At 63.9% G+C, this 113,834-nt stretch carries 103 protein-coding genes, 7 tRNA genes and 1 other RNA gene (2 of these 111 running past the window's edge); 38 read left to right on the top strand and 73 right to left on the bottom strand.

The genetic code is table 11. The annotated features are described in order from the left end of the window. The 21 genes from ACQ4MJ_RS06680 to ACQ4MJ_RS06580 form a co-directional block, all read right to left on the bottom strand. Positions 1-4,220, bottom strand: partial view of a GH36-type glycosyl hydrolase domain-containing protein gene (locus tag ACQ4MJ_RS06680; RefSeq protein ID WP_431149486.1) — the 5' end (the start) only. The gene continues 4,426 nt to the left of window position 1, outside the view; 4,220 of the gene's 8,646 nt are visible here — the first part of the coding sequence; it begins with the start codon at positions 4,218-4,220; the stop codon falls past the left edge of the window. Positions 4,221-4,279: 59 nt separating this feature from the next. Beyond that, positions 4,280-4,522 carry a hypothetical protein gene (locus tag ACQ4MJ_RS06675; RefSeq protein WP_176886181.1) on the bottom strand — a complete coding sequence of 81 codons (243 nt, stop codon included), beginning with the start codon at positions 4,520-4,522 and terminating at the stop codon, positions 4,280-4,282. Between the two features lie 154 nt (positions 4,523-4,676). After that, positions 4,677-5,237 (bottom strand): methylated-DNA--[protein]-cysteine S-methyltransferase, encoded by a 561-nt coding sequence (locus tag ACQ4MJ_RS06670; protein ID WP_121506158.1) that lies wholly within the window; start codon positions 5,235-5,237, stop codon positions 4,677-4,679. A gap of 124 nt (positions 5,238-5,361) precedes the next feature. After that, on the bottom strand, positions 5,362-6,267 hold the full coding sequence (locus tag ACQ4MJ_RS06665) for an SDR family oxidoreductase (protein ID WP_431149488.1): 906 nt from the start codon (positions 6,265-6,267) through the stop codon (positions 5,362-5,364). Positions 6,268-6,419: 152 nt separating this feature from the next. Continuing rightward, positions 6,420-7,352, bottom strand: a complete 933-nt coding sequence (locus ACQ4MJ_RS06660) for a glutathione S-transferase family protein (protein ID WP_431149489.1) — start codon at positions 7,350-7,352, stop codon at positions 6,420-6,422. A gap of 30 nt (positions 7,353-7,382) precedes the next feature. Next, a complete protein-coding gene (locus ACQ4MJ_RS06655) occupies positions 7,383-9,053 on the bottom strand; it encodes an isovaleryl-CoA dehydrogenase (RefSeq protein WP_431149490.1) in 1,671 nt (556 codons plus the stop codon). Positions 9,054-9,062: 9 nt separating this feature from the next. Continuing rightward, entirely contained in the window at positions 9,063-9,527 is a 465-nt protein-coding gene (locus ACQ4MJ_RS06650; RefSeq protein WP_431149491.1) for a GNAT family N-acetyltransferase, read from the bottom strand. Continuing rightward, positions 9,527-10,543 carry an NADP-dependent oxidoreductase gene (locus ACQ4MJ_RS06645; protein ID WP_176886187.1) on the bottom strand — a complete coding sequence of 339 codons (1,017 nt, stop codon included), beginning with the start codon at positions 10,541-10,543 and terminating at the stop codon, positions 9,527-9,529. Before ACQ4MJ_RS06645 ends, ACQ4MJ_RS06650 begins: the two co-directional genes overlap by 1 nt. A 95-nt stretch (positions 10,544-10,638) precedes the next feature. Further along, positions 10,639-11,070: a PaaI family thioesterase gene (locus tag ACQ4MJ_RS06640; protein WP_055394013.1), complete on the bottom strand. Its 432-nt coding sequence runs from the start codon at positions 11,068-11,070 to the stop codon at positions 10,639-10,641. Between the two features lie 152 nt (positions 11,071-11,222). Next, positions 11,223-12,014 carry an SDR family oxidoreductase gene (locus ACQ4MJ_RS06635; RefSeq protein ID WP_055394014.1) on the bottom strand — a complete coding sequence of 264 codons (792 nt, stop codon included), beginning with the start codon at positions 12,012-12,014 and terminating at the stop codon, positions 11,223-11,225. Between the two features lie 387 nt (positions 12,015-12,401). After that, positions 12,402-12,611, bottom strand: coding sequence for a hypothetical protein (locus ACQ4MJ_RS06630; protein WP_431149492.1), 210 nt, complete (start codon positions 12,609-12,611; stop codon positions 12,402-12,404). Continuing rightward, the gene (locus tag ACQ4MJ_RS06625) at positions 12,611-14,464 is read right to left on the bottom strand and encodes an acyl-CoA dehydrogenase (RefSeq protein WP_431149493.1); all 1,854 of its coding nucleotides are present in this window, start codon (positions 14,462-14,464) and stop codon (positions 12,611-12,613) included. The genes ACQ4MJ_RS06630 and ACQ4MJ_RS06625 overlap by 1 nt, the downstream gene beginning before the upstream one ends. 55 nt (positions 14,465-14,519) lie before the next feature. Then, the gene (locus ACQ4MJ_RS06620; protein WP_431149495.1) at positions 14,520-15,002 is read right to left on the bottom strand and encodes a hypothetical protein; all 483 of its coding nucleotides are present in this window, start codon (positions 15,000-15,002) and stop codon (positions 14,520-14,522) included. A 353-nt stretch (positions 15,003-15,355) separates the two neighbouring features. Further along, entirely contained in the window at positions 15,356-16,531 is a 1,176-nt protein-coding gene (locus ACQ4MJ_RS06615) for an acetyl-CoA C-acyltransferase (protein WP_055394022.1), read from the bottom strand. A gap of 40 nt (positions 16,532-16,571) precedes the next feature. Then, positions 16,572-18,671, bottom strand: a complete 2,100-nt coding sequence (locus ACQ4MJ_RS06610; protein WP_431149496.1) for a 3-hydroxyacyl-CoA dehydrogenase NAD-binding domain-containing protein — start codon at positions 18,669-18,671, stop codon at positions 16,572-16,574. A 190-nt stretch (positions 18,672-18,861) separates the two neighbouring features. Continuing rightward, complete coding sequence (locus tag ACQ4MJ_RS06605; protein ID WP_121420373.1) at positions 18,862-19,557, bottom strand: ABC transporter ATP-binding protein; 696 nt, start codon at positions 19,555-19,557, stop codon at positions 18,862-18,864. Position 19,558: 1 nt separating this feature from the next. Continuing rightward, complete coding sequence (locus ACQ4MJ_RS06600) at positions 19,559-20,353, bottom strand: ABC transporter ATP-binding protein (protein WP_055394028.1); 795 nt, start codon at positions 20,351-20,353, stop codon at positions 19,559-19,561. Positions 20,354-20,355: 2 nt separating this feature from the next. Further along, positions 20,356-21,684 (bottom strand): branched-chain amino acid ABC transporter permease, encoded by a 1,329-nt coding sequence (locus ACQ4MJ_RS06595; RefSeq protein WP_121420374.1) that lies wholly within the window; start codon positions 21,682-21,684, stop codon positions 20,356-20,358. A 4-nt stretch (positions 21,685-21,688) separates the two neighbouring features. Continuing rightward, entirely contained in the window at positions 21,689-22,642 is a 954-nt protein-coding gene (locus ACQ4MJ_RS06590) for a branched-chain amino acid ABC transporter permease (RefSeq protein ID WP_055394032.1), read from the bottom strand. Between the two features lie 68 nt (positions 22,643-22,710). Further along, entirely contained in the window at positions 22,711-23,943 is a 1,233-nt protein-coding gene (locus ACQ4MJ_RS06585) for a branched-chain amino acid ABC transporter substrate-binding protein (protein ID WP_055394034.1), read from the bottom strand. A 187-nt stretch (positions 23,944-24,130) separates the two neighbouring features. Beyond that, complete coding sequence (locus ACQ4MJ_RS06580; protein ID WP_121420375.1) at positions 24,131-25,774, bottom strand: 3-(methylthio)propionyl-CoA ligase; 1,644 nt, start codon at positions 25,772-25,774, stop codon at positions 24,131-24,133. A gap of 216 nt (positions 25,775-25,990) precedes the next feature. Here ACQ4MJ_RS06580 and ACQ4MJ_RS06575 point away from each other — a divergent pair, with 216 nt between their 5' ends. Beyond that, positions 25,991-26,677 carry a Crp/Fnr family transcriptional regulator gene (locus tag ACQ4MJ_RS06575; RefSeq protein ID WP_121420376.1) on the top strand — a complete coding sequence of 229 codons (687 nt, stop codon included), beginning with the start codon at positions 25,991-25,993 and terminating at the stop codon, positions 26,675-26,677. A gap of 40 nt (positions 26,678-26,717) precedes the next feature. Here the strand turns inward: ACQ4MJ_RS06575 and ACQ4MJ_RS06570 are convergent, their stop codons facing one another. Next, positions 26,718-28,424: a carboxylesterase/lipase family protein gene (locus ACQ4MJ_RS06570; RefSeq protein WP_431149498.1), complete on the bottom strand. Its 1,707-nt coding sequence runs from the start codon at positions 28,422-28,424 to the stop codon at positions 26,718-26,720. A 194-nt stretch (positions 28,425-28,618) separates the two neighbouring features. Here ACQ4MJ_RS06570 and ACQ4MJ_RS06565 point away from each other — a divergent pair, with 194 nt between their 5' ends. The 6 genes from ACQ4MJ_RS06565 to ACQ4MJ_RS06540 all read left to right on the top strand — a co-directional run bounded on the left by ACQ4MJ_RS06565 (position 28,619) and on the right by ACQ4MJ_RS06540 (position 33,326). Beyond that, on the top strand, positions 28,619-29,668 hold the full coding sequence (locus ACQ4MJ_RS06565; protein WP_207401887.1) for an AraC family transcriptional regulator: 1,050 nt from the start codon (positions 28,619-28,621) through the stop codon (positions 29,666-29,668). 62 nt (positions 29,669-29,730) lie between these two features. Continuing rightward, positions 29,731-31,215 (top strand): protein adenylyltransferase SelO, encoded by a 1,485-nt coding sequence (locus tag ACQ4MJ_RS06560; RefSeq protein WP_431149500.1) that lies wholly within the window; start codon positions 29,731-29,733, stop codon positions 31,213-31,215. Beyond that, entirely contained in the window at positions 31,212-31,625 is a 414-nt protein-coding gene (msrB, locus tag ACQ4MJ_RS06555; RefSeq protein ID WP_010465633.1) for a peptide-methionine (R)-S-oxide reductase MsrB, read from the top strand. Before ACQ4MJ_RS06560 ends, msrB begins: the two co-directional genes overlap by 4 nt. 25 nt (positions 31,626-31,650) lie before the next feature. After that, a complete protein-coding gene (locus tag ACQ4MJ_RS06550) occupies positions 31,651-32,199 on the top strand; it encodes a septation protein A (RefSeq protein ID WP_055394047.1) in 549 nt (182 codons plus the stop codon). A 13-nt stretch (positions 32,200-32,212) separates the two neighbouring features. Next, a complete protein-coding gene (locus ACQ4MJ_RS06545) occupies positions 32,213-32,473 on the top strand; it encodes a BolA family protein (protein ID WP_055394049.1) in 261 nt (86 codons plus the stop codon). 67 nt (positions 32,474-32,540) lie between these two features. After that, positions 32,541-33,326 (top strand): peptidylprolyl isomerase, encoded by a 786-nt coding sequence (locus ACQ4MJ_RS06540; RefSeq protein WP_055394051.1) that lies wholly within the window; start codon positions 32,541-32,543, stop codon positions 33,324-33,326. Positions 33,327-33,478: 152 nt separating this feature from the next. On the opposite strand, the gene ACQ4MJ_RS06535 is transcribed toward ACQ4MJ_RS06540, so the two are convergent. The 4 genes from ACQ4MJ_RS06535 to ACQ4MJ_RS06520 form a co-directional block, all read right to left on the bottom strand. After that, a complete protein-coding gene (locus ACQ4MJ_RS06535; RefSeq protein WP_431149502.1) occupies positions 33,479-34,273 on the bottom strand; it encodes a DUF1624 domain-containing protein in 795 nt (264 codons plus the stop codon). Between the two features lie 171 nt (positions 34,274-34,444). Next, positions 34,445-34,521, bottom strand: a tRNA-Pro gene (locus ACQ4MJ_RS06530). Between the two features lie 206 nt (positions 34,522-34,727). Next, positions 34,728-34,979, bottom strand: coding sequence for a translation initiation factor IF-1 (infA, locus tag ACQ4MJ_RS06525; RefSeq protein WP_010465645.1), 252 nt, complete (start codon positions 34,977-34,979; stop codon positions 34,728-34,730). A gap of 226 nt (positions 34,980-35,205) precedes the next feature. Beyond that, positions 35,206-36,438, bottom strand: coding sequence for an HPP family protein (locus ACQ4MJ_RS06520; RefSeq protein WP_431149503.1), 1,233 nt, complete (start codon positions 36,436-36,438; stop codon positions 35,206-35,208). A gap of 482 nt (positions 36,439-36,920) precedes the next feature. On the opposite strand from ACQ4MJ_RS06520, the gene ACQ4MJ_RS06515 reads away from it, so the two are divergent. The 7 genes from ACQ4MJ_RS06515 to asd all read left to right on the top strand — a co-directional run bounded on the left by ACQ4MJ_RS06515 (position 36,921) and on the right by asd (position 43,257). Further along, positions 36,921-38,108, top strand: coding sequence for an ABC transporter substrate-binding protein (locus tag ACQ4MJ_RS06515; protein ID WP_431149504.1), 1,188 nt, complete (start codon positions 36,921-36,923; stop codon positions 38,106-38,108). Positions 38,109-38,263: 155 nt separating this feature from the next. Further along, entirely contained in the window at positions 38,264-38,905 is a 642-nt protein-coding gene (locus ACQ4MJ_RS06510; protein WP_055394059.1) for a LysE family translocator, read from the top strand. Between the two features lie 21 nt (positions 38,906-38,926). Beyond that, positions 38,927-39,790: a branched-chain amino acid ABC transporter permease gene (locus tag ACQ4MJ_RS06505; RefSeq protein ID WP_121420385.1), complete on the top strand. Its 864-nt coding sequence runs from the start codon at positions 38,927-38,929 to the stop codon at positions 39,788-39,790. Between the two features lie 73 nt (positions 39,791-39,863). Next, on the top strand, positions 39,864-40,862 hold the full coding sequence (locus ACQ4MJ_RS06500) for a branched-chain amino acid ABC transporter permease (protein WP_431149505.1): 999 nt from the start codon (positions 39,864-39,866) through the stop codon (positions 40,860-40,862). Beyond that, on the top strand, positions 40,855-41,628 hold the full coding sequence (locus ACQ4MJ_RS06495; RefSeq protein ID WP_431149506.1) for an ABC transporter ATP-binding protein: 774 nt from the start codon (positions 40,855-40,857) through the stop codon (positions 41,626-41,628). The genes ACQ4MJ_RS06500 and ACQ4MJ_RS06495 overlap by 8 nt, the downstream gene beginning before the upstream one ends. A 1-nt stretch (position 41,629) precedes the next feature. Further along, a complete protein-coding gene (locus tag ACQ4MJ_RS06490) occupies positions 41,630-42,343 on the top strand; it encodes an ABC transporter ATP-binding protein (protein WP_121420388.1) in 714 nt (237 codons plus the stop codon). A gap of 62 nt (positions 42,344-42,405) precedes the next feature. Next, the gene (gene asd / locus ACQ4MJ_RS06485) at positions 42,406-43,257 is read left to right on the top strand and encodes an archaetidylserine decarboxylase (RefSeq protein WP_431149507.1); all 852 of its coding nucleotides are present in this window, start codon (positions 42,406-42,408) and stop codon (positions 43,255-43,257) included. Positions 43,258-43,317: 60 nt separating this feature from the next. Here the strand turns inward: asd and ACQ4MJ_RS06480 are convergent, their stop codons facing one another. The 29 genes from ACQ4MJ_RS06480 to ompA form a co-directional block, all read right to left on the bottom strand. Beyond that, the gene (locus ACQ4MJ_RS06480; protein WP_055394068.1) at positions 43,318-43,527 is read right to left on the bottom strand and encodes a hypothetical protein; all 210 of its coding nucleotides are present in this window, start codon (positions 43,525-43,527) and stop codon (positions 43,318-43,320) included. Between the two features lie 130 nt (positions 43,528-43,657). Continuing rightward, entirely contained in the window at positions 43,658-44,476 is an 819-nt protein-coding gene (gene hutG / locus ACQ4MJ_RS06475; protein ID WP_431149508.1) for an N-formylglutamate deformylase, read from the bottom strand. 21 nt (positions 44,477-44,497) lie between these two features. After that, entirely contained in the window at positions 44,498-45,880 is a 1,383-nt protein-coding gene (locus ACQ4MJ_RS06470) for a formimidoylglutamate deiminase (RefSeq protein ID WP_431149509.1), read from the bottom strand. Positions 45,881-45,883: 3 nt separating this feature from the next. Beyond that, positions 45,884-46,723 carry an alpha/beta fold hydrolase gene (locus tag ACQ4MJ_RS06465; protein WP_431149511.1) on the bottom strand — a complete coding sequence of 280 codons (840 nt, stop codon included), beginning with the start codon at positions 46,721-46,723 and terminating at the stop codon, positions 45,884-45,886. After that, the gene (gene hutI, locus ACQ4MJ_RS06460; RefSeq protein ID WP_431149512.1) at positions 46,720-48,003 is read right to left on the bottom strand and encodes an imidazolonepropionase; all 1,284 of its coding nucleotides are present in this window, start codon (positions 48,001-48,003) and stop codon (positions 46,720-46,722) included. Before hutI ends, ACQ4MJ_RS06465 begins: the two co-directional genes overlap by 4 nt. Before the next feature lie 89 nt (positions 48,004-48,092). Continuing rightward, positions 48,093-48,701, bottom strand: coding sequence for a HutD/Ves family protein (locus ACQ4MJ_RS06455; RefSeq protein WP_431153107.1), 609 nt, complete (start codon positions 48,699-48,701; stop codon positions 48,093-48,095). 42 nt (positions 48,702-48,743) lie between these two features. After that, positions 48,744-49,634, bottom strand: coding sequence for a phytanoyl-CoA dioxygenase family protein (locus ACQ4MJ_RS06450; protein WP_431149514.1), 891 nt, complete (start codon positions 49,632-49,634; stop codon positions 48,744-48,746). Positions 49,635-49,695: 61 nt separating this feature from the next. Next, the gene (locus tag ACQ4MJ_RS06445) at positions 49,696-50,490 is read right to left on the bottom strand and encodes an amino acid ABC transporter ATP-binding protein (protein WP_431149516.1); all 795 of its coding nucleotides are present in this window, start codon (positions 50,488-50,490) and stop codon (positions 49,696-49,698) included. Further along, positions 50,487-51,155, bottom strand: coding sequence for an amino acid ABC transporter permease (locus tag ACQ4MJ_RS06440; protein ID WP_010465675.1), 669 nt, complete (start codon positions 51,153-51,155; stop codon positions 50,487-50,489). The genes ACQ4MJ_RS06445 and ACQ4MJ_RS06440 overlap by 4 nt, the downstream gene beginning before the upstream one ends. Positions 51,156-51,184: 29 nt before the next feature. Further along, the gene (locus ACQ4MJ_RS06435) at positions 51,185-51,934 is read right to left on the bottom strand and encodes a glutamine ABC transporter substrate-binding protein (protein WP_121506131.1); all 750 of its coding nucleotides are present in this window, start codon (positions 51,932-51,934) and stop codon (positions 51,185-51,187) included. 31 nt (positions 51,935-51,965) lie between these two features. Further along, entirely contained in the window at positions 51,966-52,742 is a 777-nt protein-coding gene (locus ACQ4MJ_RS06430; RefSeq protein WP_431149517.1) for an IclR family transcriptional regulator, read from the bottom strand. A gap of 75 nt (positions 52,743-52,817) precedes the next feature. Next, positions 52,818-54,542, bottom strand: a complete 1,725-nt coding sequence (gene hutU, locus ACQ4MJ_RS06425; protein WP_431149518.1) for a urocanate hydratase — start codon at positions 54,540-54,542, stop codon at positions 52,818-52,820. A 39-nt stretch (positions 54,543-54,581) separates the two neighbouring features. After that, entirely contained in the window at positions 54,582-56,123 is a 1,542-nt protein-coding gene (gene hutH / locus ACQ4MJ_RS06420; protein WP_431149519.1) for a histidine ammonia-lyase, read from the bottom strand. Positions 56,124-56,188: 65 nt separating this feature from the next. Beyond that, complete coding sequence (hutC, locus tag ACQ4MJ_RS06415; RefSeq protein ID WP_121506127.1) at positions 56,189-57,001, bottom strand: histidine utilization repressor; 813 nt, start codon at positions 56,999-57,001, stop codon at positions 56,189-56,191. A gap of 18 nt (positions 57,002-57,019) precedes the next feature. Continuing rightward, on the bottom strand, positions 57,020-57,799 hold the full coding sequence (locus tag ACQ4MJ_RS06410; RefSeq protein WP_121506126.1) for an ABC transporter ATP-binding protein: 780 nt from the start codon (positions 57,797-57,799) through the stop codon (positions 57,020-57,022). After that, positions 57,796-58,632 carry an ABC transporter permease gene (locus ACQ4MJ_RS06405; RefSeq protein ID WP_121506125.1) on the bottom strand — a complete coding sequence of 279 codons (837 nt, stop codon included), beginning with the start codon at positions 58,630-58,632 and terminating at the stop codon, positions 57,796-57,798. The genes ACQ4MJ_RS06410 and ACQ4MJ_RS06405 overlap by 4 nt, the downstream gene beginning before the upstream one ends. A gap of 22 nt (positions 58,633-58,654) precedes the next feature. Beyond that, positions 58,655-59,620, bottom strand: a complete 966-nt coding sequence (locus ACQ4MJ_RS06400; protein WP_121422772.1) for an ABC transporter substrate-binding protein — start codon at positions 59,618-59,620, stop codon at positions 58,655-58,657. A gap of 395 nt (positions 59,621-60,015) precedes the next feature. Continuing rightward, entirely contained in the window at positions 60,016-61,428 is a 1,413-nt protein-coding gene (locus tag ACQ4MJ_RS06395) for a HAMP domain-containing sensor histidine kinase (RefSeq protein WP_121420400.1), read from the bottom strand. Further along, positions 61,425-62,153: a response regulator transcription factor gene (locus tag ACQ4MJ_RS06390; protein ID WP_121506124.1), complete on the bottom strand. Its 729-nt coding sequence runs from the start codon at positions 62,151-62,153 to the stop codon at positions 61,425-61,427. Before ACQ4MJ_RS06390 ends, ACQ4MJ_RS06395 begins: the two co-directional genes overlap by 4 nt. A gap of 17 nt (positions 62,154-62,170) precedes the next feature. Next, complete coding sequence (locus ACQ4MJ_RS06385) at positions 62,171-62,497, bottom strand: hypothetical protein (RefSeq protein ID WP_121420402.1); 327 nt, start codon at positions 62,495-62,497, stop codon at positions 62,171-62,173. A gap of 17 nt (positions 62,498-62,514) precedes the next feature. Beyond that, positions 62,515-62,982, bottom strand: coding sequence for a Spy/CpxP family protein refolding chaperone (locus tag ACQ4MJ_RS06380; protein ID WP_055394104.1), 468 nt, complete (start codon positions 62,980-62,982; stop codon positions 62,515-62,517). A 152-nt stretch (positions 62,983-63,134) separates the two neighbouring features. Further along, on the bottom strand, positions 63,135-63,410 hold the full coding sequence (locus tag ACQ4MJ_RS06375) for a hypothetical protein (protein WP_431149520.1): 276 nt from the start codon (positions 63,408-63,410) through the stop codon (positions 63,135-63,137). Positions 63,411-63,450: 40 nt separating this feature from the next. After that, positions 63,451-63,654, bottom strand: a complete 204-nt coding sequence (locus ACQ4MJ_RS06370) for a hypothetical protein (RefSeq protein ID WP_431149521.1) — start codon at positions 63,652-63,654, stop codon at positions 63,451-63,453. Between the two features lie 165 nt (positions 63,655-63,819). Beyond that, entirely contained in the window at positions 63,820-64,131 is a 312-nt protein-coding gene (locus tag ACQ4MJ_RS06365; protein ID WP_431149522.1) for a hypothetical protein, read from the bottom strand. Between the two features lie 149 nt (positions 64,132-64,280). After that, on the bottom strand, positions 64,281-64,541 hold the full coding sequence (locus ACQ4MJ_RS06360) for a hypothetical protein (RefSeq protein WP_228898258.1): 261 nt from the start codon (positions 64,539-64,541) through the stop codon (positions 64,281-64,283). 868 nt (positions 64,542-65,409) lie between these two features. Beyond that, positions 65,410-65,796: a transfer-messenger RNA gene (gene ssrA, locus ACQ4MJ_RS06355) on the bottom strand. 12 nt (positions 65,797-65,808) lie between these two features. Then, entirely contained in the window at positions 65,809-66,474 is a 666-nt protein-coding gene (locus ACQ4MJ_RS06350) for an HAD-IA family hydrolase (RefSeq protein ID WP_176886246.1), read from the bottom strand. 10 nt (positions 66,475-66,484) lie between these two features. Then, positions 66,485-67,195, bottom strand: a complete 711-nt coding sequence (ubiG, locus tag ACQ4MJ_RS06345) for a bifunctional 2-polyprenyl-6-hydroxyphenol methylase/3-demethylubiquinol 3-O-methyltransferase UbiG (RefSeq protein WP_431153108.1) — start codon at positions 67,193-67,195, stop codon at positions 66,485-66,487. Positions 67,196-67,288: 93 nt separating this feature from the next. After that, positions 67,289-67,927: an outer membrane protein OmpA gene (ompA, locus tag ACQ4MJ_RS06340; protein WP_121506111.1), complete on the bottom strand. Its 639-nt coding sequence runs from the start codon at positions 67,925-67,927 to the stop codon at positions 67,289-67,291. 224 nt (positions 67,928-68,151) lie between these two features. Here ompA and gyrA point away from each other — a divergent pair, with 224 nt between their 5' ends. The 16 genes from gyrA to mnhG all read left to right on the top strand — a co-directional run bounded on the left by gyrA (position 68,152) and on the right by mnhG (position 87,080). Next, positions 68,152-70,818 carry a DNA gyrase subunit A gene (gene gyrA / locus ACQ4MJ_RS06335; protein ID WP_431149524.1) on the top strand — a complete coding sequence of 889 codons (2,667 nt, stop codon included), beginning with the start codon at positions 68,152-68,154 and terminating at the stop codon, positions 70,816-70,818. A 107-nt stretch (positions 70,819-70,925) separates the two neighbouring features. Next, positions 70,926-72,035 (top strand): 3-phosphoserine/phosphohydroxythreonine transaminase, encoded by a 1,110-nt coding sequence (serC, locus tag ACQ4MJ_RS06330; protein ID WP_121506109.1) that lies wholly within the window; start codon positions 70,926-70,928, stop codon positions 72,033-72,035. Between the two features lie 54 nt (positions 72,036-72,089). Continuing rightward, positions 72,090-73,187 carry a prephenate dehydratase gene (gene pheA, locus ACQ4MJ_RS06325; protein ID WP_121506108.1) on the top strand — a complete coding sequence of 366 codons (1,098 nt, stop codon included), beginning with the start codon at positions 72,090-72,092 and terminating at the stop codon, positions 73,185-73,187. A gap of 12 nt (positions 73,188-73,199) precedes the next feature. After that, positions 73,200-74,072, top strand: a complete 873-nt coding sequence (locus ACQ4MJ_RS06320; RefSeq protein WP_055402512.1) for a prephenate dehydrogenase — start codon at positions 73,200-73,202, stop codon at positions 74,070-74,072. 135 nt (positions 74,073-74,207) lie between these two features. After that, positions 74,208-76,250 (top strand): bifunctional 3-phosphoshikimate 1-carboxyvinyltransferase/cytidylate kinase, encoded by a 2,043-nt coding sequence (locus tag ACQ4MJ_RS06315; RefSeq protein WP_431149525.1) that lies wholly within the window; start codon positions 74,208-74,210, stop codon positions 76,248-76,250. A gap of 191 nt (positions 76,251-76,441) precedes the next feature. Then, entirely contained in the window at positions 76,442-78,142 is a 1,701-nt protein-coding gene (gene rpsA, locus ACQ4MJ_RS06310; protein ID WP_304439398.1) for a 30S ribosomal protein S1, read from the top strand. Positions 78,143-78,264: 122 nt separating this feature from the next. Continuing rightward, positions 78,265-78,615 (top strand): integration host factor subunit beta, encoded by a 351-nt coding sequence (locus ACQ4MJ_RS06305; protein WP_055402517.1) that lies wholly within the window; start codon positions 78,265-78,267, stop codon positions 78,613-78,615. 121 nt (positions 78,616-78,736) lie between these two features. Next, complete coding sequence (locus tag ACQ4MJ_RS06300) at positions 78,737-79,066, top strand: LapA family protein (protein ID WP_055402518.1); 330 nt, start codon at positions 78,737-78,739, stop codon at positions 79,064-79,066. Continuing rightward, the gene (lapB, locus tag ACQ4MJ_RS06295) at positions 79,056-80,213 is read left to right on the top strand and encodes a lipopolysaccharide assembly protein LapB (protein WP_218300005.1); all 1,158 of its coding nucleotides are present in this window, start codon (positions 79,056-79,058) and stop codon (positions 80,211-80,213) included. Before ACQ4MJ_RS06300 ends, lapB begins: the two co-directional genes overlap by 11 nt. A 40-nt stretch (positions 80,214-80,253) precedes the next feature. Continuing rightward, entirely contained in the window at positions 80,254-80,718 is a 465-nt protein-coding gene (locus ACQ4MJ_RS06290; protein ID WP_431149526.1) for a ComEA family DNA-binding protein, read from the top strand. Between the two features lie 115 nt (positions 80,719-80,833). Further along, entirely contained in the window at positions 80,834-83,800 is a 2,967-nt protein-coding gene (locus tag ACQ4MJ_RS06285) for a monovalent cation/H+ antiporter subunit A (RefSeq protein WP_431149527.1), read from the top strand. Next, the gene (locus ACQ4MJ_RS06280; RefSeq protein WP_015014440.1) at positions 83,791-84,156 is read left to right on the top strand and encodes a Na+/H+ antiporter subunit C; all 366 of its coding nucleotides are present in this window, start codon (positions 83,791-83,793) and stop codon (positions 84,154-84,156) included. The genes ACQ4MJ_RS06285 and ACQ4MJ_RS06280 overlap by 10 nt, the downstream gene beginning before the upstream one ends. Continuing rightward, on the top strand, positions 84,153-85,880 hold the full coding sequence (locus tag ACQ4MJ_RS06275) for a monovalent cation/H+ antiporter subunit D (RefSeq protein WP_431149529.1): 1,728 nt from the start codon (positions 84,153-84,155) through the stop codon (positions 85,878-85,880). Before ACQ4MJ_RS06280 ends, ACQ4MJ_RS06275 begins: the two co-directional genes overlap by 4 nt. Continuing rightward, entirely contained in the window at positions 85,877-86,407 is a 531-nt protein-coding gene (locus ACQ4MJ_RS06270) for a Na+/H+ antiporter subunit E (protein WP_431149530.1), read from the top strand. The genes ACQ4MJ_RS06275 and ACQ4MJ_RS06270 overlap by 4 nt, the downstream gene beginning before the upstream one ends. Further along, positions 86,404-86,682, top strand: coding sequence for a K+/H+ antiporter subunit F (locus ACQ4MJ_RS06265; protein ID WP_094290927.1), 279 nt, complete (start codon positions 86,404-86,406; stop codon positions 86,680-86,682). The genes ACQ4MJ_RS06270 and ACQ4MJ_RS06265 overlap by 4 nt, the downstream gene beginning before the upstream one ends. Beyond that, positions 86,679-87,080, top strand: a complete 402-nt coding sequence (gene mnhG / locus ACQ4MJ_RS06260) for a monovalent cation/H(+) antiporter subunit G (RefSeq protein ID WP_228898018.1) — start codon at positions 86,679-86,681, stop codon at positions 87,078-87,080. The genes ACQ4MJ_RS06265 and mnhG overlap by 4 nt, the downstream gene beginning before the upstream one ends. Before the next feature lie 51 nt (positions 87,081-87,131). On the opposite strand, the gene ACQ4MJ_RS06255 is transcribed toward mnhG, so the two are convergent. Both ACQ4MJ_RS06255 and ACQ4MJ_RS06250 read right to left on the bottom strand, forming a co-directional pair. Further along, entirely contained in the window at positions 87,132-90,782 is a 3,651-nt protein-coding gene (locus ACQ4MJ_RS06255) for a hydantoinase B/oxoprolinase family protein (protein ID WP_431149531.1), read from the bottom strand. A 79-nt stretch (positions 90,783-90,861) separates the two neighbouring features. Further along, positions 90,862-91,398 carry a winged helix DNA-binding protein gene (locus tag ACQ4MJ_RS06250; protein ID WP_055402539.1) on the bottom strand — a complete coding sequence of 179 codons (537 nt, stop codon included), beginning with the start codon at positions 91,396-91,398 and terminating at the stop codon, positions 90,862-90,864. Positions 91,399-91,585: 187 nt separating this feature from the next. Here ACQ4MJ_RS06250 and ACQ4MJ_RS06245 point away from each other — a divergent pair, with 187 nt between their 5' ends. The 5 genes from ACQ4MJ_RS06245 to ACQ4MJ_RS06225 all read left to right on the top strand — a co-directional run bounded on the left by ACQ4MJ_RS06245 (position 91,586) and on the right by ACQ4MJ_RS06225 (position 95,905). Then, positions 91,586-92,569 (top strand): TRAP transporter substrate-binding protein, encoded by a 984-nt coding sequence (locus ACQ4MJ_RS06245; protein WP_055402541.1) that lies wholly within the window; start codon positions 91,586-91,588, stop codon positions 92,567-92,569. Between the two features lie 17 nt (positions 92,570-92,586). Next, entirely contained in the window at positions 92,587-93,096 is a 510-nt protein-coding gene (locus tag ACQ4MJ_RS06240; RefSeq protein ID WP_121420420.1) for a TRAP transporter small permease, read from the top strand. A 20-nt stretch (positions 93,097-93,116) separates the two neighbouring features. After that, positions 93,117-94,421 carry a TRAP transporter large permease gene (locus ACQ4MJ_RS06235; protein WP_121420421.1) on the top strand — a complete coding sequence of 435 codons (1,305 nt, stop codon included), beginning with the start codon at positions 93,117-93,119 and terminating at the stop codon, positions 94,419-94,421. Positions 94,422-94,533: 112 nt separating this feature from the next. Further along, positions 94,534-94,920 carry a fluoride efflux transporter CrcB gene (gene crcB, locus ACQ4MJ_RS06230; RefSeq protein WP_431149532.1) on the top strand — a complete coding sequence of 129 codons (387 nt, stop codon included), beginning with the start codon at positions 94,534-94,536 and terminating at the stop codon, positions 94,918-94,920. 121 nt (positions 94,921-95,041) lie between these two features. Then, complete coding sequence (locus ACQ4MJ_RS06225; protein ID WP_431149533.1) at positions 95,042-95,905, top strand: TIGR00730 family Rossman fold protein; 864 nt, start codon at positions 95,042-95,044, stop codon at positions 95,903-95,905. Positions 95,906-95,944: 39 nt separating this feature from the next. Here the strand turns inward: ACQ4MJ_RS06225 and ACQ4MJ_RS06220 are convergent, their stop codons facing one another. From ACQ4MJ_RS06220 to ACQ4MJ_RS06190, 7 genes are all read right to left on the bottom strand, one after another. After that, the gene (locus ACQ4MJ_RS06220; protein WP_431149534.1) at positions 95,945-97,141 is read right to left on the bottom strand and encodes an MFS transporter; all 1,197 of its coding nucleotides are present in this window, start codon (positions 97,139-97,141) and stop codon (positions 95,945-95,947) included. Continuing rightward, positions 97,138-98,664 (bottom strand): DNA recombination protein RmuC, encoded by a 1,527-nt coding sequence (gene rmuC, locus ACQ4MJ_RS06215; protein ID WP_431149535.1) that lies wholly within the window; start codon positions 98,662-98,664, stop codon positions 97,138-97,140. Before rmuC ends, ACQ4MJ_RS06220 begins: the two co-directional genes overlap by 4 nt. 81 nt (positions 98,665-98,745) lie before the next feature. Beyond that, on the bottom strand, positions 98,746-99,738 hold the full coding sequence (locus ACQ4MJ_RS06210; protein WP_431149536.1) for a 2-hydroxyacid dehydrogenase: 993 nt from the start codon (positions 99,736-99,738) through the stop codon (positions 98,746-98,748). A gap of 169 nt (positions 99,739-99,907) precedes the next feature. Then, positions 99,908-101,320 carry a sodium:proton antiporter gene (locus ACQ4MJ_RS06205; protein ID WP_431149538.1) on the bottom strand — a complete coding sequence of 471 codons (1,413 nt, stop codon included), beginning with the start codon at positions 101,318-101,320 and terminating at the stop codon, positions 99,908-99,910. 115 nt (positions 101,321-101,435) lie between these two features. Beyond that, a complete protein-coding gene (gene pncB / locus ACQ4MJ_RS06200; protein ID WP_431149539.1) occupies positions 101,436-102,656 on the bottom strand; it encodes a nicotinate phosphoribosyltransferase in 1,221 nt (406 codons plus the stop codon). A 230-nt stretch (positions 102,657-102,886) separates the two neighbouring features. Further along, positions 102,887-103,372, bottom strand: a complete 486-nt coding sequence (locus ACQ4MJ_RS06195) for an acyl-CoA thioesterase (protein WP_121420425.1) — start codon at positions 103,370-103,372, stop codon at positions 102,887-102,889. Beyond that, complete coding sequence (locus tag ACQ4MJ_RS06190) at positions 103,369-104,310, bottom strand: histone deacetylase family protein (RefSeq protein ID WP_121420426.1); 942 nt, start codon at positions 104,308-104,310, stop codon at positions 103,369-103,371. Before ACQ4MJ_RS06190 ends, ACQ4MJ_RS06195 begins: the two co-directional genes overlap by 4 nt. Positions 104,311-104,509: 199 nt before the next feature. On the opposite strand from ACQ4MJ_RS06190, the gene ACQ4MJ_RS06185 reads away from it, so the two are divergent. From ACQ4MJ_RS06185 to ACQ4MJ_RS06175, 3 genes are all read left to right on the top strand, one after another. Beyond that, a complete protein-coding gene (locus ACQ4MJ_RS06185; RefSeq protein WP_055402564.1) occupies positions 104,510-105,058 on the top strand; it encodes a phasin family protein in 549 nt (182 codons plus the stop codon). 421 nt (positions 105,059-105,479) lie between these two features. Then, positions 105,480-106,532 carry an extracellular solute-binding protein gene (locus tag ACQ4MJ_RS06180; RefSeq protein WP_055402566.1) on the top strand — a complete coding sequence of 351 codons (1,053 nt, stop codon included), beginning with the start codon at positions 105,480-105,482 and terminating at the stop codon, positions 106,530-106,532. A 115-nt stretch (positions 106,533-106,647) separates the two neighbouring features. Beyond that, the gene (locus ACQ4MJ_RS06175; protein WP_055402569.1) at positions 106,648-107,406 is read left to right on the top strand and encodes a 3-hydroxyacyl-CoA dehydrogenase; all 759 of its coding nucleotides are present in this window, start codon (positions 106,648-106,650) and stop codon (positions 107,404-107,406) included. Positions 107,407-107,610: 204 nt separating this feature from the next. On the opposite strand, the gene ACQ4MJ_RS06170 is transcribed toward ACQ4MJ_RS06175, so the two are convergent. From ACQ4MJ_RS06170 to purF, 9 genes are all read right to left on the bottom strand, one after another. Then, a complete protein-coding gene (locus tag ACQ4MJ_RS06170) occupies positions 107,611-110,493 on the bottom strand; it encodes a bifunctional diguanylate cyclase/phosphodiesterase (RefSeq protein WP_431149540.1) in 2,883 nt (960 codons plus the stop codon). Positions 110,494-110,637: 144 nt separating this feature from the next. Further along, a tRNA-Asp gene (locus tag ACQ4MJ_RS06165) sits at positions 110,638-110,714 on the bottom strand. Between the two features lie 52 nt (positions 110,715-110,766). After that, positions 110,767-110,842, bottom strand: a tRNA-Glu gene (locus ACQ4MJ_RS06160). A 30-nt stretch (positions 110,843-110,872) separates the two neighbouring features. Further along, positions 110,873-110,948, bottom strand: a tRNA-Ala gene (locus ACQ4MJ_RS06155). Positions 110,949-111,012: 64 nt separating this feature from the next. Further along, positions 111,013-111,089 (bottom strand) — tRNA-Asp (locus tag ACQ4MJ_RS06150). A 52-nt stretch (positions 111,090-111,141) separates the two neighbouring features. Further along, positions 111,142-111,217, bottom strand: a tRNA-Glu gene (locus tag ACQ4MJ_RS06145). Between the two features lie 30 nt (positions 111,218-111,247). Then, positions 111,248-111,323, bottom strand: a tRNA-Ala gene (locus ACQ4MJ_RS06140). A gap of 65 nt (positions 111,324-111,388) precedes the next feature. Continuing rightward, entirely contained in the window at positions 111,389-112,810 is a 1,422-nt protein-coding gene (gene gltX / locus ACQ4MJ_RS06135) for a glutamate--tRNA ligase (RefSeq protein WP_431149541.1), read from the bottom strand. Between the two features lie 118 nt (positions 112,811-112,928). Continuing rightward, positions 112,929-113,834, bottom strand: the 3' portion of a protein-coding gene (gene purF / locus ACQ4MJ_RS06130; protein ID WP_055402574.1) for an amidophosphoribosyltransferase. The gene runs 600 nt beyond the window's last position; the window shows 906 of its 1,506 coding nt (coding positions 601-1,506); its start codon lies off the right edge, out of view — the gene reads right to left on this strand; it ends in the stop codon at positions 112,929-112,931.

Raw genomic sequence — 113,834 nt, 5'->3', positions numbered from 1 at the left:
TAGGCCAGCGTGTGGTCGCGCCCGGCGTAGGCGCATTCCGAAATGCCCCAGGGCATGTCTTTGCCCAAGGCCTGCACCAGCGCCACATGCTCACGCAGGGCGGACCTCCCTGCCTCGCCCAGGGCGCTGTGATACGGCTCGTCCATGACCAGCGTAGGCATCAGGTACTCGAACATTGAGCCCGACCACGAGCGCAGCACCGCATGGTGGCCGCTGGCAAAGAACGGCCGCCCCAGGGCCGCCCAGTGCTTGACGGGCAAGTCGCCCTTGGCGACGGCCAGGAGGCTGGTGGTGCGCGATTCGGACGCGAGCAAGTCGTAGAACGAGGTGTCCAGCTGCTGCTCGTCCACCCGGTAGCCAATGTGCAACAGGTGCCGGCGGGGGTGGTACAGAAACCGGAAGTCGGCCTGCCAGGCCAGGGCATCCAGCGCCTCTGCCAGCCCCATGAGGCGCCGCGTGGCCTCGGGTGCGCCGCCGTTGTGTGCGGCCTGCTGGTCACGGTCCACCGACTGCAGTGTGGCCAGGTGGTCGGCCAGCAGCCACAGCAGTTCGTCCTGCGCCGTGGGCGGGCTGTGCACGATGGCCGGGTGGCGTGGCTGGGCCATGCTGCGCAGCTCGTCCTGCGCCTGCGCCAGCAGCGCGCGAAACGCCGTGGCCTCCGGCTGGTGCGCCGGGTCCGGCAGACGCATTCCCAGCAGACGGCTCAAGGCGGACGAGGGCTGCATCCCACGCAAGCCCGGGTGGTGGACGCCCAGCCGGGGCTGCAGTCGAGCCAGCGAGGTGCGGATGGCCTGCGCACCCGCCAGCGGTGACAGTGGCTGCGCCGCCAGCGCGCTGCAGGCCTGCGCCACGGCAACCAGGTGCGCGCAGAGATTGCCGCTGTCCACCGTGGACACATAACGCGGGTGCAGGGGCTGCAGGGTTTCGGTGTCGTACCAGTTCAGGAAGTGGCCCCGGTGCCGCTCCATGGCTTGCAGGGTCACGAGGGTGGCTTCGAGCCGGTCGAGCAGCTCCAGCGTGCCGATCCAGCCGAACTGGCGCGCACAGCTGGCGCTCAGCAGGTACAGCCCGATGTTGGTGGGCGAGGTACGGTGCGCCACCATTTCATACGGGGCGGTCTGGAGGTTGTCGGGCGGCAGGTGGTGGTTGGGGGCGTCTACACAGCGCTCGAACAAACGCCAAGTGTCGCGCGCCACGCCGTGCAGCAGGTCCTGGTCTTGTGCCGACAGTGTTGGGTTGCCCAGGCCAGACGGAACGCGGTTGGCCAGCCACACCAGCAGCGGCGACAGCGCCCACAGCGCCAGCAGCGGCCCCACCAAGGCCCAGGGTGCCTGGGTTCCACCGGCCCACAGCGCCACGCCACAGCCCAGCGCCAGCAAGGGTGCCGCCTTGTGTCTGCGCAGCGTGGCGCCCAGGCCTGTGATCAGGGTGTTCTGCGCAGCCTCGGCCGTGGTCCACTCCAGCAGATGCCAGCGGCTCACGGCCTGCCGGTGCACGGTGCGCACCACGGCATCGCCCAGCAGCAGCGCCTGCTGCGGCAGCAGGGCCAAGTGCCACACACCACTGGCCAGGGCCCTCAACAGGTCGCCCGATGCTTCGTGCACAAAACGCATGCCGACCAGCCCAAAACGGCTGGGCACCCAGCCCGCAAGTGCCCCCATCAAGGGCGCAGCCGCATAGGCCGCAACCACCAGCGCCAGCGTGCTGGCCAAGGGCAGGCCCAGGCCCGCCAGGGCCAGCACCACCAGCACCAGCGATGCGGGCGCCACGAGCGAGCGGCGCAGGTTGTCCAGCAGCTTCCAGCGGTTGAGGGGCGAAAGGCCCCAGCGCTGGGCCTGGGCCAGAAAGGGCCACAGCTGCCAGTCGCCCCGCGTCCAGCGGTGCAGGCGGGCGGCTGCGGTGTCACTGTGTTCGGGCTCCGCCTCCACCAGCGTCACATCGCTGACCACGGCGCAGCGTGCCAGCGCACCTTCGAGCAGGTCGTGGCTCAGCACCTGGTCGGCCGGCAGGCGCCCGCCCAGCACGGCGTGCACCGTGGCCACATGCAGCAGGCCCTTGCCGGTGAAGCTGCCTTCGGCAAAAAAATCCTGGTACACGTCAGACGTCATGGCGCTATACGGGTCCAGCCCCTGCTGGCCCGCAAACAGCCATTGCCACAACGAGGTGGTGGCAGCGGTGGGCAGTGGCGCCAGCACCCGGGGCTGCAGGATGCCGTAGCCCTGTACCACGCGCTGGCCTGTGGCATCCAGCCGGGGCTGGTTCTCGGGGTGCTCGGCCACCCCCACCAGGCTGCGCAGGCGGCCCGGGGGCAGCTGCGTATCGCTGTCCAGCGTGAGCACATAGCGGGTCTGCGGTGCCAGGTGCGAGAGTTCGCCCAAGTCCAGGAAGGCGCCTTGCCCGCCAGTGGCGAGGGCCGCCACCAGCTGTTCGAGCTTGCCGCGCTTGCGCTCCCAGCCGATCCACTGCTGCTGCGTGGGGCTGTAGGTGCGGGTGCGGTGCAGCAGCAAAAACCGCGGGGCACCGCCCGTGATAGACGGGTGCTGGGCATTCAGGGCCAACATCAAGCCCTCGGCATGGGCCAGCAGCACGCCGTCTTCGGGCAGGTCTTGCACATCGGCATCCACACCGTCGGTCAGCAGCGCAAATTGCGCAAAGGGCTCGGGGTTGGCCAGGTAATGCAGGTGCAGGCGGTGCACCAGCCGGTCGATGGTGCCGGTGCTGCTGAGCAGGGCCGGGATAGCCACCAGCACACGTGCCGATACCGGAATGCCCGCTGGCAGCAGGTAGCGGGGCATGTAGGTCGGACGGACGGATTCGCCAATGAGCCGGTTGACCACGGCCACCACGATCTCGGACACCGGCAGCAGCAACAAGACGGCGAGCAGCGCCAGGCCCGCAAGATGGGCTGCGCTGGTATCGGGCCCCGCCTGCACACCCCACAGGGGCGCCATCAGCCAGGCCAGCAGACCGAGCGAGCCCAGCAGCAAGGCGCCCAGGTACAGCGGCACACGCGACAGGCCCACCGCAGACCGCCACAGGGCCACCGCGTCGGTGGCATGTCGGCGCACACCCAGGGCATGCTCCAGCTGGTTGCGCCCGGCGCCTTGCAGCCAATAGCCTGCCAAGGCCTGCGCAGCTCCCGGATGATCTGGAGGCTCGCCGTCGGCACCCGACATCAGCACCAGCAGCGCCTGCGCCACGGCGGCCTCGCCCTGCCCGCTGCGGGCCGACAGGTTTTCGATGCCATGCAAGGTGGTGTTGCGGGTGGACTCGTCTTCGGCCGCGAACACGGGCGACTGCAGCATGGCGCGCAGCACCAGGCTGGTCTGGCCGATGATGTCGGACCAGTCGGCCGCGCCCACCCGCCGCAGTGCCGTGACGGCATTGCCCATGCTCAGCTGGTCGGCGGCCTGGTTGATCTGCTGCTGGGCCTGCAACGCCACCAAGTCGGGCACAGCGGTCAGCAACCACTGCTGTACGGGCGTTGGCGTGCCTGCAGCGGCATGCCCGCCCACCACGCCGCGCCCCATCATCGACTGCGCCAGGTGGGCCAGGAACACCGGTGCCACGCCACGCTGCTCCATGGCTGCGCAGGCGGCATCCAGCGTCAACACGTTCAGGTCCTTGCTGCGGGCGGCGCACAGGCTGGCCAGCTCCTGCGCGGCCTTGTGGCTGGCCAGGCGCTCGGCCAGGCGGCGCAGGTTCTCCACCAGCACCACACGCAGCGTGGTGGGCAGCGCCCACAGCTCGCCCTGGCTCAGCTCGCGGGTCTCCTGGTAGGCGTTGAGGTAGTGCACCAGCAGCGATTCATCAAACGCGCTGTCGGTGTGGGCCACAAACGACCACGCCACGCCGTACACACGCGGCAAGCCCACTAGCGGGGCGTCTTTGAGCACCGGCAGCGAGCGGTAGTAACGCGGCGGCAGCCCGGCCCGGATCTCCTTGAGCTGGCTTTCGATCAGGTGGAAGTTGTCAAACAGCCATTCAGCGGCGGGGCTGATGGCATGCTCGTCGTGAGGTGCATCGAACAGGTAGCGGTACGCGGCCCGCAGCGCGCGGATGTTGCTCTGCAGGCGTGGGTAAAAGGTGGTGCGGCCAAACGGCGCCTTGCCTGCGTGGTGGGACGCGCCCAGGTGCCGACCATGCTCTTCGAAGCGGGCCACGCCAAACACTTCGGCCCGCAAGGGGTCCAGCACCAGCCCTGCCCGGGCATCGAGCATGCGGTCCAGCGCGGAAGGAACCCAGGGCCATGGTGTGCGTAAGCCCATGCGTGCGCCCCCTATCGCACCAGCGATACGGCCCCCACCAGCAACGTGGCCAAGAGTGCAACGGTAACCACATGTTCTGCGACCAATGCCTGCAGGCCGGCAGCACCAGCTAGAAACTGGTCCAGCGGCCCCCGCAGCGCGCCGCAGTGCGCCAAGTGTTCACCCAGGTGGGAGAGCTCCAGCGGCGACAGGTCTGCCGGCTGCCCGACGCAAGACGTGTCCCACGCAGAGGCAACGAAAGATGGATGGGACATGGGGCAGCTCCTGGTACAAGTGAATGGCGCCACCGCATTGCGGCTGCGCTCTGATCCTCTTGTACAAGGTGCTGGAACGGCGGGTCTGTGCGTTGCCGAACAGACTGGGCACCTACCGTTTTTGGCCTACAGCGGCTCGCCCAAAGCCCTACACCTACCAGTCAAACAGCGACGGCGTTCCACCCGGGCACGCGCCTTCAATCTGCAGCATGCGCAGCTTGGTCAGCGCGCCGCCTCCGGCCGAGAAGCCGCCCGGCCGGTCACCCGCAGCCAGCACCCGGTGGCACGGCACCACGGGCGCAAACGGGTTCAGGCCCAGCGCCTGCCCCACGGCGCGCGACAGGCCCTTGCTGCCGATCTGTTCGGCCACCTCGCCATAGGTGCGCGTGCGGCCCGGCGGGATGGCCCGGGCAATGGCATACACCTGCTGGTGAAACGGCGAAATGCCGGACATGTCGAGCGGCACCTCGCACAAGTCGCGGGGTTGCCCCGCCAGCAGCGCCTGGATGCCTTCGATGGCGCTGCGCACGGGAGCGGGAGGCTCCCCAGACTGCGCGCAGTGTGAATGGCTGCGCAGCAAACGCGCCCGGGTCGCCTCGGCATCCGCCTCGGGCAACTGCACGGCCACGATGCCGCCCGGGCCCCAGGCAATGCCGCAGGTGCCGATGGCGGTGTCGAACAGCGCATGGCCGTGGCCAGGGGTGGCATCAGGCACAGTGCGGGCCCCTCCTTGCAGGCTTGGTGCTCACTACTCTTTTTATAGCTACCAGCGCTTACTGGATAAGCGCTAGAGGCTAATTTTTCTCATATTTTCGGCACCAAAGCATGCGCGTGCGCCATCAATCGGCCCGCAGCGCCGCGCGCAGTTGCGCGCCCAGCTCGGGCTTGGCGGCAAACGGGTCGGTGGGGTTGCGGCCCATCATCACGTCTTCCATGCGCGTCTGCACCGAGGCCAGTGCCTTGGGGTGGCTGTAGATGTAGAACTGGCCTTGAGCCGCTGCGTCGAACACTTTTTGCGCTACCTCGGCGGCGGTCACCTTGCCGCTGCCCACGGCCTTGTCGCTCATGGCCTGGCCGATGAGCTGGCTCTTGGTGGGCTTTTCGGCAGGCAGGTCGCCGGGGCGGTTGCGGTGGCTTTGGTTGATGCCGGTGGGCACAAAGAAGGGGCACAGCACGCTGGCGCCGATCTGGTCAGTGACCAGCGACAAATCCTGGTACAGCGTTTCCGACAGACTGACCACTGCGTGCTTGCTCACGTTGTAGATGCCCATGTTGGGCGCCGCCAGCAGGCCCGCCATGCTGGCGGTGTTGATGATGTGGCCGCGCCAGGCCGGGTCGGCCTTGGCCGCTGCCAGCATCATGGGCGTGAACAGGCGCACACCGTGCACCACGCCCCAGAGGTTCACGCCCAGCACCCATTCCCAGTCCTTGACGGAGTTCTCCCACACCAGCCCGCCCGCGCCCACGCCCGCGTTGTTGAACACCAGGTGCGGCGCACCAAAGCGCTGCTGCACATCGGCGGCCAGTTGTTCCATCTGCGCGGCGTTCGATACATCCACCTTGCGGGCCAGCACTTGACTGCCTGCGGCCTGCATCTCGGCAGCGGCGGCGTCCAGCGCGTCCTGCTGCACATCCACCAGCACCAGGTTCATGCCGAGGCGGGCACCAATGCGCGCGCATTCCAGGCCAAAGCCCGAGCCTGCGCCGGTGAGGACGGCGGTTTTGCCGGAAAAGTTGTCGATCATGGTTTTTGTCTCCTTGAGTCCGTAACAATTTAGAGCGTTGGGTTGAAACTGGCGGGGCCCACGCCGGGGACGCCGAGCAAGGGCCGCCCCGCAGCGAGGGCGTCGTCCCCCTTCCCGGCGAAGCCGAGAGAAGGGGGAAGCGGCGCAGCCGCTCAGGGGGTTGCTCTTAAAACATACCCAATGCGCGGGAAGTGCACATGCACCGTACCCGCGCGCGGGTCGGTACGCCGCAGCGTGTAGCGGGTGCGGGTGGCAGCAATCAGCTCGCCCTCGGTGGGCTCCGTGCCAAAGCTCTCGGCGGAAATCGTGACCTGGCTGCCCAGCGGGATGCCGTGTTCGTCCTGGAACACGTCGTCCATCAGGGGCAAAGGGTCCATGCCCGCAGCCACCGTGATGGCGTCCTGAGCGCTGAACTTTTCCATACGACCATGGCCCAGCGCTGCGATGCGGTCCATCCACTCCAGCACGGCGGGGGTGGCGGCAAAGATGTCGGCCATCACCGGCACACACTGGCGCGTGAACCACAGCGGGTGGTAGGCGGCAAAGTCGGCCAGACAGGGCTCGGCACCGAACAGGAAGTCGTGCTCCTCGGCCATGTGGGCGATGCGGCGCAGGTACGAGCGGTAGGCAGCCGTCGCGTCGGCCGGTCGCAGGCGCTGCATGCCCGCGCTCATCTCGCGGCGGTCTTCGCCAAACACTTGTGCGGCGGCAGGCGGCAAGTTGGCAAACAGCACCGCAGCGCCTTTGGGCTGCAGGTTGTAGGCCATGGCGGCCCAGAACAGCGTGCTATCCGCCCACTGTGCAAACACACGCGCCACGCCCTTGAGGTGCGGCGGGTACAGCACCGGCTCGGGCTGTTCATGCTCCAGCACGTCGCAGATGAGGGCCGAATCGCAATAGATGTCGGCACCGATCTGCAAGAACGGCGTCTTGCGGTAACCCCCCGTGAGCGCCACCACATCGGGCTTGGGCATGACGCTGGGGATGATCACGGACTTCCAGGCCAGCTGCTTGAAGCCGAGCACCGCGCGGATCTTTTCGGAGAACGGCGACGAGGGGTAGTGGTGCAGGATGAGGTGGGACATGGGGTTCTCCGCAAAATTCTGTAGGGTGAATCAGGCCGGGAGCGCACGGGCCAGGATGGCGTCAAGGTTTACACCCGCGCCCAGCGTGCCAAAGCTGTAGCCCCAGTCGCCGGAGAGGCGCGAGTCGCAAAACGCGCGGAACACGGCGCCGGGCGCACTGCGCAGCAGCAGGGCCGCCTGCACGGCCAGCGCCACATCCTGCGCGAGGCGCCGGGCCTCGGCCTCGGTGGTCATGGCGTCCACGCGCAGGGGCAGTGCGCCGGCCAGACGGTCCAGCGCCGGATGGGCGCCGCGTGCGGGTGCCAGTTCGGCGTCCAGAGCGGCAGCGGTGTCGGCGCGGCGCACGGCGCGCATCAAATCCAGCGCCATGATGTTTCCCGCGCCTTCCCAGATGGAGTTGAGCGGCATCTCGCGGTAGATGCGGGCCATCACGCCTTCGCCGCCCTCTTCCACATAGCCGTTGCCGCCCAGGCATTCCATGGCCTCCTGCGCAAACACGCTGCCGCGCTTGCACACCCAGAACTTGGCCACGGGTGTGAGCAGGCGGGCCATGATGGCCTCGTGCTCGCTCTTGTCTTTGTGGTCAAAGGCGCTCGCAAGCCTTATGGAGAGAGCGGTAGCCGCTTCACTTTCCAGCGCCAGATCGGCGAGCACGTTGCGCATGAGTGGCTGGTCGATGAGCTTCTTGCCAAAGGCCGAGCGCTGGCGCGTGTGGTGCAGCGCAATGCTGAGCGCCTGCCGCATGAGGCCGCTGGTGCCCAGCGCGCAGTCAAGCCGCGTCATGGTGCCCATCTCCAGGATCTGCGCCACACCCCGGCCCTCTTCGCCCACGCGCCAGGCCATCGCGCCGATGAACTCGACCTCGGAGCTGGCATTCGCGTGGTTGCCCAGCTTGTCTTTCAGGCGCTGGATACGAATGGTGTTGACCGCACCTTCGCCACCATCAGGCAACACACGCGGCAAGAAGAAGCAGGTGAGCCCGCCGGGTGCCTGCGCCAGGATCAGGAACGCATCGCACATGGGGGCCGAGAAGAACCATTTGTGGCCGGTGATGCGGTAGCGCGCGCCCCAGGCGTCTTCACCATCGTGCACAGCCTGTGTGGTGTTGGCGCGCACGTCCGATCCGCCCTGCTTCTCGGTCATGCCCATGCCCATGGTGAGCGCGGATTTCTGCGAGAACAGCGCGAGGCGCGGGTCGTACTGCGTGCTCGCCAAACCCTTGCTCCAATCCGCCCATACCGCTGAATTGCCTCGCAATGCCGGGGTCACGGCGTAGCTCATCGACACGGGGCACAGCACCGAGGGCTCGGCTTCGGTGAACAGCATGAAGCCTGCGGCCCGCTCGGTATGCGCGTGGCCCGTGTCCTGGCGCGACCACGGCGTGGCGTGCAGGCCGTGGCGCAGCGCAGTGCCGATGAGCGCGTGGTAGCTGGGGTGGAACTCCACCACATCGGTGCGATGGCCGAAGCGGTCGTGGGTGCGCAGTTGGGGTTTGTAGGTGTTGGCGAGCCGAGCATGGGTCTGCATTTCAGCCGATCCCATCTCCGCGCCCAGCGCCGCGAGGCCCGCCAGCGGCAGGCTGGGGGCATGCAGGCGCAGCGCGTCCTGCAAGGGCTGGTTGGCGGTGAAGAGGTTCACATCGGCCCAGGGCGTGCTCTGGTTGAACACCTCATGGGTGGCGGCAGGGCTGGCAGCGGTCATGGCGGCTCCTCAGGCAGTGGGGCTGTCACCCCGTCTCAGCATTTCGATGTGGGGGATATCGTCTTCCAGGTACTCATCGGACACGGCCTCAAAACCCAGGCTGCCGTAGAAGCCCTGCAGATGGGCCTGCGCGCTGATGCGGATGCCCCGCCCCGGCCATGCCTGGCTGCAGCGAGCGATGCCCTCGGCCATCAGCGCCCTGCCCGTGCCGTTGCCCCGCGCTTCCTTGGCGGTGACCACGCGGCCGATGGAGGGCTCGGGGTAGTTCACGCCCGGGTCCACCACGCGCAGGCAGGCCTGCGCCACCCCGGCCTCGTCGTAGCCCAGCAGGTGGTAGGACTGCTTGTCCGCCCCGTCCGGGTCCTGGTAAGGGCCCTGCTCCAGGATGAACACCTTGCAGCGCAGCGCCAGCGCATCGTGCAGGGCGTGCACGCCCAGGTCATCGAAGCGGGCCCAGGTCCACCTCAGCATCATCAGATCAGCTTCACCAGCTGTTTGCCGAAGTTCTTGCCCTTGAGCAAGCCCAGGAAAGCCTCGGGCGCGGCGGCAATGCCCTGCGCAATGGTCTCGCGTGGGCGCAGCTTGCCGGTGCCGACCAGCGTGCCCAGTTCCTTGAGCGCATCAGGCCAGACTTCCATGTGCTCGCTCACAATGAAGCCTTCGACTTTCATGCGGTTGATGAGCATGAGCGCGGGGTTGGCCATGGGCAGCGGCGCGCCGTCGTAGCCAGCGATCATCCCGCACAGGGCAATGCGGCTGAAGGCGTTCATGCGCAGCATGACGGCGTCCATGATCCAGCCGCCCACGTTTTCGAAGTAGCCATCGATGCCGTTGGGGCACGCTTCCTTCAGGGCTTTGGACATGGCCTTCACGTCGCTGTGTTCCTTGTAGTCGATGCAGGCGTCAAAGCCCAGCTCTTCCACTGCGTACTTGCACTTGTCGGCGCCACCGGCAATACCCACCGCACGGCAGCCGCGCGCCTTGGCCAGCGCGGCAAAGGCGCTGCCCACCGCGCCGGTAGCGGCACTTACCACCACGGTGTCGCCTTCCTTGGGCGCAATGATCTTGACCAGGCCGTACCAGGCGGTCACGCCAGGCATGCCCACGGCGCCCAGGTAGTGCGACAGCGGCACATGGGTCGTATCGACCTTGCGCAGCGCGCCGGGCTGGTCGGCATTGACCACGCTGTATTCCTGCCAGCCGCCCATGCCCACCACCTTGTCGCCCACGGCGTACTTGGGATGCTTGCTCTCGGCCACTTCACCCACGGTGCCACCGATCATGACTTCGCCCAGCGCCTGCGATGCGGCGTAGCTCTTGCTCTCGTTCATGCGGCCACGCATATAGGGGTCCAGGCTCAGAAAGTGGTGGCGCACCAGCACCTCGCCGTCCTTGAGCGCGGGCGTGTCGGTGGCCACCAGCTTGAAGTTGCTGGCCACGGCTTCGCCTTGGGGGCGGTTGTCGAGAACGATTTGTTGGTTGCGTGGCATGAGAGGCTCCTTCAGAATGTCTATCACTATGAATTCAATAGCTGCTAGCGCTTATGGATAAAACGCTAGAGGCCAATTTGACTTAAAAATCTGACTCAATCGGTGGAAATGACCTTGAGGTCATTCACATTGCGCCCATCGACTGGCAGGCGCCGCACGTACTTGAACGTGCCGGTGGCATGGCAACACACCTTGCCCTGTGCGTCATACACCGTGCCTTCGGTAAAAGCCATGGTGGCCGTGCGGTGAATGAGCCGCCCCTTGGCCACCAGCGGCCCGCGTGCGGGCTGCATGAAGCTGGTCTTCATCTCAATGGTGACCACGCCCATGTCGGGCGTGTCGCTGCGCGCCGCCGTGGCCATGGTCACGTCCAGCAGCGTCATCGACGCACCGCCGTGGGTCACGGCAAACGAGTTCAAGTGCTCGGGCTGGGCTTCGTAATGCAGCTCAGACTCGCCGCCTTCCATACGCTGCAGCGTAAAGCCCAGGTGGTGGACAAAGGGAATTTCGACGCCGAAACTTTTCAAGGGATTTCCTCAGTACACGAACTCAAAAACTGGCGCGGCCCAGACCAGGGCAGCCGAGCAAGGGCCGCCCCGCGGCGAGGGCTGCGTCCTCCTTCCCGGCGAAGCCGAGAGAAGGGGAAAGGCGCACAGCGCCTCAGGAGGATGTACCGAATTCACCCTCCCGTGACAATACTCACGCCCCCGTCCACCGCCAGCCATTGGCCGGTGATGTGCTTGCCCGCATCCGACGCGTACAACGCGCACAGGCCCTTCAGATCTTCATCATCGCCGAGACGGCCCAGCGGGGCGTGGGCGGCCAGCGCTTCCTCGCCCATGGCCTTGAGCGTACCCACCGTCATTTTGCTCGGGAAGAAACCCGGGCAGATGGCGTTGACGCGGATGTTGTACGCGCCCCATTCAGCGGCCAGTGCCCGTGTGAAGTTGATCACCGCGCCCTTGGAGGTGTTGTAAGCAATGGTGTTCATGCCCTTGGGGTTGCCGCCCAAGCCTGCGATGGACGCTACGTTGATGATGCTGCCGCTGCGGCGCGCGATCATGCTGTGCTTGGCGATGTGCTGACTCAGGATGAAGTAACCGCGCACGTTGAGGTTCATCACCTTGTCCCACGCGTCCACGGGATGGTCTTCGGCAGGGGCCCCCCAGGCTGCGCCTGCGTTATTGACGAGGATGTCCACATGGCCCAGGCGCTCCAGGGTCTCGTCGGCCAGGCGCCGGATGTCGTCTTCCTTGGCGCAATCAGCGGCGATCCACCGTGCATCGATGCCCGCAGCCTGCAGGTCGGCGGCGGCTTCTTCCAGGTCAGACGCCTTGCGCGAGCTGAGCATGATCTTGGCACCCGCTTCGCCCAGCGCGTGGGCCAGTTGCAGCCCCAGGCCGCGCGAGCCGCCGGTGACCAGTGCGGTCTTGCCGGTGAGGTCAAACAGTTGTTGGATGGTACGGGTCATGCTGAAAGTCTCCTTCGGTTTTGGATGGATCTGTCGTTGGGTGTTTGCCCCACGCGCCCGAGGATTGTGCGATGCAATGCGGGCGCTTTGTGTCGCGGGGGTGTCGGGCGTTCAGCTAGGAGCCTGTTCAAAATTTTTCTGGAGCCGCACAAGTGCCTTGCCGGGATGGGATGCAAGGCGCAGTGCGCCGCCGATAGCCCGTGCTATCGGCAAGCGCCGCAACGCCGTAGACCGCCCGGCAAGGCACTTGCCCGAAGGGTTGGAGTGAAATCGGGCGATTGGACGCCCCGGCTGCTTGCATGGGCATGAGCCCATGCGGCGCATCCGAAGCATCCACTCATCCCGATTGCACTCCAATGCGGTCTCCAAAAAGACTTTGAACAGGCTCTAAGGGCCGGGGTCGGTGTGCAACCGGGCCCGCACCGCGATCAGCACCACACCCACCACGGCCAGCACCCCGCCGCCCACGATGAGGCTCCAGCCCAGAGCCTCATCGGTGCGGGCGGTGGCGATGCCCAGTATCAGCGTGAGCAACCCGCCGTAAATCAGCAGCCAGATGAGCTTGTGCAGGCGTTGCAGGGTTAGTTGCGCCGCCATCAAAACGCCTCTTCAGGGAAGGCCGCGCAGGTGGCATCGCGCGTGCTCACCACCTGCAGCCAGGCACCGATCTTGGGCAACTCGTAGTGGAAGAAAAAGCGCATGCCGCCCATGCGCCCCACGCTCGCGGGCTGGGCCAGATCGGCATCCCGGGCCAGCGTGGCCAGGGCCACGTCCAGCCACACCCAGGCCAGCACCATGTGGCCAAAGGCCTGCATGTAGGGCACGGCATTGGCCAGCGCATCGGCAGGCTGGCCCGTGGCCCAGGCGGCCTTGGTGGCGGCGCCCACGTCCTGCAGCGCCTTGCCCAGCGCGTTGGCATGTGCCGCCAGCGCGGGCACCTGGATCGCACGCTCGATGGTGGCATTGATGCGCCCGGCCAGCAGTTGCAGGCCGCGGCCGCCTTCCATCAGCACCTTGCGGCCCAGCAGGTCCATGGCCTGGATGCCGTGCGTGCCTTCGTGGATCATGTTCAGGCGGTTGTCGCGCCAGTATTGCTCCACCGGGAAGTCGCGGGTGTAGCCATAGCCACCATGGATCTGGATGGCCAATGAGTTGGCCTCCAGGCAGAACTCGCTGGGCCAGCTCTTGGCAATGGGGGTGAGCACCTCCAGCAGCAGGCGGGCTTCGTCGGCCGTCGCCGCGTCGCCCGTGTGCTGCTCGTCCACCAGCTTGGCGCAAAACAGGTTGAGCGCGAGCGCCCCTTCGCCATACGACTTCTGGGCCAGCAGCATGCGCTTGACGTCGGCGTGTTCGATGATGCGCACCTGGGGCTGGGCGGCGTCCTTGACCACGGCAGCGGCGCCATCCTTGGGTCCCTGCACCGGGCGTCCTTGGGGCCGGTTCTTGGCGTAGTCCAGGCTGGCGTAATAGCCCGCCAGCCCCAGCATGGTGGCGGCCATGCCGATGCCGATGCGCGCCTCGTTCATCATGTGGAACATGCAGTGCAGGCCCTTGCCGGGCTGGCCCACCAGGTAGCCCACGGCCCCGGCCTTGCCCTCAACCGGGAACTTGCCTTCACCGAAATTAAGCAGCGTGTTGGTGGTACCGCGCCAGCCCAGCTTGTGGTTGAGGCCCGCCAGCGCCACGTCGTTGCGCACGCCGGTGAGCTTGCCTTCAGTGTCCACCAGTTTCTTGGGCACGATGAACAACGAGATGCCCTTGGTGCCCGGCACCAGCTTGCCGTCCGGCCCCGGGATCTTGGCCAGCACCAGGTGCACGATGTTTTCGGTCAGCTCATGGTCGCCCGAGCTGATCCACATCTTGTTGCCCGTGAGGCGATACCTTGCGCCCAATGGGTCGGCCTCGAAGCCATCGCCATCAGGCACTGCGCGCGTGGCCACATCCGACAGCGAGGAGCCCGCCTGCGGCTCGGACAGACACATGGTGCCCGACCAACGCCCGTTGAATTCATTGAGTGCAAACACCTGCTTTTGCGCCTCGGTGCCATGCACCATGAGCAGGTTGGCGTTGCCCGAAGTCAGCAGGTTCGAGCCGATGCTGATGGATGCCACCGCAAAGAAGCTGTTGGCGGCCGCCTCGACGGCATAGGGCAGCTGCATGCCGCCGACCTCGTAGTCCTGCGCGGCCGACAACAGGCCGGATTCCGCATAGGCCTTGCGCGCCTCGTAGGTCGCCTGGGGCAGGATGACCTTTTCACCGTCGAAGTGCGGCTCCTCGATGTCTACGGTGCGGTTGAAGGGCGCGTACTTCTCGCGAGCGATGCGCTCGCAGGTGTCGAGCACCGCATCGAAGGTTTCGCGCGAGTGGTCTGCAAATCGTGTGCGTGCCGTGAGGGACCGGGCATCGATCCAGTCATACAGCAGAAAGTCGAGCGTGGAACGCAGGGTCATCAGAAGGTCTCCTTGTGGCTGCGTGCATGCCCGATCTCCAATGGCCTGATAGGGCTCAGCGTGCAGGCAGCACGATGTTCTTGAAACACCAGTAGTCCATGTCCGAATCGGGCTTGGGCTGGCAATTGGCTTCTCCGAGCTGCAGGCGTGTGGCACCTGCAGGCAGTGGCGGGAAAGTGATCTTGACGAGCTTGTTGCGGCCGGGCTTGACCACGTCCATCTTCACGTTGCAGAAAGACAGGCCTCCAATCGACAGCTGCTGCAGCACGGTGCCGGTGCCCAGGTCCTTGAGCGTGAACGCATCGGGCGAGCCAGTGGGTTGTGCACAGGCCTCGAACGATTCATCGGTGGTGTTCTTGACGGCAAGCGTCACCCGCGTATGTTTGGAGTCCACCACGATGTCCTGCAAAACCACGTCGGAGTCCGACTCCAGCGGCAGCTGGAGCTTGTAGATCTGGCTCTGGGCATGGGCACCGCATGCAACGGCAAGGGCCGAGAGGGCGACACAGTGGCGAAAGGAAGGAAGCAGACAACGCATGGGAGGTACCGGGTTCGGGATGGAGAAAGGAGACAGGTTCAGTGCCACAGGCAAGCCGGTGGTCGCGCGGATTCTGCCCGCGCCAACCGCGCCGAGGGGCGCATCATGCCCCGGCAAAGCAACAATTTGTAGCCAGCGCCTCTTCACCCCCTCGGCCCTGCTCGGCCCTGGTGTCTTCCTCTCATCCCCTTCTACCGGTAGTTCAGGCATCCATCTGAAATTTGCTGTGCGGAGAGCCAACGCATGTGGTCCGCCCATGGGCCCCACCACCGCTGCTTGCGCCACCCACAAAGGGGCAAGCGCACAGCGAACCCGTGAACGTGTCGCCTGTTGCGCAGCCCCCAAGCCAAGTTTTACAGCACTTCGAAAATGCCGGCAGCGCCCATGCCGCCACCAATGCACATCGTCACGCACACCTTCTTCGCACCACGGCGCTTGCCTTCGATAAGCGCGTGGCCCGTGAGGCGCTGGCCCGACACACCGTAGGGGTGGCCCACGGCAATCGCGCCGCCGTTCACGTTCAGGCGGTCGGCCGGAATGCCCAGCTTGTCGCGGCAGTACAGCACCTGCACGGCAAAGGCTTCGTTCAGCTCCCACAGGTCGATGTCCTGCACCGTGAGGCCCAGCTTTTTCAGCACCTTGGGCACGGCAAACACAGGGCCGATGCCCATTTCGTCGGGCTCGCAACCTGCCACCGCAAAGCCGAGGAAGCGGCCCAGGGGCTTGAGGCCCTTCTTGCTGGCGTACTCTTCGCTGGTCACCACGCAGGCGCCAGCGCCGTCGGAGAACTGGCTGGCGTTGCCGGCAGAGATCAAACCGCCAGGCAGCGCCGAGCGCAGGCCGCTGATGGCTTCTACCGTCGTGCCTTCGCGTGTGCCTTCATCCTTGCTCACGGTGACCTGCTTGGTGATCAGGCCCAGCGTTTTGTCGGCCACACCGGCGGTCACGGTGATGGGGGCGATTTCTGCGTCGAACAAGCCAGCGGCCTGCGCTGCGCAAGCCTTCTGCTGGCTGGCGGCACCGTATTCGTCCATGGCTTCGCGGCCGATGTTGTAGCGCTTGGCCACTTGCTCGGCGGTCTGCAGCATGCTCCAGTAGATCTCGGGCTTTTGCTTGGCCAGGGCCAGGTCCTGGATCATGTGCAGATTCATCTCCTGCTGCACGCAGGAGATGCTTTCGACACCACCGGCCACGAACACATCGGCTTCGCCAGCGATGATGCGCTGGGCGGCCATGGCAATGGTCTGCAGTCCAGAGGAGCAGAAGCGGTTGACCGTGACACCGGAAGCGGTGATGGGCAGGCCGGCCTTCAGGGCGATCTGGCGCGCGATGTTGCTGCCGGTGGCACCTTCGGGTGTGGCGCAACCCATGATGACGTCGTCCACGTCAGCGCCGTCGATGCCGGCGCGCAACACGGCGTGCTGCACGGCATGGCCGCCCAGGGTGGCGCCATGCGTCATGTTGAAAGAACCCTTCCAGCTCTTGGCGAGCGGCGTGCGGGCGGTGGAAACAATCACTGCGGAGGTCATGTGAATTCCTTTGATTCTGTAGATGGGTGCACGCGGCTATTTACTGGAAGGCCTTGCCTTCGGCGGCCAGCTTGGCTAGCAGCGGAGCGGGCTTCCAGAACGCTGCGTCATCCAGCGGGTTCTTGGCAAAACGGTCCATGGCCTGCACCACGTTGAACAGACCCACTTCGCTGGCGTAGTGCATGGGGCCGCCACGGTGGATGGGGAAACCGTAGCCGGTCAGGTACACCATATCGATGTCGCCGGACTTGCTGGCGATGCCGTCTTCCAGGATGTGCGCGCCTTCGTTGACCAGGGCGAACACCAGGCGCTGCACGATTTCTTCGTCCGAAATCTTGCGCGGCGTGATGCCCAGCTCCTTGCGGTGGTCTTCGATCATCTTGTTGACCAGGTCGCTCGGGATCGCGTCGCGCTTGCCGGCCTGGTAGTCGTACCAGCCTGCGCCGGTCTTCTGGCCGAAGCGGCCCAGTTCACACAGCTTGTCGGCCGTGCGGCTGTACTTCATGTCGGCACGTTCGACGGAACGGCGCTTGCGGATGGCCCAGCCAATGTCGTTGCCCGCCAGGTCGCCCATGCGGAACGGACCCATGGCAAAGCCAAACTTTTCGATGGCCTTGTCCACCTGCTGGGGCGTGCAGCCTTCGTCCAGCAGGAAGCCAGCCTGGCGGCTGTACTGCTCGATCATGCGGTTGCCGATGAAACCATCGCACACGCCCGAGACCACCGAGGTCTTCTTGATCTTCTTGCCAATCGCCATCACCGTGGCCAGCACGTCTTTGGCGGTCTCCTTGCCACGCACCACTTCCAGCAGCTTCATCACGTTGGCAGGGCTGAAGAAGTGCATGCCCACCACGTCCTGCGGACGCTTGGTAAACGCTGCGATCTTGTCCACGTCGAGCGTGGAGGTGTTGGACGCCAGAATGGCGCCAGGCTTGGCCACAGCGTCGAGCTGCTTGAACACGGCTTCCTTGACGCCCATTTCTTCGAACACGGCTTCGATGATGAGGTCGCAGTCCTTGAGATCGTCGTAGTCGAGCGTGGTACTCAGCAGGGCCATGCGCTGCTCGTACTTGTCCTGCTTGAGCTTGCCCTTCTTGACCTGGGCTTCGTAGTTCTTCTTGATCGTGGCCACGCCACGGTCCAGGGCTTCCTGCTTCATTTCCAGGATCTTGACGGGGATACCTGCGTTCAGGAAGTTCATGGAAATGCCGCCGCCCATGGTGCCCGCACCAATCACACCCACCAGCTTGATGTCGCGCTTGGGGGTGTCGGATGCGACATCAGGGATCTTGCTCGCCGCACGCTCGGCCATAAACAGGTGGCGCAGTGCGCGCGACTCGGGCGTCCACATCAGGTTGATGAAGATCTCGCGCTCGACCAGCATGCCTTCTGCGAACTTCTTCTTGGTGGCGGCTTCAACCGCGTCCACGCACTTGGCGGGTGCGGGGAAGTTCTTGGCCATGCCCTTGACCATGTTGCGCGCGAACTGGAAGTACGCGTCGCCTTCGGGGTGCTTGCAGGGGAAGTTGCGCACCAGGGGCAGCGGACGGGCATCCGCCACGCTCTGGGCAAATGCCAGTGCTTCAGCCGCCAACGATTCGGCCGACGCGGCCATCTTGTCAAACAGCTTCTGGCCGGGCACGGCGCCGATCATTTCGCTCTTGACGGGCTCGCCGCTCACGATGAGGTTGAGCGCGGCTTCGACGCCAATCACGCGGGGCAGGCGCTGCGTACCTCCTGCGCCAGGGATCAGGCCCAGCTTGACTTCAGGCAGTGCAATCGAGCAGCCAGGCGCTGCAATGCGGTAGTGGCAACCCAGGGCCAGCTCCAGCCCGCCGCCCATGGCAACGCTGTGCATGGCAGCCACGACGGGCTTGGCCGAGTTTTCAATGGCGGCAATCACCGACAGCAGGTTGGGTTCTTGCAGTGACTTGTCGGTGCCGAACTCCTTGATGTCGGCGCCGCCAGAGAACGCACCACCGGCACCGGTGATCACGATGGACGTGACCGCTGCATCGGCATTGGCACGGCCAAGGCCTTCGACGATGCCCTGGCGGGTCGATAACCCAAGTCCGTTGACGGGAGGGTTGGCCATGGTGATCACGGCAACGGAGCCGTGGACTTTGTATTCAGCGGTCATGGTGCTGTTGTTCCTTGGAAAGTGAAAAAGAACGATCGTGCGTTTTTATTGTAGAGACTTCAAACCCATTTGGCGTGTCAATTTGTCCCGGGCGGGACAAGGGGGTTTGCAGTGCAACATTTGGTAGAGCAAAAAAAGAGGCGCCTTCAGCTATCGGGCGCCTCTTTTAGCCATGGTTCTTCAAAAATCGTCAGACTTCAAGCCATTCCTTGCGGATGTAGTTGTCGGCCCGCAGGCTGTCCGGCGTGCCCTGGAACACGATCGAGCCATGCCCCATGACCAGCGCGCGGTCCGAGATCTTCATGGCGATGGTCAGCTTCTGCTCGATCAGCAGCACCGAGATACCCCGCGCCTTGATGGTCTGCAGGTACTGCCCCACCAGCTCGACAATCTTGGGGGCCAGGCCTTCGGTGGGCTCGTCGATGATGATCAGGTCGGGGTCGCCCATCAGCGTGCGGCATAGCGTAAGCATCTGCTGCTCGCCGCCCGACATCACGCCCGCCTCGGTGTGCTGGCGCTCCTTGAGGCGCGGGAACATCTCGTACATGTCGTCAAACGACCAGCGGCTACCCTTGCCTTTGCCTTTCTGGCCCAGCAGCAAGTTCTGGTGCACGGTGAGGTTGGGGAACACATCGCGGCTTTCGGGCACGTAGCCCACCCCCAGGTGGGCGATCTCGTAAGCCTTCTTGCCGTTGAGGTCCTGCCCCTTCCAGTTCAGCGTGCCCTCCCAGTCCACCAGGCCCATGATGGCCTTGGCGGTGGTGGAACGGCCCGAGCCGTTACGCCCCAGCAGGGCCACGATTTCACCGGGTTGTACGTCGAAGGTCACGCCATGCAGCACATGGCTCTTGCCGTAATAGGCGTGGAGATTTTCGATTTTCAGCATGTCAATGTCCCGCCCCTTGCTCATCCGCAACGACAGAGCCCAGATAGGCCTCCTGCACGCGCTGGTTGGCGCGCACCTTGTCGGGCGTGTCATAGGCAATGACCTCGCCATAGACCACCACAGCAATCTTGTCCGCCAGGCCAAAGACCACGCCCATGTCATGCTCCACCGTCAGCAGCGTGCGACCTTCGGTCACTTCCTTGATGAGGTGGATGAAGCGCGTGGTCTCGGTCTTGCTCATGCCGGCCGTGGGCTCGTCGAGCAGGATCACGTTGGCACCACCCGCGATGGTGATGCCGATCTCCAGGGCGCGCTGCTCGGCATAGGTCAGGTTCATCGCCAGCGTGTCGCGCTTCTTGTCGAGCTTGATCATTTCCATGAGCTGCTTGGCGCGCTCATTGGCATCGTGCAGATTCGACAGGAAGCGCAGGAAGGTGTACTTGTAGCCCATGCTCCAGAGCACACCGCAGCGCAGATTCTCGAACACCGAGAGCTTGGGAAAGATGTTCGTGATCTGGAAGCTGCGCGACAGCCCCTTGCGGTTGATCTCATACGGCGCCAGCCCGTTGATGCGCTGGCCATTGAGGATCACATCCCCGCTTGTGGGCGCAAAACGCCCACTGATGAGGTTGAACAGCGTGGACTTGCCCGCGCCATTGGGGCCGATGATGGCCACGCGTTCGCCCGAGGCCACGGACAGGTTCACGCCACGGATAATTTCCGTCTTGCCAAAGCTCTTGCGCAGGTCGCGCAGTTCCAGGGCATAGGTGGTGTTGGTTGGGTTGTCAGCTGCCATGTTTACAGCGCCTCCCCACGCTTGATTTCATGTTCGATCTCTTCCTGGATCGTGCTCCACTGCCGCAGGAACTGGCGGCGGCAGAGTTCAAAAAGTCCAAAGCCCGTGACCATCACGAAAATGGCGCCAAACCAGCTCGTAAAGCCTGCGGCATTGAGCGTGGCCCCCAGGAACGTCAGTTCTGGCCCCAGGGCCGCGTTGAGCTGCAGGTGGTAGGTCATCTCGATCATGCAGGCTGCGCCCATCACCCCCACCAGCGCTGTGCCGCCCAGCGCCAGGTAAGAACTCCAGAGCTGACGCAGCTTGCCGTACTTGGCCAGCCGCAGGTTCATCATGATCAGGCTGGCAATGCCTCCGGGCGCATACATCACCATGAACAGGAACACTAGGCCCAGATACAACAACCATGCCTTGGACAGCTCGGACAGCAACACCGACGCCAGGACCAACAGCACCGCGCCGATGATGGGGCCGAAGAAGAACGTTGCCCCGCCGAGGAAGGTAAACAGCAGGTAGCCTCCGGAGCGAATCACGCTCAGGCTGTCAGCTCCCGTGATGATCTCGAAGTTGATCGTGGCCAGCCCACCTCCGATGCCCGCAAAAAAGCCCGCGATGATGAACGCGAAGTAGCGCACACGCTGCGTGTTGTAGCCGATGAACTCGACGCGCTCGGGGTTGTCGCGCACAGCGTTCAGGATGCGGCCCAGCGGCGTGCCGGTGAATGCAAACATGGCGGCAGTGCAGACAAAACAGTACGCTGCAATCAGGTAGTACACCTGAATCGCAGGCCCGAAACTGATGCCAAAGAAGGCTTTGCCATACACCCGGTCCGTGGTGATGCCGCCTTCTCCGCCGAAGAACTCGGGGAACATCAGCGCCATGGAGGCCACCAGTTCGCCAATACCCAGCGTGATCATGGCGAAGGTGGTGCCCGACTTCTTGGTAGTGACAAAACCGAGCAGGATGGCAAAAAATGCCCCTGCCAGGCCGCCCACCAGTGGGATGAAAACCAGCGGAATGTGCACAGAGCCCTTGGTCGCCATGTTCATTGCATGAATGGCGATGAACGAACCCAGGCCCGTGTAGACCGCATGGCCAAAGCTCAGCATGCCCCCCTGCCCCAGCAGGATGTTGTAGGACAAGCAGATGATGATCAGGTAGCCGATCTGCGAGAGCATGGTCAGCGCCAGACTGCTGCGAAACAGCATGGGCGCCACGATGAGCATGACCGCGAACAACGTCCAGATGATGAGGCGCCCGACGTTCCAGGGCTTGAACCGGTAGTGCGACGTGGCGCTGGAAGCGACAGTAGTGGTTGTAGTGGAATTCATGGCATCAGTCCTCCCGCGTGCCCAGCAAGCCCTTGGGGCGGAAGATCAGGATCAGCACGAGGAACAGGTAAGGCAAGATGGGCGCGACCTGGGAAATCGTGAGCTTGAGCAAGGGGTAGCCGAAGGTCTGGTCAGTCACCGCCACGCCCACGGCCTTGAAGACATGGATCAGAGAGTAGTCCAGCGCCACGGCAAAGGTCTGCACCAGACCGATGAGCAGCGATGCCAGGAAGGCACCTGCCAGCGAGCCCATGCCACCCACCACCACCACGACAAAGATGATGGAACCCACGGAGGCCGCCATCGCAGGCTCGGTGACATAGGTGTTGCCACCGATCACCCCCGCCAGGCCGGCCAGCGCGGCACCACCGCCAAACACCAGCATGAAGACGCGCGGCACGTTGTGGCCCAACGCCTCGACCATCTCGGGGTACTTGAGGGCGGCCTGGATGACGAGACCGATGCGCGTGCGTGTGAGCAGCAGCCACACCGACACCAGCATCAGCAGGGCCACGAGCATCACAAACGAGCGCGACTTGGGAAATTGCGTGCCATAGAGCGAAAACAGCGGACCCTGCAATTGCTCGGGCAGGCCATAAGGCACGGTGGAACGGCCCCAGACCAGTTGCACCACTTCCAGAATGAGGTAGGACAGGCCGAACGTGACCAGCAGTTCGGGCACGTGGCCGAACTTGTGCACCCGGCGCAGGCAATAGCGCTCGAACGCGGCCCCCAGCGCAAACACGACAAGGGGTGCCAGCACCAGCGCTGGCCAGAAGCCCACCACCCCGGAGATGGTGAACGCGAAGTAGGCACCCAGCATGTAGAAGCTGGTGTGTGCAAAGTTGAGCACGCCCATCATGCTGAAGATCAGCGTGAGGCCGGAACTCAGCATGAACAGCAGGAGCCCGTAGCTCACGCCGTTCAGCAAAGAGATCACGAAAAACTCAGGATTCATTGGAATTTTTCACTGCAGGGGTAAAAAAAAGGCCCGAGTGGTCGGGCCTCGAAGCGATTGCGCAAGGCTTACGGGCGCTTCATCTGGCACGATGTGGGCGTGCTCGCCACATAGGGCTCGTAGTACTTCACAGGCACAAAGGTGTAACCCGTGTTTTCAGAGTCGATCGGGAACTTGCCGCCAGCCTTCTCCCACTTGGAGATGAACAGGCCCTGCTGCAGTTGGTGATCGGTCTTGCGCATCTCGACTTCGCCATTGAAGCTCTTGAACTTCATGCCCTCGAACGCAGCAGCCACCTTGACCGGATCGGTCGACTTGGCCTTGGTAAAACCTTCGGACAGCATCGTGAACGCGTGGTAAACCGCGCCCGTGTACATGTCGTCGTTGAACTTCTTCTTGTAGTCCACCACGATCTGGTTCAGCGGCCCGGGCAGGTTCATGTGGGCATAGGCCACCATGTAAACGCGCCCTGCTGCGGCCGACCCCATAGCGGTGGGGCTGCCAGTGACGGAGCCGTAGTAGGTGTAGAAGTTGACGTTGTTCAGGCCCGCGTCGTTAGCGGCTTTGATAAGCAGCGCCAGATCAGAACCCCAGTTGCCGGTGATCACGCTGTCGGCGCCCGACTGCTTGATCTTGGCAATGTAGGGAGAGAAATCACGCACCTGAGCCAGCGGGTGCAGATCGTCGCCGACGAACTGCACGTCAGGGCGCTTGCGCTGCATCATTTCCTTGGCGAACTTGGAGACCTGGTGGCCGTGCGAGTAGTTCTGGTTGATCAGGTAGACCTTCTTGACCTCGGGCATGTCCTTCATGTACGTGGTCAGGGCTTCCATCTTCATGGAGGTGTCAGCGTCCAAGCGGAAGTGCCAGTAGCTGCACTTGCTGTTGGTGAGGTCTGGGTCCACGGCAGCGTAGTTCAGGAACAGGACTTCCTTGCCAGGGTTGCGCGCGTTGTGCTTTTCCAGCGCATCCATGATCGCCAGTGCGGGGCCGGAACCGTTGCCCTGCACCACGTAGCGCGCACCCTGGTCCATGGCCGAGCGCAGGGCGCTGGTGGTTTCCTGGGGACTGAGTTTGTTGTCGATGCCGATGATTTCGAATTTGACGCCTGCCGGGTTCTTCTTGTTGAACTCTTCTGCGATGAACTGGAAGCTCTTGAGCTGGTTCGTTCCCACTGCCGCCATCAGGCCAGACAGGGGGTCGAGCCAGGCGATTTTCACCGTCTCGCCCTTTTGAGCGAAGGCCCCGCCAGCGCTTGCCAAGATTACCGAGGCTGCTACAGCCTTAATAGCGAACTTCATGCTTTTGTCTCCTTGTAAATCGACACAACGCAGCGTACCGCGTTGCAACAAAGCGATGCTCAGGGATTGCCCCTACCAGCGTCGCACACGTGACTGGCACAGCACTCCCCCGAGCGCGCACCAGCCTGGGGCAATGCAAAAAATGGCGTTCGCAAGCGATGCGCGCATGTGCACTGCCCCACCCTGATCACAGGCCTGGAAGCTTGTAATCCTTGAGCTGCTCACGCAGCTTGGTCTTGAGCATCTTGCCGGTGGCGCCCAATGGAATGGCATCAACGAACACCACGTCATCGGGGATCTGCCACTTGGCCGTCTTGCCTTCGTAGAAGGCCAGCAGCTCTTCGCGCGTCACCTCGGTGCCCGGCCGCTTGACCACGGCGACGATGGGGCGCTCGTCCCACTTGGGGTGGGGCATACCCACACAGGCCGCCATGGCAATTGCGGGGTGGGCCATCGCAATGTTCTCGATGTCGATGGAACTGATCCACTCGCCACCGGACTTGATCACATCCTTGCTGCGATCAGTGATCTGCATGAAGCCGTCGGCGTCGATGGTGGCCACATCGCCTGTGGGGAACCAGCCCCGGCCCTGCGCGTCTTTGACGAGTGGATTGCCGCCCTCGCCCTTGAAATAGCTGCCGACGATCCACGGCCCCTTGACCAGCAAATCCCCGTAGGTCTTGCCATCCCAAGGCAACTCGCTGCCGTCGCCCCCCACGATCTTCATGTCCACACCGTAGATCGCGCGCCCCTGCTTTTGCAGGATCTTCATCTGGTCATCCTTGGACATGGCCAGGTGCTTGTTCTTCAAGGTGCACAGCGTGCCCAGCGGGCTCATCTCGGTCATGCCCCAGGCGTGCAGCACCTCCACGCCGTAGTCTTCCTTGAAGGCATGGATCATGGCGGGCGGGCAGGCTGAGCCACCGATGACAGTGCGGCGCAGCGTGGAGAACTTCAGACCCGCGGGCTTCATGTGGCCCAGCATCATCTGCCACACGGTGGGCACGCCAGCTGCGTAGGTGACCTTCTCGCCTTCGATCAGTTCGTAAATCGACTTGCCATCCATGGCGGGACCAGGGAACACCAGCTTGCAACCCGTGAGGGCCGCTGAGTAAGGAATGCCCCAGGCATTGACGTGGAACATGGGCACCACCGGCAGCACGGAGTCGCGTGCGGAAAGGCACATCACATCAGGCAGCGCTGCCGCATAGGCATGCAGCGTGGTCGAACGGTGGCTGTACAGCGCGGCCTTGGGGTTGCCCGTGGTGCCGCTCGTGTAGCACATGCTCGACGCGGAGTTCTCGTCAAACTCGGGCCAGGCGTAGTCGGGCGACTGCGCACCGATCCAGGCTTCGTAACTGGTGAGGCCAGGGATGCCTGAATCCGCAGGCAGCTTGTCGGCATCACACAGCGCCACCCACTTCTTCACCGTGGGGCACCTGGCATGCACGGCCTGCACGAGGGGCAGAAAGGTCACATCAAAACACAGCACCTGATCTTCGGCATGGTTCATGATCCACGCAATCTGGTCGGGGTGCAGGCGCGGGTTCACGGTGTGCAGCACACGGCCCGAGCCGCTCACACCAAAGTACATCTCCATGTGGCGGTAGCCGTTCCAGGCCAGCGTGGCTACGCGGTCGCTGAACTGCAGCTTCATTTCATCCAGCGCATTGGCCAGGCGGCGTGCGCGGACAGCCAGGTCGCGGTAGGTGTAGCGATGGATGTCGCCCTCGACCCGGCGGGACACGATTTCGGCGTCGCCATGGTGGCGCTCGGCGAACTCGATCAGCGACGAAATCAGCAACGGTTGGCTCTGCATCAGGCCCAGCATGTGTGCTCCTTGGATGTTGTAGTGAAGGGAACGATCATCGTAGCGCGGGGGTTCTCATGGCGGTGTCGCCCAGGCAAGCGGCCCCGCCAGACCGACACCCCCAACAGGGGTTCAGTGTGCGCGTGTCCAGCGTGCCTGCCAACACCTGTCGTCCCGTTGACAAAGGGCAAGGGAATACCCTGAACGTACGGCTCCCGAACAACGACAATCACGCCCATGCTCAGCTCCGCGCCGTCCGCACAGCGATTCATCGAAGCCCAGCCCTGGTTTGCAGGTGTCCCCGTGGCCCTGCAGGAGAGGCTGCGCGACGAGGTGTCCGTGCAGCACGCCGACAAGGGCACAGTCATGATGCCGGCCGGCAGCGCAGTGCAAGGCTGGCATGCAGTGTTGTCAGGCTTGGTGATGCTGCAAAGCCCCGCCAGCCAGGGCCGCGCCTCGGCGTTCATCGGAGTACCCGATGGCGAGTGGTTTGGCGAAGGCTCAGCCATGAAACCCGAGCCCCGCCGGTACCACGTGGTGGCGCTGCGGCCCACCACGCTGCTGTGCCTGCCTCTGCCACTGTTTGTCACGCTGCGCGAGACCAGCCTGGGCTTCAACCAGTTTCTGGTGCAGCACCTGAACATGCGGCTGGGCCAGGCCATGACGATCATCGAGGCCGGGCGCACGCAATCCCCCGAACACCGCGTGGCGCTGTACCTGAGCCGCCTGTTCTGGCGCAGCACACGGCGGCTGAACCTCACGCAGGAAGAGCTCGGCCAACTGGTGGGCCTGTCACGCCAGACGGTGAACAAGGTACTGCGTGTGCTGGAAGGCCGGGGCATCGTGTCGCTGGACTTCGGCCGTGTGGCTATCGTGGACGACGAGGCGCTGAACGCATACCTCGCCGCCACTGCGGCACGCTGACGCACTGCAGAGTGCACAAACACATTCACCCTCATCCCTCTCACTGCACGCTCAGGCGCACGGCCTTCTGGTCGGCGTCGAACACGAGCCGACTGGGCCACGGCGTCCAGTTTTGGTTGACCGTTGCGTTGTTCGGGTTGCCCGTGTGCACAAATGCACGCATGGTGTCCATCATCGCGCGCGAGAGCGCCAGTCGGCCGGGCTGATTGGCCGTACTGTTGGTTGCTTTGGCAAAGACCGAAGGTCCAAAGTTGCCGAACAGGAACGGCAGGTCAAACGCATGCGCCGCGCCGTACACATCGTTCCAGGGCGCGGGCTGCTGGGCCCAGTTGAACTGGTAGCTCCATACCGTGGATTGCTGACTGCGCAGGGTATTGAGCAGGTTGTCGCGGCTCGGATCGATGAACACACTGCCCAGCAGGCGGGTGCGCGCGTTGTAGCCCGTGCCGGGCGCCGTGACCGGCAGGTAAGAGGCATCCAGGATGTCGCCAGCCGTGAGCGTGGTGGGAGCATCGGGGTTGAAGTTCTGCATCATCACAAAGCGCTCGGCGTCGGAGATCTTCATGCCCGGCTTGCCGCCCAGCAGCGCCAGGAAAGGCGCAAACAGCTTGCCCTCCTCGCCCGTGTAGCCAGACAGCACGGGCACCTTGTGATAGCGGCCAGCGCCCATTTCCGCGATCGGATCGGCGGGCACCACCACGCCATCAGGGATGGGGCCCGAGCCCGTGAGACCGTTCTTGAGCACCGTCTGCAGCACTACCCGCGCGTCCTTGCCACGCAGGTAGCTGGCTATCTGCGCAGGGGTCCATCCCGCAACGAGCGCCTGTGCATCGGCAAGCACAGGCGCCAGGCCATCGGCCAGCGCCAGATGCGCCAGCAGCAAGCCCGCCTGCGCGGTGTACCGGGAGGCCGGGTTGAGCGTGGGAATCGAACCGGGCGGCAGGTTCGTCGCCAGCGAAATTCCGCCACTGACCGGTACGAGCTTGTGGAACAACCCCGCGGCCTGGGGCGCGACCAGCAGCGCCAGCGCGTTGATGGCGCCCGCGGACTGCCCCATCAGCGTGACATTGCCAGCATTGCCGCCAAAGCTGGCAATATTGTTCTGGATGAAGCGAAGTGCCTGCACGTTGTCGAGCAGCGCGTAGTTGCCGGTGTAGGGCTGCGTGCCGGTGTGCAGTGGCGGCATCTGGAAGTAGCCCAGAACGTCGAGCCGGTAGTTGGCCGTGACCACCACGGCGTTGGCAGACCGTGCCAGCGCAGCGCCGTCGTAGACGGGATCGGCCGTGTAGCCCGAGATGGCACTCCCGCCATGCAGGAACAGCAGCACAGGCAGCTTGTCTTGCGAGGTGGCTGGGCGCCAGATATTGAGGGTCAGGCAGTCCTCGCTGCCTACCGGCGTGCCCAGGGTCTCGCCAATCGTGTTGTCAAACCCGTTGTTGGCACCGGGGCCGTAGATGCGGCCCATTTGCAGGCAGGCACTGCCAAAACGTGTGGCGTCACGCTCTCCGGACCAGGCGGCTGGGGCTGCGGGCGGTTGCCAGCGCAGTTCGCCCACGGGTGGCTTGGCAAAAGGAACACCTTTCCACGCGTAGGTGCCGGTCACCGCACTGTCGTCCACACCGCGCAAGGTGCCGTACACCGTCTCGCGCACCTCGGGCGCAGAGCCGGAACCACCGCCGCAGCCCACCATTGCTGCGGCCGAAAACACCGCTCCCAACCATTGCAAACGCCAGCGCGAATCGACCATGTCTTGTCTCCTTGGGGGTTTTCAGGAATGGGTCGGGCCTCTGTCTGCAGTCACACTACGGGCAGGGCACAACCTCGGAGGCGATTGTGGGAACCGGGTGGCGTTTGGCTACTATCGCAACCTTGCCAAAACACTGACTTCAGGCCACCACCGCGCGTAAACCCTGATCCGCCATTTCTTCCATTCGCCACCCCATGACTCCCCGCACAAGCTCTGCCGCCTGGGTGCGCGGCATCACCGACATGATGGCCGCCGAAGGCTTGCCTGCTGCCGAGTTATGCGCCGAAGCGGGCATCGATCTGGCGGCGCTGCAACTGCCACAAACCCGTGTGGACGTGGACAAGATCAGCCGCCTGTGGGAGCTGGCGGTGGCACGTTCGGGCAAGGTGGCGCTGGGGCTGTGCCCGCAGCTCACAGCGCGCTACGGCAATGTGGATGTGGTGGGCTACGCGCTGGCGTCCGGCCCCAACCTGTTGGTGGGTTTTCAGCACCTTACGCGCCACATGGCGGTGATCTCGGACTGCACCACCTTCGCGCTGGATCACGATGCACGCGGCTACTGGATCTCCATCGCGCACATCGGCGCCACCCGCCCCATTCCGCGCCAGCGTGTCGAATACGCCCTGCTCACACTGTTCACGCTGTGCTGCTGGCTCACACGCCGGGAGCTTCGCCCTCTGGCTGTGGAGCTGACCACGCCACAACCCGCCGCCACCGGTGAGGCGCCCTACCATGTGGCGTTTGGCATGCTGCCCCGCTTCGGGCAGGCAGCCAACCGGTTCCTGCTGGCCGAGGCCGATCTGCGGGCCGACATCCCCACGCACAACCCCAGCCTGTGGGCCCTGCACGAGCGGCTGGTAGAGACCGAACTGGACCACCTGGGCCAGTCTCTCACCAGCACACGCGTGCGCACCGAGGTAGCCCGCATCCTGCACCGGGGCGAGCCCCGCCGCGAAGACGTGGCCGCGCGCCTGCACCTGACGGACCGCACGCTGCAGCGGCGCCTGCAGGCCGAATCCGTCAGTTACCAGCAGTTGCTGGACGACACCCGCTGTGAACTGGCACGCCAGTACCTCAGCGACGAGCGCCGCAGCCTGGCCGAGGTGGCCGACCTGCTGGGCTTTGCCGACCAGAGCAACCTGTTTCGGGCCTGCAAGCGCTGGTTTGGCCTCCCGCCGGGCCAGTACCGCGCGCAGGTGCTGTACCCTGAGGCCGAAGGCCAAGGCTCTACCCAGGCCGCATAGGCCGGGCCGTGGTCCAAGGCCCTGCAAGCGCCGGGGCATCCGGGGTGCGAGACAATCGGCCCATGAACCTGCCCGCCGAAAGCGTGACCCCCACCGCCGATATCGGCCTGGCCTGGAAGCACGGATTTGCCGCCCTGGGACCGGACTTTTTCACCGAACTGCGCCCCAATCCGCTGCCCACCCCCCACTGGGTGGGCACCAGCACTGCCGTTGCACAGCTGATCGGCCTGGACGCTGACTGGCTGCAGCGGGACGAAGCCCTGCAAGCCTTCACCGGCAATACGCAGCTTGCAGGCTCTCGGCCCCTGGCCAGCGTCTACAGCGGCCACCAGTTCGGCGTGTGGGCCGGCCAACTGGGTGATGGCCGCGCCATCTTGCTGGGAGAAACTGCGGCGGGCCTGGAAATCCAGCTCAAGGGCGCTGGCCGCACCCCCTACTCCCGCATGGGCGACGGGCGCGCTGTGCTGCGCTCCAGCATCCGTGAATTCCTGTGCAGCGAGGCCATGCATGGCCTGGGCATTCCGACATCGCGCGCACTGTGCATCACCGGTTCGCCCGCACCCGTTCGCCGTGAAGAGGTTGAGACGGCCTCCGTAGTGACGCGGGTGGCCCCCAGCTTTGTGCGTTTTGGCCATTTCGAGCACTTCGCGGCCAACGACCTGCAAGCACAGCTCAAGACCCTGGCCGACTACGTTATCGACCGCTACTACCCCGAATGCCGGGACACCCACGACTTCGGCGGCAACGCGTATGCCGCCCTACTACAGGACGTGAGCGAACGAACCGCACACCTGATGGCACAGTGGCAGGCAGTGGGCTTTTGCCATGGGGTGATGAACACCGACAACATGAGCATCCTGGGGCTGACCATTGACTACGGTCCTTTCCAGTTTCTGGACGCCTTTGTGCCCGGCCATGTGTGCAACCACAGCGACAACCAGGGCCGCTATGCCTACAACCGCCAGCCCAATGTGGCGTACTGGAACCTGTTCTGCCTGGCGCAGGCCTTGTTGCCGCTGATCGGCGACCCGGAGCTGGCAAAAGGTGCCCTGGAGTCCTACAAAACCGTCTTCCCGGAAGCGTTCATGGCCCGCATGCGCAGCAAACTGGGGCTGGCGCAGGCACGCGAGCAAGATCCAGAACTGATCGACGGCATCTTGGTGCTGCTGGCCCAGAACGCCGTGGACTACACCATCTTCTGGCGCCGCCTGTCGCACGCGGTGCAGCAGAACGATTTTGAGCCGGTGCGCGACCTGTTCGCCGACCGAACCACCTTTGACCGCTGGTTGCTATCATATTCAGAGCTATTAGCGCTTGATAATCAAGCGCTAGCGGCCAATTTGATGCTAAAAAACAATCCCAAGTTCGTTTTGCGCAACCACCTGGGCGAGCAGGCCATCCGCGCCGCGAAACTTGGCGACTTCAGCGAACTCCAAACCCTGCAGCGGCTGCTGGAGCACCCCTTTGACGAGCACCCCGGGCACGACGCCTACGCAGCCTTCCCGCCCGACTGGGCCTCTTCCATCGAGATCAGCTGTTCATCATGACCTACCCCGTCCAGAAATCCGATGCCGAATGGCAAGCCATCCTCAAGGACAAGGGCGCGGAGCCCGTCGCCCTGCAGGTGACGCGCCATGCCGCCACCGAGCGCCCTTTTACCGGCAAATACGAAGCCCACTGGGCCGACGGCAGCTACCACTGCATCTGCTGTGGTGCGAAATTGTTCGATTCCGTGACCAAGTTCGACGCCGGCTGTGGCTGGCCCAGCTTCGCAGAAGCGATCCCCGGCGCCATCACCGAGATCGTGGACCGCAGCCATGGCATGGTCCGCACGGAGACCGTGTGTGCACAATGCGGGGCCCACCTGGGCCATGTCTTTGAAGACGGCCCCACCCCCACCGGCCTGCGCTACTGCATGAACTCGGCCTCGCTGGATTTCGAATCCGGCAAGGACTGAGCCCCGAGACCCGCCCCCTGACCCCATGAAAATTCTGATCGACTTCTTCCCCATCCTGCTGTTCTTCGGGGCCTACAAGTTCTATGGCATCTATGTGGGCACTGCGGTGCTGATGGGTGCCACGGTCGCTCAAATGGCGCTGATCTACGCCATCGACCGGCGCCTGCAGACCATGCACAAGGTCACCCTGGTGCTGATCCTGCTGTTCGGCACGCTCACGCTGGTGCTGCAGGACGACCGCTTCATCAAGTGGAAGCCCACGGTGCTGTACGGCGCCATGTCAATCGCCCTCGCGGTGGCGGTGTGGGCCATGAAGAAGAACTTCCTCAAGATGCTGCTGGGCAGCCAGCTGACGCTGCCGGAGAGCGTGTGGCACCGGCTGAACGTCGCCTGGATCGTGTACTGCGCCTTCATGTCGGCCATCAACGCGTATGTCGTCGTCAACTTCAGCACCGAGGCCTGGGTGGATTTCAAGCTCTGGGGCTACGCCTTCCCGCTGGTCTTCCTGGTGGGCCAGGGCATCTATGTGGCGCCCCACATCAAGGGCGACGAAGGCGACGAGCCTGCTGCCTGAAGGACAACCTGCCATGACCTCCCTCGCTCAGCAAATGCACCAGACCCTGGCGGACCGTCTTACACCCACCGCCCTGGAAGTGCTTGATGAAAGTGCCGCCCATGCAGGGCACGCGGGCGCCAACGGCACCGGCTTTGGCACCCATTTTCGGGTGCGCATTTCGTCACCTTTGTTTACAGGCAAGCCCCGCGTCGCGCAGCATCGCCTTGTGTATGATGCGCTGCAAGAATTTATTGACCAAGGCGTTCACGCCCTCGCCATTGAAGTTCTCTGAACCGGCCCCCATATCGTCTGTTGCCGGAACTCAGCTGGCAAACAACCTCTCATTTTTTGGATTCCGCATGAAGAAACAGCTCCTGTCCGGCCTCGTGGCCGCTGCCGTGCTGGGCACGTTGGCCCTGCCCGTTTCCGCCCAGAATGTCGCCATCGTCAATGGCAAGGCCGTGCCAAAAGAGCGCGTTGAAGCCCTCAAGCAGCAGGTGGAACGCTCGGGTCGTCCTGTAACGCCTGACATCGAAGGCCAGATCAAGGAAGAAGTCATCACCCGCGAAATCTTCATGCAGGAAGCGCAAAAGCGCGGCCTGGAAGGCTCGGCAGACTACAAGGCACAAATGGATCTGGCCCGCCAGACCATTCTGATCCGCGAACTGTTCGCCGACTACCAGAAAAAGAACCCTGTGACCGACGCCGAGATCCAGGCTGAGTACGACAAGTTCGTGGCAGCCAACAGCGGCAAGGAATACAAGGCCAGCCACATCCTGGTGGAAAAGGAAGCGGATGCCAAGGCCATCATCGCCTCCATCAAGAAGGGCGCCAAGTTTGAAGACATCGCCAAGAAGCAGTCCAAGGATCCAGGTTCTGGCGCCAAGGGTGGCGACCTGGATTGGGCCAATCCTTCGAGCTACGTGAGCGAATTCACGGAAGCCCTGGTCAAGCTCCAAAAGGGCAAGATGACCGACGCTCCCGTGAAGAGCCAGTTCGGCTGGCACGTTATCCGCCTGGACGACGTGCGCCAGGCAGAACTGCCCAAGCTGGAAGAAGTGAAGCCCCAGGTGGCCCAGCAACTGCAACAGCAAAAGCTGGCCAAGTTCCAGGAAGACCTGCGCGCCAAGGCCAAGGTCGAGTAACTGGCAAGGCAACTGCGCATCTGCTTTGGCAATGCACTCAAAAAACGCGGCCCAGGCCGCGTTTTTTATGGGCGGGTGGAAAACCCCGCCCCACGGCGACCGGAGCGGCAGCGGGGCCTATGGGTGCAGACCCCAGAGCGGTCCCCGGCCCGCTAACCCCTCGTTATCCAGGCTACCGCCATCAGCAGCCCAATCATGACCGGCTGGTGCACCATGTAATAGCTCAGGCTCCACCGCCCCAGCAGTGCCAGCGGCTGCAAGCCTTGGGGAACCCGCCACCCCAGCCAGTGGCCCCGACCCGCAGCCATGGCCCATTGGCCGGCAGCCAGCCCCCACCACAACACCCCCAACCACGGCAGAACGGGTACGTAGTCTTCGGTAAAAGGCTTGCGCGACACCAGACCCAGCCAGTTGAGCGCGCGCCCATTGAACCAGGGCGCAGCGTCGGCCCAGGCACCCGCCAAAAGCTGGTGCGCTACCGATGGCAACGCCAAAGCCACCAACCCGGCAAGCCACAGCCACCGACCCCACCCTGCGGTACACCGGGCAATGAGCAGCATTACGGCCATGCCATGCAGCACGCCAAAATGGATGAAGCTGTGGGGAAACATCACGAACGACCCCGCAGACACCAGCAGCGCGCAGCCAGCGATCTGCAACCACCGCCGACCAAACCGAGGCCACCCCTGCCCCTGGTGCAGCGCAATGGCCTGCCCCAGCCCTGCGCAGAACAGGAACAAGCTCACGATCACCGTCCGCTGCGAGGTCCAGAATGGGTCGGCGCGGAAATTCTGCGGCCAGAAGCCCAGATGGCTCAGGTCAAAGCAAAAGTGGAAGACCGTCATCCACACCATTGCCAGGCCGCGCAATGCATCTACGCTGTCATAACGTGGTGACGGCTGGAGCGAGGAGAATGGGGCAAACGGCAAGGGAAGCGCACGGTTCATGGCAATACCAGCGGAAGGTGTCGGCGCGGGCACTTGCCCGCCCTATGGGCCCGATGGTACGCAAATCCAACTCCGTCTTGCCACACGGGTCGAACCATACATTCCAACAAGCAAAAAGAATGCGGGCAAGAAAAAAGGCCTTGCAGCTTGTGCTGCAAGGCCTTCAAACATTGGTCGGAGCGGCGGGATTCGAACTCGCGACCCTCTGCTCCCAAAGCAGATGCGCTACCAGGCTGCGCTACGCTCCGACAGCTCGTATTCTAACCCGGCAATTTCCCTGTTTTTGGTTCAATGCGTGCTTTTTGTGATTTTTTTAAAAGCACGGTGCGAAGACCTGAACCGGGAAAGCACCGCCTCTGGGAGAAACAGTGCGCAGATGAAGGAACACAAGAAACCGTTTGCCCCAAGAGCCGGAACAAGCAAGCGCCAGTCCGTGTCTCCCCGGGGCCGAATATCAACGATTGCCCGAAGGGCCGGGACCGCGACCGGCCAGATGGCGGAACGTGATGCGTCCTTTAGACAAATCGTAGGGCGACATTTCCAGCGACACCTTGTCACCCGCCAGAATGCGGATGTGGTGCTTGCGCATCTTGCCGCCCGTGTAGGCGATCAGTTGGTGACCGTTGTCCAGCGTCACGCGAAAGCGCGAGTCGGGAAGGACTTCCGTCACGGAGCCTTGCATTTCAATGAGTTCTTCTTTGGCCATGTTCTATCTTTTCAAAACAAATATTCTGTGATCGGCACCTGACGCTTGTGCATCCACCACGGCAGCTACGGCGTGGTCGGTGCTCGACACACGGTGCATTGCGGGCGGTGGGAGTCGCTGCACCCGGGGCGCAGATCAGGCAGAGGGCCGGGGGAGACGGCTTCAATGGACAGGCATAAGCACTGTGCAAAGCCTGTCAATTGTACCGCGATGTACCGTGTCTTGCCTATGGGACAGCTTGCTCTTCGGTCGGCGCACGCCCGCGCACCGAGGTGGCACCCGCAGAGCCTCCCTCGTCGCGCCCTTGCACAGCTGCTGCCAACGTCCGCACAAGGTCCGTCTGTGTGATCACTCCTACCAGACGGCCCTCGCTCTCCACAATGGGAATATGGTGGTGCCCGCCCTGGGAAAACAGAGGGACGAGATCCATGGCGTGCTGCCCCACGTGGGCCACCTGGACCGGGTGCGACATGATTTCGCCCACATTCTGGGGCTGCCCCGTACGCCCCATAACCAGTGTCCGCAAACGCTGCCCCAAACCTTCATGCATATCCAGGTTGGCCAGCCGCATGAAGTCCGCCACCGTCACGATACCTACCACCAGGCGTTGAGCATCCACCACGGGCAGCGCCTTGATCTGCTGGGCGCGCATCAACGCCCAGGCGTCTTTAAGGGAAACCCCCGCCTCCACCGCAAACGGTGGCCTAGACATGATGTCCGAACAGCGAACCTCCCCCAGCGTCCGCTGGAAGGCTGCACGGCCCGCCAAGTGCAACAGCCCTTCCAGATCGGCACGGCTCACATCCAGCACCTGGTTGTAGTGCGCCAACGCTGTATCCACATCCGAGGCGGTAAAAGCGCCCTGAGCAATATCGGTTCGGGCCGCCATCCGCTGAGGATGGGGGTACCGGCGCCCTGTCAGGCCGTTGTAGACCACGGCCGAGACCAAGAGAACGATCACATTGAACAGGATGGGAAATGCGGCCAGGTGCCACCCGTCCCCCGCGGTCAGGACGACATACAGCGCCATTGCTCCTCCCGGTGGATGCAGGCAACGCAAGGGCACCATCAGCGCAATAGCCAACCCCACCGCAACCGCCCCTGCAAGTGCCGGGTCCGGGATGAACGCGGAGCAAACGGCGCCCACCAGCGCAGACAATGTACTTCCTCCCAGGACCGGCCAGGGCTGGGCCAGTGGACTGGACGGCATGCCAAACACCAGGACCGCACTCGCCCCCAGCGATGCCACCATCCAGGGACCTGCGCTGCTTCCTCCTGCCCACCAGCGGCTGAGCAATCCCGTCAGCAGTACACCGATCACGGCGCCCACAATGAAGCGAAGCCTTTCGCGTCCGTCGATACCTAACGGTGCGGGCCAGAAATGGCCCAACCACCTGGCTAGACGCACTCGCATGGATTGGGAAGTGGATGATGAAGATGGGGGTGATGAAGGGGGCATGAAGCAATCGGAAACATGCGGTTTGCCCGCCTTCCGGCGAGACGGGGTGCAGCCCCTTCTAGATCAGGCAACACCGGCCTCCAGTGTCACCCATGCCTCCATTTTGCAAGGCATTGAAGCACTCCCACCCAGAGAGCCCCCGCACTCGCGGCCAAACGACCCGCCACGGCTCTTAGAACAGTGCCTATGCTCGAAACTACTGATACCGGAGGCCCAAATAGCTGCCCACAGCAAAAACCACACGATCTATACTGCACAAAAAATGCAAAACTGCACTTTAATTCATAAATCTATTTCTATGTCCGTCAAGCAGCCCCTGGTAAACCCATCATCAGCGAGCCTCTGCCGCCGGGCCAGGTTGCAGCCCTCGGGCACCTCGCAATGCGGGAGCCCTTTGCCTGACGGTACGGGTAACTCATAGGTATTCACCACCGAATGCTTGCAGTAAATTACTTTAAGCCTAAACAAAGGAGACAAGTCCAATGACCACCCGCCGCCTCGTCATCAGCCGTAGCGCCGCCCTCGTGGGCGCCGCATCTACAGGGCTGTTGTTGCCCTCCATCGTGCGTGCGCAAAGCGGCAAGGTGCGCGTGGGCTTCATGCTGCCCTACACCGGTACCTTTGCACAACTGGGGGTCGCCATCGAGAACGGCGTGCGCCTGGCCATAGACCAGCAGGGTGGCAAGCTCGGCGGTCGCGAGATCGAATGGTTCAAGGTGGACGACGAGTCCGAGCCCAGCAAGGGTGTCGAGAACGCGAGCAAGCTGGTTCAGCGCGACAAGGTGGATGTGCTGATTGGCACCGTGCATTCAGGTGTGCAGATGGGTATTCAGAAGGTGGCGCGCGATACGGGGGTTCTCAACCTGATTCCCAACGCCGGCGTGCATGCCGCCACGCGCGCACTGTGTGCCCCCAACGTTTTCCGTACTTCGTTCAGCAATTCCCAGCCCACGCTGGCCCTGGGCCAAGCCATGGTCGAAAAGGGCCACAAGAAGGCTGTGTGGATCACCTGGAAATACGCGGCAGGGGACGAAGCCTTCGAAGGCTTCAAGCAAAGCTATACCGCAGCCGGCGGCACCATCGTGAAGGAACTGGGCCTGCCTTTCCCCAACGTGGAATTCCAGGCGCTGCTGACCGAAATCGCCGCCCTCAAGCCCGACGCCGTGGCCTGCTTCTTCGCGGGCGGCGGTGCTGCCAAGTTCATCAAGGACTATGCGGCCGCAGGCCTCAAGGACAAGATTCCGCTGTACGGCTCGGGCTTCCTCACCGAAGGCGTGCTGGACGCTGCCGGCCCCGCTGCCGAAGGCATCATCACGACCATGCACTACAGCGACTCGCTGGACACACCGCGCAACAAGCAATTCCGCCTGGAATACGCCAAGGCCTTCCGCAGCCAGCCCGATGTGTACGCGGTACAGGGCTACGACACCGGCCTTCTGCTGGTGCAGGGCGCCAACGCCGTCAAGGGCGACCTGTCCGCCAAGGCTGCCATCATCAAGGCGATGGAAAGCGCCACCATCGACAGCCCGCGCGGCAAGTGGACGATGAGCAAGGCACACAACCCCGTGCAGGACATCTACCTGCGCCGCGTCGAGAACAAGGAAAACAAGGTGATTGGCATTGCCGCCAAGGCCCTGGCCGACAGCGGTGCCGGCTGCCGCATGGGCTGACGCGCTCACCCCACTGCCCGGGGCACGGCGCGTGCTGGACTTCGGGTCCGGTCCGCCCCGCAGCTTTGACACAATGCATTGATGGACTGCCGCCATGGCAGGCCTGTCTGCTGTGCGCCCGGACTTTGCGGCCACCTTGCCTTCCACCCAATCCTATGTCGCTCAGTACCTACCTGCTCTACCTTGCCGCAGTGGCCCTGCTGGTTCTTTCGCCCGGCCCGACAATGCTCATGTGCATGACCAATTCTCTGCAGCACGGCCCGCGCAAGGCCCTCGCCGCTGCTGCAGGCAGCGTGACGGCAGTGCTGGGCACCATGCTGCTTTCGGCCCTGGGCCTTGGCGCATTGCTGGCGGCATCGGAAACCGCCTTCTGGGTGCTCAAGGCTGCCGGCGCGGCGTATCTGATCTGGCTTGGCATCAAGACATTTCGCAGCCAGACCACGGTGTTCGACGAGATGCCCGCCAACAGCACGCAGACCAAGGCCGTGGTGCCCGCGCGCAAGCTCTACATCCAGGGTCTGATCGTGGGCGGCAGCAACCCCAAGGCCCTGCTGTTCTTCACGGCGTTCTTCCCCCAGTTTCTGGACCCGACTGCCGCATGGGCGCCGCAGTTTGCCGTGCTGGCAAGCACCTTTGTGGCTTTTGAATTCACGGTTCTCACGCTGTGTGCACTGGGTGTAGCACGGCTGGCACCCGTTTTGCGCTCTGGCGCACGCATGCGCTGGTTCAACCGCATTTCGGGCGGCCTGTTCACGTTGATGGGCACCCTTTTGCTGGCAACACGCCGCGCTACCTGATCCCCTGTCTGTTTGCCCACCATGGACTTCGCCACTTTCCTGATCCAGTTGCTCAACAGCGTGCAGTACGGGCTGCTGCTGTTCATGCTGGCCGCCGGCCTCACGCTGATTTTCGGAATCATGGGGGTGGTGAATCTGGCGCACGGCAGCTTTTACATGCTGGGGGCTTACCTGGGCTATTCGCTGTCGGGCCACTTTGGCAGCCTCACGCTGGCCATCCTGGGGGGTGCCGTGCTGGCCGTGTTGTTTGGCCTGGCGCTGGAGTGGCTGCTGTTTCGCCACTTCTACCACCGCGACCACCTGGACCAGGTGCTGCTGACCTTCGGCCTCATCTACATCTTTGAGGAACTGCGCTCCATCCTCTGGGGGGACGACGTGCACGGCGTCCCGATTCCGGCGATGCTGGACTGGTCCATTCCGCTCACCGACACCCTTTCCTACCCGGTCTACCGGCTGTTCATCTCCGGCGTGTGCATGGCGCTGGCGCTGGGCCTGTACCTGCTGATCTCCAAAACCCGCCTGGGCATGAAGATCCGCGCGGGTGCCTTCAACCGCGACATGGCCGAGTCCCTGGGCGTGAACATCAAGCTCATCCATGCCATCGTGTTTGCGCTGGGCGTGGGCCTGGCGGCCGTCGCGGGCATGGTGGCCGCGCCGGTATCCAGCGTCTATCCCAACATGGGCTCGTCCGTTCTCATCATGTGTTTTGTGGTGGTGGTGATCGGCGGCATAGGTTCCGTGCGTGGCGCCCTGATCTCGGCCCTGCTTGTGGGGCTGGTGGACACCTTTGGCAAGGTGTTGCTGCCATCGATGGCCGGAATGCTGGTCTACATGCTGATGGCGGCCGTGCTGCTGTGGAAACCCGAAGGCCTGTTCAAACAATGATGACCCCGATGCTTGCCACTGTCACTTCGCGCTCTTCCCACGCCATACACGCTTCACAGCCCGGCGCCCCCCTATGAGCACCCCCCGCGCCCATATCGAAGTGTTGCCGCGCAGCGTGCAATTCGCGCTGGCACTGGGGCTGGCTGCGCTGCTGCTGTTCCCGGTCGTCGGCAGTGATTTCTACGTGCAGATGGTCACACGCATGATGATCATGGCCATCTTCGCAATGAGCCTGGATCTGCTGCAGGGCGTGACCGGCCTGGTGTCGCTGGGCCACGCCGCCTACTTTGGGGTGGCGGGCTATGCGCTCGCCTTTCTCACACCCGCCGATATGCCGGTGAGCCTCTGGTGGTCGCTGCCCCTGGCGGTGGCGGGTGCCGGGCTGGTGGCGCTGGTCATCGGCTTCTTTGTGGTCCGCACGCACGGCATCTACTTCATCATGGTCACGATGGCGTTCGCGCAGATGGTGTTCTACCTGTTCTTCGACAACAAGGTGCTGGGCGGCTCGGACGGGCTGTACATCAACTTCCGGCCCGATGCCTCCATCTTTGGCTGGCTGCCTTTTGACCTCGAAGGCCGCAAGACCTTCTACTACTTCACGCTGGCGCTGGTGGTCATCGTCTACGCACTGCTGCGCCGCCTGCTCTGGAGCCCACTGGGCCGCGCACTTTCGGGCATCCGCATCAACGAGCACCGCATGCGCGCCATGGGTTTTGGCACGCAGGGCTACAAGCTCACTGCATTCACCGTGGCGGGTGCGCTGGCAGGCCTGGCGGGCTACCTGTGGGGCGCACAGACGGGCTACGTAAACCCTGAGCTGATGGGCTTTCACATGAGCGCCCACGCCATCATGATGATCATCCTGGGTGGCATGGGCAATTTTGCCGGGGCCATCGTGGGCGCCTTTGCCTTTGAGTATCTCCTGCATGTGTTCAAGGACATCACCAAACACTGGCAGCTGCTGATGGGCAGCTTCATCGTGCTGGTGGTGGTGGCAGCACCGCGCGGGCTGCTGGGCATGCTGGGGCAGCGCCGGGCCGCCAAGGCGCAGGAGGACCCACACCATGGCTGATGCTCTGCTCTCGGCCCGCAAGCTCACCAAACGCTTCGGAGGCCTGGCCGCCGTCAACGGCGTATCGTTGGACCTGTGGCGTGGTCAGATCCATGCCGTGATCGGCCCCAACGGCGCGGGCAAGTCCACACTGACCAACCTGCTCTCGGGCGACCTTCCACCGAGCGCGGGCCAAGTGCAACTTGGCAGCACCGATGTGACCGGCTGGGCGCCTGAACGCATCTCGCGCCAGGGCCTGGGGCGCAGCTACCAAAAAACCAACATCTTTTTGCCGCTCACCGTGCATGAAAACGTGCGACTGGCCGCGCAGTCGCGCGATGCGCAGCAGCCCTGGAACCCGCTGCGCTGGTGGCTGGACACACGTGCAAACACTATCAAAAACAGCGCTACCAACGCCCGCCTGGAAAGCGCTATCGAGCTTTCTGGCTTGAAAGACCGGCGCATGGCGATTGCCGGCGCCATGAGCCACGGCGAGCAGCGCCAGTTGGAGATCGCCATGACCCTGGCCACGGAGCCCCAGGTGTTGCTGCTGGACGAGCCCCTGGCGGGCATGGGCGTGGCCGAAGCGGAACGCATGGTCGAGCTGCTGCAGCGCCTCAAACCCGCCCACGCCATCATGCTGGTGGAGCACGACATGGATGCCGTGTTTGCGCTGGCCGACCACCTCACGGTGATGGTCAACGGCGAAGTGATCGCCCATGGCACACCGCCCGAGGTGCGCGCCGACCCCACAGTGCAAGCCGCTTACCTGGGGGAGGATCACTGAGATGAGCGCACCATGGATTGATGCCAAGGGCATCCACACCTTCTACGGCAGCAGCCACGTCCTGCACGGCATTGATTTCACCGTGGGCCAGGGCGAGACCATCGGCCTCATGGGCCGCAACGGCATGGGCAAGAGCACCCTGCTCAAGTCCCTGATGGGCCTGGTCAAGCCCCGCTCTGGCAGCGTGGCCGTGGCGGGCCGCGATATGACGGGCAAGCCACCCTATGAGGTGGCGCGCCTGGGAATCGCTTACGTGCCGGAAGGCCGTGGCATTTTTGGCAACCTGAGCGTGGTCGAGAACCTGCAGATGGCCGCGCGCGCCGGCACACGCGGCCAGCGCGACTGGACCTACGAGCGTGTGCTGGAGACCTTCCCGCGCCTGAAGGAGCGCCTCGGCCACGGCGGCCAGCAGCTCAGCGGGGGCGAGCAGCAGATGCTGACCATTGGCCGCGCGCTGATGACCAACCCCGACGTACTCATCCTCGACGAGGCCACCGAAGGCCTGGCCCCGCTGATCGCCCGCGAGATCTGGCGCATCTGCAGCCTGATCAAGGACAGCGGCATCAGCAGCGTCATCGTGGACAAAAACTGGAAACACGTCACGCAGATCACCGACCGCAACATCATCCTGGTCAAGGGCCAGGTGGTGTTCGAGGGCAGCTCCGACGCATTGCACGCGCAGCCGCAACTGCTGGACCAGTACCTCGGGGTATAAGAATGCGGCCGATGGCGCCCCGCCGATAGAATCGTCCGCTTTCGTCTTCGAGGGGTTCGCCCGTGTCCGATCGCCTGGCAGTTCTGCCGCAATACCTCCTGCCCAAGCAGGCACTGACCACCCTGGCTGGCAAATTTGCGTCGGCCCAGTTGGGCGGACTGACCACCTCGGTGATCCGCCGCTTTGTGGCCCGCTACAACGTCAACATGGGCGAGGCCGCCAACCCCGACATCACCAGCTACGCATCGTTCAACGACTTCTTCACGCGTGCGTTGAAACCCGGGGCCCGCCCGCTGGCGGCGGCAGACCTGATCTGCCCGGTGGATGGCGCCATCAGCCAGTGTGGCCCCATTGCGAAGGACCAGATTTTCCAGGCCAAGGGGCACACCTATTCCACCACCGCGTTGGTGGGCGGCGATGCGGAAGCAGCAGCCCGTTTTGACAACGGCCACTTCGCCACGCTGTACCTGAGCCCGCGCGACTACCACCGGATCCACATGCCCTGCGCGGGCGAGCTGACGCGCATGGTGCATGTGCCGGGCGATCTGTTTTCGGTGAACCCGACCACGGCGCGAGGTGTGCCCGGCCTGTTCGCGCGCAATGAACGCGTGGTGTGCTTTTTTGAGTCGGCCCAGGGGCCTTTTGTGCTGGTGCTGGTAGGCGCCACCATCGTGGGCAGCATGGCCACCGTGTGGCACGGGCAGGTCAACCCGCCACGCACGGGCACGCTACGGCAGTGGGACTACGCCAAAGGTCAGGTCAGCCTGCTGCAGGGTGAAGAAATGGGCCGCTTCCTGCTCGGCTCCACGGTGGTGATGTTGTTTCCCCAGGGGCCACTGCAATTCAACCCGCAGTGGGCTCCGATGCGGGCGATTCAGCTGGGCGAGGCCATGGCACAGCGCGGGGCGGTCTGAGCGACCGCAGCCTTGCGACAGGCAAAGGGTGGTAAGCACCCTGCCCTGTGCACCAGCCCGTCAGATCCGGTCCGGGACGCGCGTCAGCTGAAAAGCGGTGGGGGCCAGTTGCAGGGTGTCAGGGTGCACGGCAGTGTCGTTGCCCACCAGATAGATCATCAGCGCATTGCGGCGGATGACCACATGGCTGACCGTTTCGCGCTGCTGCTTCCACTGGACGGAAGCGCCAGGCTTGAAATGGGGCATGTAGTAATAGGCGGTTGGATCCATGGTGTGCGGCTCCTTCCGCTTGAGTGGACCAACAGGGAGCCCCCTCAGCGGCCTGGTGCCGACCGCTGAGCCATGGTAGCACCGAACCCCCATCAACAGTGAGAGGGTTAGCTCACAAGCTTGAGCAAGCTCAAGCCTTTGATGCGGACGTGGCGAAGGCCAGCGCCGCAGTCAACATGCGCTGCAGATGGGGCTGGACAAGCGCCGCAACCTCAGGCAGATAGCCAAATGGCAAGGCCTCCTGCATGTAGCTGCACTGTGTCATTTCCAGCTGGATGGCATGCACGCCTTGCTCTGGCTGGCCGTAGTGGCGTGTGATGTGCCCGCCCTTGAAACGGCCGTTGAGTACGGCGGTGTAGCCAGTGGCTTGTTGTGCAATCGACAGCAGTTCTTGCGCCAGGGCGGGGTTGCAGCTTTCGCCATCGGCCGTGCCCAGGTTCAGGTCGGGCAGCTTGCCCTCAAAAAAGCGTGGCAGTACCGAGCGGATGGAATGCGCATCCCATAGCACCGCCACGCCATGCCGGGCCCTGATGCGGTCCAGCTCGGCACGCAGTTGTGCATGGTATGGCACCCACACCGCATCGCGCCGCGCCGCCACCTCAGCATCATCCGGCACATCCCCTTGGGCGTAGATGGGCGTGTCATCAAAGGTATCGACCGGGCACAGGCCGGTGACGCTCTGGCCGGGATACAGGCTGGTGCCGTCAGGCGGGCGGTTCAGATCGACCACATACCGCGAATGCGTGGCCACAAGAACAGAGGCACCCAAGTCTTTGGCAAAGCCATACAGCCGCTCCATATGCCAGTCGGTGTCGGGCACCTGGCGGGCCTCGTCGGTAAAGCGGGCCGCCAGCGCCGGGGGCACATAGGTGCCCGCGTGGGGCATGGACACTAGCAGTGGTGCGGTACCGGGGTAGAGAACAAAAGGTGGTGGAGAGGTATCAGTCATCACAAATCCAAAGGTATGGGTTCAATCTGGCGCGATGGTGGCGGAACGCGCGGTCACAAACGCATGGGCAGCACCATCGTGCAGTGCGTGCCGGCCAGCAGCGATGCGCCGCTGGCCCGCCACCCACACACTGTCAATGGCGGAGGTGCGGTGGCTGCCAAACACATGGGCCGACAGCATGCTGTGCGCGGGCAGATCGCGCAGCGCCACATGCTGCGCATTGAGAGCCACCAGGTCGGCCTGCTGCCCCACTGCGATGCCGCCAATGGCGCGCCCTGCGGCCTGCGACCCGCCTGCAACGGCCTGCAAGGTCATGGCCGTCGCAACCTCGGGTTGCGCTGCATTGGCAAGCACATTGCGCTGGCGCAGCGACAGGCGCTGGCCGTATTCGAGCATCAGCAGTTCCTCGGCCGCGTTCACGCAGGCATGGCTGTCAGAGCCCACGCCCCAATGGCCGCCGTGCTGCAGCCACAGCGGCATGTCGAAGATGCCGTCGCCCAGGTTGGCTTCCGTGGTGGGGCAGATGCCAGCCACAGCACCCGTGCGGGCAGCATCGGCGTATTCCTGCGGCGTCATGTGCGTGGCATGCACCAGGCACCAGCGCTCATTCACTGGCGCGTGCTCCAGCAGCCACTGCACAGGGCGCTGGCCGCTCCAGGCAATGCAGTCATCCACCTCCTGCGTCTGCTCAGCAATGTGGATGTGGATAGGGGCCTCGGGGTTGAGCGCCGTGAGGCCCTGCACCGCAGCGGCCAGGCTGTCGGGCGGCACTGCACGCAGCGAGTGCGGTGCAAGACCCAAAACAGCCCCTTGCGCCTGTGCAGCGGGCGTGAGCCGCTCCAATAATGAGAGCATGTTATCCGTGCTGCGGATGAACCGGGCCTGGTCTGCACGCGGCGGCTTGGCGCCAAACCCGCTGGTCTGGTACAGAACCGGCAGCAGCGTGATGCCCATGCCCGCGTTGCGCGCTGCGCGCAGCAATGCCTGCGACAGCGTGGCATCGTCGGCATACGGTGTGCCATCCTGGTCGTGGTGCACGTAATGGAACTCGCACACCGACGTGTAGCCTGCCTCCAGCATCTCCACATACAGCCAGGTGGCGATGGCCTCCAGAGACTCGGGCGTGATGCGTGCGGCAAAGCAGTACATCAGGTTGCGCCAGCTCCAGAAGCTGTCCTGACTTTCCCCCCTGTACTCGGTGAGGCCCGCAAACGCGCGCTGGAAGGCGTGCGAATGCAGGTTGGGCATACCAGGCAGCACAGGCCCTGGGGCCACGGGAGTGCCCTGTGGCACAACGGCATCCGGTGCGACGGTGCAAAGGCGCCCAGCCTCATCCCATTGCAGCAGTACATTGCGCGCCCAGCCGGTGGGCAGCAGGGCGTTCGGGGCAAACAGCTCATTCATTGATCACGCTCCAGAAGGGTAGGCGCTGCGCCAGAAGGCTTCCAGTGCTTCGCAAAAAGCCTGCGGCGCCTCGTCAGGCCACATATGGGTGGCCTGAGGCACCACCAGATGGCGCACCTGCGGCACGGCACGCGCCGCAGCGCTGGCGACTTCGCCAAAGACGGGGCGTGTGTCACCGCCCTGGGCAATGCACACAGGCAGCGTGATGGCCGCCAGGTCGGTGGCAGACAGCGGCAGCGGCGGCGTCTGCGACATGATGCGCGGCAGCGTGTGCGCGTTGTCCAGTTGCACGGCGCGCCGCTCTGCAGGCTGGCGGTCAAAGTACCCCGGCGACTGGCCCGAGGCATCCATGAGGATGCGGGTAGCAGCGGCCAAATCACTCCGCAACACGGCCTCGGCCAACGGGCCGTACATGAGCTGTGCATCGGCCTGAAAGCGTGCCAGCGCTTCCGGCTCCTGCAGATAGGTAGGAAAGCCTGGCTCGTACACGAACACGCTGCGCAGCCGCGTGGCGTGGTGCCGCGCCATGTACAAAGCGGCATGTGCTGAATACGACCAGGCCACCAGATGCACCGGGCCCTGGCCCCATGCGTCGATGGCCTGCACGAGGTCGTCCAGATGCGTGGCCAGCCCAAAGGGCGGGCCATCGTCGGGCCAAGCCTCCGTACCAAAGTAGCGCAGCGTGACGGCCAGTGTGTTCCAGCGCGCAGCCAGATGGATCTGGTGGGCCGACCACATCCGCGCATCGGCCAGCGCACCGTGCACCAGCAGCACGGGCGCCCCCTGCCCTTGCTGGCGCCCGTGCATGGGGCCCAAGCGCAGCTCCGATACAGCCATGCTCATGCCTCACTCCTTGCCCTTGCAATACGCCCTTGCCGCACGATGGTGCAGTCGGGCTTTTGGCCCAACCAGTAGGCCAGCTCGGCCGCCTCGCCCACAGACCACAGCACAAAATTGGCGGGCCTGCCAGAAGCGATGAGGCCGTGAGAATCTTGCAAGCCCAGCGCGCGCGCGGCATGGGTGGTGATACCAGCCAGCGCCTCGGGCACCGTCAGGCGGAACAGCGTGCAGGCCATGTTGGCCATGAGCAGCAAGCTGAGCGCTGGCGATGTGCCCGGGTTGTGGTCGGTGGACACCGCCATGGGCACGCCGGCTTCCCGCAGCTGCGCAATGGGCGGCAGGTGCGTGTCGCGCAGCGTGTAGTAGGCACCGGGCAGCAGCACGGCCACGGTCCCTGCGGCCTTCATGGCAGCGATGCCGTCGGCCGAAAGGTGCTCGATGTGGTCGCACGACAGCGCGCCGTAGCGTGCTGCCAGCGCCGAGCCGCCCATGTCCGACAGCTGCTCGGCATGCAGCTTGACGGGAATGCCCAGCTTTTGCGCAGCCTGGAAGACTTGGCTTGTCTCGGCCAGCGTGAAGGCGATGCGTTCGCAGAACACATCCACCGCATCCACCAGGCCCTCGGCGGCCAGTGCGGGCAGCATCTCCTTGCAGACCAGATCGACATAGGCCTGGCTACGGCCTGCGTACTCGGGCGGCAGCGCGTGCGCGCCCAAAAAGGTGGTGCGCACCGTCACGCCAAACGCCTCGCCCAGACGGCGGGCCACGCGCAATTGCTTGCGTTCGTTCTCCAAGGCCAGGCCGTAGCCGGACTTGATCTCGATGGCGCATACGCCTTCGGCCAGCAGGGCCTGCAGGCGCGGCGCAGCCTGGTCAAAGAGTTCGTCTTCGGTGGCAACGCGCGTGGCCTTCACCGACGACACAATGCCCCCACCCGCCTTGGCCACTTCTTCATAGGTGGCACCGGCTAGGCGCATGGCGAATTCGTTGGCACGCTGGCCACCATAGACCAGGTGCGTGTGGCAGTCCACCAGCCCGGGGGTGGCGAGCGCGCCCCGCGCATCATGGCGCGGCAATGCCTGGTAGGCGGCAGGCAACTGCGCCTCGGGCCCCACCCAGGCCATCTGGCCTTGCTGCACCACCACGCAGGCGGGCTGGCCCTCGGGCACGGGCACATCGGCCACCCACAGGCCGGGCGCGGGTTTCAGGTTCTGCCACACGCCATCGGCGTTCTGGCTGGCGGCCCATCCATTGGGGTGACTGGGGTTGTCGTTGTGTTGCATCTGCCTGCCCACCCGTGGGCTCCGTGTTGAATGCTATATAAATAATAGCTACCAGCTCTTATCCATCAAGCGGTAGCGGCCATTTTTATTCAAACTTTAGGGGCTACACCGCGCTGCAAGGCGATCCAGACCAGTGCGGACGCATCGGCGTCGGCCCCCGCATGCAGCGGCTCCAGTTGGCCCGGCGTTGCACCGCCCTCACCCGCCCACCAAAAGCCCTGCCCTGCCGCCAACGCACGTGGCCCGGCGCCCTGCGCCACCCATTGCCAATCGCCCTGCAGCACCAGGCACAGGCCTGCGGGCGTGTCGCCGGGCGACTGCGCATCGCTTACCACCTGCAGCGGGCCCTGCCACAGGCCCCTCCGTTGCATGAGGTTGAAGTCCTTGGAGGTGCCGCCCAGCATGGCGCCATCCACCGCGTCATCGCCCGAGAACGCAAACGGTTGCCAGCGCTGCTCCAGCCGGTGCTCCCAGCCAGGGCTGCGCAGGTGCAGGCCGTCACCGCCCAGCAGCATGATCTGGCGATCAATGGCCGGGAAGACCGAGAACGGCCCGGGCCGGTCCACCGTGGCCAGGCTCACGCGCCACTCAAAGCTGTTCATGTCCGCGCCGGGGGGCCAGCAGGCCAGCTCCTGCGTGCTGCCGCCGCCGTTTTTCCAGGGCATGCTGGGCGTGGTGGCCAGATCAAAAAATTGCATTGCCATCGGTGTCGTTGTCGTTGTTGTCGTCGTGTTCATCAATCAGGATGTTGCGGTGGTCGGCTCTGCGCCTGTGACCAGCAGCGGGAACAGCGGATGGTCCATCTCCGCGCCAGCGGGCAACTCGTCGGCTAGGCCCGGAAACTCGGGCGAGGTCTTCCACGGCCGGGGCGCATGGCGCGTGTCGTCGCCCAGAAAGCGCACCGAGAACACACGGCGGCGGTTGGTGCCCTCTACCCCACCCGCCGCATGCAGCGTGAGCATGTGAAAACACACCACGTCACCGGGCTCGATCTCCCAGCCCACGATGGGGAAGGCATCGCGGTCGGCCTCAACATTGGGCAGGTCCTGCAGGCTGCCTTCGGGGAACCACTTCGCCTGGTTGTCCATGAAAGTGCGCGGCATGAGCCATGGGCCCTTGTGTGAACCCGCCACGAACTCCAGCGTGGCCGCACGCGACACCGGGTCCACCGGTATCCACATGCTGATGTTCTGCTGGCCGTCGATGTTGTAGTAGGGCTGGTCCTGGTGCCAGGGCGTGCGCTGGCGCGTGCCCGGCTCCTTCACCAGCACATGGTCGTGGTACAGCCGCACGGTGCGCGACTGCATCAGGCGCTGCGCAGCCAGCGCCAGCGGTGTCTCGTGCACAAAGCGGCCAAACTGCGGGATGTCCTGCCAGTTGCAGAAGTCCTCGAAGAAGCGGCCCGGGTCGTCAGGCCTGCTGGCCATCTTGGCACGCGGGCTGGGTGCGGCCAGGTTGGCATCGATGCCATCGCGCAGCAGTGCCACCTCATCGCGCGTGAGCAACTGCTTGATGCAGATGGCGCCGTCGCGGTCAAAACGCGCGATGTCGTCTGCGGTCAGGCGCTCCTGCAAGCGCTGCTGAAAGCGTGCTTGCAAGGGTGTGTCCAAAGCAGATGAAGGCTGGGGCATCGGGGTTGTCTCCTTGATTGTTATTGACCATGGTGCACCACGCCGCTCCCAGCCTCAGGCCTCAGGCGCGCGTGAGCACGGCTTGCAGGAAAGAGCGCGTGCGCTCCTGCGTCGGGTTGGTGAAGATGGTGGCAGGTTCACCGGCCTCGATGATGCCGCCGCCGTCCATCACCACCACCACGTCGCCCACCTCGCGTGCAAAGTCCATTTCGTGCGTGACCACCATCATGGTCATGCCTTCGCTGGCCAGCAGCTTCATGACCTGCAGCACCTCGCCCACCAGCTCGGGGTCCAGCGCTGAGGTGGGCTCGTCGAACAGCATCACGCGCGGCTCCATGGCCAGCGCGCGGGCAATGGCCACACGCTGCTTCTGTCCGCCCGACAAGCTGGCGGGCATGGCCGTGGCTTTGTGCGCCAGGCCCACCTTGGCCAGCAGGGCCTGGGCACGCTCCTCGGCCTCCTTGCGCGACAGGCCGTGCAGCTTGCGCGGGCCCAGCGTGACGTTATCGAGCACCGACAAGTGCGGGAACAGGTTGAACGACTGGAACACCATGCCCACCTCCTCGCGCAGCGCGTTGAGGTCATGGTCGGGCAGCATGCGCCCGTCTTGCACCAGTGTGCGGCCACAAATCTCGACCGTTCCGCCTTCGGGCTGCTCCAGCCCGTTGCAGCAGCGCAAAAAAGTGCTCTTGCCCGAGCCGCTGGGCCCGATGACCACCACCACCTGCGACGGCAGCACATCAAAGTCGATGCCGTTCAGCACCACATGGTTGCCAAACGCCTTGCGCAGCCCGCGGATGCGCACGATGGGATCGGCGGATGGGCTTGCTCCAGTCGTCACAGAATTATTCTTCATTGCACCATCCCCCCGGCACGCAGGCGCAGCTCCATGCGGCGCAGCACCAACGAAGTGACACCCGTGAGGATGAAATACACCACCGCAATCGCCAGGTACACCTCCAGCGAGCGGTACGACACACTGATGATCTTCTGCCCTTCGTGCATCAGGTCGTGGATGGTGAGCAGCGACACCAGCGCCGAGTTCTTGATGAGCGCGATGAACTCATTGCCCAGTGGCGGAATCATGCGCACCACGGCCTGTGGCAGCACCACCGTGCGCATGGCCAGGCCCGACGACATGCCGATGGAACGCGCGGCCTCCATCTGCCCCTTGTCGATGGACTGGATGGCGCCGCGCACCACCTCGGACACATAGGCGCCCGAGTAGATGCCCAGGCCGATCACGCCACACACGAAGGCAGGCAGGAGGATGCCAAACTGAGGCAGGCCAAAGAACAGGATGAACAGCTGCACCAGCAGCGGCGTGCCACGGATCGCGGCCACGTAGGCGGTGCACAGGGCGTAGACCACGCGGCGCTTGGGGTTCAGGCGGCCAATGCCCACCAGCAGGCCCATGACGCAGCCAAGCAGCAGCGAGGCAGCCGTGATTTCCACAGTGACCAGCGCGCCCGCCAGCAACTGGGGCAACCCGGCCCAGACAGGAGAAAAATCGAGTTCCATGGCTCAGTTCGGCAACGTGTGGCTGCGGTTTACTTGGCAGCGCTGTTGCTGAACCACTTCTTGACGATGGCCGCATAGGTGCCGTCAGCCTTGAGCTTGGTGATGGCACCGTTGACGGCCTTCGTCAGCTCGGGCGTGTCCTTGCGCAGGGCCATGCCGTATTCCTCGGTGGTGAGCTGCTCGTCGAGCACGCGCAGACCCGGGCGGGTGCGCACATACTGGAACGCGGCGGGCTTGCCGGTCACGGCAGCGTCGGCGCGGCCGATGTCCACCAGGTTGAACATCTCCTGGTTCTTCTCGACCTCGACACGCTGCACCTTGGGGAATTTTTCGGTCAGGTACGACACCGACTTGGTGCCCACCTGCACGCTGACCTTCTTGCCGTCCAGGTCGGCCAGCTTGTTGATGGCCTTGTTGTCGGCCTTCACCATCACCACCAGGCCACCGGCGTAGTAGGAATCGGTGAAGTCCACCACCTTCTTGCGCTCGTCAGTGATGTAGATGGCCGAGACCGCCATGTCAAAACGCTTGGAAATCAGGCCGGGAATCAGGCCCTTGAAGTCGATGTCCACCCACTCGACCTGCTTGCCCATGGTCTTGGCAATGGCCTCCACCAGCTCGACATCAAAGCCTGTGCGTTTGCCGTTCTCGACAAACTCCATGGGCGGGAACGTGGCATCGGTGCCCACACGCAGGACGTTGTCCTGGGCCTGTGCACCCGTGGTGCAGAAGGCTGCGGCGGCCAGGCTGGCCAGAAGAAGGTTGCGGCGAAGGTTCATGGGGAAAGCTCCTGGGGAGGGGTGAGGGAAATCAGGGAGAAGTGAGCTGGCGGGAGATGCGCGCTGCGGCGACGACGGCCATGCCGGTGAGCGCGGCCTCCTGCCCTTGGGCTCGCAAGATCGGGGCCATCAGGGTGATGGCCCCTGCAGCCTGCCGGGGAGAACCGAACACGGGCACGCTGACGCCCCAGACACCGGCATCCACTTCGCCGGAGCTGACGGCGAAACCCGCCTTGGCAATGCCCTCCAGCTCGGTCAGCGCCGCCTGGCGCTCAGCAGTGTCTGCGCCGTAGTGCAGGTCCAGAATGGCATTGCGCGTGGCCGGGGCCACATGGGCAAGCAGGCACTTGGCGGAGGCACCCGCGCGCAGCGGCACGCTGCGCCCTTTTTCAAACGAGCAGCGCAGGGCCTGCGTGCTGTCCACCATGTCCAGGCACACCACGCTGTCATTCACGGCCACCACCAGCCCCACGCTTTCGTGGGACTGCCGGGCCAGGGCCTGCATGTCCGGCCGCGCGTGGTGCACCAGGTGCGACGCCATGTCAAAGCCCAGGGCCAGTTGCAGGCTCAGCGGCCCGGGCGCGTAGTGCCCGCTGCTCTCCAGCACAAAGCCCCACTGCTTGAGCCGCGCCAACTGGCGGTACAGCGTGCTGCGCGCCAGGCCTGTGGCCTCCATCAACTCGGCCGCCGACATGGGCTGCCCATGTTGCGCCAGCACCGCCAGCACGTGCAGAACACGGTCGGCGGCGGCAACGGAGGTTGGTCCACGGGTGGGCATGGACTCAGTATCAAAGGATTGCAGCGGCATTCAAACCCAACATTCCCAACGACTGGGAATGCAGTTCCCTTTTTTCACATTCCTGTCATTCCCTCCCTCGCCCCTTCACTTCACCATGGGCAGCTTCAGGCCCTGCTTCTTGGCCGTCTCCACCGCCAGTTCGTAGCCAGCATCGGCATGGCGCATCACGCCGCTGCCGCAGTCGTTGACCAGCACGCGCGCCAGGCGCTCGGCCGCGTCATCGGTTCCGTCGGCCACGATGACCATGCCCGAGTGCTGCGAGTAGCCCATACCCACGCCGCCGCCGTGGTGCAGGCTGACCCAGGTGGCGCCGCCTGCAGTGTTGAGCAGCGCGTTGAGCAGCGGCCAGTCGCTCACGGCGTCGGTGCCGTCCTTCATGTCTTCGGTCTCGCGGTTGGGGCTGGCCACGCTGCCGGTGTCCAGGTGGTCGCGGCCGATCACGATGGGTGCCTTGAGTTCGCCGTTCTTCACCATCTCGTTGAAGGCCAGGCCCGCAATGTGGCGCTCGCCCAGGCCCAGCCAGCAGATGCGCGCGGGCAGGCCCTGGAAGGCGATGCGCTCACCCGCCATGTCGAGCCAGCGGTGCACGTGCTTGTTCTCGGGGAACAGCTCCTTGATCTTGGCGTCGGTCTTGCGGATGTCTTCCGGGTCGCCGGAGAGCGCCACCCAGCGGAACGGGCCCTTGCCTTCGCAGAACAGCGGGCGGATGTACGCGGGCACAAAGCCGGGGAAGTCGAATGCGTCCTTCACGCCTTCGTCAAACGCCACCTGGCGGATGTTGTTGCCGTAGTCCACCACCGGGGTGCCCATGTGCTGGAAGTCGAGCATGGCCTGCACGTGCACGGCGCAGGACTTGGCAGCGGCCTTCTTCAGCACCTCGTGCTGCGTCACATCCTGCTGCGCGGCACGCCACTGGGCCACCGTCCAACCTGCGGGCAGGTAGCCGTTGACGAGGTCGTGGGCCGACGTTTGATCGGTCACCAGGTCGGGCTTCAAGCCACCGGCCTTGGCGCGGCGCACCAGCTCGGGCAAAATTTCTGCGGCATTGCCCAGCAGCGCAATCGACACCGCCTCTTTGGCTGCGGTGTGCTGCTGGATCAGCTCAAACGCATGGTCGATGTCGCGCGCCTGCTTGTCCACGTAGCGCGTGCGCAAACGGAAGTCGATGCTGCTTTGCTGGCATTCAATGTTGAGCGACACCGCTCCCGCAAACGTGGCCGCGAGCGGCTGTGCACCGCCCATGCCGCCCAGGCCTGCGGTCAGGATCCACTTGCCTTCGAGTGACCCGCCATAGTGCTTGCGGCCCGCCTCGGCAAAGGTTTCGTACGTGCCCTGGACGATGCCCTGTGTGCCGATGTAGATCCAGCTGCCCGCCGTCATCTGGCCGTACATGAACAGGCCCTTCTGGTCCAGCTCGCTGAAGTGCTCCCAGTTGGCCCACTTGGGCACGAGGTTGGAATTGGCCAGCAGCACGCGCGGTGCGTTGGCGTGGGTCTTGAACACGCCCACGGGCTTGCCGGACTGGATGAGCAGGGTATCGTCGTCGTTCAGGTCCTTGAGCGAGGCAAGGATCTGGTCATAACACTCCCAGTTGCGTGCGGCGCGGCCGATGCCGCCGTACACCACCAGGTCCTGCGGGCGCTCGGCCACTTCGGCGTCCAGGTTGTTCTGGATCATGCGATAGGCCGCTTCGGTGAGCCAGCTCTTGCAGGTGAGTTCTGTGCCGCGCGGCGCGCGGATCACGCGGCTGGCGTCGTGGCGGGGGTCGGTGTTGGAGGCGGCGGCGATGATGGCGTCGTTGGCGTTCATGGTGGGCTCCTGTGAATCAGTGGGTGTGCGTGGAAAAAATCAGGCGAAGCTGGGCAGGCACTGCGTGAGCGCGGCAGGCCAGGTGGACTGCTGGGCCCATGCGCGCATGGCTTCGATGTCGGTGGCAAGGTAGCGGTCTTGCTCCAGGTAGGCCACACGCTCGCGGATGGCGGCGAACTGTGCTTCGACGAGCGGAGAGGATTTCAAGCTGCGGTCGAACTCCATGCCCTGCGCAGCGGCCATGGCCTCGATGCCCACCATCACGGCCGCGTTGCGCACCATGTCGCCCAGTCGGCGTGCGCCGTAGGTGGCCATGGAGACATGGTCCTCCTGGTTGGCCGATGTGGGCAGACTGGTCACGCTGCTGGGGTTGGCCAAGCACTGGTTCTCGGCTGCCAGCGCGGCGGCGGTGACCTGGGCGATCATGAAGCCCGAATTCACGCCGCTGTCGCGGATCAGGAACGCGGGCAGGCCCGAGAGGCCCGGGTCCAGCAGCAGCGACAGGCGGCGCTCGGAGATGGCGCCGATCTCGGCCACGGCGAGCGCAATGATGTCGGCCACAAAGGCGACCGGCTCGGCGTGGAAGTTGCCGCCGGAGATCACGTCGCCGTTGTCGAACACCAGGGGGTTGTCCGACGCGGCGTTCGCCTCGATGGTGAGCACGCGCGCGGCGTGGTGCAGGTTGTCCAGGCACGCGCCCATCACCTGCGGCACGCAGCGAATGGAGTACGGGTCTTGCACGCGGCCGCAGTTGGGGTGCGATGGGTCGATGGCGCTGCCGTCGAGCAAGGCGCGCACAGCGGCCGCCACGGCAATCTGCCCGGCCTGGCCGCGCGCTTCGTGGATGCGCGCATCAAAGGGCTTGACCGAGCCCTTGATGGCTTCGAGTGACAGGCAGCCCGCGACCAGCGCTGCAGCAAACACGCTCTCCGCGCCAAACAGCCCGGCCAGCGCGAGTGAGGTGGACACCTGCGTGCCGTTGAGCAGCGCCAGCCCTTCCTTGGGACCCAGCACAAACGGCTGCAAACCGATGGAGCGCATGGCCTCGGCACCGGGCACCACCTTGCCATCCACCTTGGCCTGCCCTTCCCCGATCAGCACACAGGCCAGGTGGGCGAGCGGCGCCAGGTCACCCGATGCGCCGACGGAACCCTTGGCCGGAATAACAGGAAGCACATTGGCGTTGGCCATGGCCAGCAGCGCATCCACGATCTCGGGCCGGATGCCCGAATGGCCACGCGCCAGGCTGATGGCCTTGGTCGCAAGGATGAGGCGCACCACATCGTCCGCAAGCGCATCGCCCGTGCCCACGCTGTGCGACAGCACCAGGTTGCGCTGCAGCTCGGCCAGGCGCTCGTGCGCAATCTTGGTGCTGGCGAGCTTGCCAAAGCCGGTGTTGATGCCATAGACGACCTGGTCTTCATCAACGATACGCTGCACCGTGGCCAGCGACGCCTGCATGAGGGCCCGCGCGGACGGGTCCAGCGACAATTGCACGGGCGCGGCATAGATGCTGCGCAGCGAGGCCAACGACACATGGCCGGGGAGCAGGGTCAGGGAGGAAGTGGTGGCTTTTGTCATGGCGTTGATCCTGTATATACAAGTAGGTACAAGCGAAAAAATTCTGAGCTTTTGGCGAAAAACTTTCAACCGGCGACGGGGTTGCCGTCGGCTCGGAAACGGCTGCCCAAACGGTAGCGGGTAGCAGGGTGCAGGCAGCGCACCACGGTGATGGGTACGCCACGCGACCAGGTGCGGCGGGTGAGCAGCAGGCAGGGCTCCTGCGGCGACATCTCCAGCAGCGTGGCCTGCTCCGCAGTGGGCATGACGGCATCGACCACATGCTCGATCTGGTCGAAGGGCACGTTGCGCACCAGGTACTCGGAGGGTTGCAGCAGCGTGAAGTCCTGCGCGGCGAACTGAGGCACCTGGCGCGGGTTCACGTGACGGTCTTCGAGCTGCACAGGCAGGCCGTCTTCGCGATGGATGCACAGCGAGTGGAACACCGACTCGCCCGTGCGCAGGTCCAGCGCGGCGGCCACTTCGAGCGTTGCCGAGATGCGCTCTACCGCCAGCACGTCGCAGCGGTAGTCGTGCCCGCGCTGGCGGATCTCGCTCGCGAGGTTGGCGATCTGCAGCAGCGTGGACTGCGGCTTGTCTTCGGCCACAAAGCTACCCACGCCCGCCACGCGCACGATGCGGCCCTGCTCTACCAGCTCACGCAGCGCGCGGTTCACCGTCATGCGCGAGATACCGAACTGGGTGACCAACTCGTTCTCGGAAGGCAGGCGGTCGCCCGCGCGCCAGATGCCTTCCTGGATCTTGCGCGAGATGTGGTCCTTGACCTGCTCGTACAGCGCCATGGCCTGCGCGGGCGCAGCCACGGCGGCCACGGCCTTGGCGGGCGTGGCCCTGCGCGGTGCAGTGGCTGCGGTGCGGCGGAATGGACGGGCGCTCATGGGGTGTGCGGGTTCAGGTCAGTGCAGGTCCGCCGCAATGGATTCGGCGCGGATCTCTTCGGTGAGGCGCGCCTTGAGGTCCATGAACTCGGGGCTGGTCTTGATCGTGTAATGGCGCGGGTGAGGCAGGTCCACCGCCAGCTCGGTCTTGATGCGGCCGGGCCGGGCACTGAACACGGCCACGCGGTTGGCCATGAAGATGGCTTCGTCGATGTCGTGGGTGACAAAGAGCACCGTCTTGCGCTCGGCCTCCCAGATGCCCAGCAGCAGCTCTTGCATGAGCACGCGGGTCTGGTTGTCCAGCGCGCCGAAGGGCTCGTCCATCAGCAAAATCTTGGGGTCGTTGGCCAGCGCGCGCGCAATGGCGGTGCGCTGTTGCATGCCGCCCGACAGCTGCTTGGGAAAGTGCTGCTCGAAGCCGCGCAAGCCGACCTTGGCGATGAAGTACGCGGCGCGCTCCTTTTGCTGCGCCTCGGGCATGCCACGCTCGCGCAGGCCAAAGCGGATGTTCTGCTCAATGGTGAGCCAGGGGAACAGCGTGTAGCTCTGGAAGACCATGCCGCGCTCGGCGCCGGGGCCTTCGACCGGCGCGCCATCCAGTAGAACGCGGCCGCTGGTGGCATGATCCAGCCCCGCGACGATCCGCAGCAGCGTGGACTTGCCGCAGCCCGAGGGACCGAGGATGGTCACAAAGTCGTTGTCCCGCACTTCAAAGTCCACCGGTTGCAGCGCCTGCGTGCGCTGGCCCTTGGCAGTCTCGAAAACGCGCGAGACGGCTTGAATGGAAACAGAGCTCATCGCACGAAACTCCAGGCAAACAGCCGGTGGTTGAGGGCCTTGAAGGCGAAGTCGGACACCAGCCCGATAAGGCCGATTACGATGATGCCGAAGATGATCTGGCCGGTGTTGAGCAGCGACTGGCTGTCGGTGATCATGTGGCCGATGCCGCTCGATGAGCCGATCAGCTCGGCCACGATCACATACGTCCAGGCCCAGCCCAGTACCAGGCGCAGGGTTTCCGCAATGTCGGGGGCAGCACCGGGGATGAGCACCCGCGTGACGATGCCCTTGTGGCCCGCACCCAGGGTGTAGGCAGCCTCCACCAGGTCGCGCCGCGCGCCGCCTACGGTCACGGCCACCATCAGCGTGATCTGGAAGACCGAGCCGATGAAGATGACGAGGATCTTCTGAGCCTCGCCAATGCCCGCCCACAGGATCAGCAGCGGGATGAAGGCCGAGGCTGGCAGATAGCGGCAGAACGAAATGAAGGGCTCAAAGAACGCCTCGATGCCCTTGTAAGCACCCATGGCAATGCCCAGCGGCACGGCGATGACTGCGGCCAGGATGAAGCCGCCGAACACACGCCACACCGTCATGCCGATGTCCTTGTGAAAGCCATACTCTGCAAACAGCAGCCAGCCCTCCTTGGCCATCGTGACGGGGCTGGCCAAAAACGTGGGCGACACATAGCCGCCCAGCGTGAAAAACGCCCACACCAGCACAAACAACACAAAAAAACCAAAGCCCAGCAACCAACGGGCGCGGGCACTCACAGGCTCCAGTGGAGCCAGTGAACGCCGCCGCACAGGGGCTTTTGGCGCGGTAACGGACAGGGGTTGCACGGCAGACATGGCGCGTTCTTCTTCCAGTTTCTTACTTGATGAAGCTCGCGTCGAAGGTGACCGCCAGGTCCTCATTCGCCTTGCGGATGATGCCGGCCTCCAGCAGGATGGCCGTGGCGTCCTTCATGAAAGCCTGCAGTTCGCCCGCAAAGAACTTCTGGTTGGCAGCCTTGTCCTGCCAGCGCAGGAAGGACGACGACTTGGCGAACTGCTCGCCCGTCTGCTTGACCGCAGCGCCCATGATTTCGTTGGACTTGGTCGGGTCGGCCTTGATCATGTCGAGCGCCTGGAAGTACGAGTTGGCGAGCGCCTGCGCGGCCTTGCCGTTGGCTTTGAGCCAGGTGGGGTCGCAGCCCACGGTGTCCATCACCATGGGGTAGTCGAGCGTGGTGGCCAAAATCTTGCCCGAGGCGGGGTTGTCGCGCACGGTGGACAGGTAGGGCTCATACGTCATGGCGGCGTCGTTCTGGCCCGCCACGAAGGCCTGCGCGGCCGCCTGGGGCGACAGCGTGGTGGTCTTCACGTCCTTGAGGCTCATGCCGTTCTTGCTCAGCATCCAGGCCAGGCCGAAGTAAGGCGCGGTGCCGGGCGCATCCACGCCGATGGTCTTGCCTTTGAGATCTGCAAAGCTCTTGATATCGCCACGCACCGCAATGCCGTCGGCGCCGTAGGACTTGTCCATCTGGAAGATCTGCACGATGGGCACGCCGTTGGCGTTCCAGGCCACATGCGTCTCGACCGTAGTGGCAGCGCACTGGATGGACTTGGAGGCCAGGGCCAGGTGGCGGTCCTTCTGCGGGATCATCTTGATCTCCACATCAAGGCCGTTCTTCTTGAAGATGCCGGCCTTGTCGGCGAGGGTGAGCGGCGCAAAGCCCGTCCAGCCGGACATGCCCAGCACAATCTTGGTGTCCTGCGCCTGGGCCGGTGCGGCCAGTGCCATCACGCATGCCGTTGCCGCTGCCAGCGACGTCCATTTCGCAACCGATCGAGTCATCATCTGCTCCTGTGTGAAGAAAGTTCGTTGGCCCACCCAGCCGGGACGCCTGCGTGCCGGTTGCCATGATGACAGCCGGAGCATACCTGTATATACAGGGTAAACGCTAGGCCCTCACCATGTGCGGAGGTAGTGCCAGGGTTGAGCAAGATCGGGGCCAGCTGATCTGGCTAGGCGGCTTGGGTCTCCATGGGCCTGGCAATTTCACTATTAAAATAATAGCTATTAGCGCTTACCCATAAAGCGCTAGCAGCCATTTCAGGCATTATTTTGACACCTACCGCAAAGCACAGGGCTGCCAGGGCGGGTTGGAGCAGCACCCGTTGCGCCATCTCGATGCAGGCCACAAGCGCACCAACCGTGTGCGCCAGATATCGGCGTGGACTGCGCCGCGCTCAGCCTGGCGCGCCAGCAGTTGCCTGTGCCGCACCGTCAGGACACGGCAAGCGCGCCGTGACTCTCAGGCCCGGTTCCGCATTGCGCACCAGCAGGGTGCCGCCGTGGGCCTGCGTGACCAGGCGGCACAGATACAGCCCCAGCCCTACCCCCCCTGTGGTGCGCTGGCGCGCCGTGTCGGGGCGGTAGAACGCCTGGGCCAGATGCGGCAGATGCGCAGGCGGCACGCCGGGGCCGTGGTCCCGCACTTCGATCTCCACCACGCCTTCGTTCATTCGCAGTTCGATCTGCGGCGGCTGGGCTGCGGGGTCGTTGTGGCGCAGGCTGTTGTCCAGCAGATTGCGCATCAGCAGGCGCACACGGGACCGGTCGAGCATGCAGGTGGGCAAAGTGCCGGGCACCAGCAGCGTGATCGCTGTTGCCCCAGGGTGGCGCACTTCCAGTTCCGCCACCACCTCACGCGCCAGCTCGGCCAGGTCAGTGGGCTCGCGGTGCAGGGCCGCATGACGCCCGGCCAGGCGCTCGCTTTCGAGCAAGTCGGTAATGAGCCGTGCCATTTCACCCAGGTCGCGCATCAGGGCTGCGCGCTGGGCAAGCACATCGGGCGATTCGGGCAACAGCTCGGTGTTCAAGCGCGCCCGTGTGAGGGGGCTGCGCAGCTCGTGGCTCATGGCCAGCAGCAGCGCCCGCTTGGCCTCCAGCATCTGGTGGATGTCTTCGCCCATGGTGTTGATGGTGCCCGCCAGCTGTCCCAGCTCATCGGGCCGGTGCGCGTGGCGCACCGGAATAGGTTCGCCAAAGTCGCCATTGCCAAAGCGCCGCGCACCATGCCGGATGTCGTCCAGGGGCCGCAACAGGTGGCGCACATACACAAAGGCCAGCGCTGTGAGCAACAGCAACACCGTGAGCGTGCCCCAGGCGATGCGCGGGCGCTTGTCCCACGATAACGCGTTCAGCCCGAATTCGATGTGGTGGCCATCGGCCGTGGTGCGCTGCAGAAGGCGGTAGCCGGTGTCATCGCGGCTCCAGTGGTCCTGGCGCTGGACCTTGTCACTCATCCAGTCCGGGCGCGGCCGATCGGGGTGCGAATCCCAGTGGATCTGCGGCCCGTCGATGCGCAGCGTCACCGGAAGCCGGTCGGCTATGGCCTGTGCCCGCTCGATGCTGGGCGGGCTGCCAATCTCAGCGGTGAGGCGGTCCACATAGTCCATCAGCAGCGGACGTGCGGCCTCCTTCCAGCCCAGAGCAACCACCTTCTGCATGCCACCCATGAAGACCACGGCCACGGTCACGGCCAGTGCCATGAACACCAGCACTAGGCGGATGCGCAGCGAATACCCGACGGCATCGCGCGCACGTCGGTGCCATGGGCAGGCGGGATCGTGCCCGAGCTGTGAATCGGAGGGCTTCATGGCCAGGTCGATGCCGAAGAAGGGGCACCAGGCGGAGCACTGGCCGCCCTGCGCAGTGCCAGCGAATAGCCCGCGTTGCGCAACGTCTTGATGCAGTCCAGCGGCTCCAGCTTCTTGCGCAGGCGGCTGACCACAATATCGACCGCGCGCGTATACAGCTCGGCCTCATGCCCGCGCAGCTGGTTGAGGATGTCGTCGCGGCTGAACACCTTGCCAGGCTCCCGGGCCAACAGGTGCAGCAGGTCGAATTCGGTGCCCGTCAGCTCCAACGCCACCCCCTGGCGCAACACGCTGCGGCGGGCTGCATCAATGCTCAGGCCTTCAAACTCCAACGTGGCACCCGAGCCGTTCCCGGGCGCGCTGGCCCGGCGGCGGCGCAGCACGGTCTGCAGTCGAGCCACCAATTCACGCGGCTCAAAAGGCTTGGGCAGGTAGTCATCGGCTCCCAGCTCCAGCCCCACCACCCGGTCCATCACCTCGCCCCGGGCGGTCAGCATCACGATGGGCAGATCGCCCTGCTTGCGAATGGTGCGGCACAGCTCAAACCCGTCCATTTCGGGCAGCATGACATCCAGGATGGCGGCATCAAATCCGCCTGTCGCCAGCTGGGCGAGCCCGTCGCTCGGTTTGAGGGCATGGATCAACTCCAGCTCGAACCGTTGGAAGTAGGTGGCCAGTGGCGGGCCCAGCTGCGCGTCGTCGTCAATAAGCAGGATGCGGTGCATGCGCAATTCTCACACCGTCAGGCATCCGCTCCGTGGGCGGGCCCCCGAGCGGTGTCCACCACACGCAATGCGCGGTGTCGCACGATAAGTTTGCGCAGGCGGCCCTGGGCACCGGAATGCAGCGTGTCAAAGTGGTCTGCGGCGGCCAGCAGCGCAGGCAGGGTCTGCGCTGCGGCTGCAGGCTGGCGAGCGACCAGGCCCAGCGCATGTTCGCGGTCAAAACGCGGCCCCCAGACCAGCGACATTAACTCGTCGTGGGGGTCGGGCATGCCCGCCAGCAGCGCAGGCCCATGTTTGCGCACGCCCTGTGCCAGGCGGTGGATGGGTTCCAGCGTAGGAGACATGTGAACGCCCCCCGCCATCAGCCGCGCGCCATCCAGCCCTTGCGCCTCTGCATCATCTCGCGCACTTTCTGCTGCTGGTCGGGGTTCAGGCTGTCGTAGAAATCGGCCAGTGCGCTGATGACTTCGGGGCTGTTGGCCTGGACCGCGCGGGTTTTCTCATCCAGCAAGGTCTGCGCCCGCGCGCGGTCAAACTTGGCGCCCGCCACAATGGCCTGCATTTCGGTGCGCGGGTCCGCAGTCTTGCCGATGAAAGCTGCCCGCTGGGCTTCCATCTTGTCAGCCAGCACATTGAGCTTGAGCTTTTGCGCCTCGTTCAGGTCCAGCTTGCTGCTGACGCGCTCCACCACTTTGCCACGCACCTCGGTCATCTTCTCGGGGCTCATCGGGCCGCGGTGATGGTGGCTGCTGGAGCAGGCCGTCAAGCCGCCCACGGCAATGGAGGCGCCGAAGATGCCCATCAGGGTTTTCTTGATCCAGGGTTTCATGGTGCAGTCCTTTCATGGACGGTGTTGAACATGCCCCTTATGGTGCCGACAGACCCAGTCGATGGGGTCTCGACGCAGTTTCGGTTTATTTCATTTTGTTTCACCCCCCGTGCTATGCCACCCACCAGCCTGCAACATAGCTGCGAGTGCCCTTAACGGACCACGGCGGAAAGCACAACAAGGCGATTTGCCAACTCGGCAGCCTCAGTCCGCATCCGGGCGAGTGGTATGGTGCCGACGCTCCAGCCGCCATACCAGATATGGAAGGCAATCACCCCCGCGAAGCCTTGGCCCAAGCCATACGCCTCTATCGCCTCCTTGATGCCGGGGTGCAAGGTCGGAACACCGACCAGAATTTTTCCGTCGAACACCCTTGCCAGATACTGCTGGGCACCTTCCGGGCGGATGTGCAGTGTCAGCACCGACATCGCTTTGCTCCGCAACCACCCATTTGCAGGCGAAAAGTCATCAGCCCATCGCCTGCGGCTCTTGACAGTCCAGATCGGTAAACTGCAACTCCCGCTCCAGGCCGTGACTATCGCTGCGGCCCAGAGGCAGGTTGTCGGTTTGCTGGCGTTGCAAGAGCCTGGCTGCGGGCTGGCCCATCTGCAGAGAGGGAGCCTCTGGGCAAGCTTCCAGGTGGTGAGAAAGCGTGGGATCGTAGGACAACATACTTACTCCTCAGGCCGCTCCGATGAAGGCCGGTAAAAAGATTGGCACATGCCCATGCACGAGCGCATGTCAGAGCCCAGAGAACACGGATGTGGGACAGCGCATACACGTCAAGTGCGTAAGACCAAGAGGCCGGCTTTGCAAGTGCCCTTGTCCGGAAGAGGACTACGCCGCCTTTTTCAGCAAAGGAGACTCCCCCATTCCGAGCGCATCGCCTTCACCGGCCAGCAGACCAATGCAGTCCAGTGCTGTCGGGGAATCACACGGCTGTGCATACACACGCAATGCGATGTCCTGCGCTGCAGGGGAAAAGTACAGCCAGAGGTTGTCGTTCGCCTTGTCGTAGCAAGAAAAAAGTGCCCTGCCAGAACCAGGAGGACACATCAAGAACTTCGACATGAACATCTGCTGGATTCGCAAGGCAGGCTCAAAGGCCTCATCGTCGTTGCCAAGCGCCAATTTGTGCCAACTGCTCATATGCACCTTTCGTCTGGCCGTGCCAGCAATACAGATGCTTCATCGTATTTTTGGCCTGCGACTATGGCCCTTCTGGTGCAGCGCAACACTCTGTAGGACGATTTCTCCCGGTGCCTAGAGTTTTTCCAGGAATCCCCCCACCAGGGCCCTCAGTCGTAGGAAGACTCCAGATCGCAATGCGATTCCCGGTGGTGTGTCTTGACGCGGGCTCCACAGGCTCGCAGGGTCGCACAACCGAGGCCAGTGACATACAGCACCTGGGCTTTCTGATGGGGTGAATCGACGGGCGGAAGCTGCACCTCCACCATTCCTGCCGCGCGCAGGATGCGCAGCTTGTCGATGTTGACGACATCCGATTCAATCAGGGGAAGCGCGTCGCGCTCCAGCGCTCTCAAGTACTCCATTGGCATGGTGGCCTCCGGCGTGAACGAGCGTGCATTGTGCGGCGTGAGCCCCTGAGGCTCAAGAATTGATACACGAAGCTACAACCTCGCGATCTAATCAGGCTGCGTCGTCCAATGACAACCTGCGCCGCTTGGAGATACGGTCCGTAGACCCCAAACCCATCTTCACAACGCTGCGATTGCGATGTATGGAACAAGCGGCACTGCAGCCAAGAGCGGCGAACAAAACCTAGCGCAGCGGCCCGGGCTAGGCGTCCCTTCGCAAGCAGTACAAGCCGTACAACAAGACGGGCGGCCGCCAGGGGAGTTTTGTTCGTCGCGCTAAAACCTTCAAACCCTGCTGACACGTCGGAGGCCCGTGTAAACCGGACATATTTCACGATTTACTGACCCGCCCAACGCACACCAATCGGAACCGGACTTAGGATGCACCTACCGTCAAATCTGGCGGTTCGCCCCTCCCCTGTGCGAGTGATGCAATGATTTAGCCCGCCTCGTGCGGGCTATTTTTTTCGAACCTCGCGGCTCTCGCCGCAGGCAAACAGCCCCTGCCGACCAATCTATCGCACTCAATTGCCAATATTTCCCAGGGCATCGACGGTCAGCACACCAACCCCTGGGAGGCAAACAAGGATCTTTCGGTGCAGCAGTTTCTGGAAAGAGTCTTGGAATGCATGGATGCAATAGCCCCCGAAGGAAACGCGGGAACAACTAGGCGCAGTCGGTGATTTTTCAGGTTTGTTCCCCCATCCGTTCCCCGGTTTAGCTGTGGCTACCAGCGAACTACGGCGCATGTCCATGCACCGTAAGTACCTGTTTTACCAATGAAAAAGGGCGTTCGCTGGAAATCAGCGAACGCCCTTGGACGTTATGGTGGTGGAGCTGGCGGGAATTGAACCCGCGTCCGCAAGCCTTCATCGGGCAGATCTACATGTTTAGCGATCTGATTTGAGTCTCGCCGCCTGTGTCGCGCAGTCGCACGCTACACAGGCCGCCAGCACCCTATTTTCTCGCTCCAACCCAAGGTACCCGGATCAGAGCCAGCCCATGTAATTATCCTTGCAGCCGGGAGGCACTGATTGCTCAGAACCCCCTTGCCCAGCCCATCGGCCAACTGTTGCAAGGCTCACTGGCAATTAAGCAGCGAGTGCGAAACGTTCGTCGTTTGCAGTTAGTTTTTTAAATCGAGATTTACGAGCGTGACTCAAGCTCGACATGCACCACACCGATTCCGAACCCACGTCGAAACCAGGACAGCCCCAGACCCTCTATTTTAGGTGCGTACAAGCAATTGCAAGAGCTCGACCGGAGATTTAATTGCAGCATGCGCGCCCCACTCCGCCGGATTGGTCTTGGCCCCCAGGTATCCGTAGGTTGCTGCGACAGTTCCCATGCCCGCAGCGAGGCCTGCAAGAATGTCGCGCTCATCGTCCCCCACATAGATGCACTGCCCCGGCTCCAGTTTCAAGCGCGACGCCGCCTCGAGCAAAGGGGCAGGATGGGGTTTTGCATGGGGAGTGGTGTCTCCGCTGATCACCGCTCCTGCGGTCGCAAACAGCGGAATGGCGCGGGTCAGAGGGTCCGTAAAGCGGGTCGCCTTGTTGGTCACCACGCCCCATGCCAGATTACGGCGGAGGATCTGGGATACCAGCTCCGGCACCCCCTCAAAAATGCTGGTACGTTCTGTCATGCACGACTCATAGTTCACGAAGAACTCCTCGCGCATGGTCAAAAAGTCGGGATGGTCGGGCGCCATGCCAAATGCCTCGCCCAACATGCCACGGGCACCGGCACCTGCCATCGGACGATAGCGCTCCAGCGGCAGGGAGGGCAAACCACGGTCCGTGCGCATCTTGTCGGCAGCAGCGCCTAAATCAGGGGCACTGTCAATCAGTGTTCCATCCAGGTCAAACAGCACCGCGCGGATATTCTGAAACATTGGCTCGGCCTCAGGCTGCGCGCCGCGTGGCAAACAGGTAGTTCACACTGGTGTCGCTGCTCAACCAGTAACGTTGCGTAAGGGGGTTGTACTCCAGGCCTCGGGTGGTCTGCACGTCAAGGCCCGCACTGCGGCAGCTGGCGGCCAGTTCGCTGGGTCGAATCATCTTGGCGTATTCATGCGTTCCACGGGGCAGCATGTTTAATACATATTCAGCGCCCACAATGGCCAGCATGAAAGCCTTGGCACTTCGGTGTATGGTCGAAAAGAACACCCATCCGCCCGGTTTCACGAGCTCAGAGCAGGCTCGCACAACCGATGCAGGATCAGGCACATGCTCAAGCATTTCCATGCAGGTCACCACGTCAAAGCTGGCGGGTTGCTCTTTGGCGAGCGCCTCCACACTGACTTCCCGATACTGGATGTTGGTGGTCTCGGCCTCCAGCGCGTGCAACTGGGCCACACGCAGCGCCTTGGAAGCCAGGTCAATACCCAACACGTCCGCGCCTTTCCGGGCCATGGAATCGGCCAAAATACCGCCGCCACAGCCAACATCCAGTACGCGCTTGCCTGACAGGCTGCACTGCGCATTGATCCAGTCGAGCCGCAAAGGATTAATCTGGTGCAAGGGGCGAAATTCACTTTCGGGATCCCACCAGCGATGGGCCAATTCCGAAAACTTGGCCAGTTCGGCCGGATCTGCATTGACGATTTCACTCATGCACTGATTCTCCACGACGAAAGGCAAGGGACAAAAAACCCCAGACGCAAAAAAGCCCCGATAACGGGGCTTTTTTGGGAAGCAATCCGAGGATTACTTGGAAGCGCGGGTACCGACCACTTCAATTTCCACGCGACGGTTCTTCGCACGGCCTTCGGCAGTCTTGTTGTCAGCCACGGGTTGCTTTTCGCCCTTGCCTTCGGTGTAGACGCGGTTCTTTTCAATGCCCTTGGACACCAAGTAAGCCTTCACGGCTTCGGAACGACGCACCGACAGCTTCTGGTTGTAAGCATCGGAGCCCACGGAGTCGGTATGACCCACGGCAATGATCACTTCCAGGTTGATGCCCTTGACCTTGGAGACCAGGTCATCCAGCTTGGCCTTGCCTTCTGGCTTCAGCACCGACTTGTCGAAGTCGAAGAATGCGTCAGCAGCGTAGGTCACCTTGGTGGCCACAGCAGGAGCTGGAGCGGCAGGAGCTGGAGCGGCAGCAGCAGGAGCTGGGGCAGCAGCAGGAGCGGCAGCAGCAGGAGCTGGAGCGGCGATAGCGCCATCGCAGCCAGGAGCAGCCGTTGCAGGCGTCCAGTTGGCATTGCGCCAGCAGTATTCGTTGGTGCCGTTCTTCCAGACGATGCCAGAAGCGTTTCTCCAGTTGTCAACGGTTTGTGCGCCAGCGGCGGTTGCGAGCGCTGCAGAGGCAAACAACATCGCCACTTTGTTCAGTTTCTTCATGGTTCTCCTCTTGGGGAAAAAGCCGCAGCCGCGCTGCGAATCAGGACGCTTGGAGTGACCATCACCCAAAGCGTTCAAACGATTGTGCCATACGTAACAGGGCAAAAGCGGGGGCACCCGCCTGGGGCCCGTAGGACAAAACCGGAATTGCTTCGATATGTTGCGTGGTCGCTACACGGTCTTACCTCTAAAATGGTTCTCCTTCGCCGCCACCGCAGTCCCCAATGACCCAGTTTGCCAAAGAAACCCTGCCGATCAGCCTCGAAGAAGAGATGCGGCGCAGTTACCTTGATTACGCGATGAGCGTGATCGTGGGCCGGGCCCTGCCCGACGCGCGCGACGGCTTGAAGCCAGTGCACCGCCGCGTGCTTTTTGCGATGCACGAGCTCAACAACGATTGGAACCGGCCTTATAAAAAGTCGGCCCGTATCGTAGGCGACGTGATTGGTAAATACCACCCGCACGGTGATTCCGCTGTATACGACACCATCGTGCGGATGGCACAGGATTTTTCGCTGCGCCATATGCTGGTGGACGGCCAAGGAAATTTCGGATCGGTGGATGGCGATAACGCCGCAGCGATGCGGTATACCGAAATCCGCCTGGCCAAAATCGCGCATGAAATGCTGGGCGATATCGATAAGGAAACCGTCGATTTCGGCCCCAACTACGACGGCAGCGAAAAGGAACCTCTGGTATTGCCCAGCAAGCTCCCGAATCTGCTGGTCAACGGTTCGGCCGGTATTGCCGTGGGCATGGCCACCAATATCCCGCCCCACAACCTCAATGAAGTGGTCGATGGCTGCCTGCACATGCTGCGCAACCCCGATGCCACAGTTGATGAGCTGATGGAGATCATTCCCGCGCCCGACTTCCCCACGGCCGGCATCATCTATGGCATCAACGGCGTCAAAGACGGTTACCGCACGGGGCGCGGGCGTGTGATCATGCGCGCCAAGTGCCATTTTGAGGACATCGACCGGGGCCAGCGCCAGGCCATCATCGTCGATGAGCTGCCCTACCAGGTCAACAAAAAGACGCTGCAGGAGCGCATGGCCGAGCTGGTGCACGAGAAGAAGATCGAAGGCATCAGCCACATCCAGGACGAGTCTGACAAGTCGGGCATGCGCTTGGTGATTGAACTCAAGCGCGGCGAAGTGCCCGAGGTAGTGCTCAACAACCTGTACAAGCAGACGCAGCTGCAGGACACGTTCGGCATGAACATGGTGGCGTTGATCGACGGCCAGCCCCGCCTGTGCAACCTGCGCGACCTGATCAGCGTCTTTTTGCAGCACCGCCGTGAAGTGGTCACCCGCCGCACAGTGTTCGAGCTGCGCAAGGCGCGCGACCGTGGCCACGTGCTCGAAGGCCTGGCCGTGGCGCTGGCCAACATCGACGACTTCATCGCCATCATCCGCAACGCCCCCACCCCGCCGGTGGCCAAGGCCGAGCTGATGGCCCGCCCCTGGGACAGCAAGCTGGTGCGCGAGATGCTCACCCGCACGCGTGCCGACGGTGGCGTGATCAATGCTGACGACTATCGCCCCGACGGCCTCGAAAAAGAATTCGGCATGGGCCAGGACGGCCTGTACCGCCTGTCGGAAACGCAGGCCCAGGAAATCCTGCAGATGCGACTGCAGCGCCTGACTGGCCTGGAGCAGGACAAGATCGTCGCCGAGTACAAGGAGGTCATGGCGGTCATCGAAGACCTGCTGGACATCCTGGCCAAGCCCGAGCGCGTCTCCACCATCATTGGCGAAGAACTCACCTCCATCAAGACCGAGTTCGGCCAGCACAAGCTGGGAGCTCGCCGCAGCATCGTCGAGTACAGCGCGCAGGACCTCTCCACCGAGGACCTGATCACCCCCACCGACATGGTGGTCACACTCAGCCACACCGGCTACATCAAGAGCCAGCCCCTGTCCGAATACCGTGCCCAGAAGCGCGGCGGACGCGGCAAGCAGGCCACGGCGACCAAGGAAGACGACTGGATCGACCAGCTCTTCATCGCCAACACGCACGACTACATCCTGTGCTTCTCCAACCGTGGCCGCCTGTACTGGCTCAAGGTCTGGGAAGTGCCCGCCGGGTCGCGCGGATCGCGTGGCCGCCCCATCGTGAACATGTTCCCGCTGCAAGACGGCGAAAAAATCAACGTCGTGTTGCCACTGACCGGCGACATGCGCACTTTCCCGGCCGACCGCTATGTGTTCATGGGCACCAGCATGGGTACCGTGAAGAAAACGGCGCTGGATGAATTCAGCAACCCGCGCAAGGGCGGCATCATCGCCGTCAACCTGGATGATGGCGACTACCTGATCGGCGCCGCCCTCACCGATGGCAAACACGACGTGATGCTGTTCAGTGATGGCGGCAAGGCCGTGCGTTTCGACGAAAACGACGTGCGCCCACTGGGCCGTGCGGCACGTGGCGTACGCGGCATGATGCTGGAAGACGGCCAGAGCGTGATCGCCATGCTGGTCGCCGAGGACGAAACCCAGAGCGTGCTCACCGCCACCGAAAACGGCTATGGCAAGCGCACCAGCATCACCGAATACACCCGCCACGGCCGGGGCACCAAGGGCATGATCGCCATCCAGCAAAGCGAGCGCAATGGCAAGGTGGTGGCCGCCACGCTGGTGCATGCTGACGACGAGATCATGCTGATCACCGACAAGGGCGTGCTGGTGCGCACCCGCGTCTCCGAGATCCGCGAACTGGGCCGCGCCACGCAGGGTGTCACACTGATCGCATTGGACGAAGGCTCCAAGCTCAGCGGGCTGCAACGTATTGTTGAAAACGACGCCAATGTGGCTGAGGGCGAAACCGAAGGCAACGCCAACGACGGAAACCCGCCAGCCGCCGAAACCCCGGAACCACCAGACGCTTGAGTCAGACCAGCGGGTGCTGCCCCGACGGCGCAGCACCCATTGCGCTATTAAAACTGAAGCTGCTAGCGCTTATCTGATAAGCGCCAGCAGCCATTTTGACCAAAAAAATGAAACGCCCATACAACTTCTCGGCCGGCCCGGCCGCCATACCCACCGAAGTCCTGGAGCAGGCCGCCGCCGAGATGCTGGACTGGCATGGCAGCGGCATGGGCGTGATGGAAATGAGCCATCGGGGCAAAGAGTTCCTGTCCATCTACGAACAGGCGGAAGCCGATCTGCGCGAGCTTCTGGCCGTGCCCGCCAACTTCAAGATCCTGTTCATGCAGGGCGGTGGCCTGGCCGAGAACGCGATCGTCCCGCTCAATCTCTCGCGGGCCGGCGTGGTTGATTTTGTGGTGACTGGCAGCTGGAGCCAAAAGTCGCAGAAGGAAGCGCGCAAATACGCATCCGAAGTGAACATCGTGGCCTCCTCCGAAGACACCGGCTTCACCACCGTGCCCGACCCGGCCTCCTGGACGGTGAGCCGGGGTGCGAGCTATTTGCACATCTGCAGCAACGAAACCATCAATGGCACCGAGTTCCACGAGTTGCCCGACCTGAAGGCCCTGGGCAGCGATGCACCGCTGATCATTGACTTCTCTTCCCATGTCGCATCGCGGCCGGTGGACTGGTCACGTGTCGGACTGGCCTTTGGCGGTGCGCAGAAGAACCTCGGGCCTGCAGGCCTCACGCTGGTGATCGTGCGCGAGGACCTGCTGGGCCACGCCCTGCCCGCCTGCCCCAGCGCGTTTGACTACCGCGTGGTGGCAGAAAACCAATCCATGTTCAACACCCCCCCCACCTGGGGCATCTACGTTGCAGGCCTGACCTTCCAGTGGCTCAAGCGCCAGACCGAAGGGGCCTTGAGCGGTGTGGCAGCCATGGAGCAGCGCAACATGGCCAAGGCGGATCTTCTCTACAAAGCCATCGACAGTTCGCAGTTGTATGTGAACAAGGTGGCTGCCAACTGCCGCTCGCGCATGAACATCCCGTTCTTCCTGCGCGACGAAAGCCGCAACGAAGCCTTCCTGGTCGGCGCCAAGGAGCGCGGCCTGCTGCAGCTCAAGGGCCACAAGTCCGTGGGCGGCATGCGCGCCAGCATCTACAACGCCATGCCCCTGGCGGGCGTGCAGGCGCTGGTGGACTACATGCGAGAATTTGAACAAAAACACGCCTGAGCGGACTACGGCCCACCCACGTTTTCGCGACAGCGCACCGAAATTTCCCCATCCATGAACACTCCGCAAGCCTCACCCGACCTCGCCAGCCTGCGCGTGCAGATCGACAGCATCGACCAGCAACTGCTCACGCTGCTGAACCAACGGGCGCTCGTGGCCGAACAGGTGGGTGAAGTCAAGAAGCGCGAAGGCACGCCCTTTTTCCGACCCGACCGTGTAGCCCAGGTCATCGACAAGATCACCCATGCCAACCCTGGGCCGCTCAAGGGTGCGCACGTCGCTGCCATCTGGCGCGAGATCATGTCCGCCTGCCTTGCGCTCGAATCGCCCCAGCGTGTGGCCGTGCTCGGCCCCGAGGGCACGTTCTGCGAGCAGGCAGCGATCGAGTTCTTTGGCGGCGCGGCCGACCTGATGTACTGCGCCAACTTCGACGAAGTGTTCCACGCCACAGCCGCTGGCAGCGCGCAGTACGGCGTGGTGGGCGTCGAGAACTCCACCGAAGGCGTGGTCACCCGCTCGCTCGACCTCTTCCTGCACACCCCCACCCATGTGGTGGGCGAAGTGAGCCTGCTGGTGCGCCACAACCTGCTGCGCACCACCAATTCGCTCGACGGCATCGAGGCCGTGCTGGCCCACCCGCAGGCGCTGGCCCAATGCCAGGCCTGGCTGTCCAAGCACCTGCCGCACGCCGAGCGCCGCCCGGTGTCGAGCAATGCCGAGGGCGCCCGCCTGGCCACCACCAACCCCGCCTGGGCGGCCCTCTCCAGCGAACGCGCAGCCACTCAGTTCGGCTTGCACATCGTCTCCCACGCCATTCAGGACGACGCCTACAACCGCACCCGCTTCGCCATCATCTGCCTGCCGCACACGCTGCAGACGCCACCGCCCTCGGGCAAGGACTGCACCAGCCTTGTGGTGTCGGTACCCAACCGCCCTGGCGCCGTGCACGACCTGCTGGTGCCACTCAAGACGCACGGTGTGTCCATGACGCGCTTCGAATCGCGCCCCGCCCGCACCGGCCAGTGGGAGTATTACTTCTACATCGATCTCGACGGCCATCCTGCCCAGCCCCATGTGGCCAGGGCGCTGGAAGAACTGCGCAGCCTGTGCGCGTTCTACAAGGTCCTGGGCACCTACCCTGTCTCGTCATAAGGAGCCGTCGCCATGTTCGAACAACTGGGACTGATCGGCTGCGGGCTCATGGGAGGCTCATTCGCCCTGGCCATGAAGAAGGCCGGCCTGGTCAAACGCGTGGTGGGTTACAGCAAATCACCCTCCACCACCGACCGCGCCCGTCAGCTGGGTGTGATCGATGTCGAGGCGCCGTCCGCCTTGCTGGCCGTTGCTGGCGCTGACATTGTGCTGGTGGCCGTGCCCGTGGCCGCCACCGAAGCCACGCTCAAGGCCATCAAGCACCTGGTCACCCCCCAGATGCTGATCATGGACGTGGGCTCCACCAAGGCCGATGTGGTGCAGGCCGCACGCCGCGCATTGCGCGATCAGGTGGGCTCGTTTGTGCCCGCACATCCCATCACCGGGCGCGAAGTGTCGGGCGTGGAACACGCCGAGGCCGATCTCTACAGCGGGCGCCAGGTGATCCTGACGCCCACCGAACGCACCTTCACCGCGCAGCTGCAAAAAGCCCAGGACATCTGGACGGCCCTGGGCAGCCGTGTGACCAGCATGTCGCCCGAGTCGCACGATGCGGCGTTTGCAGCTGTCAGTCACCTGCCCCATGTACTCGCCTTTGCGATGATGAACAGCATCACGGGCCAGGACACCGGAGACGACTTCCTGTCGCTGGCGGGCCCGGGGTTCCGGGACTTCACGCGCATTGCAGCCAGTGATCCCAAGGTGTGGCGCGACATCCTGCTGTCCAACCGCGACGAGCTGATCGCCCAGTCCAAACTGTTCCAGCAGGCACTGCACACCATCGAGCAGGCCATGCAAAAGGGCGATGCCCAGGCGCTGGAAGACATGCTGACGCTGGCCAGCGAGACCCGGGCGCATTGGCGCATGGGTGCGAAGAGAAAGTAACCCCCTGAGTCGCCTGCGGCGCCTTCCCCCGAGGGGGACGCACCCAGTGGCCTGGCAAAGCCAGTTCCACGGGTGCACTGGGATGGGCCTGCGCCAGTAATGACGGGCGCTTGGACCAATGGACGAAAGATACCGATGTACAGCACCGCATTTATTGACCTGCCCCCCCTGCAAGCCGCTGCAGGTGAAGTCCACCTGCCGGGCTCCAAGAGCATTTCCAACCGCGTGTTGCTGCTGGCGGCGCTGAGCAATGGCACCACCACCGTGCACGACCTGCTGGCGTCCGACGACACCCGCGTCATGCTCGATGGGCTGCGCCAGATTGGCTGCACCGTGGACGAGGCTGGCAGCACCGTGCACATCACGGGCCTGGGCGGCCGCGCACCGCAGTCGCCGGCCAAGCTCTTCATGGGCAATGCTGGCACTGCCATGCGCCCGCTGACGGCCGCACTGGCCTTGCTGGGCGGTGAATTCGAGCTGTCGGGCGTCCCGCGCATGCACGAGCGCCCTATTGGCGACCTGGTGGATGCACTGCGCCAGCTGGGTTGCCAGATCGACTACCTGGGGAACGACGGCTACCCGCCGCTGCGCATCGCCCACGCCAATGGCGTCCCTGCGCTGGCACTGGCAGAGCCAATCCGCGTGCGCGGCGATGTGTCCAGCCAGTTCCTGACCGCTCTGCTCATGGCATTGCCACTGGCGGCTGGCACCCAGAACATCGTGATCGATGTGGTGGGGGAATTGATCTCCAAGCCCTACATCGCCATAACCCTCCAGCTTCTGGCGCGCTTCGGCATCGTGGTCGAGCACCAGAACTGGCAGCGGTTCACGATTGCGGCGGGCAGCCGCTACCAGTCGCCCGGCACCATCCACGTCGAGGCCGACGCATCATCTGCTAGCTATTTCATAGCGATTGGCGCAATCACATCAAGCGCTGGCGGCCAGAATGGCATCAAAATTCAAGGCGTGGGCCTCGATTCGATCCAGGGCGACATCCGCTTTGTCGATGCCGCCCGCGCCATGGGTGCCGTGGTCACCGGTGGCCCCAACTGGCTGCACATCCAGCGGGGTGAACCGGGCCAGGGCTGGCCGCTCAAGGCCATTGACCTGGACTGCAACCACATCCCCGATGCCGCCATGACGCTGGCCGTGATGGCGCTGTATGCCGAGGGCACCACCACGCTGCGCAACATCGCCAGCTGGCGCGTGAAGGAAACCGACCGCATCGCCGCCATGGCCAACGAACTGCGCAAGCTCGGAGCCACGGTGGAAGAAGGGGCGGACTTCATCCGCGTCACGCCACCTGCCCAAGTCCAAGACTGGAAAGCAGCCAGCATCCACACCTACGACGACCACCGCGTGGCCATGTGTTTCTCGCTGGCGGCGTTCAACCCAGCGAGCCTGCCCGTGCGCATTGAAGACCCCAAATGCGTGGCGAAGACCTTCCCGGATTACTTTGAAGCCCTGTTCTCGGTGGCAAGCACTGCCACTGGCCACATCCCGGTGATCTGCATCGACGGCCCCACCGCCTCGGGCAAGGGCACCGTGGCCGCAGCGGTTGCGCAGCAACTGGGCTACCGGTTTCTGGACTCTGGGGCGATGTACCGCATCACGGCCCTTGCCGCCCTGCGCGTTGGCTTGGTCATCAACCCCGAGCACGAAGCCCGCATCGCCGCCTTGGCGCAGACGCTGCCCGTGCGTTTCGAAGGGGGCCGGGTGTGGCTGGGCAGCGACGATGTAACGGAAGCCATCCGCACCGAAGAGGCCGGCATGAACGCATCCCGCGTCTCTGCCCTGCCCGCCGTGCGGGGGGCGCTCGTGGATCTGCAACACAGCTTCCAGCGTCTGCCGGGGCTGGTCGCCGACGGCCGGGACATGGGGACGGTGATCTTCCCGGACGCCCCTTTGAAGGTCTATTTGACGGCCAGCGCCGCCTGCCGCGCCGAGCGCCGTTATAAACAGTTGATTTCAAAGGGTTTTTCGGCTAGTATCGCAGACCTCCGCGCAGATCTGGAAGCGCGCGACGCCCGGGACAGCACCCGCAGCGTTGCACCTCTCAAGCCCGCGCAGGACGCTCTGGTCCTGGACAACTCCGATTTGACGATTGAACAAGCCGTTGAAAAGGTGCTGGCCTGGTGGCAAGAGCGTCAACCTTTCGCAGGGTCTGCGCAGGGTTGAAACGTGTGGAGCCTTTTTTAGAACGGGCTCCACAGGCAATGCTGAAAGGCCTTGCCACAGGCCCACGCAACTCCTCTCGCGCGCCAGCGCACAGGTTGTGTGGATCGATAACCTAACCCGCGGTTCTACCGCAAAAAACCACCGCAAGCAGCTATAAAAACAGTAGCAATGGTGCTACTGGAATCCTGTTTGTGGCAAGGAAACACATGTCCGAATCTTTTGCCGCCCTTTTTGAAGAATCTTTGCAGCGCACGGAAATGCGCCCAGGCGAAGTCATCACCGCTGAAGTCGTGCGCGTTGAGCACAACTTCGTGGTCGTGAACGCTGGCCTCAAGTCCGAAGCCTACGTACCGCTGGAAGAGTTCAAGAACGACAAGGGCGAAGTCGAAGTCCAAGTGGGTGACTTCGTGTCGGTGGCCATTGGCTCCATCGAAAACGGCTACGGCGACACCATCCTGTCGCGCGACACCGCCAAGCGTCTGGCTTCGTGGATGAGCCTGGAAAAGGCCCTCGAATCCGGCGAATTCGTCACTGGCACGACCAGCGGCAAGGTCAAGGGCGGTCTGACCGTTCTGGTCAACGGCATCCGCGCATTCCTGCCCGGTTCGCTGATCGATACCCGTCCGATCAAGGATCTGACGCCGTACGAAAACAAGACCATGGAGTTCAAGGTCATCAAGCTCGACCGCAAGCGCAACAACGTGGTGCTGAGCCGTCGCGCTGTGGTGGAAGCCTCCATGGGCGAAGAGCGCGCCAAGCTGATGGAAACCCTGAAGGAAGGCTCCATCGTTCAAGGCGTGGTCAAGAACATCACCGAATACGGTGCATTCGTGGACCTGGGCGGCATCGACGGCCTGCTGCACATCACCGACATGGCATGGCGCCGTGTGCGTCACCCCTCCGAAGTGGTGACGGCTGGCCAGGAAATCACCGCCAAGATCCTGAAGTTCGACACCGAAAAGAACCGCGTGTCCCTGGGTCTGAAGCAAATGGGCGACGACCCATGGATGGGCGTGAACCGCCGCTACCCCCAAGGCACCCGCCTGTTCGGCAAGATCACGAACATTGCCGACTACGGCGCGTTCGTCGAACTCGAACCCGGCATCGAAGGCCTGGTGCACGTGTCTGAAATGGACTGGACCAACAAGAACATCGCTCCCGCCAAGCTGGTTTCGCTGGGCGACGAAGTCGAAGTCATGGTCCTCGAAATCGACGAAGACAAGCGCCGTATCAGCCTGGGCATGAAGCAGTGCAAGGCCAACCCATGGCAAGAATTCGCACAGGACACGAAGCGCGGCGACCGCGTGAAGGGTCCTATCAAGTCGATCACCGACTTCGGCGTGTTCGTGGGCCTGGCTGCCGGCATCGACGGCCTGGTTCACCTGTCTGACCTGTCGTGGAACGAAGCTGGCGAAGCCGCAGTTCGTAACTACAAGAAGGGCCAGGAAGTGGAAGCCATCGTGCTGGCCGTGGACGTGGACCGTGAACGCATCTCGCTGGGCATCAAGCAGCTCGACGGCGACCCATTCACGACCTTCGTGACGGTGAACGACAAGGGCCAGACGGTGACCGGCAAGGTCAAGACCGTGGACGCCCGTGGCGCTGAAATCGACCTCGGCGAAGACATCGTGGGTTACCTGCGCGCTTCGGAAATCTCCCGCGACCGCGTGGAAGATGCCCGCAACGTGCTCAAGGAAGGTGACGAAGTCACGGCCGTGGTGGTCAACGTGGATCGCAAGACCCGCAACATCCAGCTGTCGATCAAGCAAAAGGACATGGCTGACGAACAAGGCGCCATGGCCAACCTGAGCCAGCAATCGAGCCGCGAAAGCGCCGGCACGACCAGCCTGGGCGCCCTGCTGCGCGCCAAGCTGGACAACTCGGAAAAGTAAAGCGCTGACCCGTTGAGGAGCCTCAGCGCACATTGCGCGGTAAGCTCCTTGTACGGTCAGACAGCGGGCGCCTCGGCGCCCGCTCTTTTTTCAGCAAAGACCTGCCCACCCGCAGCCTGCCCATGCCCCAAGATTCCATGACCCGCTCAGACCTCGTTGAAGAACTGGCCGCGCGCTTTGGTCAGCTCACCCATCGCGATGCCGAATACGCCGTCAAGACCATCCTGGACGCCGTGGGCGAGGCCCTGGTGCGTGGGCACCGCATCGAGATCCGGGGCTTTGGCAGCTTCTCGGTCAACCACCGCCCACCCCGCATGGGACGTAATCCGCGCAGCGGCGAGGCCGTGGCCATCCCCGAAAAACGGGTGCCCCATTTCAAGCCTGGCAAGGCCCTGCGTGAAGCCGTGGACAAGCGCACCGCCGAGATGGAAGAAAACTCCGGTGCCGCCAGCAGCACAACCATTCAAAAATAATAGCTGCTCGCGCTTTACAGATAAGCGCTAGAGGCCTATTTGACTTGAATTTTTATCCTGCAAGGGCCATGCGGCCCAGCAGGCACAAGCTCTTAGAATCGCCCCACCACTGGGGAGACCGATGAAATACCTCCTGTGGCTGCTCAAGGCAGCCATTTTTTTTACGCTGTTTGCCTTCGCGCTGAACAACCAGCAGGACGCCACCGTGCACTTCTTCTTTGGCACGCAATGGCGCGCGCCGTTGGTGCTGGTGGTGTTGACCGCATTTTCAGCGGGCCTGGCCGTGGGAGTGCTGGGCATGGTGCCGCGCTGGTGGAGGCACCGCACCGCAGCGCGACGCGCCCATGCAGCGGTGGCAGCGCCTACGCCCGTGGCATCCTCCGCAGCAGCGGGCTCCATGCCCCCCGCCCCGCCACCACCGCCCGACCTGCCTTCAGCCCATGGAATTTGACCTGACCTGGATCCTGCTGGGTCTGCCCGTGGCCTTTGTGCTGGGTTGGCTGGCTTCGCGTTTTGACCTGCGCCAACTGCGTGCAGAAAACCGCCGCGCGCCCAAGGCCTACTTCAAGGGCCTGAACTTCCTGCTCAACGAGCAGCAGGACCAAGCCATCGACGCCTTCATCGAGGCCGTGCAGAACGACCCCGACACCTCCGAACTGCACTTTGCGCTGGGCAACCTGTTCCGCCGCCGGGGCGAATACGACCGCGCCGTGCGTGTGCACGAGCACCTGCTCTCGCGCGGCGACCTCTCCCGCACCGACCGCGAGCGTGCCCAGCACGCGCTGGCGCTCGACTTCCTCAAGGCCGGGCTGCTCGACCGCGCGGAAGACGCCCTGCACCGCCTGGAAGGCACGCCCTTCGAGGCCCAGGCCCGCCTGGCCCTGCTGGCCATCTACGAGCGCTCGCGCGACTGGCCACACGCTGCCACCATTGCCCGCAAGATGCACGACGCCGACCAGGGCGATTTCAGCACCCGGCAGGCACATTACCTGTGCGAACAGGCACTCGCCCTGATTGCGCAGGGCGACCTGCCCGCCGCCCAGGCGCTGCTGGAACAGGCGGTGGCCGCCGCCCCCGAGGCAGCGCGCGCGCGCATCGAACTGGCGCGGCTGCAGCGCCTCATGGGCCAACCCGCCGCCGTGCTGGCCACGCTCAAGACGCTGGGTGAACGCAACCCTGCGGCCTTGCCTCTGGCCGCCCCGCTGCTGGTCGAAGCCGCCACGGCCAGCGGGCGCACCGCCGAGGTCCATGGCCTGCTGCAGGCCCACTATGAACAGGCACCCTCGCTCGACGTGCTGGAGAGCATCGTGGCCATGGAGGCCGCTGACGCCACCACCAGCGGTTCCGCCCGGCAGCGCTATGTGGAGCATCTGGACAAGGAACGCTCGCTGGTGGCCGCCGCCAAATGGCTGGCCACCGAAAAGCTGGAGCACGAGGAGTTCCACCCCCAGGTCCAGCGGGCGCTGGAGCATGCCGTGAAACCCCTCACACGCTACCGCTGCGCGGCCTGCGGCTTTGAAGCGCGCCAGCATTTCTGGCAATGCCCCGGCTGCCAGACCTGGGACAGCTACCCCGCGCGCCGCGTCGAAGAACTCTGACCCGCCATTCCAGCCCTCCACGCCGAGGACACCCGCCACCATGCTGAAGACACTGCTGACCCTGATCGCCACCTTGCTGCTGGCCACCACCGCCGCCTTCGCCGCCGTGGACGTGAACACCGCCACCGAAGCCGAACTCGACGGCATCAAGGGCATCGGGCCCGGCCTGTCGGGCCGCATCCTGGAAGAGCGCAAGAGCGCCCCCTTCAAGGACTGGGCCGACTTCATCGGCCGTGTGGGTGGCGTGGGCAACAAGAGTGCCGTCAACTTCTCCAAAGAGGGCCTGACCGTCAACGGCAAGAAGTACAGCGCAGCGGCCGCCGCCAAGGCGGAAGCCAAGAGCAAACAGAAAGAGAAAGAAAAAACCGCCAGCCACCAGGGCACCGAACGCAAGGCCCGCAGCAGCGCAGACAAGACCGCAGCACCACCAGCCACACCACCAACAGCGGCACCTGCAGCCCCCGCCCCTGCCGCTACCCCAGCTGCCAGCGCTAGCAAAAACTAAGCAAACTTCACAAGCAGCAAGCCCGCTCCAGCGGGCTTTTTTTTTGCACCCACCACAAGCTCGGCAGCAAGGGCTGGGCAGGGTTTTTAGGGGCTGCCCCTAAAATTGTTCGCGCATGCCCCTGATCACCCTCATCCTCCTCCCCTTCATCGGCAGCCTGCTGGCGGCAGTGTTGCCCGCCAATGCCCGCAACACCGAGTCCACGCTCGCCGGGCTCATTGCCTTGTTCTGCACGGTGCAGGCGGCGCTCTACTTCCCACAGATTGCAGACGGCGGCGTGCTCCGGCAAGAGCTGGCTTGGCTCCCTGCCCTGGGCCTGAACCTCGTCATCCGCATGGATGGCTTTGCGTGGATGTTCTGCATGCTGGTGCTGGGCGTGGGTAGCCTGGTGGTGCTGTATGCGCGCTACTACATGTCGGCCGCCGACCCGGTGCCACGCTTCTTCTCGTTTTTTCTGGCGTTCATGGGAGCGATGGCGGGTGTGGTGCTGTCGGGCAACATCATCCAGATTGCGTTCTTCTGGGAGCTGACCAGCCTGTTTTCCTTCCTGCTGATCGGCTACTGGCACCACCGCAAGGATGCGCGGCGCGGTGCGCGCATGGCGCTCACGGTGACGGGCACAGGCGGGCTGGCCATGCTGGCGGGCATGCTGGTGCTGGGCCACATCGTGGGCAGCTACGACCTGGACCACGTGCTGGCCGCAGGCGCGTTGATCAAGGCGCACCCGCTGTACCTCACCGCACTGGTGCTGATCCTGCTGGGCGCGCTGACCAAAAGCGCGCAGTTCCCGTTCCACTTCTGGCTGCCCCACGCCATGGCCGCGCCCACGCCCGTGTCGGCCTATCTGCACTCGGCCACCATGGTGAAGGCCGGTGTGTTCCTGATGGCCCGGCTGTGGCCCGCACTGTCGGGCACGGAAGAGTGGTTCTGGCTGGTGGGCGGTGCGGGCCTGGCCACGCTGCTGGTGGGTGGCTACGCGGCGATGTTCCAGAACGACCTCAAGGGATTGCTGGCCTACTCGACCATCTCGCACCTCGGGCTCATCACTCTGCTTTTGGGCCTGAACAGCCCGCTCGCTGCCGTGGCCGCCGTGTTCCACATCATGAACCACGCGACCTTCAAGGCCTCGCTGTTCATGGCTGTGGGCATCGTGGACCACGAAAGCGGCACGCGCGACATACGGCGCCTGTCGGGCCTGCGCAGGATGATGCCCATCACCGCTACCCTGGCCATGGTGGCCAGCGCTGCGATGGCGGGCGTGCCGCTCCTCAATGGCTTCCTGTCCAAGGAAATGTTCTTTGCCGAGACGGTGTACGTGAACACCACGCCGATGCTCGAATGGCTGCTGCCCGTCGCCGCCACGGTGGCCGGCATGTTCAGCGTGGCGTACTCGCTGCGCTTCACGGTGGATGTGTTCTTTGGCCCGCCCGCTACCGACCTGCCGCGCCCGCCCCATGAGCCGCCGCACTGGATGCGCGTTCCTGTCGAACTGCTGGTGCTGGCCTGCCTGGTGGTGGGCACGCTGCCAGCATGGTCTGTGGGGGCCTACCTGGCCACCGCCGCACGGCCCGTGGTGGGCGGCGAGCTGCCCACGTACAGCCTCGCGGTGTGGCATGGCTTTAATACCCCGTTTGTAATGAGCCTGGTGGCATTGGGCGGTGGCATTGCGCTGTATGCGCTGCTGCGGCGCCAGCGCGCGCGCGGCATGCTGGATGCACCGCCCCTCATGCACCACCTGAGCGGCCAGCGCATGTTTGAGCACCTGCTGGCCGCCCTCACGCTGGCGGGCCGCAACGGCCGCCGCCTGCTGGGCACCAGCCGCCTGCAGTGGCAGATGCTGTGGCTGGCCGCAGCGGCCCTGGTGGCGGGTACCCTGCCCCTGTGGGCGCGGGGACTGCCAATTGGCGACCGCGTGCAGTTGCCGCTGTCGCCCACGTTTGCGCTGCTGTGGCTGCTGGGCGCCGTGTGCGCCGTGGCGGCGGCCTGGCAGGCCAAGTACCACCGGCTGGCCGCACTCACACTGCTGGGCGGCTCGGGCCTGTGTGTGTGCCTGACCTTTTTGTGGTTCTCGGCGCCCGACTTGGCGCTCACACAGATCGTGGTGGAGATCGTGACCACCATCCTCATCCTGCTGGGCCTGCGCTGGCTACCCCGCCGCGACGAAAGCCTGCGCGTGCCCACCCTGGCCGAAGAGCGCCGGACCCAGCTGCGCCGCTACCGGGACCTGGCACTGGCGTTGAGCGCGGGCGCAGGCATGGCGCTGCTGTCGTTCGCGATGATGAGCCGCCCTTTCCCTGACAGCACCTCCACCTTCTTCCTGGAGCGCGCACTCACCGAAGGAGGCGGCACCAACGTGGTCAACGTCATGCTGGTGGATTTCCGGGGCTTTGACACCTTTGGCGAGATCGTGGTGCTGGGCATCGTGGCGCTCACGGTGTATGCGTTGTTGCGGCGCTTCCGCCCCGCGCGCGAAGTGATGGACCTGCCACCCCAGCAGCGCGCCCTGCCCGCCGATGTGGACACCGACCTGACCAACCCGCGCCAGACTGCTGACACCGCCGTGGGCTACCTCATGGTGCCCGCCGTGCTGGTGCGGCTGATGCTGCCCTTTGCCACGCTGGTCGCGGTCTACCTCTTCATGCGCGGGCACAACGAGCCCGGCGGCGGCTTTGTGGCGGGGCTGGTGTTCTCGGTGGCGCTGCTGCTGCAGTACATCGTTTCGGGCACCTCGTGGGTCGAGGCCCACCTGCCGCTGTACCCACGCCGCTGGATCGGCATGGGCCTGCTGACGGCACTGGCCACCGGACTGGGGGCGTTGGCCTGGGGCTACCCGTTCCTCACCAGCCACACTGCGCACTTTGCGCTGCCTGTGGTGGGCGAGATCCATGTGGCCAGCGCGCTGTTCTTCGACATTGGCGTGTTCACCCTGGTGGTGGGCTCCACCATGCTCATCCTCACCGGCATTGCCCACCAGTCGGTGCGCAGCCACCGCTACAACAATGCGCGCGCCGACGACGAGGCGGCAGAACAGGCCGCTGCCGCCACGGTGCCCACCACCCGGGGAGAAACTGCATGGAACTGATACTGGCCCTGGCCATTGGCGTGCTCACCGGCTCGGGTGTGTGGCTGCTGCTGCGCCCACGCACCTTCCAGGTCATCATGGGCCTGTCGCTGCTGTCGTATGCCGTCAACCTCTTCATCTTCAGCATGGGCCGCCTGGGCCTGGCGATTGACAAGGAGCCCGTGCTGCAGCCCGGGGTGCCGCAAGACCTGGCCCACTATGCCGACCCCATGCCCCAGGCACTCACGCTCACGGCCATCGTCATCGGCTTTGCCATGACCGCCCTCTTCCTCGTGGTGTTGCTGGCATCGCGTGGCATGGCGGGCACCGACCATGTGGACGGCACCAAGGGTAAAGACGTGCAGGAAATGCCATGACGGGAGGCACCAGCATCACCGCATCGATCACCGCGTGGCTGATGCCGCACCTGATCCTCGCGCCCATCGCGCTGCCCCTGCTCACAGCTGGGCTCATGCTACTGCTGCGCGAAGAGCGCCAGCGCACCAAGGTCACGCTCAACATCACCTCGACCTTTCTGGGCCTGGTGGTGGCCGTGCTGCTGCTGGTGCAGGCCAAGGACCCGAACCTGCCGGGCGGCCTGGGCGTGTACCTGCCCGGCAACTGGCCTGCGCCCTTTGGCATCGTGCTCACCATCGATCGGCTCTCGGCCATGATGCTGGTGCTGTGCAGCACAGTGGCGCTCGCCACGGTGCTGTTCTCGGCCGCGCGCTGGCACCGGGCGGGTGTGCACTTTCACCCGCTGTTCCAGTTCCAGCTCATGGGGCTGGCAGGCGCGTTCCTCACGGCCGACCTGTTCAACCTGTTTGTGTTCTTCGAGATCATGCTGGCGGCATCCTACGGGCTGCTGCTGCACGGCTCGGGCCGCCCGCGCGTGTCGGCGGGGCTGCACTACATCGCCATCAACCTCGCCGCATCTTCGCTGTTCCTCATCGGGGTGTCGATGCTGTACGGCATCACCGGCACGCTCAACATGGCCGACCTGGCCCGGAGCATTGCGGGTGTGGCCGTGGCAGACCGGGGGCTGCTGCATGCGGCCGCTGCGATTCTGGCGGTCGCGTTCCTCATCAAGGCCGCCGTGTGGCCGCTCAACTTCTGGCTGGTGCCTGCCTACAGCGCGGCCACTGCGCCCGTGGGTGCGCTTTTCGCGCTCATGACCAAGGTGGGCGTGTACAGCGTGCTGCGGCTGTGGACGCTGTTGTTTGGCCCCGAGGCCGGTGAATCGGCCCAGTTTGGCAGCCAGTGGCTGATTGGCGGCGGCCTGCTCACCATGGCCTTTGGCGCCATCGGCATGCTGGGCTCGCAGCGCCTGGGGCACCTGGCAGGCTTCAGCGCCGTCCTGTCGTCGGGCACGCTGCTGGCGGCCGTGGGCTTCGGCCAGAACCTGCTCACAGGCGGACTGCTGTACTACCTGCTCAGCTCCACGCTGGCGGTGAGCGCCCTCTTCCTGCTGACCGACCTGATCGACCGCTGGCGCAACGACGGCTCCAACCTCGCACCCTACGAGCAGACCGACGACGCGCCGTTCCTGTCGGCCGATCTGGTGCCCACCGAAGGCATGAACCTCGACGACAAGGAGGAGGCGCTCATCGGCGAGGTGATCCCTGCGGCCGCTGCCTTCCTGGGCCTGGCCTTCATCGCCTGCACGCTGGTCATTGCAGGCCTGCCACCCCTGCCAGGGTTTGTGGGCAAGTTCGCCATGGTGCATGCGCTGCTCAACCCTCTGGGGCTGGGCGCATCCAGCGGGTTCCAGCTGGGCGCGGCGGGCTGGACGCTGGTGGCCCTGCTGGTGGCCTCGGGCCTGCTGGCGCTGGTGGCCTTGACCCGTGCAGGCATCCGCCATTTCTGGGCCGCACATGATCGGTCGGCCCCCAAGCTGCTGGTACTGGAAGGCTTGCCGATTGCCCTGCTGCTGGGTGCCTGCGCGGCGCTGGCCTGGCAGGCCGGCGCCGTGATGCGCTACACCCAAGCAACGGCCGACGCATTGCACGCGCCCGCTGGCTACATGCGCGCGGTGATGACCGCTGAGCCCGTGCCCAACCCGCCCCAGCCAGCCACCACACCGGGGGGCAACCTGCCATGAAGCCAGAGTCCCTTCCCACATCCACATCGCCCCGGCCTTTCAAGCGGCTGGTGCCCGCGCCCCTGCTGTCCCTGGCGCTGCTGGGCCTGTGGCTGCTGCTCAACCGCAGCCTGAGTGCCGGGCATTTTGTGCTGGGTACCGTGCTGGCGCTGGCGATTCCGCTGCTCACGGCCGGGCTGCGCCCGCTGCCGGTGCGCGTGCGCAAACCGGGCGCTGTGCTGCGCCTGGCCTTCACGGTGGTGGCCGACACCACCCGCTCCAACCTGGCCGTGGCCCGCCTGCTGCTGGCGCCCGGCCGCAGGCGCCACCCTGCAGGGTTTGTGCACATCCCGCTCGATGTGCGCGACCCCAACGCGCTGGCCGTGCTGGCCATGATCGTCTGCATCACCCCCGGCACCGCCTGGGCCGAGCTGTCGCTGGACCGCAGCATGCTGCTGTTGCACGTGCTGGAGCTGGACGACCCCGCCACCGTGATCGCCGACGTGAAGCGGCGCTACGAGGCCCCCTTGATGGAGATTTTTGAATGACCCCGATACTGGATTGGGCCCTCCCGATCGCCCTGTTCATGCTGGCCCTGGCCATGGGCTGCGCGCTGGTGCGCCTGCTCAAGGGCCCCTCCGCACAAGACCGGGTGCTGGCGCTCGACTGCATGTACCTGAGCGGCATGCTCGTGATGCTGGTGCTGGGCCTGCTGTATGGCAGCAAGAACTACTTCGAGGCCGCGCTGCTGCTGGCGCTGTTCAGCTTTGTGGGCAGCATGGCCATGGCCAAGTTTCTGCTGCGTGGCGAGGTGATCGAATGACCGAAGCCGCTACCACTGCCGCCGCCGTGCTGCCGCTCTGGCTTGAAATCATCGTGGCCTTGCTGGTGCTGGCGGGCGCCGGGCTGGCGCTGCTGGGCTCCACCGGCTTGCTGCGCCTGCCCACGTTCTTCGAGCGCGTGCACGCGCCTGCCATCATCGCCACGCTGGGCTGCTGGCTGATCATGCATGGCACGGTGCTGTACTTCTCGGTGGCCGACCGCAGCCTGGCGCTGCATGCACTGTTGATCGCCGTGTTCGTGGCGATCACCGTGCCGATCATGTCGATCTTTTTGATGCGCGCGGCGCTGTTCCGCGCGCGGCAGATGGGGCTGGATGTGCCTCCCAGCCTGAGCCAGCCCAAGGCATCTGCAGCGCCTGCAGATGCCAAAGACTCCTGATTTGATAGCTGCTTGCGCTTGATGGACGCGCGCAAGCAGCCATTTTTGTCACTATTTTTGGTCTGAGAACCCGAAGCCACCGCCGCCCGGCGTGTGGATTTCAAACACGTCGCCCGGTTGCATCTCGGCCTGGCCGATGTGGTCCAGCAGTTCCACGCGGCCATCGCTGCGCACCACCTTGTTGATGCCCACGGCCCCCGGCTGGCCACCCGCCATGCCAAACGCGCCATGGTGGCGGCCGTTCGACAGGATGCTGGCCGTCATCGGTTCCAGAAAGCGCACCCGGCGGATGCCGCCGTCGCCACCCTTCCACTGGCCCGCACCGCCCGAGCCCTTGCGGATCTCGTAGCCCTCCAGCCGCACCGGAAAGCGGAACTCCAGCACCTCGGGGTCCGTCAGGCGCGAATTGGTCATATGGCACTGCACGACGCTGGTGCCGTCAAACCCGCCCACGAGCTGCCCGTTCGCATCCCACACGCCACCCGCGCCGCTGCCGCCCGAGATGGTCTCGTAGTACTGGTAGCGCGTGCTGCCAAAGGTGAAGTTGTTCATGGTGCACTGCCCCGCCGCCATCAGGCCCAGCGCGCCATACAGCGCATTGGTGATGCAGGTGGAGGTCTCCACATTGCCCGCCACCACCGAGGCTGGCGGATTGGGGTTGAGCATGCTGCCGGGCGGGATGATGACGTTGAGCGGCTTGAGGCACCCAGCATTCAGCGGAATGTCGTCGTCCACCAGCGTGCGGAACACATACAGCACCGCCGCCATGCACACAGCCGTGGGCGCGTTGAAGTTGTTGGTCTGCTGCGGGCTGGTGCCGGTGAAGTCGATGGTGGCGCTGCGGCTTTGCGCATCCACATTCACGGCCACGCTGATCTGCGCGCCGTTGTCCAGCGGCAGCGTGAACTGGCCGTCCTTCAGGCGGGTGATCACACGGCGCACGGATTCCTCGGCGTTGTCCTGTACGTGGCGCATATAGGCCTGCACCACATCCAGCCCAAACTCGCCCACCATGCGGCGCAGCTCCTGCTGGCCTTTCTCGTTGGCGGCGATCTGCGCGCGCAGGTCGGCCATGTTCTGTTGCGGGTTGCGCGAAGGGTACTCGCCGCTTTCCAGCAGCGCGATCATCTCCGCCTCACGCAGCACACCGCGCTCCACCAGCTTCACGTTGTTGATCTGCACGCCCTCTTCCTCGATGCGTGTGGAGAACGGCGGCATGGAGCCGGGCGTGGTGCCGCCCACATCGGCATGGTGGCCCCGGCTGCCCACATAGAACGTGGGCGTGGCCTCGTCGGCGATGTAGACCGGCGTGATGACCGTGATGTCGGGCAAGTGCGTGCCACCGTGGTACGGGTCGTTGAGCACGAACACATCGCCGGGCTGCATCTTGCCCGCGTTCTCACGGATCACGGTTTTAATGCTCTCGCCCATCGAACCCAGGTGCACCGGCATGTGCGGCGCGTTGGCGATGAGGTTGCCTGCGGTGTCAAACAGCGCGCAACTGAAGTCCAGCCGCTCCTTGATGTTCACCGAGTAGGCCGTGTTCTGCAGCTGCAGCCCCATCTGCTCGGCGATGTTCATGAACAGGTTGTTGAACACCTCCAGCAGCACCGGGTCCACCGTGGTGCCCACGGCATGCTGCACGGCGCGCGCCACGCGGCGGTTGAGCAGTAGGTGGTCCAGCTCGGTCAGTACGGCCTCCCAACCGGGCTCTACGATGGTGGTGGCGTTCTTCTCGGCAATGATGGCCGGGCCGGGGATCACATCGCCGGGGCGCAGATCCTCACGCACCACCAGGGCGGCGTCGTGCCATGCTGCAACGCCATCCACCCCGCCGGTGTACATGCGCACAGTGCTGCGGCGCGGCACCTCGCGCGCAGGTTGCAGCGTGTGGCGCGGCTCCACGGGCGCATCGCCGGGCACCACGGCCTCGACGGACACGGCCTCCACCACCAGGCCCTTGCCCTGCATGAGGAACGCAAAACGCTGGCGGTAGGCGTTCTCGAACGCGGCGGTGATTTCGGCCAGCGAGCCCAACGGCACGATGAGCGCCGAGTCGCTGCCCTCGTAGCGCACATGCACGCGGCGGTGCACCACGGCTGTGCCCGCGCCCACCTGCTGGCGCTCCAGCTCGGTGCGCGCGGTGGTGGCCAGCTGCTCCAGCGTGGCTTCGATGCCTGCGAGCGCTTCGGGCGCGAGCTTGGTTTCCACCGCCTGTTCGCGGATCACGTTCTGGTCCGCCAGGCCCATGCCGTAAGCACTGAGCACGCCCGCCAGCGGGTGCACAAACACGCGTGTCATGCCTAAAGCATCGGCCACCAAACACGCATGCTGGCCGCCCGCGCCCCCAAAGCATTGCAGCGTGTAGCGCGTCACGTCATACCCACGCGCTACGCTGATCTTCTTGATCGCGTTGGCCATCTGCTGCACGGCGATCTGGATGAAGCCATGGGCCACGTCTTCTTGCGAGCGGCCGCTTTGCACCGCCAGCTGCGCAAACTTCTGCCCCACCACATCGCGATCGAGCGCCTCGTTGGCTGCGTGGCCAAACACCTTGGGGAAGTGCGCGGGCTGGATCTTGCCCACCATCACGTTCGCATCGGTCACGGCCAGCGGGCCGCCCCGGCGGTAACTGGCAGGGCCGGGGTTCGCGCCCGCGCTTTCGGGGCCGACGCGGAAGCGTGCGCCGTCAAAACCCAAGATAGAGCCGCCACCAGCCGCGACGGTGTGGATGCTCATCATCGGCGCACGCATGCGCACGCCCGCCACCTGGGTCTCGAACTCGCGCTCGAACTCGCCCGCGTAGTGGCTCACGTCGGTGCTGGTGCCGCCCATGTCAAAGCCGATGACCTTGTCGTGGCCCGCCAGGCCTGCGGTGCGCGCCATGCCAACGATGCCGCCTGCGGGGCCTGAGAGGATCGCGTCCTTGCCCTGGAACACCTGCGCATCCGTGAGGCCGCCCGACGACTGCATGAAGAACAGCTTCACGCCTGGCATCTCGCTGGCCACCTGGTCCACATAGCGGCGCAGGATGGGCGACAGGTAGGCATCCACCACCGTGGTGTCACCCCGGCTCACCAGCTTCATCATGGGGCTGGTGGCGTGGGATGCACTCACCTGTGTGAAGCCCGCTTCGCGCGCAATGCGGGCGGCGGCTTCTTCGTGTGCGGTGTAGCGGTAGCCGTGCATGAACACGATGGCCGCGCTGCGCAGGCCCGCGTCGTAGGCCGCCCACAGGCGTTCTTTCAGGTGCGCTTCGTCCAGCGGCTCAATCACCTCGCCCCGTGCGCCCACACGCTCCTGCGCCTCGATCACGCGCTCATACAGCAGCTCGGGCAGCACGATGTGGCGGTCGAACAGACGCGGGCGGTTCTGGTAGGCGATGCGCAGCGCGTCCTTGAAGCCCTTGGTGGTGATGAGCAGCGTGGGCTCGCCCTTGCGCTCCAAGAGCGCGTTGGTGGCCACGGTGGTGCCCATCTTCACGCATTCCACCAGCTCGGGCGTCACGGGCTCGCCGGGCTTCAAACCGAGCAGGTGGCGGATGCCTGCGACAGCCGCGTCCTTGTACTGCTCGGGGTTCTCCGACAACAGCTTGTGCGTGACCAGCGTGCCGTCCGGCCGCTTGCCCACCACGTCGGTGAAGGTGCCGCCCCGGTCGATCCAGAACTGCCAGCGGGACATGGGTGAAACTTGGTGGGACATGAATAACTATCTTTTTGATAGCTACCAGCGCTTATCAGATAAGCGCTAGAGCACGGTTTTATTCAAAATTCTGCGCCGATCAAAGGGATGCCGCCGAGCGCGCCGCCTGGTCGTACATGCCTGAGAGCACACGCAGCAACCGGGCCAGCTCGCCGATGTCGCGGTTCAGCGCGTCGTCGGCTTTCAGGGCGTCGATCAGGCAGCTCTCGCGGATCTCGCGGTAGCGCTGCACGTAGGCGCGGCCCACATCGGTGGCAGCGTAGGTCACTTCCTTGCCGTTCTTTTGCGAGGCCACGACGCCCAGGTTCTGCAGCTTTTTCAGCGCATAGTTCACCAGGTGCGTGTCTTCCACATTCATGATGAAGCAGATGTCGGCAAGGCGTTTGTCGCGCGCGCGGTGCGTGACATGGTGCAGAACCACCACGTCGAGCGGCGTCAGGTCCTTGAGCCCCGCCGCCGCCATGCAGTGCACCACCCAGCGGTGGAAGGCATTGCCCGCCACGATGAGGCCGAACTCGAACTCGCTCATTTCTGCGCTCTGGGCCGACACCAGGTGTGCTGATGACACGATGGGGCCGGAGTCGGTTTTGGCCTTGGGCTTGGCGTCAGATTTCATGGCGGGTTCGGGCCTGTGGGTTCTGTCATTGGCACGGGATATGCATGGGGCATTGTAGGCAAGTCGATGGTAATTTGTTGGCAATTTGTCAGCGTTTAGGCAAAACACCTATCGCAATCGGATCGGCTTCCGATACAGTGATTTGTTACATCCAACCTTGTACATCCAACCCTGCGGAGCAATATCCATGAAGCGTCGAATCTTCCCCGTGACCGCACTTGCCCTGACCCTGGCGGCGGGCCTGTCTGCCACCTCGGCATTCGCCCAGACCAAGTGGGATCTGGCAGCCGCCTACCCAGCCACCAACTTCCACACCGAGAACATGGTGCAGCTGGCCGGCGATGTAGACAAGGCCACGGGGGGCAAGCTCAAGATCACGGTGCATGCCAACGCCGCGCTGTTCAAGGCGCCCGAAATCAAGCGCGCGGTGCAAGGCGGCCAGGCGCAGATGGGTGAGATCCTGCTGGCCAACTTCCAGAACGAATGGCAGCTGTTTGGTGTGGACGGCCTGCCCTTCCTGGCCGACAGCTACGACGCCTCCAAGAAGCTCTACGCCGCGCAAAAGCCGTTCCTGGAGAAGAAGCTGGCCGAACAAGGCATGGTGCTGCTGTATGCCGTGGCCTGGCCTCCCCAAGGCATCTACACCAAGAAGCCCCTGGCCTCGGCCGCCGACCTCAAGGGCATCAAGTGGCGCGCCTACAGCCCCGCCACCGCCCGCATTGCCGAACTGGTGGGCGCACAGCCCGTGACGGTGCAGGCCGCAGAGTTCTCGCAGGCCCTCGCCACGGGTGTGGTCGAATCGACGATGACCTCGGGCGCCACCGGTGTGGACAGCAAGCTGTACGAGCACCTCAAGTTCTACTACGACACCCAGGCCTGGCTGCCCAAGAACGCCGTGCTGGTGAACAAGAAGGCGTTTGACGCGCTGGACAAGCCCAGCCAGGACGCCCTCCTCAAGGCCGGTGCCGACGCCGAAGCACGTGGTTGGGCTGCCAGCGCCAAGGTCAATACCGACACCATCGCCAAGCTCAAGGCCAATGGCATGGCGGTAGAAGCGCCGCCCGCCGCCCTGAAGGCCGACATGGCCAAGGTCGGCGACACCATGCTCAAGGAATGGCTGGACAAGGCCGGTCCTGAGGGCAAGGCGCTCATCGACGCCTACCGCAAGTAAGCCCGGGCACCTGCGCAATGCGTCGTCTGCTGGACTTTCTGTACGACAGCGCCGCCGCCCTGGCGGCGCTTTTTATGGTCGGCCTGCTGGGCATGGTGCTGCTGTCCATCGCCAGCCGGCAGTTCCACTTCCACGTGCCGGGCACGGATGCCTACGCAGGCTATCTGATGGCGGCTGCGGGTTTTCTGGCGCTGGCCCACACCTTGAAGCGCGGCGAACACATCCGCGTCACGCTGCTGCTCAACTTTTTGAAGGGCGGGGCCAAGAAAGCCTTTGAGATCTGGGCCCTGGCCATTGCCACGCTGCTGGCCGTGCTGTTTGCGGTGTACAGCTGCAAGCTGGCTTGGCAATCGCACGAGTTCCACGACATCTCCACCGGCAGCGATGCCACCCCCCTGTGGATTCCCCAGATCGCCATGGCCGTGGGCACGGTGATTCTGGCCATCGCCTTCATCGACGAGCTGGTGCTGGAGGTGATGAACAAACGCGCCGACGCCCATCCCGGCGAAGCCTTGCGCAATGAATAAGACAACCAGGTCCACCTACCATGAGTGATCTCGCCATTACCGGCCTGCTGGTCCTGTCGCTGTTCCTGATCCTGGGCAGCGGTGTGTGGATCGGCCTCACCCTCTCGGGCGTCGCCTGGATCGGCATGCAACTGTTCTCGTCGCGCCCAGCGGGCGATGCGATGGCGGTGACGATCTGGGGCAGCGCCTCCAGCTGGACCTTGACCGCCCTGCCCCTGTTCATCTGGATGGGGGAAATCCTGTTCCGCACCCGGCTGTCGCAAGACATGTTCAAGGGGCTGGCCCCCTGGGTGCAGGCGCTGCCGGGCCGCCTGCTGCACACCAACGTGGTGGGCTGCACGATTTTTGCCGCCGTGTCGGGGTCGAGTGCCGCCACCTGCGCCACCATTGGCAAGATGACACTGCCCGAACTGACACGCCGGGGCTACCCTGAGCACATGGTGGTGGGCACCCTGGCCGGTGCCAGCACGCTGGGCCTCTTGATCCCGCCGTCGATCATCATGATCGTCTACGGCGTATCGGCCGAAGTGTCCATCTCGCAGCTGTTCATTGCGGGCGTGCTGCCGGGCATTCTGCTGGCGGCCTTGTTCTCAGGCTACATCATGGTCTGGGCGCTGCGGCACCCCGACCAGATTCCCGCCGCCGACGTGCGCCTGACCTTTGCGCAAAAGCTGGCCGAGTCGCGCAGCCTGATCCCTGTGGTGCTGCTGATTGCAGCGGTGTTGGGCAGCATCTACACCGGTTTTGCCACGGCCACCGAAGCCGCAGCCGTGGGTGTGGTGGGCTCGCTGGTGCTCTCGGCCGTGCAGGGCTCGATGAGTTGGAGCACATTCAAGGAATCGCTGATGGGGGCCACGCGCCTGTACTGCATGATCGCGCTGATCCTGGCCGGTGCCGCGTTTCTCACGCTGTCCATGGGCTATATCGGTCTGCCGCGCCACCTGGCTGAATGGATTGCGTCGCTGGGGCTGAATCAGGGGCAGCTCCTCGTCGCGTTGGCCGTGTTCTTCATCATTCTGGGCTGCTTCCTGGACGGCATCTCCATGGTGGTGCTCACCATGGGCGTGCTCATGCCCACGGTGCAGGCTGCGGGCATCGACCCCATCTGGTTCGGCATCTTCATTGTGCTGGTGGTCGAGATGGCGCAGATCACACCGCCCGTGGGCTTCAACCTGTTCGTGCTGCAAGGAATGACGGGCCGGCAGCTGCCCTGGATCGCCAAGGTGGCCCTGCCCATGTTCCTGCTGATGTGCGCGGCCGTGGCGCTGCTCTATATCTTCCCCGGCATCGTCACTTGGCTGCCGCAGCAGATGGCGGCGCGCTGAGCCGCCGGCATACGAAACGGGTGTGGTCCAGACCAGGGTCACTCCGTTTTGCTCTTTTGGGGGAAGGCGCGAAGCGACCCAGGGGGACTTCATTTGCTGTGACAATCCCCCCATGCTCAATGTTCTGGCCATCTGCATCGGCGCCTGTGTGGGCGCACTGGCGCGCTGGCGCCTGGGCCTGTGGCTCAGCCCGGGCGGCTTGATTCCCTGGGGAACCCTGGCAGCCAACCTGATGGGCGGTTATCTCATCGGCGTGTGTGTGGCTGTTTTTCACGCCCTGCCCCAGATCGATCCCGTCTGGCGGCTGGCCTTGGTCACGGGTTTTCTGGGCGCACTCACCACGTTCTCCAGCTTCTCGGCCGAGGTGGTTGAAATGTTGATGGTGCAACGCTACGCCATGGCCCTGGGCACTACAGCACTGCACCTGTTCGGGTCGCTATGCCTGACGGCGCTTGGCATACAAAGTGCTTCATATTTCATAGCAGCCCGCGCATTGTAGACTTGCCCAAGGGCCCATTTTTCTCTACACCTCATCCTCCATTGCATTACGCTGCCCAAGCCGGTGGCCGCAGCATTCGCCCCACCCCTTTTCCCCCACAGACCGACACGAAGAGTCTCTTATGGACGCCAATACCCAACTCAACGAACGCCGCCTGGCCGATGCCTGGGCGGAACTGCAGAACCACGCAGTCAACGGCAACCCCTTGCACGCAGACGCATATCGCCTCGCGTTTGCCGACCCGGAATTCCTGTTCCGCCGCGAGACACGCGGCATCCGCTTTCAGCTGGAAATGCTCAAGCCCGACCTGGGCCAGGCCGAGCAAGGCATCGAGAACACCGTGGTGGTCTACGGCAGCGCCCGGTTTGTGGCACCCGACGAGGCCTCAGCCCAGTTGGCCGAGGCCGAGGCCAGTGGCGACGAGGTGCGCCTGCAGCGTGCCCAGCAGGCCGTGCGCAACGCCCGCTACTACGACCTCGCCCGCCAGTTCGCCAAGGTGGTGGCGGAATACAGCGAGCACCAGCGCCCCGCAGACCGCATCTACATCTGCACGGGCGGCGGCCCCGGCATCATGGAGGCCGCCAACCGGGGTGCCCACGAAGCCGGTGCACTGAACGTCGGCCTGAACATCGCCCTGCCCCACGAGCAAAGCGGCAATCGCTTCATCTCGCCCTCGCTCTCCTTCAAGTTCCACTACTTCGCGCTGCGCAAGATGCACTTCATGATGCGCGCCAAGGCATTGGTGGCCTTCCCGGGGGGTTTTGGCACGCTGGACGAACTGTTCGAGGTGCTCACGCTGGTGCAGACCAAGAAAGCCAAGCCCGTGCCCATCGTGCTGTTTGGCACCGACTACTGGAGGCGGCTGATCAACTTCGAGGTGCTGGTGGAAGAAGGCACGATCTCCGCCCAAGACCTCAAGCTCTTTCACTACACCGACGACCCGCAAGAAGCGTGGGAGCTGATCAAGTCGTTCTACCAGCTGTAGGCCTTTCTTTGCCTACTGGCTCCGCACGGCAAGCGGCACTCAGCGCGGCCCCTGCCCCGGCTGTTTTTTCTCGCCCCCGATGCGCCACGCCAGCCGGGCGCCGCCCAGGCCTGCGGCGCCCACCCCCCAGAACAGGCCGCTCACGCCAATCACCGCCCCGGCCGATCCGAACATCAGGGGCATCAGCACGCTGGATGCGTTGATGGCCATGAGGCGCAGACCCAGAGCTTCGCCCTGGCGATGTGAGGGCGTGATCTGGTGCAGCAGGCTCATCACCATGGGCTGCCCCGTGCCCAGCACCAGGCCTAGCAACACCGAGCACAGCCCCATGGCCCAGGCGCTTTGCAGCATGGGGTACACCGCAAACAACACGGCCGTCACCAGCATGGCGCCGGCCATTACGCCCCGCTCGCGCAAGTGCTTGGCCACAAAGGGCATAAGCACGCGGATCACAGTGGCCGCAATCGCAAACGCCCCGAAGATGGTGCCAATGACCGCCGCCGACAAGCCGCGCTCATGCCCCAGCAGCGGCACCGCAAAGGCATGCACATCCCAGCACGACGAGATGAGCCAGTTCACGATGAGCAGGCGGCGAAACGGTGGGTCGTTCAGCAGATCCCAGGCACGCTGTGGCGGGCCATCTTTGGCGGAGGCTGCAGCCGCAGCGGGCAGATCCTGCGTGCTGCGCACACACCACCAACTGACCAGGGGCAGCAACGCCAGCAACGCAAAGGCCGCGCGGTAGCCTTCCAGGCTGCCCGGGGTGGTACCCGCATGGTCGATGGCCAGCCCCGCCGCAAATGGGCCGATGAAGTTGGACACCGCCGGGCCTATCGACAGCCAGCTGAACACCTGCTTGAGTGCGGTGGCGTCATGCACGGCGCGGCCCGCGTGGCGTTGCACGGCAATGGTGGCGCCCCCTGCGCCGGCGCCAGTCATCAAGGCCGCAACGCACAAGACCGCATAGGTCGGAAACACCACCGCCAGCCCAGCGCCCATGCACGCCACAGCCACCGAATAAGCCATCGGGCGCTTGAGGCCGTGGCGGTCTGCAAACCGGCCCGCAGGAAGGGCCAGAAACACCTGGGTGAGCGCGAACAGCGCCACCAGAAACCCCACCGCTGCCACGCTGTAGCCCTCGCGCAGCGCGAGCAGGGGCGCGGCCAGCCGCATGCCAGCCATGCTGCCGTGCACACAGATCTGCGCGGCAATCAGCCGGGCCAGTGCCCAGTTCACAGCGGATCGTCCTCGGGGTCCAGCCCCGGCAACGGCACGGTGGTGGCCCCTGGCGCAGGCAGGTCCTGCACATCCCGCAGGCGCTTCTGGATGGCGCGGGTGCGCACGCCCACCTCGTCAAACTTCTTGGCGGCGGCGTCGATGGATTTTTTGGTGGCCTCCACCACATCGCCAAACTTGGCGAACTCGGTCTTGACCATGCCCAGAAGGCTCCACACTTCTGACGAGCGTTTTTCAATCGCCAGCGTCTTGAAGCCCATCTGCAGGCTGTTGAGCATGGCGGCCAGATTGGCCGGGCCTGTGATCATCACGCGGCAATCGTTCTGCACGGCCTCGACCAGGCCGGGACGGCGCATGACCTCGCCAAACAGGCCTTCGGTGGGCAGGTACAGCACGGCAAAGTCGGTGGTGTGTGGGGGCGAGACGTACTTCGCGAAGATCTTCTTGGCTTCGAGCTTGATCGAGGTCTCGAACGCATTGCCCGCAGACAAGATGGCCGCCTTGTCGGCCGCGTCCTGCGCATCCATCAGGCGCTGGTATTGCTCCACCGGGTACTTGGAGTCGATGGGCAGCCACACCGGGTGCTCGTCGCTCTTGCCCGGCAGGCGGATGGCAAATTCCACCAACTCATCGCTGCCTGGCACGGTCTTGACGTTGCGCGCGAACTGCTCGGGGGTAAGCACGTTGTCGATGATGGCGCCGAGCTGCATTTCGCCCCAGGTACCGCGCGACTTCACGTTGGTCATCACACGCTTCAAGTCGCCCACGCTGCCGGCCAAGGTCTGCATCTCGCCCAGGCCCTTGTGCACTTGTTCGAGCCGGTCGCTCACCAGCTTGAAGGATTCGCCCAGGCGCTGCTCCAGCGTGGCGTGGAGCTTTTCGTCCACCGTGCGGCGCATTTCTTCGAGCTTGGTGGCGTTGTCGGCCTGGATGGCGGCCAGGCGCTCGTTGAGCGCCGTGCGCAGTTGTTCGGCATTGTGCTGGCTGCCCTGCACCAGCCCGGTGAGCTGCTGCGACACCGCGTCTTGCAGCACCGCAAACTGGTTCTTGATCTGAAAGCTGTTGGCTTCGAGCTGGTCTTTGAGCGCTTGCGACATCACCCCCAGCTGCGACTGGGTGTCGCTCTTGAGCGAATCGAGCGTGAGGCGCGTGGCTGCGTCCAGGGCCGTGAGGCGCTGCTCCAGCCGCGCCTCGAACACGCCAAAGGCGGCCAACAGCTCAGCACGGCCGTTGCGCGATTCGGCCACCGCCTGCGTCAAACGCTCATCGACCGCGTGGCGCAGCCCCTCCAGCGTGGTCTGCGTGGTTTGGGTGAAGCCGCGCAGTTGCTGGCCCATGCCATCCAGCGCGCCATCGTTCTTGGCCACGGCCAGCTGGGTGGCCTGAGCAGTGCGCTCCAGTGCCTGCAGGCGGGCCAGCCATTCGGGCGGCAAATCCACGCGGGGGCGACGCAGCGCCAGCAGCGCGAGCGCGATGAACACCAGGGCCAGTGCGGCCAGCAGAACGAGGGTATCGGTAGTCAAGGAAGGATTACTATGGTTTCGATAGCTGCCAGCGCTTATCTATCAAGCGCTAGCGGCCAATTTCTCTTAATAGATCCGGCGTTACTGCGCCCGCAGGCCAGGCACGGGCTGGTTCACCGGAGTGAGGGGGGCACGCCCGCCCAAAAAGGCAATCAGGTTGTCCGCCGCCAGGTTGGCCATGGCGCGGCGCGTGGGCACCGTGGCGCTGGCGATGTGGGGCGTGAGCACCACGTTGGGCACGGTGAGCAGATCGGGGTGCACGCTGGGCTCGCCTTCAAACACATCCAGACCCGCCGCGGCAATGCGGCCTTCGCGCAGCGCCACGGCCAAAGCCGCGTCGTCCACAATGCCGCCACGCGCAATGTTGATGAGGGTGGCCGTGGGCTTCATCAGCGCCAGTTCGACCGCGCCAATGGTGTGGTGCGAGGCTGCGCTGTACGGCACCACCAGCACCACATGGTCGGCCGTGCGCAGCAAGTCTTCCTTGCCCACGTAGGTGGCCTTGCATTCGGCTTCCAGGTCAGCCGACAGGCGCGAGCGGTTGTGATAAACCACCTTCATGCCAAAGCCATGCGCGCCGCGCTTGGCAATGCCCTGCCCGATGCGACCCATGCCGATGATGCCCAGCGTGCTGCCGTGGATGTCGCTGCCCGCGAACATGTCGTAGCTCCACTTCGTCCACTTGCCAGCGCGCAGGTAATGCTCGCTCTCGGTCATGCGGCGCGCCGTGGCCATCAAGAGCGCAAAGCCGAAGTCGGCCGTGGTCTCGGTCAGCACGTCGGGGGTGTTGGTGCCCAACACGCCCGCCGCCGTCATCGCGTCCACATCAAAGTTGTTGTAGCCCACGGCCATGTTGGCGCAGATTTTGAGACGCGGCGCCGCAGCCAGCAGTGCGGCATCCACGCGCTGGCTGCCGGTGGTCAGCACTCCGTCCTTGTCCATCAAGCGCGCGGCCAACTCGGCTGGGGTCCAGATCACGTCGTCGGGGTTGTCCTCCACGTCGAAGTGCGCGCGCAGGCGGTCCACGATGTCGGGGAAGATAGCTCGGGCGACCAGGATGCGGGGTTTGCTCATGAATCTTCAGTCTCCAATGTATCGATACGGCTGCCGTACCTTGTAACTGGCGCGGCCCGCACCAGCGGCCACCGTGCAAGGGTAGCCCCGCCGCACTGGTGGCGTCCCCCTTCCCATCGCGCAGCGATGAGAGAAGGGGGAAGCGGCGCGCCGCTCAAGGGGATGGTCACTACCTAAACCAGATGAAAGTCATGACGACAAACAGCGGCACCAGGATGCCCCCCGACCACAGCATGTAGCCAAAGAAGCTGGGCATCTTCACGCCCCGGTCTTCGGCGATGGCCTTGACCATGAGGTTGGGTGCGTTGCCGATGTAGGTGTTGGCCCCCATGAACACGGCCCCTGCCGAGATGGCAGCCAGTGTGGGCGCCAGGGTGGTCATCAGCACGGCAGGGTCGCCACCGGCAGTGTTGAAAAACACGAGGTAGGTGGGGGCGTTGTCCAGGAACGAGCTCAGGGCACCCGTGGCCCAAAAATACATGGCCGGGTCGGGCGAACCATCTGCGCGGGTCACGGCCGACACAACGGCGCCAAACGGACCGTTGACGCCCGCCTTGAGCATGGCGATAACCGGGATGATGGTGAGAAAGATGCCCGCAAACAGCTTGGCCACCTCTTGCATCGGCCCCCAGCCGAACTGGTTGTCTTCATGCACCTTCTTGGGCGTGAGCCACAGGGATACAAAGGTGACGATGACCAAACCGACGTCGCGCACGATGCCAGGCAGGCCAACGTCGGTGCCCGCGATGTTGAACACCACCGACGACTTCCAGAAGCCGCTGACCAGCACCAGCGCCACCACCACGCCCAGCAGGGCAAAGTTGACCTTGCCATCAAAGCCGATGGCCCGGCTGTCGGGTGTGGGGTCGGCCGTGACCACCTCTTCGCTGCGGCGGTAGTACCAGGAATCGAGCACAAAGAAGATGACCAGCAGCGCCCCCACGAGGAAAAGCGTTTCCTGGAAGATGTGGCTCACCGTCCAGAAGAAATCCACGCCCTTCAGGAAGCCCAGGAACAGCGGCGGATCGCCCAGCGGCGTGAGCGAGCCCCCGGCGTTGGACACGATGAAGATGAAGAACACCACCACATGCGCCACATGCTTGCGGTTGTCGTTGGCGCGGATCAGGGGGCGGATCAGCAGCATGGACGCCCCGGTCGTGCCCATGAAGCTGGCCAGCACGGCGCCAATGGCCAGGATGGTGGTGTTGAGCCCCGGGCTGCCATGCAGGTTGCCGCGAATGAAAATCCCGCCCGCCACCGTGAACAGCGCAGTCAGCAGGATCACAAACGGGATGTACTCCGCCACCAGCGCATGCACCAGGCTCACGCCCGCCATGCCGGGGCCGAATGTGATGGCAAACGGCACCAGAAACGCCAGCCCCCAAGCTGCCGCCACCTTGCCAAAGTGGTGGTGCCAGAAGATCGGCGCCAGGAGCGGCATGAGGGCAATCGACAGCAGAATGCCCGCGAATGGAACGCCCCAGAGGACGGACAGCGTGCTGCCATCGATGTCGGCGGCCAGGGCCCAGCCGGGCAGTGCCGCCAAAAGACCGGCCACTGCCAGCCCGCGCGAGAGTTTCATGGGTTGTGTCTCCATCCAGTTATAAAAATCGGGTCGCCTCACGGCGGTTTGACGTACTTCACAGCACATCGCGGCACTTCACGGAACCTCTGGGCGCTTCCGAGCGCCAGCGCGGCTACGCTGTCGCAGGGATATCAAACACCTGCCGCAGGTAGGCGAGGTATTTCTCGTCATCACACATGCCCTTGCCCGGCGTGTCCGACAGCTTGGCCACAGGCTGGTCGTTGCAACGCGTCATCTTGATGACCACCTGCAGCGGCTCGTGCGCTGGCGGGCTGCCCAGGTCATTGGTGAGATTGGTGCCAATTCCAAACGCCAGCTGGCAGCGGCCCCGGAACTGCTGGTACAGCTCGATGGTGCGCGGCACCGTGAGCGCATCGCTGAAGATCAGCGTCTTGGTCAGCGGGTCCACGCGGTTCTTGCGGTAGTGGTCCAAAAGGCGCTCGCCCCAGGCGAACGGATCGCCGCTGTCATGCCGCGCGCCGTCAAACAGCTTGCAAAAGTAAAGGTCAAAGTCGCGCAGGAAGGCGCTCATACCGTAGACGTCCGACAGCGCAATGCCCAGGTCCCCCCGGTACTCCTTGGCCCACATTTCAAAGCCAAAGACCTGGCTGTCGCGCAGGCGCGGGCCCAGCGCCTGGCAGGCCTGCAGATATTCATGCGCCATGGTGCCCAACGGCGTCACGCCCAGCTTCATGGCATAGAGCACGTTGCTCGTGCCCGCAAACTGGCCGGGCCCTGCGGGGGCGCCGGGACGGCGGTCGCCCGTGCCCAGGCGGGCCACCAGCACACGCAGCACTTCTTCGTGCCAGGCGCGGCTAAAACGCCGGCGCGTGCCGTAGTCGGCAATCTTGAGATCCGACAGGCCGTCACCCTGCAGCAGCGCAATCTTGGCATCCAGGCGGCGGCGGCCTTCCAGGAAGTCGGGCACTTTCTGCGTGTTGCGAAAGTAGACCTCATTGACGATGGCCAACACCGGGATCTCGAACAGGATGGTGTGCAGCCACGGCCCCCGGATGGATATTTCGATCTCGCCGTTGTGCTGGGGCATGACGGTGATGTATTTCTCGTTGAGCTTGAACAGCCCGAGAAAATCCACAAAGTCGCTCTTGATGAAACGCAGGGATCGCAGGTAGGCCAGTTCGGCATCCTGGAACTGCAGGCAACACAGCGACCGGATCTCGTCGCGGATTTCGTTGGCAAACGGCGCCAGCTGCACGCCGGGGTTGCGGCACTTGAATTTGTATTCGACCTGCGCCCCCGGAAACTGGTGCAGCACGACCTGCATCATGGTGAACTTGTACAGGTCGGTGTCGAGCAGGCTGGTGATGATCATGGACAGGGCAAGCCTCAGAAATCGCGAACACGTTCCCAAGGCCTCAGACCGGGCAACGAAGCCACAAAGTGTAGGCCATCGGGAGCCCTGGCACCGCGCAAGGCCAGCGGCGTCAGCCAGGTTTCAGCCGCCGCACAGCGCCTGGCCTGGTTGAGTGCCCTGTGGTGCGCCAGCGCCTATCTGTGTTGCGTTACGCGCTATCAAAACCATACCAGCCAGTTTGCACGCGGTCAGCCGGGCACCACCAGAGCTTGCAGCACGGTGCGCAGCGCCTCGGGCACGGGCACCGGTCGGCGGGTTTCACGGTCCACATACACATGGATGAAATGGCCCGCGGCAGCGGTCAGTGGCTCGCCTTGGGCAAACAGGCCCACCTCATACCTGACGCTGGAGCCGCCCAGCCGTGCCACGCGGATGCCCGCCTCCACCGTCTGCGGAAACGCCAGCGGGGCAAAGTAGTTGCACTGGGTTTCGATCACTAGGCCAATGGTGCCGCCCGCATGGATATCGAGCACGCCCTGGTCGATCAGGTGGGCATTGACCGCAGTGTCAAACCAGCTGTAATACACGACGTTGTTCACATGGCCATACACGTCGTTGTCGGCCCAGCGTGTGGTGATGGAGCGAAAGGCCTGGTAGGCGCTGCGCGGCTGCGGGGACGGGCGGGCGGCCGGTGCGGACGCAGCGGCAGGGGTGGTGCTGGCGGCAGAAGTCATGGCCGCACATTCTGCCAGCGCTGGTGGTACTGCCAGGCCACGCGCCAGGTGTTGAGCTGGGCCAACACCGTGTCGTCCAGGTTGCGGCCGTAACCTCCGGCCATGGCAAAAACCAGGGGGATGCGCCGCTGCCACGCCCAGTCGAACACACGCCGGTCGCGCGCCTCCAGCCCGTCGTGCGTCACCGCCAGCCGCCCCAGGCGGTCACCTTCATGGGGGTCGGCACCTGCCAGATAGAAGATGAGCTGGGGCGCAAACCGCTGCTCCAGGGTATCGAGCGCCTGCTCCAGGGCCTGTAGATAGTCAGGGTCCGTGCAGCCATCGGGCAGCTCGACATCGAGGTCGCTGGGCTCCTTGCGGAACGGAAAGTTGCGAGCCCCGTGCAGCGACAGCGTGAACACGCTGTGGTCTCCCCGGAAGATGTGCGCCGTGCCGTTGCCCTGGTGCACATCCAGGTCGATCACCGCCACCTGAAGCGGCCGGGCGGTGCGCCCGCCGCCTCCCCGCGCCCATTCCACCTGCATCAACCGGGCGGCCACCGCCACGTCGTTGAACACACAAAACCCGCTGCCCTTGTCGGCATAGGCATGGTGCGTGCCCCCCGCAAGGTTGCCCGCCACCCCTTCGTGCAGCGCCACGCGGCTTGCAGCCACGGTAGCGCCCACAGAGCGCCGCGCGCGCTCGGCCATGGCCTCGCTCCAGGGAAACCCAATCTCGCGCTGGGCCAGGGGCGGCAGCGTGCCGTCGGCAATCGCATCGATGTAGTCGGGCGCATGGGCCAGCGCCAATTCGCGGTCGGATGCGGGCAAGGCCACCTGGAGCGACACACCCGGCAGGTGTTGGGCAATCCGGTCGCGCAGCAGTCTGTACTTGGCCATGGGAAACCGATGGCCTTCGGGCAAGGGCAGCACAAAATGGTCTGCGTAATAGGCGTGCATGACGCGATTGTGGCGAAGGGCGGATTTCTGGGTGGCCGTCCCTAATTTGCTGCACCGCAACAAAAAACCCTTGCAATCGCGAACGAAGCCCCTAAAATTCAACCCATGCTGCACTGCAACATGACTTACCGAGTCAGGGCCAGCGCAGATGTCTGTGAACCACCTGGCCTTCAAGGCCCTCATTTTTAGGAGATATGACATGACGCTGACCGCTGAACAAATCCTGGCCTCGCACAAAGCCAACATCGAAACCCTGTTTGGTCTGACCACCAAGGCCTTCGAAGGCGTGGAAAAGCTGGTTGAACTGAACGTGACCGCTTCGCGCGCCGCTTTGTCGGAAGCCGCTACCCACACCCAGGCTGTCCTGGGCGTGAAGGACGCACAAGAACTGCTGGCCCTGCAAGCCGGCCTGTTCCAGCCCCTGGCTGAAAAGACCGCCGCCTACAGCCGTCACCTGTATGACATCGCTTCGGGCACCGGCGCCGAATTCGGCAAGGCTTTTGAATCGCAAGCTGCTGATGCTCAGAAGAGCTTCACCAACCTGGTCGACAGCGCCGCCAAGAACGCACCTGCCGGCTCCGAAACCGCTGTGGCCGTGATGAAGAGCGCCGTCTCTGCTGCCAACAACGCTTTTGAATCCGTTCAAAAGGCCGTCAAGCAAGCGTCTGATGTAGCCGAAGCCAACTTCAACGCCGTGGCCAATACCGCTGCCAACGCCGCCAAGACTGCGGCTCCCCGCAAGCGCTAAGTCCAGTACCTGCGGTCTGGAGTGCAACCTCTAGGCCGCATTCAGGGAATACCCTGATAATTCAACCAAGCGCTGCGGACACCCTCCGCAGTGCACCAGTTGTCTCCTTGGATCCTCTCGAAACCCCCGTTTCAGGGATCCTTTTAAAGCCCGGTTCATGACCGGGCTTTTTTTTGCCTGGACCTTCCCGCAGCGCACTGGAACTGGCTCTGCGCGGCTTCAGCGGCCGGTTCGTTGGGCGACGGGCCCTCGTTGTGGCGGGCCTTGTCGGAAATTCCCGCCCCGTCCTTCCCGACGTGCAGACTCGGCTTTGCGCTGCATCAGACGCTTGCACCAAATCCCGATCTCTCTCGGGCGTTTATTAAGAATAATTCGTGTTTGCTTTATCATTAGCGGAGTTACAACCCCGAAAGATGCATCCATGTCGAAGACTGTGAAAGCCTTGCTGAGTGCTTGTGCCCTGGCCGCCGCTGCAGGCGTTGTCCATGCCCAGGAACAAGTCGTCAACCTCTACTCGGCCCGCCACTACTCCACCGACGAAGCGCTGTACAGCGGCTTCACCAAGGCCACTGGCATCAAGATCAACCGCGTGGATGCCGACGACGCCGGCATCCTGGCGCGCCTGAAGGCCGAGGGCGCTGCCTCGCCCGCGGATGTGATCCTGCTGGTGGACGCCGCACGTCTTTACAAGGGCGAAGTGGACGGTCTCTTCCAGCCCATCCAGTCCAAGGTGCTGAACGACGCCATCCCCGCCAACCTGCGCAGCAAGCCAGCCGCTGACGGCGGCATCGCCTGGTTCGGTCTTTCCACCCGCGCCCGCGTGATCGTCTACAACAAGGTCAAGATGCAAAAGGCGGACATCGATACCTACGAAGAGCTGGGCGACCCCAAAAACAAGGGCAAGCTGTGCATCCGCTCCGGCTCGCACCCCTACAACCTGAGCCTTTTTGGCGCTGTGACAGAGCACATGGGCGAGCAGAAGGCCGAGGCCTGGCTTAAGGGCCTAGTGGCCAACCTGGCGCGCCCTCCCAAAGGTGGCGACACGGACCAGATCAAGGCAGTGGCTGCTGGCGAATGCGATATCGCCGTGACCAATAGCTACTACCTGGCCCGCATGATGCGTTCTACCAAGCCTGAAGATGTGGCTGTGGTGAACAAGGTGGGCGTGGTGTTCCCCAACCAGGAATCCTGGGGCACCCACCTGAACATCGCGGGCGGCGCTGTGGCCAAGCACTCCAAGAACCAGGCCAACGCGGTCAAGTTTCTGGAATACCTGGCCAGCCCGGAAGCACAGAACTACTTTGCCAATGGCAACAACGAGTGGCCTGCCGCAAAGGGTGTGACCCTGGACAACCCTGCCCTCAAGGCCATGACGGGTGGACAGCCTTTCAAGAGCGAGACCATTCCTATCAGCGCAGTGGGTGCCAACACCACGAAGGTGCAGCAGATGCTGGACCGCGTCGGCTTCCAGTAAGCCCGCCCGGCTCCTGACAAGCCCGGCCTGGCCGGGCTTTTTTTCGCCTGCAGAAAGTCGGCCTCGATGCGCCATAATTGACGTTTACGTTAACGTCACTTACAGGAGACAGCACATGGACATCAAGGGCAAGGTATTCATCGTCACCGGCGGCGCATCGGGCCTGGGTGAAGGTACGGCACGCATGCTGGCGGCCCAGGGCGGCACCGTGGTCATTGCCGACATGCAGGCCGAAAAAGGCGAAGCCGTGGCCAAGGAGATCGGCGGCGCCTTTGTGAAATGTGATGTGAGCAACGAGGCCGATGGCCAGGCGGTAGTGGCCAAGGCGGTTTCGCTGGGCAAGCTCATGGGCCTGGTCAACTGCGCTGGCATTGCCCCCGCAGAAAAAACAGTGGGCAAGAACGGCGCCCATGCCCTCGCGCTGTTCAGCAAGACCATCACGGTCAACCTGATCGGCAGCTTCAATATGATCCGCCTGGCCGCCGAAGCCATGAGCAAGAACGAACCCGAATCCACCGGCGAGCGCGGTGCGCTGATCTCGACGGCCAGCGTCGCGGCCTATGACGGCCAAATTGGCCAGGCAGCCTATGCCGCATCCAAGGGCGGCGTGGTCGGCATGACACTGCCGATCGCCCGCGACCTGGCGCGCAACGGCATCCGCAATATGACAATTGCCCCCGGCATCTTCGGCACACCGATGCTGTTTGGCATGCCGCAAGAAGTTCAGGACGCGCTGGCCGCTGGTGTGCCCTTCCCCAGCCGCCTGGGCACGCCGCAGGACTATGCCAAGCTGGTGCAGCACATCTTTGAGAACGACATGCTCAATGGCGAAGTGATTCGCCTCGACGGAGCCATCCGCTTGGCACCACGCTGAAACAATGGCCTGTGGCGCCGACAGCGTCACACCTTATTTGCTATTAAATATATAGCAAACAATGCTTTCATATAAAGCGCTACAGGCCATTTTCTTCAAAATTCTACCTTTCGCACCTCCTGAGGAGGAGGTTGTCATTGCCAGGAAGGTAGACGGCTGTCATCAGCAGCCTGTTCACGGTTTCGCACGGTCGTAAGCAGGCTCTCAAACCAGGGTGACGCGACGCTCTGTCATCCAGGCATCCAGTTGCGCCGCCGGAACCGGCCGACTGAAGTAATACCCCTGGCCGGTATTGCAACCCAAAGATAGCAAAGCTTCACACTGCGTGGCCGTCTCGACCCCTTCGGCGATGGACTCCAGGTCGAGGCTGTGCGCCAAGCCGATGATGGCGCGCACGATGTGTTGGGCGCTGCCGTCTTCGCCAAGATGGCGCACGAAGGACTGGTCAATCTTGAGCTTGTGAACCCGCAGGCGCTGGATGTAGCTGAACGACGAGTAGCCTGTGCCAAAGTCGTCAATGGACAGCTGCACCCCCAGGTCGAACAGCTGCTGGACAATGGCGATCACCTTTTCGGGGGCGTCCATGGCAATGCTCTCGGTCAGCTCCAGCTCCAACATCTGAGGCGACACCCCGCTGTCAGCCAGTGCCTGCTGCACCATCTCGACCAAACCGGGATGGCGAAACTGAACCATCGACAGATTGACCGCCACCGTGAACCCGGTATGGCCCGCTTCGCACCACGCGCGTGCCTGTGCCAATGCCGTGCGCAATACCCATTCCCCAATGCCCAGAATCTGCCCACTGCTTTCCGCCACGGGGATGAACTCTGCGGGGCTGATCAAACCGAGTTCCGGATGGGTCCAGCGCAGCAGTGCCTCGACCCCAGTGAGCCTGCGGTCGCGCAAACGGATCTGGGGCTGGTAGTGCAACGCCAACTGGTTTTGCACTACCGCACTGCGCAACGCGTTTTCTATCTGCAACACCCTCAATGAGTGGGCTTGCATATCGGCAGAGAAAAACCGGTAGGTGTCACGTCCCGTCTCCTTGGCACGGAACATCGCCGCATCAGCACTCTGTGCCAGGGTTTCAAACTCACGGCCATCCTCTGGATACAAAGCAATGCCGATGGACGACGTCACCACCAGCTCATGGTGGCCCAACCTGCAGACCCGGCGCACCTCCGACTGCAGGCTCTCGGCCACATGGGCTGCATGCTGCGCATCCGCCAATGGCAGCACGATGATGAACTCGTCTCCCCCAGGGCGCGACACGGTATCCTCCTCGCGCAGCACCAACTGCAGCCGGTGTGCGATCTCCACCAGCAACTCATCGCCCACCTGGTGGCCCAGGGAGTCATTGACATTCTTGAAATGGTCCAGATCCAGGTAAAGCAATGCAAGATGCTGTCCGCTGCGCTGGGTCAGCGCGAGCGCCTGGCTGAACCGCGACGCAAACATCGTACGGTTGGGCAAGCCCGTCAGCGCATCAAAGTTGACCAGCTTGCGGATACGCTCTTCATCGCGCTTGCGTTCGGTCACATCTTCTTGCACGGCCAGGTAGTGCGTGATCCGCCCTTGCTCATCGTGCAGCGGCGAAATGATGGCCGACTCATAGTACTCACGACCGTCCTTGCGGCGGTTGAGAAACTCGCCGCGCCAGGCACGCCCCGATGACAGATGCGCCCAAAGGTCGGCATAAACAGACAGCGGGGTTCCCCCCGCGCTGAGCAGACGCGGGTTGCGCCCGACAACTTCGGCAAGGCTGTATCCGGTGGTGACGGAAAAAGCCGGATTCACATATTCAATGTTGCCGTCGGCTCCAGCGATGAAGATCGAATTGGGAGCCTGTTCTACGGCATGGCGCAGTTTGCGCAAAGTATCGAGCGTCTGCACCCGCTGCGTGATGTCACGGGACAACACCACAAAATGCGCCTCTGACGCCTCATCCATCACTTTGCGGGCCACGGAGAGTTCGAACCAGTGCTTGCCATCTGGCAGATCGAGTGTGTACTGGAAATCACGGGCAACCCCGTGCTCGGCAGCCGCGTCAATGGCACGCTGTGTCACCGCAGCAGCCTGCGGTGGAAGAATGTCGTGAATGGTGCGACCCAGAACCTGTTCGGCCGGCAACAGCTGCAACTCGGGCTGGCGCGTATGGATCTCGACATAACGACCACCGCGCGTCACCTCGAACATGAGATCGGGAACTGCGTCCAGCACCGCACGCAAGGCCTTGTCGGACTGCTTCAATGCGCGGTATGGCGCCTCAATAGTGCCCACAAAAATGGCCCGGTACAGATAGTAGTAACCCACCACCTTGTAGACATGGCCCAGCAGGTTGAAAGGGTCCGTGGCGGTAACGTAGAAAGTGAAAAAGAACTCGCTCAGGGCCATCACCCAGACCGCAGCGAAGAGGCGAGCCACATCAAACGATGTACGCTCTCTCGCCAGACGCAACAAGAGAGCCAGCGACGCGGCATACAAGGCAATCACGCCATATTCAGCCGCAATCTTGAACGGGGTAAGGCCTGTTGATCCGTAGGTTTCGGGATACCAGTGCGGGTACCAGAAAACCAGCACGTGAACCGCTCCGACAACGCCCAGGACCAGCGCCAGCACGGCAAATCGCCCCGGCCCCGCAGATGCCGAATCCCCAGGCGCATGCCAGTGCAGCCCTAGCGCCCACAGCAGGCTTACAGCCACCAGGTAACGTGCAGGCAGCCAGAAATTGATGCCCTTGGCCACCGAATTGGCCGTGACGTAATCGGGCATGCCGGCATACGACAGCATGTGCGAAAAATCCAGCAGGGCCACACCCAAAAACCCGCAGGCGAGGATGAACACGTTCCGCTGAGGATTGATGCTGTGCGCCTTCCAGCCCACCGCAAAGACCAGTGCCGACACCACAATAGAGAGCGTTTCCAGCCCCTGGTGAAGTACCAGGAAATGCCGCACTCGTTCGGGAGTCGCCATCGAGAAATATGCCCAGGCGGCAACTGCAGCCCCGGTCAGCAGCCACAACACAGGAGCCACACTTCTGAAGCTGGCGGTATGTTGGGAATGGATCTGCCACCGAGAGAGAGTCATGGGCGCCTTGTCTCTTTGATGTGCCCCACCCTCAGTGCGGCCATGCCGTTACACATTCTTGCACACCCCGTCTTCAGCCACAAACCAGGAACGCAGGCGCAAAAAAAAAACCGCTGCAGCCTTGCGACTGCAGCGGTTGATGACTGGCGGAGTGGACGGGACTCGAACCCGCGACCCCCGGCGTGACAGGCCGGTATTCTAACCAACTGAACTACCACTCCTGGCAGGCAGCTTTTGCTTGCATCTTTTCAACACAAGCCAAGCGCTACAACTTGGCGACCCTACGGGGATTCGAACCCCGGTACTCACCGTGAAAGGGTGATGTCCTAGGCCTCTAGACGATAGGGTCAAAACCTTGGAACTAACCGTTAACAAACTTTGGTGGAGGTAAACGGGATCGAACCGATGACCTCTTGCATGCCATGCAAGCGCTCTCCCAGCTGAGCTATACCCCCAAAATTTCTCTGGCTTACACCAAAGAAAAACCCTTGCATATCAAAGACCTGCAAGGGTTTTGACTGGCGGAGTGGACGGGACTCGAACCCGCGACCCCCGGCGTGACAGGCCGGTATTCTAACCAACTGAACTACCACTCCTGGCAGGCAGCTTTTGCTTGCATCTTTTCAACACAAGCCAAGCGCTACAACTTGGCGACCCTACGGGGATTCGAACCCCGGTACTCACCGTGAAAGGGTGATGTCCTAGGCCTCTAGACGATAGGGTCAAAACCTTGGAACTAACCGTTAACAAACTTTGGTGGAGGTAAACGGGATCGAACCGATGACCTCTTGCATGCCATGCAAGCGCTCTCCCAGCTGAGCTATACCCCCACTTAATGACCCCAACCACACCGTGTTTGTTGTCATCATCTGAGCCTTGAATTATAGACAGATTTTTAGCGGTTTCGCAAACGCGCTACAACTTTTTCACGACCGACCAATTCCAGCACGGCATCCACCGAGGGCGTGTGGGCCGTACCCACGGTCAGAACCCGTGCGGGCATGGCCAGCTGGGGCATCTTCAGGCCCTGGCTAGCCAGCACCTGCTTAAACGCAGCACTGATGGAAGCCTTGTCCCATGCGCAGACCGACAGCGCATGGGCCAAAACATCCAGCGCGGGTGCAATGGCTTCGGTAACGTGCTGGCTGCGCTCCGCATCCACGGGCGTTACCTCACCGTAGAAGACATGCGCCCAATCGGCGAGCGCCACTGTGGTGTCGCAGCGATCCTTGAACAAGGCACAGATCCGCGCAAGCCGCCCATCTGCCAACGCTTCGGCAGATACCCCCCGCTGCTGCAGCTGAGGCGCCACCAGCGCGGCCAGTGCGTCGTCGGCCATGGCCTTGAGGTGCTGGGCGTTCACCCAACGCATCTTGGCTTCGTCGAACTGGGCCGCACTGCGACCCAGGTGGTCGAGGTTGAACCATTGCAGGAATTGCTCGCGGCTGAAGATCTCATCGTCGCCGTGGCTCCAGCCCAAGCGCGCCAGGTAGTTCACCATGGCATCGGGCAGATAGCCTTCGTCGCGGTACTGCGTGACGGGCTTGGCACCGTTGCGCTTGCTCATCTTCTCGCCTTGCTCGTTGAGCACGGTGGGCAGGTGGGCATACACCGGCGGCTCCTTGCCCAGAGCGCGGAAGATATTGATCTGGCGCGGGGTGTTGTTCACGTGGTCGTCACCCCGGATCACGTGGGTGATGGCCATGTCGATATCGTCCACCACCACACAGAAGTTGTAGGTGGGCGTGCCATCGGGGCGCGCAATCACAAGATCGTCGAGTTCGTCATTGCTGATCTCGATGCGGCCTTTGACCTTGTCGTCCCACGCCACCACACCGCCTTGCGGGTTCTTGAAACGCAGCACGGGCAATACCCCCTCGGGCACGGGCGGCAGGGTTTTTCCAGCCTCGGGGCGCCAGGTGCCGTCATAGCGGGGCTTTTCCTTGGCGGCCATCTGCTTCTCTCGCAAGGCATCCAGTTCGGCCACGCTCATGTAGCAGGGATACACATGGCCTGCGGCCTGCAGCTCTGCCAACACAGTCTTGTAGCGGTCCATGCGCTGCATTTGGTAGAACGGGCCTTCGTCGTGGTCCAGCCCGAGCCATGCCATGCCTTCGATGATCACGTCTACCGCCGCCTGGCTGGAACGCTCCAGGTCCGTGTCTTCAATGCGCAGGATGAAATCGCCGCCCGTAGCACGGGCAAACGCCCAGGGGTACAGCGCAGAGCGGATGTTGCCCAGGTGGATAAATCCCGTGGGAGACGGGGCAAAACGGGTGCGCACGCGGCCCGCGCCGGAAGCAGTGGTATCAGTCATGTCAATAAGTTCTGGCCCTCGCGGGGCCAGTTTCAAGATTCAATCAATCCAGAGAGCGGGGGCAAAGCTTGCTGCCAGGTCGCCATCCAGGACAAGGCGACCTGCAACGATCCTATGCCTAAACCTCTTGGGCATTCGGCAGCGCCAGGCGGGAGGTGTCTTCCTCTCCCTCCTCCACCCCCACCCGCCCCTCGTTCAGGCTGGCGATGCCCTCGGCGGTAATGTCTCCGGTCACATAAACACCATCAAAGCAGGACGCATCAAACCCTACGATGGCGCTATTGAGGGCGCCCACCGCCTTTTTCATGCCGTCCACATCCTGGTAGATCAGCGCGTCGCAGCCAATCGCCTGGCGAATCTCTTCCACGGTGCGGCCATGGGCCACCAGTTCGCTGCTGGTGGGCATGTCAATACCGTACACGTTGGGGTAACGCACCGGCGGTGCAGCGCTGGCAAGGTACACCTTGCGCGCGCCGGCATCGCGTGCCATCTGCACGATCTCGCGGCTGGTGGTGCCACGCACGATGGAATCGTCCACCAACAACACGTTGCGGCCCTTGAACTCGCTGCCGATCACATTGAGCTTCTGGCGCACCGACTTCTTGCGCACACCCTGCCCCGGCATGATGAAGGTCCGGCCCACATAGCGGTTCTTGACGAAGCCTTCGCGGTATGGGATGCCCAGCAGGTGAGCCAATTGCGTGGCACTGGGGCGGCTGGACTCGGGGATCGGGATGATCACGTCGATTTCGTTGGGTGGCACGGTGGACACCACGCGCTTGGCAAGGGCCTCGCCCAGGTTCAGACGCGCCTGGTACACCGAAATGCCGTCGAGCACCGAGTCCGGGCGCGCCAGGTACACGAATTCGAAGATGCAGGGGTTGAGCTGCGGGTTTTCGGCACATTGGCGGGCATGCACCTGTCCGTCGAGCGTGATGAAGATCGCCTCGCCGGGGTCGATGTTGCGCTCGAACACATGCGATGTGCCCTCCAGGGCGACCGATTCGCTGCCCACCATCACAGT

The organism is Acidovorax facilis (genome assembly GCF_050626955.1).
Lineage (GTDB): Bacteria > Pseudomonadota > Gammaproteobacteria > Burkholderiales > Burkholderiaceae_C > Acidovorax > Acidovorax facilis.
This window is presented reverse-complemented; position numbering and strand designations above follow the sequence as displayed.

Bases quoted from the DNA above. Each gene is read 5' to 3' on its own strand.
- ACQ4MJ_RS06390 (WP_121506124.1), bottom strand. From the start codon at position 62,153: ATGCACCGCATCCTGCTTATTGACGACGACGCGCAGCTGGGCCCGCCA.
- ACQ4MJ_RS06370 (WP_431149521.1), bottom strand. From the start codon at position 63,654: ATGTTGTCCTACGATCCCACGCTTTCTCACCACCTGGAAGCTTGCCCA.
- pheA (WP_121506108.1), top strand. From the start codon at position 72,090: ATGAACACTCCGCAAGCCTCACCCGACCTCGCCAGCCTGCGCGTGCAG.
- crcB (WP_431149532.1), top strand. From the start codon at position 94,534: ATGCTCAATGTTCTGGCCATCTGCATCGGCGCCTGTGTGGGCGCACTG.
- ACQ4MJ_RS06480 (WP_055394068.1), bottom strand. From the start codon at position 43,527: ATGGATCCAACCGCCTATTACTACATGCCCCATTTCAAGCCTGGCGCT.
- ACQ4MJ_RS06385 (WP_121420402.1), bottom strand. From the start codon at position 62,497: ATGTCTCCTACGCTGGAACCCATCCACCGCCTGGCACAGGGCGTGCGC.
- serC (WP_121506109.1), top strand. From the start codon at position 70,926: ATGAAACGCCCATACAACTTCTCGGCCGGCCCGGCCGCCATACCCACC.
- ACQ4MJ_RS06275 (WP_431149529.1), top strand. From the start codon at position 84,153: ATGACGGGAGGCACCAGCATCACCGCATCGATCACCGCGTGGCTGATG.
- ACQ4MJ_RS06675 (WP_176886181.1), bottom strand. From the start codon at position 4,522: ATGTCCCATCCATCTTTCGTTGCCTCTGCGTGGGACACGTCTTGCGTC.
- ACQ4MJ_RS06515 (WP_431149504.1), top strand. From the start codon at position 36,921: ATGACCACCCGCCGCCTCGTCATCAGCCGTAGCGCCGCCCTCGTGGGC.
- ACQ4MJ_RS06175 (WP_055402569.1), top strand. From the start codon at position 106,648: ATGGACATCAAGGGCAAGGTATTCATCGTCACCGGCGGCGCATCGGGC.
- ACQ4MJ_RS06250 (WP_055402539.1), bottom strand. From the start codon at position 91,398: ATGAAATCTGACGCCAAGCCCAAGGCCAAAACCGACTCCGGCCCCATC.
- hutH (WP_431149519.1), bottom strand. From the start codon at position 56,123: ATGACAAAAGCCACCACTTCCTCCCTGACCCTGCTCCCCGGCCATGTG.
- ACQ4MJ_RS06645 (WP_176886187.1), bottom strand. From the start codon at position 10,543: ATGCCACGCAACCAACAAATCGTTCTCGACAACCGCCCCCAAGGCGAA.
- ACQ4MJ_RS06590 (WP_055394032.1), bottom strand. From the start codon at position 22,642: ATGAATCCTGAGTTTTTCGTGATCTCTTTGCTGAACGGCGTGAGCTAC.
- ACQ4MJ_RS06245 (WP_055402541.1), top strand. From the start codon at position 91,586: ATGAAGCGTCGAATCTTCCCCGTGACCGCACTTGCCCTGACCCTGGCG.
- ACQ4MJ_RS06600 (WP_055394028.1), bottom strand. From the start codon at position 20,353: ATGGCAGCTGACAACCCAACCAACACCACCTATGCCCTGGAACTGCGC.
- ACQ4MJ_RS06315 (WP_431149525.1), top strand. From the start codon at position 74,208: ATGTACAGCACCGCATTTATTGACCTGCCCCCCCTGCAAGCCGCTGCA.
- ACQ4MJ_RS06305 (WP_055402517.1), top strand. From the start codon at position 78,265: ATGCCCCAAGATTCCATGACCCGCTCAGACCTCGTTGAAGAACTGGCC.
- hutI (WP_431149512.1), bottom strand. From the start codon at position 48,003: ATGCAACACAACGACAACCCCAGTCACCCCAATGGATGGGCCGCCAGC.
- hutG (WP_431149508.1), bottom strand. From the start codon at position 44,476: ATGACTGATACCTCTCCACCACCTTTTGTTCTCTACCCCGGTACCGCA.
- ACQ4MJ_RS06625 (WP_431149493.1), bottom strand. From the start codon at position 14,464: ATGACCCTGCGTTCCACGCTCGACTTTCTGCTGTATGACTGGATCGAT.
- ACQ4MJ_RS06635 (WP_055394014.1), bottom strand. From the start codon at position 12,014: ATGACCCGTACCATCCAACAACTGTTTGACCTCACCGGCAAGACCGCA.
- ACQ4MJ_RS06210 (WP_431149536.1), bottom strand. From the start codon at position 99,738: ATGAGCAAACCCCGCATCCTGGTCGCCCGAGCTATCTTCCCCGACATC.
- ACQ4MJ_RS06615 (WP_055394022.1), bottom strand. From the start codon at position 16,531: ATGACCTCCGCAGTGATTGTTTCCACCGCCCGCACGCCGCTCGCCAAG.
- ACQ4MJ_RS06585 (WP_055394034.1), bottom strand. From the start codon at position 23,943: ATGAAGTTCGCTATTAAGGCTGTAGCAGCCTCGGTAATCTTGGCAAGC.
- ACQ4MJ_RS06190 (WP_121420426.1), bottom strand. From the start codon at position 104,310: ATGCACGCCTATTACGCAGACCATTTTGTGCTGCCCTTGCCCGAAGGC.
- ACQ4MJ_RS06300 (WP_055402518.1), top strand. From the start codon at position 78,737: ATGAAATACCTCCTGTGGCTGCTCAAGGCAGCCATTTTTTTTACGCTG.
- msrB (WP_010465633.1), top strand. From the start codon at position 31,212: ATGACCTACCCCGTCCAGAAATCCGATGCCGAATGGCAAGCCATCCTC.
- ACQ4MJ_RS06400 (WP_121422772.1), bottom strand. From the start codon at position 59,620: ATGACTCGATCGGTTGCGAAATGGACGTCGCTGGCAGCGGCAACGGCA.
- ACQ4MJ_RS06610 (WP_431149496.1), bottom strand. From the start codon at position 18,671: ATGACCGCTGAATACAAAGTCCACGGCTCCGTTGCCGTGATCACCATG.
- ACQ4MJ_RS06535 (WP_431149502.1), bottom strand. From the start codon at position 34,273: ATGAACCGTGCGCTTCCCTTGCCGTTTGCCCCATTCTCCTCGCTCCAG.
- ACQ4MJ_RS06545 (WP_055394049.1), top strand. From the start codon at position 32,213: ATGACCTCCCTCGCTCAGCAAATGCACCAGACCCTGGCGGACCGTCTT.
- ACQ4MJ_RS06395 (WP_121420400.1), bottom strand. From the start codon at position 61,428: ATGAAGCCCTCCGATTCACAGCTCGGGCACGATCCCGCCTGCCCATGG.
- infA (WP_010465645.1), bottom strand. From the start codon at position 34,979: ATGGCCAAAGAAGAACTCATTGAAATGCAAGGCTCCGTGACGGAAGTC.
- ACQ4MJ_RS06510 (WP_055394059.1), top strand. From the start codon at position 38,264: ATGTCGCTCAGTACCTACCTGCTCTACCTTGCCGCAGTGGCCCTGCTG.
- hutU (WP_431149518.1), bottom strand. From the start codon at position 54,542: ATGAACGCCAACGACGCCATCATCGCCGCCGCCTCCAACACCGACCCC.
- ACQ4MJ_RS06430 (WP_431149517.1), bottom strand. From the start codon at position 52,742: ATGCCGCTGCAATCCTTTGATACTGAGTCCATGCCCACCCGTGGACCA.
- ACQ4MJ_RS06490 (WP_121420388.1), top strand. From the start codon at position 41,630: ATGAGCGCACCATGGATTGATGCCAAGGGCATCCACACCTTCTACGGC.
- lapB (WP_218300005.1), top strand. From the start codon at position 79,056: ATGGAATTTGACCTGACCTGGATCCTGCTGGGTCTGCCCGTGGCCTTT.
- ACQ4MJ_RS06445 (WP_431149516.1), bottom strand. From the start codon at position 50,490: ATGAAGAATAATTCTGTGACGACTGGAGCAAGCCCATCCGCCGATCCC.
- ACQ4MJ_RS06565 (WP_207401887.1), top strand. From the start codon at position 28,619: ATGACTCCCCGCACAAGCTCTGCCGCCTGGGTGCGCGGCATCACCGAC.
- ACQ4MJ_RS06465 (WP_431149511.1), bottom strand. From the start codon at position 46,723: ATGAGCATGGCTGTATCGGAGCTGCGCTTGGGCCCCATGCACGGGCGC.
- ACQ4MJ_RS06550 (WP_055394047.1), top strand. From the start codon at position 31,651: ATGAAAATTCTGATCGACTTCTTCCCCATCCTGCTGTTCTTCGGGGCC.
- ACQ4MJ_RS06235 (WP_121420421.1), top strand. From the start codon at position 93,117: ATGAGTGATCTCGCCATTACCGGCCTGCTGGTCCTGTCGCTGTTCCTG.
- ACQ4MJ_RS06280 (WP_015014440.1), top strand. From the start codon at position 83,791: ATGGAACTGATACTGGCCCTGGCCATTGGCGTGCTCACCGGCTCGGGT.
- ACQ4MJ_RS06655 (WP_431149490.1), bottom strand. From the start codon at position 9,053: ATGACCGCTGCCAGCCCTGCCGCCACCCATGAGGTGTTCAACCAGAGC.
- ompA (WP_121506111.1), bottom strand. From the start codon at position 67,927: ATGAAGAAACTGAACAAAGTGGCGATGTTGTTTGCCTCTGCAGCGCTC.
- ACQ4MJ_RS06470 (WP_431149509.1), bottom strand. From the start codon at position 45,880: ATGAATGAGCTGTTTGCCCCGAACGCCCTGCTGCCCACCGGCTGGGCG.
- ACQ4MJ_RS06265 (WP_094290927.1), top strand. From the start codon at position 86,404: ATGACCCCGATACTGGATTGGGCCCTCCCGATCGCCCTGTTCATGCTG.
- ubiG (WP_431153108.1), bottom strand. From the start codon at position 67,195: ATGAGTGAAATCGTCAATGCAGATCCGGCCGAACTGGCCAAGTTTTCG.
- pncB (WP_431149539.1), bottom strand. From the start codon at position 102,656: ATGATCATCACCAGCCTGCTCGACACCGACCTGTACAAGTTCACCATG.
- ACQ4MJ_RS06270 (WP_431149530.1), top strand. From the start codon at position 85,877: ATGAAGCCAGAGTCCCTTCCCACATCCACATCGCCCCGGCCTTTCAAG.
- ACQ4MJ_RS06255 (WP_431149531.1), bottom strand. From the start codon at position 90,782: ATGTCCCACCAAGTTTCACCCATGTCCCGCTGGCAGTTCTGGATCGAC.
- ACQ4MJ_RS06205 (WP_431149538.1), bottom strand. From the start codon at position 101,320: ATGAAACTCTCGCGCGGGCTGGCAGTGGCCGGTCTTTTGGCGGCACTG.
- ACQ4MJ_RS06380 (WP_055394104.1), bottom strand. From the start codon at position 62,982: ATGAAACCCTGGATCAAGAAAACCCTGATGGGCATCTTCGGCGCCTCC.
- ACQ4MJ_RS06350 (WP_176886246.1), bottom strand. From the start codon at position 66,474: ATGTTTCAGAATATCCGCGCGGTGCTGTTTGACCTGGATGGAACACTG.
- ACQ4MJ_RS06495 (WP_431149506.1), top strand. From the start codon at position 40,855: ATGGCTGATGCTCTGCTCTCGGCCCGCAAGCTCACCAAACGCTTCGGA.
- mnhG (WP_228898018.1), top strand. From the start codon at position 86,679: ATGACCGAAGCCGCTACCACTGCCGCCGCCGTGCTGCCGCTCTGGCTT.
- ACQ4MJ_RS06650 (WP_431149491.1), bottom strand. From the start codon at position 9,527: ATGATGCTGAGGTGGACCTGGGCCCGCTTCGATGACCTGGGCGTGCAC.
- ACQ4MJ_RS06580 (WP_121420375.1), bottom strand. From the start codon at position 25,774: ATGCTGGGCCTGATGCAGAGCCAACCGTTGCTGATTTCGTCGCTGATC.
- ACQ4MJ_RS06360 (WP_228898258.1), bottom strand. From the start codon at position 64,541: ATGCCAATGGAGTACTTGAGAGCGCTGGAGCGCGACGCGCTTCCCCTG.
- ACQ4MJ_RS06620 (WP_431149495.1), bottom strand. From the start codon at position 15,002: ATGCGTTGTCTGCTTCCTTCCTTTCGCCACTGTGTCGCCCTCTCGGCC.
- gltX (WP_431149541.1), bottom strand. From the start codon at position 112,810: ATGACTGATACCACTGCTTCCGGCGCGGGCCGCGTGCGCACCCGTTTT.
- ACQ4MJ_RS06180 (WP_055402566.1), top strand. From the start codon at position 105,480: ATGTCGAAGACTGTGAAAGCCTTGCTGAGTGCTTGTGCCCTGGCCGCC.
- ACQ4MJ_RS06225 (WP_431149533.1), top strand. From the start codon at position 95,042: ATGGACGCCAATACCCAACTCAACGAACGCCGCCTGGCCGATGCCTGG.
- ACQ4MJ_RS06505 (WP_121420385.1), top strand. From the start codon at position 38,927: ATGGACTTCGCCACTTTCCTGATCCAGTTGCTCAACAGCGTGCAGTAC.
- ACQ4MJ_RS06500 (WP_431149505.1), top strand. From the start codon at position 39,864: ATGAGCACCCCCCGCGCCCATATCGAAGTGTTGCCGCGCAGCGTGCAA.
- ACQ4MJ_RS06660 (WP_431149489.1), bottom strand. From the start codon at position 7,352: ATGTCCCACCTCATCCTGCACCACTACCCCTCGTCGCCGTTCTCCGAA.
- ACQ4MJ_RS06455 (WP_431153107.1), bottom strand. From the start codon at position 48,701: ATGCAATTTTTTGATCTGGCCACCACGCCCAGCATGCCCTGGAAAAAC.
- ACQ4MJ_RS06575 (WP_121420376.1), top strand. From the start codon at position 25,991: ATGCTCAGCTCCGCGCCGTCCGCACAGCGATTCATCGAAGCCCAGCCC.
- ACQ4MJ_RS06570 (WP_431149498.1), bottom strand. From the start codon at position 28,424: ATGGTCGATTCGCGCTGGCGTTTGCAATGGTTGGGAGCGGTGTTTTCG.
- ACQ4MJ_RS06365 (WP_431149522.1), bottom strand. From the start codon at position 64,131: ATGAGCAGTTGGCACAAATTGGCGCTTGGCAACGACGATGAGGCCTTT.
- ACQ4MJ_RS06435 (WP_121506131.1), bottom strand. From the start codon at position 51,934: ATGAACCTTCGCCGCAACCTTCTTCTGGCCAGCCTGGCCGCCGCAGCC.
- ACQ4MJ_RS06290 (WP_431149526.1), top strand. From the start codon at position 80,254: ATGCTGAAGACACTGCTGACCCTGATCGCCACCTTGCTGCTGGCCACC.
- ACQ4MJ_RS06195 (WP_121420425.1), bottom strand. From the start codon at position 103,372: ATGACTTCTGCCGCCAGCACCACCCCTGCCGCTGCGTCCGCACCGGCC.
- ACQ4MJ_RS06450 (WP_431149514.1), bottom strand. From the start codon at position 49,634: ATGCCCCAGCCTTCATCTGCTTTGGACACACCCTTGCAAGCACGCTTT.
- ACQ4MJ_RS06540 (WP_055394051.1), top strand. From the start codon at position 32,541: ATGAAGAAACAGCTCCTGTCCGGCCTCGTGGCCGCTGCCGTGCTGGGC.
- ACQ4MJ_RS06520 (WP_431149503.1), bottom strand. From the start codon at position 36,438: ATGCCCCCTTCATCACCCCCATCTTCATCATCCACTTCCCAATCCATG.
- ACQ4MJ_RS06170 (WP_431149540.1), bottom strand. From the start codon at position 110,493: ATGACTCTCTCTCGGTGGCAGATCCATTCCCAACATACCGCCAGCTTC.
- ACQ4MJ_RS06185 (WP_055402564.1), top strand. From the start codon at position 104,510: ATGACGCTGACCGCTGAACAAATCCTGGCCTCGCACAAAGCCAACATC.
- ACQ4MJ_RS06240 (WP_121420420.1), top strand. From the start codon at position 92,587: ATGCGTCGTCTGCTGGACTTTCTGTACGACAGCGCCGCCGCCCTGGCG.
- ACQ4MJ_RS06285 (WP_431149527.1), top strand. From the start codon at position 80,834: ATGCCCCTGATCACCCTCATCCTCCTCCCCTTCATCGGCAGCCTGCTG.
- ACQ4MJ_RS06560 (WP_431149500.1), top strand. From the start codon at position 29,731: ATGAACCTGCCCGCCGAAAGCGTGACCCCCACCGCCGATATCGGCCTG.
- ACQ4MJ_RS06630 (WP_431149492.1), bottom strand. From the start codon at position 12,611: ATGGCGGCGCAACTAACCCTGCAACGCCTGCACAAGCTCATCTGGCTG.
- ACQ4MJ_RS06405 (WP_121506125.1), bottom strand. From the start codon at position 58,632: ATGTCTGCCGTGCAACCCCTGTCCGTTACCGCGCCAAAAGCCCCTGTG.
- ACQ4MJ_RS06410 (WP_121506126.1), bottom strand. From the start codon at position 57,799: ATGAGCTCTGTTTCCATTCAAGCCGTCTCGCGCGTTTTCGAGACTGCC.
- gyrA (WP_431149524.1), top strand. From the start codon at position 68,152: ATGACCCAGTTTGCCAAAGAAACCCTGCCGATCAGCCTCGAAGAAGAG.
- ACQ4MJ_RS06605 (WP_121420373.1), bottom strand. From the start codon at position 19,557: ATGCTGAAAATCGAAAATCTCCACGCCTATTACGGCAAGAGCCATGTG.
- ACQ4MJ_RS06665 (WP_431149488.1), bottom strand. From the start codon at position 6,267: ATGATCGACAACTTTTCCGGCAAAACCGCCGTCCTCACCGGCGCAGGC.
- ACQ4MJ_RS06595 (WP_121420374.1), bottom strand. From the start codon at position 21,684: ATGAATTCCACTACAACCACTACTGTCGCTTCCAGCGCCACGTCGCAC.
- ACQ4MJ_RS06440 (WP_010465675.1), bottom strand. From the start codon at position 51,155: ATGGAACTCGATTTTTCTCCTGTCTGGGCCGGGTTGCCCCAGTTGCTG.
- hutC (WP_121506127.1), bottom strand. From the start codon at position 57,001: ATGAGCGCCCGTCCATTCCGCCGCACCGCAGCCACTGCACCGCGCAGG.
- ACQ4MJ_RS06320 (WP_055402512.1), top strand. From the start codon at position 73,200: ATGTTCGAACAACTGGGACTGATCGGCTGCGGGCTCATGGGAGGCTCA.
- ACQ4MJ_RS06375 (WP_431149520.1), bottom strand. From the start codon at position 63,410: ATGTCGGTGCTGACACTGCACATCCGCCCGGAAGGTGCCCAGCAGTAT.